The sequence below is a fragment of the Streptomyces sp. NBC_00414 genome, assembly GCF_036038375.1.
Classification (GTDB): Bacteria; Actinomycetota; Actinomycetes; order Streptomycetales; family Streptomycetaceae; genus Streptomyces.
Genome location: NZ_CP107935.1, coordinates 8712117 through 8827459 on the forward strand (window position 1 = coordinate 8712117; position 115343 = coordinate 8827459).

Consider the following 115343-nt stretch of genomic DNA (forward strand, 5'->3'; position numbering starts at 1 on the left):
GCCCTGGCCGAGGCGCATCTCGACCTGGCCCTGCGCAGATGGCCCTCGGTACGGGAGGTCCACCTCCACGACCAGGTGCCCGAGCGTGCCGTACGCCTCGCCGAGCGCCTGGGGGACACGTACCGCACGGTCGCCTTCGACGTCGCCCCCTCCGCCGAGCGGGCGGTGCGCGACGCGGAACTGATCATCCCCGTGACCACCACGACGACCGGCTACATCCCGGCGGACTGGATCGCCCCCGGTGCCGTCACGGTCAACGTGTCGCTGGACGACCTGCTCCCAGACGCGTTCACCGACGCCGACAAGGTGATCGTGGACGACTGGAGCCTGGTCGCCGCCGACACCACGCGGCTGCTCGGCAGGATGCACCGCTCCGGCGACGTACTGCCGCCACCGCGCCACCGGACACCCACCGACGCCGGACGCCCGGCGCCCGCCGTGGAGGTCGCCGCCGAACTGTGCGACCTCATCAGCGGCGCCGCGACGGGCCGCAGGTCCGCCGAGGAACGCATCGTGGTGAACCCGTTCGGAATGTCACTGCACGACGTGGCGGTGGCCGGGAAGCTCTACCACGACCACTACACCACTACACCACTACGACCAGAATGACCAGCACGACCAGCTGAGATAACCAGCTCCTGCTTTGACCGGCGATCGTTTCCAGAAACGTGCCATCGCCCGGTGAGGAGTGCGAATCAGCGTTCGCTGCGGCAGCGCAGAGCACACATCAATCAGTTCCATTGTGCGGATGTCGATGTCGAAGGATCGCGACCGGCGGTGCGCCCCCAAGGGCACCGGATCGGCCAGCACCTTCTCAACGGGCCGGAGAGATTCTCTCTGCGGCGTATCCGGAAACCAATTCGTCGTATTAAAGGTACGGAGAGGAAAATCAGCATGGACAGGCTGGAACTCGACGAGACTGAAATCGGCGCGATGACAGAACTCGTCGACGAGTTCGAGGAAGAATTCGCGACCCTCGACTCGGAAGAGGCGCTGCACCGGGCCACCGTGCTCGCCCACCAACTCCCCAACAGGGTCCGACTCCATCTGAACGCCTTCCGGCTGGAACAGCTGTCGGGCGTGCTGTGCATATCCGGCTACCGGGTGGACCAGGACCGGCTGGGCCCCACGCCGGCGCACTGGCGGGGCCAGTCCGGCCCTTCCCCCGCGCACCGCGAGGAACTGCTCCTCATGCTCTGCAGCTCGCTCCTCGGCGACCCGTTCTGCTGGGCGACCCAGCAGGACGGCAGGATGATCCACGACATCATCCCCATCCAGGGCCATGAGCACGAGCAACTGGGCTCCAGCAGCGAGGCGTTGCTGACCTGGCACACCGAGGACGCCTTCCACCCGCTCAGGGGCGACTTCCTGTCGTTCGCCTGCCTCCGCAACCCCTACGGTGCCGCGACGACCGTCGGATACGCCGACGCGCTCGAACTGCCGCAGGACGTACGGGAGACGCTGTTCGAGGAGCGGTTCATCATCCGCCCCGACGAGTCGCACCTCGGCAAGAACAACACGGTGAAGGACCCGGAGCGCCTCGAATCCTTCGAGGACATCGAGGAGATGCAGCGCAACCCCGATCTGGTGGCCGTCCTCTTCGGCAACCCGGAGCAGCCCTATCTCCGGGCCGACCCGTACTTCATGAGCGTCGAGGACGGGGACGACGAGGCGCGCTTCGCACTCGACACGCTGGTCAAGGCGATGGACGAGGCGATGTTCGATCTCACCCTCGCCAGCGGGGACTTCTGCTTCCTGGACAACTTCCGGGTCGTCCACGGCCGCAAGCCGTTCAAGGCCCGCCACGACGGGACGGACCGCTGGCTCAAGCGGGTCAATGTCACCGGCGACCTGCGCAAGTCCCGCGCCGCGCGCGACGCCCGGGCGGTCCGCGCCAGCCGCTGAGCCCGTAGGCCGTAGTCCGTAGTCCGTAGTCCGTAGTGCGACGCGTGACCGTCCGCGTCCGGAGGTGTCGCCGCCGCCGAGCCGGCCGGTCACGCGTCGCACGCGTCGAAGCCACCGCACCCGCCCGCTCCCGTCGAACCCGCCGCACCTGTCGTACTCGCATCCGACACTCCGACACTCCGCCACTCAGACACGGAGAACGAGGGCACTTCATGAGACTTCGGTCCGCACCGCTCGAAGACTGGTTGCGCGATTACTACTTCACCGCCGAGATCGACATCAGCTCCAGCGGATTCCACTCGTACTCCATGGCGGAGCTGCGCGCGAAGACCGGCCTGCGCCACGCGGACGTCGACCGGCTGGTGTTCGACGACGGCTACTCCCTCGGCGCTCCTGACGTACGCGCCGCCGTCGCCCGCCACTGCGGGGGCGTCGACCCGGACAAGGTGATGACGACGAGCGGCTCGGGCGAGGCCCTGTCGCTGGTCCTCAGCGCGCTGCTCCGCCCCGGCGACGAGGTCGTCGTCGTCCAGCCCGGCTACCACCTGCTGGTCGAGTACGCCATCGCGCTCGGCTGCACCATCAAGACCTGGCGGCTGGACCCCGACAAGGACTGGCGGCCCTCGCTGGACGAACTCGCCGAGCTGGTGACCGAGCGCACCCGGGCGATCATCGTCAACTTCCCCCAGAACCCGACGGGCGCCACCCTCACCGAGACCCAGCAGGACCGACTCGTCGGACTCGCGGAGGGCGTCGGCGCGTACGTCCTGTGGGACGGCGCGTTCACCGACCTCACCTACGAGGTCCCGCCGCTGCCGGAGATCACCGCCCGCTACGAGCGCGCCGTCAGCTTCGGTACCTTCTCCAAGGCGTTCGGGCTGCCCGGCCTGCGGTTCGGCTGGTGCGTGGCACCCTCCGAGCTGCTCGCCGACTGCGTACGCATCCGTGACTACACCACGCTGCACGTGTCGCCGCTCGTAGAACTCCTGGCCCTGGGCGTTCTGGAGAACGCCGACGCGTTCATCCGGCCGCGCCTCGACCAGGCCAGGCTGAACCGCGTCACCCTGACGGACTGGGCCGCGGCCCACCCCGACCTCGTGTCCCTCGCGTCGCCGGCGGGCGGAGTCACGGCCTTCCCCCGGCTCAAGGGTCCCGCCGACGTGGACGCGTTCTGTGACGAGCTCTTCCAGAAGCGTGGCGTCCTGGTCATTCCCGGGTCCTGTTTCGGCCGTTCGCAGCACATCCGAGTCGGCTTCGGCGGGATGCCCGACCAGCTCCAGGAGGGCCTGGAGCGCCTGACGCTCGCACTGACCGAGGCCAGCGGCTGAAGCCCGCGGCCCCCGACGACGCCCGGTCGCGGTCCGAGATGTCCCGCTGACCGCGTCCTGGCCGCGTCCTGACCGGTCTTGACCCTGTCCTGGCCGCGTCCTGGGCGCGTACGTCTGCCCGTGTCCCTCTGGCCGGGGACGCCGCCGTCCCTCCTGTGGGGGACGGCGTCATCGCTGGCCGGAGGGATGATCCCGAGCACCCCCGGCTGCCATAATGACCGGCGTGCACCGTGCGACGGCTTGGCGTGACACCTGGATCGCAACGCGACGGCGAGTGTCGGAACTTCCGCACGTGAGTGCGCTGTCCGGGACCGTTCTCGGGCTGCTCGCCGTCCTGGAGTCACTCGCCGAGTTCATCGGCGCCCACGGTTCGATTCCCCGGCTGTTCGCCGACGCCACCTCGGAAGCGGGCCCGCACGGCAGCGCGGCAGGCGTGCAGTTCGCCATGGTGGTCGGCCTGTTGTGCGTGTGCACCGCCCTGCCGCTGGTCTTCCTGCGTCCCCTGGCCGCCGGGGTCACCGTCACCGCGGCGAGCCTCGGCTCCCTCCTGATCTTCGAGACGCTGACCCTGGCGGGCTTCGCCGCCCAGCTCGTCGCCCAGTACCGGCTCGGCCGCAGCGGCTCCCTCCTGCCCGCCGGGCTCCTCGGCACGCCCTTCCTCGTACTGGCCCTGGCGGGGCCCGACGACACCGACTACCGGGTACGGGTCGTGCTCGTCGCGGCACTGGCCCCCCTGGCCGCCTTCGTCGGGCTCGTCGCCCGTTCCAACGAACAGAACCGGCAGCACAGCGCCATCCGCGAGGTCATGGACGGCACCCAGTGGGAGAACGCCGCACGCGGAGAGCGCGTCCGCATCGTCCGGGAACTGCACGACGTCGTCGGCCACCACATCTCCATGATCGCCGTGCAGGCCGAGACGGCCCGGATGGCGACCGCCGGCATGCCCGCCGAGGGCGCCGAACGGCTGCTCGGCATCGGGGACACCGCCCGCGCCGCCCTGACCGAGATGCGCCGGCTGCTCGGCGTGCTCCGCGAGGACACCGAGTCCGTCACCGGCGGCGACCGCAGGCCGCAGCCCGACCTGGGACAGCTCCACGAACTGCTCGACGAGGCGCGCAAGGCGTCCGCCACGTCCATCCGCCTCATCCTCAGCGGCTCACCGAGCGAACTGGACCCGGGCATCGAACTCGCCGCCTACCGCATCGTCCAGGAATCCCTCACCAACGCCCGCAAGCACGCCACCGGCGCCGCCGTCGACGTGGAACTCACCTATGCCGACGAAGCCCTGCACGTGCGCGTCCGCGACAACGGCCCGGGCCCGCCGCCCGACCGGACCACCGGCGGACACGGTCTCCTCGGCATGCGGGAACGCGCGTCCGCGGTCGGCGGCGACGTACACACCGGTTCGGCGTTCGGCGGTGGCGGTTTCGTCGTCGAGGCGCGCTTCCCCACCAAGTCGGCAGAAACCCCATGACGGCAGAAACCCCACGACGGCAGAGACTTCATGTCGGCAGAAACCGCAGGACGACAGAATCCCCATGACGGAAGAGACCTCATGACCACCCCGTCCTCGCTGATCCGCGTCGTCGTCGCCGACGACCACGTCGTGGTCCGCACCGGTTTCGCCGCGCTGCTCGACAGCCAGCCGGACTTCACCGTCGTACAGACCGCGTCCTCCGGAGCGGAAGCGGTACGCGTCTGCCGCGAGGTCTCACCGGACGTCGTCCTCATGGACATCCGCATGCCCGAGATGGACGGCATCGAGGCCACCAGACAGCTCGTCGGCTCCTCGCCCGACGGCGTCGCCGTCCCGCGCGTCCTCATCCTGACGACGTTCGACCTCGACGAGTACGTGTACGACGCGCTGCGCGCCGGAGCCAGCGGCTTCCTCCTCAAGGAGGTCACCGCCGAGCGGCTCTTCGACGCCGTACGCGTCGTCGCCGCCGGGGACGCCCTGCTGGCCCCCGGCATCACCCGCCGGCTCATCAGCGAGTTCGCCCTGATGCCCGCCAGGCCCGATGCCACGCCGCCGCCCGGCATGAAGGCGCTCACCGCCCGTGAGCGCGAGGTCCTGCTGCTCGTCGCCGAGGGCCTCTCCAACCCGGAGATCGGCGCCAGGCTGGTCGTCAGCGAGGAGACGGTGAAGACACACGTCAGCCGCATTCTCGGAAAGCTCGCGCTGCGCGACCGCACCCAGGCCGTGATCGCCGCCTACGAAACGGGACTTGTCGTGCCCGGCACCCGTAAGCCGGAATAGCGCTCCGCCGGAACTGCTCGCTCGCGCCGCCGGAACCACTGGTCCGGCGGCTCTTCCTCGGACCGCGCCCGCCCCGGCGGCGCGTCCGAGTGTTCAACTGCGGCACGGCGTCAGTTGAATACCGTCATCGGCACCTGAACCTATTGCCACTCCTGAGCGCACTCGGGGATGCTTGCAACCGAGCGAAGCTGTGCCGGAACAATGCGAGAGAATTCCGTGAGGAGATACCCGCTGTGAAAGTGACGGTACAGGCTCCGGCCGACGAGCCGCCGCCCGAGGGAAATCCTCAGGGTTCCGAAGGGCATCAACGAATTCGCCCCGGAATAGTCCGGAGGATTGTTCCCTATGCAAAACCGTATCGATTTCGGCTGCTGTTCCTGATAGGCGCGTCCGCACTGGGCGCCGTCGTCACGGCGGCCAGCCCCCTGCTGTTCGGCGTCATCATCGACAAGGGCATCACTCCGCAGAAGACGGATGTCGTGATCGCGGTGGCCGGAGCGCTGCTCGCCCTGGCCCTGCTCGAAGCCCTCACGACGTACTGGCAGGCCAAACTCTCCGCGCAGATCGGCGAGGGCCTCATCTACGACCTGCGTACGGCCGTGTTCGGACACGTCCAGGCGCAACCGCTCGCCTTCTTCACCCGGTCCCAGACCGGATCGCTCGTCAGCAGACTGAACACGGACGTCATCGGCGCACAGCAGGCGATCACCGTGCTGATGGCCGAGACCGTCAACACCATGCTGACGCTCGTCCTCGTCCTCGCCGCGATGTTCTACCTCTCGTGGCAGCTCAGCCTCATCGCACTGGTCATGATCCCCTTCTTCCTCTTCCCCGGAAAGATCATCGGCCGTCGTATGCAGCGCCTCGCCCGGGGCACCATGCAGCTCAACGCGGAGATGGGCTCGCTGATGAGCGAGCGCTTCAACGTCGCGGGGGCGATGCTCAACAAGCTGTACGGGCGCCCCGCCCACGAGTCCGCCGTGTTCGCGGGACGGGCCGCCGACGTCCGAGACATCGGTGTGAAGACCAATGTGACGGCACAACTCCTCGGCATCGTCATGGGCCTCACCGCCTCGGTGACCCTCGCGCTGCTCTTCGGGATCGGCGGGCTCCTCGTCGTCGACGACGCCTTCGCACTCGGCACCCTCGTCTCCCTGGTCACGCTCGTGGGCCGCCTCTACACACCCATCCAGCAGCTCTCCAGCGTGCAGGCCAACGCGATGACCGCACTGGTCAGCTTCGACCGGGTCTTCGAGATCCTCGACCTCGAACCCCTGGTCAAGGAACGGCCGGGAGCGACAGCGCTGCCCGCCGGCGGTGGTGGCCCCAGGAGTGGCGGCTCAGCCGCCGTCGGCCCCGCGGGCTCGGCCGCACCGGAGATCGAGTTCGACAAGGTCTCCTTCCGCTACCCCGCCGCCGACGAGGTGTCCCTGGCCTCACTGGAGTCGATCGCCCTGCCCAACTCGGAACGCGGTGACGACGCCCTGGTCCTCGACGAGGTCAGCTTCCGGGCACCCGCGGGGAAACTCACGGCACTCGTCGGCCGCTCGGGCGCGGGCAAGACCACCATCACCAACCTGATGCCGCGCTTCTACGATCCTGTCTCCGGCTCCGTACGCATCGCCGGCCACGACCTCCGCGACGTCACCCTGGCCTCCCTGCAGGACACGGTCGGCGTGGTCACCCAGGACGCCCACCTGTTCCACGAGACCATCCGGGCCAACCTGATGTACGCCCGCCCCGACGCCACCGAACGCGACCTGGTGGAGGCCTGCGAGGCGGCCCGGATCTGGGACACCGTCGCGACTCTGCCCAACGGCCTCGACACCGTCGTCGGTGACCGCGGGTTCCGGCTCTCGGGCGGCGAGAAGCAGCGCATCGCCCTGGCCAGGCTGCTGCTCAAGGCCCCGCCCGTCGTCGTACTGGACGAGGCGACCGCCCACCTGGACTCGGAGTCCGAGGCCGCCATCCAGCGGGCCCTCAAGACCGCGCTGGCCGGCCGTACCTCCGTGGTGATCGCCCACCGGCTGTCCACCATTCGCGAGGCCGACCAGATCCTCGTCATCGACGAGGGCCGGATCCGCGAACGCGGCACCCACGAGACGCTGCTGTCCGACGGCGGCCTCTACGCCGACCTCTACGACACCCAGTTCGCCCGGCAGAAGACGCCCGCCGACGAATCCGTGCTCGACGTCGCGGGCCCGGGGCGCTGACACCCCGCGCGACGACTCGCGGACTCGCGCGCCCACGCACACACGGCACCACCCCCTGAACTTTCTCCCGCAGTCCCGTTCTCCGCAGTTCCCATTCCCGCACTTCCCGTTTCCGTAGTTCCCTTTCCTGATCGACGTTGTGAAGAGGAGACCGCCTTGCGCACCGTGAGCTTTGACTTCGAAACCCCTGAGGCACGATTCAAGGTCCTGATCAACCACGAGGAGCAGTACTCCCTGTGGCCCGCCGACCTCGACGTCCCCGGCGGCTGGGACGAGACAGGTGTGACCGCCTCCAAGGAGGAATGCGACAAGTACATAGAGGAGACCTGGACCGATATGCGGCCCAAGAGCCTGCGTATCGCGCTCGACGGAAAATAGCGGGTCACGGAATGCCGCACGTATTCACCAACGGCATCCGGCTCTCCTACGAACGGTCGGGCCGAGGCGAACGAGTTCTCATGATCATGGGCTCCTCGGCCGCCGGCCGGGTCTGGACCCTGCACCAGACCCCCGCACTGAACGAGGCCGGCTACCAGGCCATCACGTTCGACAACCGCGGCATCGCCCCCTCGGACGTTCCACCGGGGAAGTACACGCTCGCCGACATGGTCGCCGACACCAAGGGCCTCATCGAGGCCCTCGATGCCGCGCCCTGCCGGATCGTCGGGGTCTCCCTGGGGGCGATGATCGCGCAGGAACTGGCCATCAGCCACCCGGAGCTGGTCCGGTGTGCCGTCCTGATCGCCACCAAATCGCGCTCGGACGCCCTCCGAACCGCTCTCGGCACGGCGGAACGAGCCCTGATGCAGAGCGGAGTGAAGCTGCCGGCCGACTACGAGGCCGCGATGTCGGTGCTGCAGATGCTCTCGCCCGCGACGCTGAAGGACGACAGCGCCGTCTCCCTGTGGCTGGAGACGTTCCGACTGGCCGGAGCCGAGAACTCGATCGGCCAGACCTGGATCAACACGGACGAGGACCGGCGCAAGGCACTCCAGGATGTCTCGGCGCCGTGCCGCGTCATCGGCTTCAGCGACGATTTCGTCACTCCGCCCCATCTGGCCGCCGAAGTCGCCGAGGCGATTCCCGAGTGCGACTACGTGGAGATCCCCGACTGCGGTCACTTCGGCTATCTCGAACGTCCCGCCGAGGTCAACGCGGCCATCATCGATTTCCTCGACAAGCACTGAACATCCACCGAGGGAAGTGGCGACGGGAGAGGCGGGAATGGCCCGCAGAAATGACTGAAGCAATGGATACAGGAATGAACCGAAGGAACTAGCCGGGAAAAACATCGGAACGAGCAGGGAAAGTACGCCGGTAATCGCGGTGCGGCAGCTCGAAGGGCTCAGTGGGGGCGTCATGGACAGTGAACTGAATTTCTGGCGCAGCCAGTTGGCCGATCAGCCGGTAGGGGACCTGCCCACGGACCGGCCGCGCACACCGGCACGGTCCCCCGAAACGGCGGTGATCGAGTTCCAGGTGCCGGCGGACACGGCGGAGCGGCTGCGGGCCCTGTCCGGCGACCTGGGCACCACTCTGCTCACGGCGTTGAGCACCCTGCTCGGCCGGTATGCCGTCACGGACCACGTCTCGCTGGTGGCAGGCACGACGGTGACGAGCACGGACCTTTCGGGCGACCCCACCTTCCGTGAGGTGCTGGGACGGACGGGCCGGACCACGCAGGACGGGTCAGGCACCACGCTCTTCCCCGTCCGCCTCGACTGCACCGATTCCGAAGGAGTCGGGCAACAACTGGGCGCGGGGCAGCTCTCGCCCGCGGACGAGGCGGAGTTCGACCTGGCCGTGCGCCTCGGTGACACCGAGACCGGGGGACTGGACGGCGAGCTCCGGTACAGCACCGCGCTGTTCGACGCGACGACGGTGCAGCGGATGGCAGGACACCTGGTCACGCTCCTGACCTCCGCCGCCACGGACCCCGACCAGCGGGTCGGTGACCTTGTCATTCTCACCACCGCCGAGCGCGATCGGCTGGTGGGGGAGTGGCAGGGAGCTGTTGTCTCCCTGCCCGAGGTGGGTGGGGTGCACGAGCTGATCGCCGCACGGGCGCTGGCCGGCCCTGACGCGGTGGCGGTGGTCGCGGACGGTGAGGTACTGACGTACGGCGGCCTGATGGCGCGGGCGAATCGGCTGGCACATCACCTGCGGGCGCTAGGGGCCGACGCTGAGTCGATCGTGGGGCTGTGCCTGCCGCGTGGCGTCGACATGGTCGTGGCGATGCTGGCGGTGTGGCAGGCGGGTGGCGCCTACCTGCCGCTGGATCCCGAATACCCGGCCGAGCGCCTGGAGTTCATGCTCGCCGACAGTGGCGCGAAGGTGCTGATCGGACACCGGTCGGTGGCCGAGGCGGCGGGATTGGCCGACGGGCTGCCGGTGGTGTGGCTGGACGATCCGGCCGTCACCGAGGGTCTGCCGTCCACGGCGCCCGAAGTCTCCGTACGGGCCGACCAGCTGGCGTATGTGATTTATACGTCGGGTTCGACGGGGCGGCCGAAGGGTGTGCAGGTTGCGCACGGTGGTGTGGTGAATCTGGCGTTGGTGTTGCGGTCTGCGTTGGGTGTGGGTCCGGGTGTGCGGGTGTTGCAGTTCGCGTCGTTCAGTTTTGATGCGGCGGTGCTGGATGTGGTGGTGACGCTGGCTGCGGGTGGGGTGTTGGTGGTGGCCGGGAGTGCTGTGCGGGCTGCTCCGGCTGCGTTGGGTGGGTTGGTGGGGGTTGAGGGTGTGGGGTCGGCGAGTGTGTCGCCGTCGTTGTTGGGGGTGTTGGATCCGGCGGGGTTGTCGGGTGTGGGGAGTTTGTTTGTGGGGTCGGAGCGGGTGGGTGCTGAGGTGGTGGGGCGGTGGGCTGCGGGGCGTCGGATGTTCATCGGGTATGGGCCGACGGAGTGCACGGTGATTGCGTGTGCGGGGTTGGTGGGTGTGGGTGGGGTGGGTGTGCCGCCGATCGGTGTGCCGTTGGCGAATACGCGGGTGTATGTGCTGGATGAGCGGCTGGCGCCGGTGCCGGTGGGTGTGGTGGGTGAGTTGTTCATTGCGGGTGGTGGGGTGGCGCGGGGTTATGGGGGTCGTGGTGGGTTGACGGCGGAGCGGTTCGTGGCGGATCCGTTCGTGGGGGATGGTTCGCGGATGTATCGGTCGGGGGACCGGGTGCGGTGGCTGGCGGATGGGCAGTTGGACTTTGTCGGGCGGGCGGATGACCAGGTCAAGGTGCGTGGGTTCCGTATCGAGCCGGGCGAAATCGAAACGGTCCTGGCCGCGCACCCGCAGATTCGTACGGCGGTCGTGACGGCATTCGGGGACTCGGAGGACCGGCGGCTGGCCGCCTATCTCGTTCCGGCCGACCAGGCGGACGGCATTCCCTCGGTCGCTCGGCTGCGGGAGTTCGCGGCTGCGCGGCTGCCGGCCTTCATGGTGCCGTCGGTGTTCGTGGAGTTGGCGGCACTGCCGTTGACGGTGAACGGGAAACTGGATCGGGCCGCGCTGCCTGAACCTGATTCTGTCCGGCAGGAGTTGGGTGTCTTTGTGGAGCCCTCTGGCCCTACTGAGGCACTGCTTGCCGGGGTATGGGCCCAGCTGCTGGGTGTGGACCGGGTGGGCGCCACCGACAACTTCTTCGAGCTGGGCGGACACTCCCTGCTGGCGAATCGGGCGCTGTTCCGCATCCGGGAAGCACTCGGTGCCGAGCTGCCTCTCGCCGTCCTGTTCGATCAGCCGACCGTGCGTGACCTGGCCGGAGTGATCGAGGGCCGACTGAACGAGGGCATGGGCGGCGGCGGTGCCGTGGTGGCCCCGATGGCAGTCGTCAGCAGGGACGAGGCGCTGCCGTTGTCCTTCGCCCAGCAGCGGGTGTGGTTCCTGGACCGCCTTGAGCCCGGCTCGACCGAGTACAACCTGCCGCTGCCCATCCGGCTGGACGGGGACCTGGACGTCGCGGTGCTGGGTGCGGCTCTGAACAGGGTGGTGGCGAGGCACGAGGTACTGCGGACCCGGCTGGTGGCGGACGTGGACGGGATCGCCCATCAGGTGATCGATCCGCCGACGCCGGTCGTGCTGCCGGTGGCCGACGTGTCCGCCGACGCCGATCCGCAGAGCGCCGCCGAACGGCTGGTCGCACAGGACGCGTTGACCCCGTTCGATCTGGCCGTGGGCCCGCTGGTCCGGACCCTGCTCATCCGACTGGGCGACGACGCGCATGTGCTGGCCCTGTCGGTGCATCACGCGGTCTTCGACGAGTGGTCGGATCATGTCTTCCAGCGCGAGCTGTCTGCCCTGTACGAGGCGTTCCGCGCGGGTGAGCCGGATCCGTTGCCGCCGCTGCCGGTGCAGTACGCGGACTACGCGGTCTGGCAGCGAGAGCAGCTGAAGGGTGAGCTGCTGGAGAGCCAACTCGGCTACTGGCAACAGAAGTTGGCGGACGTTTCGACTCTGGAGATGCCCACGGATCGGCCCCGGCCGGCGGTGCGGTCGTCGGCGGGAGCGGTGGCCGGGTTCGCGGTCTCTCCGGAGACGACGGAGACGCTGCGGGGGCTGTCGCGCGAGCACGGCGTGTCGATGTTCATGACGTTGCTGGCGGCCTTCGACGTGCTGTTGGGCCGGTACACGGGCTCGGACGACGTGGTCGTGGGGACACCGGTCGCCAACCGGAACCGCGCCGAGACCGAGGACCTGATCGGCTTCCTCGTCAACACCCTCGTGATGCGTACCGACTTGTCGGGTGACCCGTCGTTCCGCGACGTGTTGGGGCGGGTGCGGGAGACGGCACTGGGCGCCTATGAACATCAGGACGTGCCGTTCGAGCAGCTGGTGGAGGCGCTGGTCACCGACCGGGACCGGTCGCGCAGCCCGCTGTTCCAAGTGCTCTTCAGCTACGTGGCTGAGCGCGGCGCGTACGTGAACCCGGGCGCGCTGCCCGTCAAGTTCGACCTGGCGGTGAAGCTCGGGGACAGCGGCGACGGGCTGGCGGGAGAGATCGAGTACAGCACCGCGCTGTTCGACGCGGTGACGGTGGAGCGGCTGGCGGGACACCTGGTCACGGTGTTGGAGGCCGTGGCGGAGGACGCGGACCGTCGTGTCGGCGAGCTGTCGGTGCTTGGTGAGGGTGAGCGGCGGCGGGTGGTCGAGGAGTGGAACGGGTCCGTTGCGGCCCTGCCGGGTGTGGGTGGGGTGCATGAGCTGATCGCTGGGCGGGCGGTGTCCGGTCCGGATGCGGTGGCTGTGGTCGCGGGCGGTGCGGTGCTGACGTACGGCGGCCTGATGGCGCGGGCGAACCGGCTGGCGCATCACCTGCGAGCGGTCGGAGCCGGCGCCGAGTCGGTGGTGGGGCTGTGCTTGCCGCGTGGCGTCGACATGGTCGTAGCGATGGTCGCGGTGTGGCAGGCGGGTGGTGCGTATCTGCCGCTGGATCCCGATTACCCGGTCGAGCGGCTGGAGTTCATGCTTGCCGACAGCGGCGCGAAGGTGCTGATCGGACACCGGTTGGTGGCCGAGGTAGCCGAGGTGGCCGGAGGACTTCCAGTGGAGTCGCTGGTCTGGCTGGACGATCCGACTGTCACTGAGGGACTGTCGTCCACGGCGCCCGAAGTCTCCGTACAACCGGATCAGCTCGCGTACGTCATCTACACGTCCGGTTCGACAGGGCGGCCGAAGGGTGTGCAGGTTGCGCACCGCGGTGTGACGGGCATGGTGACCGGACTGTCTCCGGTGCTAGGTGCCGGGCCGGGTGTGCGGGTGTTGCAGTTCGCGTCGTTCAGCTTCGACGCGGCGGTACTGGACGTGGCGGTGACGCTTGCCTCGGGCGGCACTCTGGTGGTGGCGAGCGGCACCGAGCGCACCGCCCCGGAGGCACTGACCTCGATGATCGGCGCGCAGGCGGTCGGAGCGGCCAGTGTCGTGCCCTCCCTGCTGGGCATCCTGCATCCGGACGAGGTTCCCGGCATTCAGACCCTGCTGCTGGGTGCGGAACGGCTGACCCAGCCGGTGGCTCAGGCCTGGGCGCAGAACCGCACGTTGGTGAACACCTACGGCCCCACCGAGGCCACCGTCATGGTCACCACCGGCGCGGTCTCCCCGGACGTGGCTGTGGCTCCGCCGATCGGGGCCCCGGTCGCGAACGCCCGCCTGTATGTCCTGGACGCCCGCCTCAACCCCGTCCCCGTCGGGGTGGCGGGCGAGGTGTTCATCGCCGGCCCGCAGGTGGCCCGCGGATACCGCGCCCAGCCCGCCCTGACCGCCGAACGCTTCCTACCCGACCCCTTCACCGCAGACGGCACCAGGATGTACCGATCCGGCGACCGGGCCCGCTGGCTTGCCGACGGCACCCTCGACTTCATCGGGCGAGCCGACGACCAGGTCAAGGTCCGCGGCTTCCGCATCGAACCCGGCGAGATCGAAGCTGTCCTGACCACCCACCCGCAGATCCGCACGGCCGTCGTCGCGGCCTTCGGCGACACCGAGGACCGCAAACTCGTGGCCTACCTGGTCCCCGCCGGCCAGGCCGACGGCATCCCCTCCGTCACCGAACTCCGGTCCTTCGCGAGCGGGCACCTCCCCACATACATGATCCCGGCGGTGTTCCTGCCGCTCACGGATGTCCCCCTCACTCCCAACGGCAAAATCGACAGGTCCGCACTCCCGCTGCCGGACGGCGATGGGCGGGGTGAGCCGGGTGAGTTCGTGGCTCCGGCCACCACGACCGAGGAGCTGCTGGCCGGTATTTGGCAGCACTTGCTCGGTGTGGAACGGATCGGAGCCACCGACAACTTCTTCGAGCTGGGCGGGCATTCGCTTCTCGCGACTCGCGTCAACTCCCGCATCCGGGAACTGCTGACGGTCGACATACCGCTGTCCACGTTGTTCGACCGCCCTACCGTGCGCGAGCTGGCAGCCGTCGTCGAAGGAGCGGGCCGGGCGATCGCCGTACCGCCGGTGGTGGCGGTGGACCGGGACGAACCGCTGCCCCTGTCGTTCGCCCAGCAGCGGCTCTGGTTCCTGGATCAGCTCGAACCCGGCTCGGCGGAGTACAACATCGCCCTGCCGGTGTGGCTGAGGGGCGAGAAGCCGGATGTGGAGGCCCTCAACGCGGCTCTGACCGCGCTCATGGCGCGGCACGAGGTGCTGCGGACCCGGCTGGTGGCCGGCTCGGACGGTGTTCCGCGTCAACTGATCGACCCGCCCACGGAGTTCATGCTGCCGCTGGTGGACGTGTCCGGCGAGTCGGATCCGGTGACCGCGGCGCGCGACCTGGTGGCGGTGGACGCGACCGTGCCGTTCGATCTGACACGCGGTCCGCTGGTCCGTGCCACGCTGGTCCGGCTGGCTCCCGACGAGCACGTACTGGCTCTGTCGGTGCACCATGTCGTCTTCGACGAGTGGTCGGACCGGGTCTTCCGGCGCGAGCTCTCGGCCTTGTACGAGGCGTTCCGGGAAGGTGAGCCGGATCCGTTGCCGCCGCTGCCGGTGCAGTACGCGGACTTCGCCGCCTGGCAGCGCCAGTGGCTCACCGGCGATGTGCTCGACCTTCAACTCGCTCACTGGAAGGCGAGGTTGGCGGGGGCTCCGGTGCTGGAGCTGCCCACCGACCGGCCGCGTCCGCCGGTTCGGTCGAGCGAGGGCTCGGCGCTGAGGTTCACCGTTCCGGAGCGGACGGCTCGGACGCTGAGGCAGCTGTCGCGCGAAAGCGGCGTGACGATGTTCATGACGCTGCTGGCCGGGCTCGACGTCCTGCTGAGCCGGTACGCGGGGTCGGACGACGTGGTCGTGGGCACGCCCGTCGCCAACCGGAACCGGACCGAGACCGAAGACCTGATCGGCTTCTTCGTCAACACCCTCGTACTGCGCACCGACCTGTCCGGCGACCCCTCGTTCGCCGAGCTGCTGGGACGCGTCCGCGAGACCGCGCTCGGTGCTTTCTCCCACCAGGATGTGCCGTTCGAGCAGCTCGTCGACGAACTGGTCACCGAGCGGGACCGCTCCCGTACGCCGCTCTTTCAGGTCATGTTCAACTACGCCGCCCAGGACGCCGACGACACCCGTGAGACCGTCGAGGCGGACCGGGACGCGAGCCCGGGTTTCGGCGACCACACCGACGCGGGGGCGTTGTCCGCGGACGTGCTGGCCGACAGCCTTCCCGCGAAGTACGACCTGCTGATCACGCTGGGCGACGGCGACACCAGCACAGCAGCTACGGGTGTTGGCGGCGGCCTCGTCGGTGAGGTGCAGTACAGCACCGCCCTGTACGACGCCACGACGATCGAGCGCATGATCGGGCACCTTGTCACGCTGCTGGAGACGGTCGCCGCCGATGCCCAGCGGCCCCTGTCGCAGGTGCCCATGCTGTCGGCGGACGAGTGGGACCTCCTGGTGGACGAGTGGAACGCCACCCCAGCGCTGCCCTCCGCCTTCGCGCCCCGGGGCGTCCACGAGACGATCGCGGCACGCGCGGCCGAACGGCCCGACGCCGTCGCCGTGGTCTGCGGCGAGCGTCGGCTGACCTACGCGGGACTGATGGCGCGCGCGAACCGCATGGCGCACCAGCTGCGCGCGGCCGGTGTGGGCCGCGAGACCGTGGTGGGGCTGCACCTGGAGCGCGGGCTCGACCTGGTGACGGCCATGCTCGCGGTGTGGCAGGCGGGCGGCGCCTACCTCTCGCTCGACCTGCGCTACCCGCCCGAGCGGCTCGGGTTCATGCTCGCCGACAGCCGCGCGACGGTCGTGGTGACTCAGTCGCACCTGTCCGACGCCATGGCTAACGCCATGAGCCATACCCCCACCGGGGCCATCGCTCAAGCCACCACCGAGGTCATGGCCCATGCTCAGGCCCATGCCACGCCCCACACCCCGACCGGCATACGGGCCGAGGCACCCGACGCCGACCGGGCCGCGCTCGTGGTGCTTGACCATCCGGAGACAGCCGCCGCGATCGCGGCGCACCCGGCAACCCCGCCCGCGACGACCGCCACCGACCCGGGCCAGCTCGCCTATGTGATCTATACGTCGGGCTCGACCGGGCGCCCCAAGGGCGTACTCGTTCCGCACGCGAACGTGCACAGCCTGTTCCAGGCCGCGGACAGCACCGGCACCTTCGAACTCGGCCCGGACGACGTGTGGAGCGTGAGTCACTCGTCCGCCTTCGACTTCTCGGTGTGGGAGATCTGGGGCGCACTCACGCACGGGGCCCGCTGCCTGGTCGTACCGACCGGGACCGTGCGGGAACCGTGGCTGCTGTACGACACGCTCGCCGCCGAGGGCGTCACCGTACTCAGTGCCACACCGGAGCTGTTCCGCCAGCTGGCGGACGTCGGCGAGACCGGTCAAGCACTCACCGACCTGCGGTTCGTCGTCTTCGGCGGCGACGCACTGCAACAGGCGCATGTGACACGGTGGGCCGGCAACCGGGGGCTCGACACCCCCGCCCTGGTGAACATGTACGGCATCACCGAGACCACGGTCCATGTCACCCACCACCGGATCGACGCCACGGACCTCGACGCCGACCTGAAGGTGCCCATCGGGCTCCCCCTGCCGGGGTGGCAGGTGTACGTCCTGGACGAACACCTGAGGCCGGCCCCGGTGGGCGTACCGGGTGAGCTGTACATCGGGGGCGCCGGAGTGGCGCGTGGCTATGGAGGCCGGCCGGCGCTGACGGCCGAACGGTTCGTGGCCGATCCGTTCACCGGCGGCGGATCGCGGCTCTACCGGTCGGGCGACCGGGCGCGCCGGCTCCCCGACGGTGTCCTGGAATTCCTCGGGCGCGCCGACAAGCAGGTCAAGGTGCGCGGATTCCGTATCGAGCCCGGTGAGATCGAGTCACTGCTGACCACACACGTGGGAGTGCGATCAGCGGTGGTGGACGCCTTCGGGGACGGCCCGGAACGGCGGTTGCTGGCCTATCTGGTTCCCGCCGACCCGTCGGAGGGAATCCCCTCACCGGCCGAACTGCGCGAACTGCTGCGACAGAACCTCCCCGACTTCATGGTCCCGGCCGCCTTCGTCGAACTGACCGCACTGCCCCTGACCCCGAACGGCAAGCTGGACCGCGCCGCGCTGCCCAGGCCCGACCAACTGCACCCGCAGCAGACAGACTTCGCGGCACCCGCCGGGGCGACGGAGGAGCTGCTCGCGGCCATCTGGGCCCAGGTGCTCGACGTGGAGCGCGTCGGCGCCACCGACAACTTCTTCGAACTCGGCGGCCACTCCCTGCTCGCCACTCAAGTGGTCTCCCGGATCCGCGAGGCGTTCGCGGTCGAGACCCCCCTCGCCGCTCTCTTCGACCGGCCGACCGTACGTCAGCTCGCCGCGACCCTCGACGAGTCGGTCACCGGCCAGGCGGTCGTCGCCCCGGTGACACGGGCCGACCGCGACCGGCCACTACCGCTGTCGTTCGCCCAGCAACGGCTGTGGTTCCTCGACCAGCTCGCCCCCGGAGCGGTGGAGTACGCCCTCCTGTCACCCGTCGGCTGGAACGGCCCCCTGGATGTGGCTGCGCTGGGGGCGGCGTTGTCGGGTGTGGTGGCGCGGCATGAGGTGTTGCGGACGCGGTTGGTGGCGGATGCGGAGGGTGTGCCGCGTCAGGTGATCGACGGGCCGGCGCCGTTCGCGCTGCCGGTGGTGGACGTGTCGGCGGACGCCGACCCCCGGGCGGCCGTCCGGGCTCTGGTGGCGCTGGACGCCGCGGTCCCCTTCGACCTCGCGGCCGGACCACTCGTACGGGCGACGCTCTTCCGGCTCGCACCCGACGAGCACGTACTGGCCTTGGCCATGCACCACGTGGTCTTCGACGAGTGGTCCGACCGGATCTTCCACCGCGAACTGATGGCCCTGTACGAAGCGTTCCGAACGGGCGATCCCGACCCGCTTCCCCCGCTGCCCGTCCAGTACGCCGACTTCGCGCTCTGGCAGCGTGAATGGCTGACGGGCGAGCTGCTCGACACCCAACTCGCCTACTGGCGCGCCCAGCTGGACGGCGCGCCGACCCTCGACCTGCCCACGGACCGGCCTCGTCCGCCGGTGCGTTCCTCCGCGGGTGCTTCGGTGCGTTTCGCTGTGCCGGAGGGTGTGGCGGGGGCGTTGCGGGGGCTTTCGCGTGAGTGTGGCGTGTCGATGTTCATGACGTTGTTGTCGGTGTACGCGGTGTTGCTGGGGCGGTATGCGGGTTCGGAGGATGTGGTGGTGGGCACGCCGGTGGCGAACCGGAATCGTGCCGAGACGGAGGACTTGATCGGGTTCTTCGTGAACACGTTGGTGATGCGGGCTGATCTGTCGGGTGATCCGTCGTTCCGTGAGGTGTTGGGGCGGGTGCGGGAGACGGCGTTGGGTGCGTATGCGCATCAGGATGTGCCGTTCGAGCAGTTGGTGGAGGCGTTGGTCACCGACCGGGACCGGTCGCGTACCCCCTTGTTCCAGGCCCTCTTCAACTACGACTTCGTCGAGGGCGACGGCAGCCCCGAGGACGGCCCCGCGGCGGGTCGGACCGTGGACAGGAGCGGTAGCGCCGCCGACATGGTCGTCGCGAAGTTCGACCTCCGCCTCGTGCTGAGCGACGACGGTGACCACATCGGGGGCGAGTTCGAGTACAGCACCGCGCTGTTCGACACGGTGACCGTGGAGCGGATGGCCGGCCACCTGGTCACGCTGCTGGAGTCCGTGGCGACCGGTGCGGCCCGTCCGGTGGCCGAACTGCCGCTGCTGACCACCGCCGAGAGCGACCAACTGGTCCGCGGATGGAACGGCACCGACGCGTCTCTCCCTGAGGTGGGCGGGGTGCATGAGCTGATTGCCGCGCGGGCGTTGTCGGTGCCGGATGCGGTGGCGGTGGTGTCGGGTGATGTGTCGTTGACGTACGGCGGGTTGTTGGCGCGTGCGGATCGGTTGGCGCATTACCTGCGGGGTGTGGGGGTGGGTGCGGAGTCGGTGGTGGCGCTGTGCCTGCCGCGCGGGGTGGACATGGTCGCGGCTGTGCTGGGCGTCTGGCGGGCGGGTGCTGCCTATGTGCCTTTGGACCCTGAATATCCGGTGGACCGGTTGGGGTTCATGTTGGCGGACAGTGGTGCGTCGGTCGTGGTCGGCCCCGGCGACTTGGTGGACGAGCTGCCGGTGGGGCGGTTGCGGACGGTGGTTCTGGATGATCCGTTGGTGGTGGCGGGGCTGGCGGGGATGCCTTCTGAGGTTCCGGGGGTGTCGGTTCGTGCTGGTCAGTTGGCGTATGTGGTGTATACGTCGGGGTCGACGGGGCGGCCGAAGGGTGTGCAGGTCACGCATGGTGGGCTGCTGAATTACACGGTGGGTGTGGTGGAGCGGTTGGGCTGGTCGGGGGTGGGGGGCCGGTTCGGGCTGCTGCAGCCGGTGGTGACCGATCTGGGGAACACGGTGGTGTTCGGGTGCCTGGTGTCGGGTGGTGTGTTGCATGTGGTGGGTGCGGATGCGGCGGTGGACGGGCGGGCGGTGGCCGCGTACTGGCGGGCCTGGGCCATCGATTTCGTGAAGGTGGTGCCGTCGCACCTGGCGGCGTTGGCGGCGGGCAGTGGGGAGGGGCTTGCGGGGTTGGTGCCGGCGCGGGGGCTGGTGCTGGGGGGTGAGAGTGCCTCGGCGTCGTGGCTGCGGGAGCTGGTGGTGGCGGCCGGGGACCGGGTGGTGGCCAATCACTACGGTCCGACGGAGTCGACGGTGGGTGTTTTGGCGGGGCCGTTGGGTGTGGATGGTGTGGTGGCGTTGGGGCGGCCGTTGGCGGGGTCGCGGGTGTATGTGCTGGATGGTGCGTTGAGTGCGGTGCCGGTGGGTGTGGTGGGTGAGTTGTTCATTGCGGGTGGTCAGGTGGCGCGGGGTTATCGGGGCCGGGGGGCTTTGACGGCGGAGCGGTTCGTGGCGGATCCGTTCGTGGGGGATGGTTCGCGGATGTATCGGTCGGGGGACCGGGTGCGGTGGCTGGTGGATGGCCGGGTGGAGTTTGTGGGGCGTGTGGATCATCAGGTGAAGGTGCGGGGTTTCCGTATTGAGCCGGGTGAGGTGGAGGCGGTGCTGGCGGGTCATCCGTTGGTGCGGTCGGTGGTGGTGTCGGCGTGGGGTGAGGGTGTGGAGCGTCGTTTGGTGGCGTATGTGGTGCCGGATGATGCGGGTGAGGGTATTCCGTCGGTGGGTGAGTTGCGGGGGTTTGTTGGGGCGCGGTTGCCGGAGTACATGGTGCCGTCGGTGTTCGTGGAGTTGGCTGAGGTGCCGTTGACGGCGAACGGCAAACTCGACCGCACCGCCCTCCCCGAACCACAGGGAGTCCAGACCGGCGGAGAGGACGGATTCGTTGCTCCGGCCACCGATACCGAGGAACTGCTGACCGGCATCCTGGCCGAGGTACTCGGCCTGGACCGCGTCGGCACGGCAGACGACTTCTTCGAACTCGGTGGGCATTCGCTGCTCGCCACGCAGGTCATCTCCCGGGTCCGTGAGGTGTTCGGTGTCGAGGTGCCGCTGTCTGCGCTCTTCGACCGACCGACGGGACGAGGGCTCGCATCGGTCATCGAGGACTCCGCCCGGGAGACGGCGCCTTCGGTGACTCCCGCTGACCGGAACCAGGCGCTGCCGCTGTCGTTCGCGCAACAACGCCTCTGGTTCCTCGACCAGTTCGACCCGGGCTCCACGGAGTACATCGCCCCGGCCCACGTACGCCTGCGGGGGCACTTGGACGTCGAGGCCCTGGGCGCGGCGCTGTCCGCCGTGGTGGCGCGGCACGAGGTGTTGCGGACGCGGTTGGTGGCGGGTGCGGACGGGGTGGCGTACCAGGTGATCGACGCACCGGCAGCCGTTCCGATGCCGGTGATCGACGTGTCGGACGCCGGGGATCCAGGGGCCACGGCCCAGACGTTGGTCGCGGCGGACGCGGGGCAGGCCTTCGACCTGTCGGCGGGTCCGCTGCTGCGGGCGACGTTGGTCCGGCTGGCTGCGGACGAACACGTACTGGCGCTGGTCATGCACCACGTGGTGTCGGACGAATGGTCCGGACGGATCCTGCGACGCGAACTGTCCGCCCTGTACGAGGCGTTCCGGGGCGGCGGTACGGATCCGCTGGCGCCGCTCGCCGTGCAGTACGCCGACTTCGCGGTGTGGCAGCGACAGCGGCTGACCGGCGAAGTCCTGGAGGAGCAACTGTCCTACTGGCGGCGGCGGTTGGCTGGAGCTCCGCTGCTGGAGCTGCCCACCGACCGGCCCCGTCCGGCAGTGCGCTCCACCGAAGGCGGCGTGGTGGACGTACGGGTGCCGGCACCGACCGCTCAGGCCTTGCGCGCGTTGTCCCGCCGCAGCGGGACGACGATGTCCATGACGTTGCTCGCGGCGTTCAGCGTGCTGCTGGGCCGGTATGCGAACACGGACGACGTCGTGGTGGGCACGCCGGTGGCCAACCGGAACCGCGCCGAGACCGAGGACCTGATCGGCTTCTTCGTCAACACGCTCGTGCTGAGGGCGGATCTGTCCGACGACCCGTCGTTCGCCGAACTGCTGGGCCGCGTGCGGGAGATGGCCCTGGGCGCGTACGCACACCAGGACCTGCCCTTCGAGCAGCTGGTCGACGACCTGGTGGTGGAGCGCGACCGATCCCGCAGCCCTCTCTTCCAAGTCCTGTTCAACTACGACACGGCAGAGTCATCTGGAGACGCGGGAGGCCGGACGGGCGATCTCAGCTGGGAGAACGCGGCGCCCCAGTCGGGCGGACTCTCCCCGGACGGCCCGATGCTGATCAGTTTCGATCTGGCGCTCAGGCTGGGGGACAGCGGCGAGGAACTGGCGGGCGAGCTGCAGTACAGCACCGCGCTCTTCGACGCCTCCACAATCGAGCGGATGGCTGGGCACCTCGTCTCACTGCTGGACGCCCTCGCCGTGGATCCGAGCCGGCCGGTGGCTGAGCTTCCGCTGCTGACCAGCGCAGAACGCGATCAGCTGGTGGAGGAGCGGCACGGAGCTGTTGTCTCCTTGCCCGAGGTGGGTGGGGTGCATGAACTGATTGCCGCGCGGGCCCTCTCGACGCCGGACGCGGTGGCGGTGGTCGCGAGTGAAGTGACCTTGACCTACGGCGGTTTGCTGGCACGGGCGAACCGGCTGGCGCACTACCTCCGGGGGCGGGGTGTGGGCGCGGAGTCCGTGGTCGGGTTGTGCCTGCCGCGCGGGGTGGACATGATCACGGCCGTTCTGGGTGTGTGGCGGGCGGGGGCGGCCTACCTGCCGCTGGATCCCGAATACCCGGCGGAGCGACTGGAGTTCATGCTCGCCGACAGTGGCGTGAGGGTGCTGGTCGGGCATCGGGACGCGGCGGGACTCAGCTCTGTCGTGGATGACGTGATGTTGCTGGACGACCCGGCGATGGCCACCACGCTGGCGAGCCTGCCGACGGCGGCGCCCGAGGTGTCGGCGGTCCCTGACCAGCTGGCGTATGTGATCTATACGTCGGGGTCGACGGGGCGGCCGAAGGGTGTGCAGGTTGCGCACGGTGGGGTGGTGAATCTGGCGTTGGTGTTGCGGTCGGCGTTGGGTGTGGGTCCGGGTGTGCGGGTGTTGCAGTTTGCGTCGTTCAGTTTTGATGCGGCGGTGCTGGATGTGGTGGTGACGCTGGCTGCGGGTGGGGTGTTGGTGGTGGCCGGGAGTGCTGTGCGGGCTGCTCCGGCTGCGTTGGGTGGGTTGGTGAGGGTTGAGGGTGTGGGGTCGGCGAGTGTGTCGCCGTCGTTGTTGGGGGTGTTGGATCCGGCGGGGTTGTCGGGTGTGGGGAGTTTGTTTGTGGGGTCGGAGCGGGTGGGTGCTGAGGTGGTGGGGCGGTGGGCTGCGGGGCGTCGGATGTTCATCGGGTATGGGCCGACGGAGTGCACGGTGATTGCGTGTGCGGGGTTGGTGGGTGTGGGTGGGGTGGGTGTGCCGCCGATCGGTGTGCCGTTGGCGAATACGCGGGTGTATGTGCTGGATGAGCGGCTGGCGCCGGTGCCGGTGGGTGTGGTGGGTGAGTTGTTCATTGCGGGTGGTGGGGTGGCGCGTGGTTATGGGGGTCGGGGGGCTTTGACGGCGGAGCGGTTCGTGGCGGATCCGTTTGTGGGGGATGGTTCGCGGATGTATCGGTCGGGGGACCGGGTGCGGTGGCTGGCGGATGGGCAGTTGGATTTCGTCGGGCGGGCGGATGACCAGGTCAAGGTGCGTGGGTTCCGTATCGAGCCGGGCGAGATCGAAACGGTCCTGGCCGCGCACCCGATGATCCGGTCCGCTGTGGTCACGGTGTACGGCGAGGGGGAGGACCGTCGTCTGGCGGCCTATCTGGTTCCGGCCGACCAGGCCGTGGGCGTCCCGACGGTGGGTGAGGTCCGGGAGTTCGCGGCTGCGCGGCTGCCGGCCTTCATGGTGCCGTCGGTGTTCGTGGAGTTGGCGGCACTGCCGTTGACGGTGAACGGAAAGCTGGATCGGGCCGCGCTGCCTGAACCTGATTCTGTCCGGCAGGAGTTGGGTGTCTTTGTGGAGCCTTCGGGCCCTACTGAGGAACTGCTTGCCGGGGTGTGGGCCCAGCTGCTGGGTGTGGACCGGGTGGGCGCCACCGACAACTTCTTCGAGCTGGGCGGACACTCCCTGCTCGCCACACAGGTGATCTCGCGAATCCGGGACGTGTTCGGAACCGACGTACCCGTGGCGACGATGTTCGACCATCCGACCGTGCGGGACCTCGCAGGTGCGGTGGAAGGCGCCGCGCGAGGTCTGGTCGTACCGCCGGTGCGGGCCATCGGCCGCGATCAGACACTGCCGTTGTCGTTCGCCCAGCAACGGCTCTGGTTCCTGGACCACTTGGAGCCCGGCTCGACCGAGTACAACCTGCCCTTGCCCATCCGGCTGGACGGGGCGCTCGACGTGGCGGCGCTCGGGGCGGCTCTGGACGCCGTGATGGCGCGGCACGAGGTGTTGCGCACTCGGCTCTCCGACGACGCCGACGGAGTGGCGTACCAGGTGATCGACCCGCCCTCGGGCATTCCGATGCAGGTGGTCGACGTGTCCGGCGACGCCGATCCGCTGAGCGCCGCCGAACGGCTGATCGCACAGGACACGGCAGCCCCGTTCGATCTGGCGTCCGGGCCCTTGATCCGGGCCGCGCTCGTCCGACTGGCCGCCGACGAGCACGTACTCGCCCTGACGATGCATCACGTCGTCTTCGACGAGTGGTCCGGCAGAATCCTGCGCCGCGAACTGGCCGCCCTGTACGAGGCGTTTCGCGCCGGGCAGCCCGATCCGCTGCCGCCGCTGGCCGCACAGTACGCGGACTTCGCGGTGTGGCAGCGCGAGTGGCTGACCGGCGAGGTTCTGGACGACCAGCTCGACTACTGGCAGAACAAGTTGGATGCCCTGCCGGTGCTTGAGCTGCCGACCGATCGTCCCCGGCCGCAGACACGCTCCTCGGAGGGCGGGGCGACCCGGTTCACGGTCCCGGCGGAGACCGCGGAGGCACTGCGGGCGCTGTCGCGTACGAGCGGCGCCACGATGTTCATGACGCTGCTGGCCGCGTTCGACGTGGTGCTCGGCCGCTACTGCGGAGCGGACGACGTGATCGTGGGTACACCGGTCGCCAACAGGAACCGTGCCGAGACCGAGGACCTGATCGGCTTCTTCGTCAACACGCTGGTGTTGCGCACCGATCTGTCCGGCGACCCGACCTTCGGTGAACTCCTCGACCGGGTACGGGAAACCGCTCTGGAGGCTTACGCCCACCAGGACGTGCCCTTCGAGCAGCTGGTGGACGCTCTGGTGACCGAACGGGACCGCTCCCGCACACCGCTCTTCCAGGTCTTCTTCAACTACGCCATGGAAGACCCTCGGGACGGCATGAGCCTGCTGGACCAGGGCGACGGCCGGCCGAGGGGCGAGGTGCGGATCAAGGACACGGACGCGACGCCGCGGGACACCCTGTTCGACCTGACACTCAGGTTCGGCGACGCCGGCGAAGGCGGACTCGCGGGCGAGATCGAGTACAGCACCGCCCTGTTCGACCCCGCGACGGCGGAGCGGCTGGCCCGGAGCCTGGTCGCCGTACTCGACGCCGTCGCCGACGACGCGGGACAACGCGTCGGTGATGTCGCGCTGGTGTCGGTGGGTGAGGTCGAGGCGTTGGTTCGGGGGTGGAGCGGCGCGGAGCTGGCTCTGCCTGGAGTGGGTGGGGTGCATGAGCTGATCGTCGAGCGGGCTGCTGTGTCACCGGATGCGGTGGCGGTGGTGTCGGGTGGTGTGTCGCTGACGTACGGAGGGTTGCTGGCTCGGGCGAATCGGCTGGCTCGTCATTTGCGAGGGCTGGGGGTCGGTGCGGAGTCGGTGGTGGGGCTGTGCCTTGAGCGTGGTGTGGATTTGGTTGTCGCGGTGGTGGGTGTGTGGGTTGCGGGGGCGGCGTATGTGTCGCTGGATCCGGAGTATCCGGTGGAGCGGCTGGAGTTCATGCTCGCCGACAGTGGCGCGGATGTGTTGGTGGGGCATCGGAGTGTGGCTGGGGGGTTGGGTCTGGAGGGTGCTGTAGGGGCTGTGGTGTGGCTGGATGATCCGGGTGTTCGGGGGGTTTTGGGGGAGTTGTCGGCGGTGGCGCCGGGGGTGGTTGTGGTGTCGGGTCAGTTGGCGTCGGTGATTTATACGTCGGGGTCGTCGGGGTGGCCGAAGGGTGTGTGGGTGTCGCATGGGGCGTTGGTGGGGGTGTTCGGGGGGTGGGAGGTTGCTCATTTTGGTGTGGGGGTGGGGTTGCGGTGGTTGACGGTGGCGAGTGCGAGTTTTGATGTGTTTTCGGGTGATGTGGTGCGGGCGTTGTGCTCGGGTGGTGTGTTGGTGGTGGGTCGGGTTGGTTTGCAGGTGGATGTGGGTGAGTGGTTGGGGGTGTTGGAGGGGGCTGGGGTGAATGCGTTGGAGTGTGCGCCTCGGTATGTGGATGAGCTGGTTGCGCATGTGGAGCGGGAGCGGGAGCGGTCGCGCGGCCAGGGCCGGGGCCGGGGCCGGGGCCGGGGTCGGGGTGGGGTGTGGTTGGGGGATTTGCGGTTGGTGGTGGTGACGACGGATGTGTGGCGTTGGGGTGGGGTGGTGCGGGCGCGGTCGGTGCTGGGTGAGGGGGTGCGGTTGCTGACGGGTTATGGGGTGACGGAGGCGGCGGTCGATTCGACGTTCAGTGAGTTGGGTCGGGTGGGTGTGGTGGAGGGTCCGGTGCCGATTGGTGGGCCGTTGCCGAATACGCGGGTGTATGTGCTGGATGAGCGGCTGGCCCCGGTGCCGGTGGGTGTGGTGGGTGAGTTGTTTATTGCTGGTGGGCAGTTGGCGCGGGGGTATGGGGGTCGTGCGGGGTTGACGGCGGAGCGGTTCGTGGCGGATCCGTTCGCGGGGGACGGTTCGCGGATGTATCGGTCGGGGGACCGGGTGCGTTGGCTGGTGGAGGGGGAGCTGGAGTTTCTGGGGCGGGCGGATGAGCAGGTCAAGGTCCGCGGCTACCGCATCGAACCCGGCGAGATCGAAACAGCTTTGGTGGCTCACCCTGGAGTGCGCGCCGCTGTGGTGAACGTGTTCGGAGAGGTCACCGACCGCCGACTGGGCGCCTACCTGGTGCCGGCGGACCTGGCCGCGGGCATCCCGACGGTTGGGGAGCTGCGGGAGTACCTGAAGCGGACTCTGCCGGACTTCATGGTTCCGGCCGTCTTCACGGAGCTGGCCGCACTGCCCCTCACCCCGAACGGGAAGGTGGACCGGGCCGCGTTGCCCGAACCCGACGGTCTGCGCCCGGACCTGGACGGGTTCCTCGCTCCCGCCACCGCCACCGAGGAACTGCTCGCCGGTATCTGGGCACAGGTCCTCGGCGTCGACCGGGTCGGCGTCCACGACAACTTCTTCGAACTCGGCGGCGACTCGATCATCAGCATTCAAGTAGTCGCACGAGCACGGGAGTTCGGGATCCACGTGACTGTGGCCCAGTTGTTCGACCACCAGACGGTCGCGGGACTTGCCACCGTGGCGGCGAGCCGGAGCACGGCCGATGCCGAACAGGGTCTCGTGGTCGGCGACTTCCCCCTTGCCCCGATTCAGCACTGGTTCTTCGAACAGGAACTGCGGGAGCCCGCGCACTTCAACCAGTCGATGCTGCTGGAGGTCACCGGACGCCTTGAGCCCGACCTGTTGCGGGTGGCCATGGTCTCGGTGCTCGAACAGCACGACGCGCTGCGGTCGAGGTTCGTCCGTGAGGGAGAGGGCTGGACCGGCCGGCTGATGGCGGCCGAACCGGCCGATCTGGTACGGGTGTTCGAGACCACCGGGCTGGACGACGAGGACGAGTGGGCGTTCCTGGACGCCCGCGGCCAGGAGGCCCAGGCGAGCCTCGATCTGGCGGACGGGCCACTGGTGCGGCTGGTCGTCTTCGACCGGGGCGAGACCGGAGATCGAGGCGACACGGCGGACCGGGACGGCTCGGCCGACGGGGGCGAGCGGCGAGGCGCGGGGCAACTGCTCTTTGTCGTGGCGCACCACATGGTCGTGGACGCGGTGTCGTGGCCCGTACTCCTGGAGGACCTGACGGTCGCCTACGGACAGGTAGAACGTGGGGACGCCGTAAAGCTGCCCACCAAGACGACCTCGTACATGCGCTGGTCGCAGCGGCTGACCGAGCTGGCCGGCTCGCCGGAGCTGATGGCCGAGGCGGAGCACTGGCGTGCGACCGAGGCCGGTGCCCGACCCCTGCCCCGGGACCTTGACGGGCCCAACAGCATCGCCTCGGCCAGGGAGATATCCGTCACGCTCGGCGAGGAACAGACCGAACAACTGCTGCGGGACGTCCCGAGCGCCTTCGGAACCCAGATCAACGACGTACTGCTGAGCGTGCTCGGCTCCGTGTTCACGGAGTGGTGCCGCACTCCGGCGGTCCTGGTGGATCTGGAAGGCCACGGCCGTGAGGACGTGGGGGACGACATCGACGTGTCACGGACGGTGGGCTGGTTCACCAGCGTGTATCCGGTCCTCCTGGGCGGGGCGTCGGGAAGCGACCCGGGTGAGGCACTGCGTCGCACGAAGGAGTACTTGCGCGCCGTGCCACGCAAGGGCCAGGGCTACGGCCTGTTGCGCTATCTGGCCGACTGGCACCCGACCCCGGGCGCGAGCGCAGAGGTGGCCTTCAACTACCTCGGCCAGACAGGACAGGCCGTCGGCGCGGGCAGCGGCTCCGGAGGGCGCTTCACCCCGACAGGCCGGGCCCTGGGCACCCCCCAGTCCGTACAGGGACGCCGTACGCACCTGATCGAGATCAACAGCCAGATCGCCCTCGGCCGCCTTCAGCTGACCTGGACGTACAGCGACGAAGTGCACGAGGAAGCGACGGTACGCCGGCTCGCACAGCGCTACATCAAGGTCCTGGGCGACCTGATCGAGTACTGCTGCCGGTCCGGCATCGGCGGCTACACGCCCTCCGACTTCCCCATGGCCGGCCTCGACCAGGACATTCTCGACCGCATTCAGCAGCGCTTCGACTCACCTGAACCACCCGGTGGGATCGCCGATCTCGGAGGAGTATCATGACGGCATTCGACGCGGCGGCCGACCGGCAGGACCGGCAGGGTCGGCAGAGCCGGGCGGGTGGTGGTGCGGGCCGCGGAGTCGGTGGCAGGGCGATCGAGAACATCTATCCGCTGACCGCGTTGCAGCAGGGCATGCTGTTCCACACCGAACTGGCCGACGAGCCAGGGATGTACTGGGTCCAGGACGGGCTGCTGATGGAGGGCGAGCTGGACCTGGACGCCCTGCACCGGGCGTGGGAGCTGATGTTCGCCCGGCACGAGGTGCTGCGGACCACCGTGGTCCGCGACGGAGTCGCCGAGCCGCTGGCGGTGGTGTCCCGGTCGGTCCCCCTGCCGCTGAGGGTGCTGGACCTGTCGCACCTGGACGAGGCGGACCGACGTACCGAGGTCGACGACTACCTCACGTCCGACTGGGAACGGGGCGCCGACTTCACCGCCCCGACCCTGGCGCGGATAGCCGTGATCCGTCTTGCGGCCGACCGCCACCAACTCGTGTGGAGCTACCACCACTTGCTGCTGGACGGGTGGAGCGCCCCCATCGTCATCGGGGAACTGCTGCAGGCCTACGACGCGTTTCGCACGGGCGACGAACCGCGGCTCCCGGCGCGCAGGCCCTTCCGCGACTTCGTCGCCTGGTTCGCCGCGCAGGACATGGACGAGGCCCGCGCGTACTGGCGCCGACGGCTCGCGGGGATCACCGAACCGACCACCCTCGGGATCGAACGCGCCACCGGTGAGCAGGGCCCCGGGGAATCCAGGGTGCCGCTGTCCGCGGAGGCGGCCGGGGCCGGACTGGCAAACTTCGCGCGCCGCCACCGGCTCACGCTGAACACCGTGGTGCAGGCGGCGTGGGCTGTGGTGATGGGCCGGTACTCCGGCAGCGATGACGTTGTCTTCGGTGTCACCTCCTCCGGCCGCGACGGCCGGCTCGACGGCGTGGACTCCATGGTCGGCATGCTGCTCAACACCACACCTGTGCGAATCCGACTCGACAGCGACCAGCCCGTGGCGGCCTGGCTCACCGGGCTCCAGGAAGAACAGGTACGGGCCCGGCAGTTCGAGCAGACGCCCCTGACCACCATCGCGGCGTGTGGCGAACTGCCGCCCGGCAGCGCGCTGTTCGACAGCCTCTTCGTCTTCGAGAACTTTCCCGCCGAGGAACTCGAAGCCAGACAGCGGAACTCCGCAGCGGACGGCCTGAGAGCCGGTGCCAACTACGGCCGCGAGCAGGCGAACTACCCCCTCAGCGTGACCGCCAGCTCCGGACGCGAACTCACCATCACCTTCTCCTACGACCGCGCCAGGTTCGCCGCCGACGCGATGGACCGCATGGCCGGCCATCTGGCCCGGGTCCTGGAGGCCTTCATCGAGGGCCCCGCCCGGCTGCTGGGTGATGTCGCGCTGGTGTCGGCCGGTGAGGTCGAGGCGTTGGTGCGAGGGTGGAGCGGCGCGGAGCTGGCTCTGCCTGAGGTGGGTGGGGTGCACGAACTGATCGTCGAGCGGGCGCTGGCCAGTCCGGATGCGGTGGCGGTGGTCGCTGGCAGCGAGGTGCTGACGTACGGAGGGTTGCTGGCTCGGGCGAATCGGCTGGCTCGTCATTTGCGAGGGCTGGGTGTGGGCGCGGAGTCGGTGGTGGGGCTGTGCCTTGAGCGTGGTGTGGATTTGGTTGTCGCGGTGGTGGGTGTGTGGGTTGCGGGGGCGGCGTATGTGTCGCTGGATCCGGAGTATCCGGTGGAGCGCCTGGAGTTCATGCTCGCCGACAGCGGGGTGAAGGTGCTGGTCGGCGACCGTGGTGCGGCGGTGCTCGCCGATGCGGTGGATGACGTGGTGTGGCTGGATGATCCGGGTGTTCGGGGGGTTTTGGGGGAGTTGTCGGCGGTGGCGCCGGGGGTGGTTGTGGTGTCGGGTCAGTTGGCGTCGGTGATTTATACGTCGGGGTCGACGGGGTGGCCGAAGGGTGTGTGGGTGTCGCATGGGGCGTTGGTGGGGGTGTTCGGGGGGTGGGAGGTTGCTCATTTTGGTGTGGGGGTGGGGTTGCGGTGGTTGACGGTGGCGAGTGCGAGTTTTGATGTGTTTTCGGGTGATGTGGTGCGGGCGTTGTGCTCGGGTGGTGTGTTGGTGGTGGGTCGGGTTGGTTTGCAGGTGGATGTGGGTGAGTGGTTGGGGGTGTTGGAGGGGGCTGGGGTGAATGCGTTGGAGTGTGCGCCTCGGTATGTGGATGAGCTGGTTGCGCATGTGGAGCGGGAGCGGGAGCGGTCGCGCGGCCAGGGCCGGGGCCGGGGCCGGGGCCGGGGCCGGGGTCGGGGTGGGGTGTGGTTGGGGGATTTGCGGTTGGTGGTGGTGACGACGGATGTGTGGCGTTGGGGTGGGGTGGTGCGGGCGCGGTCGGTGCTGGGTGAGGGGGTGCGGCTGCTGACGGGTTATGGGGTGACGGAGGCGGCGGTCGATTCGACGTTCAGTGAGTTGGGTCGGGTGGGTGTGGTGGAGGGTCCGGTGCCGATTGGTGGGCCGTTGCCGAATACGCGGGTGTATGTGCTGGATGAGCGGCTCGGTCCGGTGCCGGTGGGTGTGGTGGGTGAGTTGTTTATTGCTGGTGGGCAGTTGGCGCGGGGGTATGGCGGCCGGGGTGGGTTGACGGCGGAGCGGTTTGTGGCGGATCCGTTCGCGGGGGACGGTTCGCGGATGTATCGGTCGGGGGACCGGGTGCGGTGGTTGGTGGAGGGGGAGCTGGAGTTTCTGGGGCGGGCGGATGAGCAGGTCAAGGTCCGCGGCTACCGCATCGAACCCGGCGAGATCGAAACGGTTCTTGCCGGCCACCACAGGATCCGGACCGCGGTCGTGACGGCAAGAGGTGACAACGAGGACCGTCGACTGGTCGCCTACCTGGTACCGGCGGATCAGGGCGAGGGCATTCCGTCGGTGAGCGATCTGCGGGCGTACGCAGGTGATCGACTGCCCGGCTTCATGGTCCCGTCGGCGTTCGTCGAACTCGACGCACTGCCCCTCACCCCGAACGGGAAGGTGGACCGGGCCGCGTTGCCCGAACCCGACGGGCTGCGCCCGGACCTGGACGGATTCCTCGCTCCCGCCACCGCCACCGAGGAACTGCTCGCCGGTATCTGGGCACAGGTCCTCGGCGTCGACCGGGTCGGCGTCCACGACAACTTCTTCGAACTCGGCGGGCATTCGCTGCTCGCCACGCAGGTCGTCTCCCGCATCCGCACGGTGTTCATGGTCGAGACACCCCTCTCCGCGTTGTTCGACCGGCCCACGGTCCGGGACCTGGCCGCGGTGGTCGAGAACTCGGCCGAGGGAATCTCGATACCGCCGGTCACACGGATCAGCCGTGACGAGCCCCTACCGTTGTCCTTCGCACAGCAACGGCTCTGGTTCCTCAACCAGTTGGAGCCCGACTCCCTCGAATACAACGTGCCGCTACTGGTGCGTTGGGCGGGCGATCTGGATGTCGAGGCACTGGTCGCCGCTCTGAGCGGAGTGCTCGCGCGGCACGAGGTGCTGCGGACCAGGCTGGTGGCCGACGTGGACGGCGTGGTCCACCAGGTCATCGACCCACCGACGCCGATCCCGCTCTCGGCAACCGACGCGTCCCGGTACGCCGATCCGGTGGCGGCCACGCGGGAACTGGTCGAGGCGGAGGTGATGACGCCGTTCGACCTGGCAGCCGGGCCCCTCGTCCGCGCCACACTCATCCGGGTCGCCCCCGAAGAACATGTGCTGACGCTGGCCATCCACCACGTGGCCTTCGACGAATGGTCGGTGCGGATCTTCCGCCGTGAACTGGCTGCCCTGTACGAGGCGTTCCGCGCGGGTGAGCCGGACCCGTTGCCGCCGCTGCCGGTGCAGTACGCGGACTTCGCGGTCTGGCAGCGCGAGTGGCTGACCGGGGACGTACTGGCCGAACATCTCGCTTACTGGCGGCGGCAGTTGGCGGACCTGCCCGCACTCCACCTCGCCACGGACCGGCCACGTCCGGCAGTCCGGTCCACCGAGGGAGCGGTCACCGAGTTCACTGTCCCGGCGCACACGGCCGATGCCTTACGGGCGCTGTCCCGCAAGAGCGGCACGACGATGTCCATGACGCTGCTCGCGGCATTCGATGTACTCCTGGGCTGGTACGCCGACACGGACGACGTGGTGGTGGGCACACCTGTCGCCAACCGGAACCGTGCCGAGACCGAGGATCTGATCGGCTTCTTCGTCAACACGCTGGTGCTGCGGACGGACCTGTCCGGCGACCCGTCCTTCAAGGAGTTGCTCGGGCGGGTACGACGCGTTGCCCTGGCCGCATACGCCCACCAGGACCTGCCCTTCGAACATCTCGTGGACGACCTGGGCGTGGAACGGGACCGGTCCCGCACGGCACTCTTCCAGGCGTTCTTCAACTACACGCCCGACGAAGGCGCCCGCCGCACGGGCGGAGAGGCGCGCGACGACACCGGCACCGACGGATCCGCGATGGCCGCGCCGGCCACGACCTCGGTGAACTTCGACCTGTCGCTGATGCTGGGGGACCGCGACGGCGGCCTGGCGGGGGCGATCGAGTACAGCACCGCGCTCTTCGACGCGGCGACCATGCGGCGAATGGCCCAGCATCTGGTCGCGGTGCTGGAGGCCGTGGCGGAGGACGCGGGGCGGCGCGTCAGCGAGGTGTCGGTGCTGACCGGCGCTGAACGGCGGCGCGTGGTCGAGGAGTGGAACGGGCCCGTCGAGCCGTTGCCGGGCGTGGGCGGGGTGCATGAGCTGATTGCCGGTCAGGCACACGCTGGTCCGGATGCGGTGGCTGTGGTCGCGGGCGGTGCGGTGCTGACGTACGGCGGCCTGATGGCGCGGGCGAATCGGCTGGCGCATCACCTGCGAGGGCTCGGAGTCGGCGCCGAGTCGATCGTGGGACTCTGCTTGCCGCGTGGGATCGACATGGTTGTGGCGATGCTGGCGGTGTGGCAGGCCGGTGGCGCCTACCTGCCCATGGACCCCGAATACCCGGTCGAGCGGCTGGAGTTCATGCTCGCCGAGAGCGGTGCCCGGGTCGTGATGGGGCACAGGTCAAGGGCTGAGGTGGCCGGGGGGCTCCCGGTGGAGTCGGTGGTGTGGCTGGATGACCCGGCTGTCACCGAGGGTCTGCCGGCTGCGGCGCCCGAAGTCTCCGTACAGCCGGATCAGCTCGCGTATGTGATTTACACGTCCGGTTCGACGGGGCGGCCGAAGGGTGTGCAGGTCGCGCATCACGGTGTGACGGGCATGGTGACCGGACTGTCTCCGGTGCTGGGTGCCGGGCCGGGTGTGCGGGTGCTGCAGTTCGCGTCGTTCAGCTTCGACGCGGCGGTGCTGGACGTGGCGGTGACGCTGGCCTCGGGCGGCACGCTGGTGGTGGCGAGCAGCAGTGAGCGCACCGCCCCGGAGGCACTGACCTCGATGATCGGCGCGCAGGCGGTCGGAGCGGCCAGTGTGGTGCCCTCCCTGCTGGGAGTCCTCAACCCGGACGAGGTTCCCGGCATTCAGACTCTGCTGCTGGGAGCGGAGCGGCTCACGCAGCCGGTGGCGCGGGCCTGGGCGCAGAACCGCATGCTGGTGAACACCTACGGTCCCACCGAGGCGACCGTCATGGTGACCACGGGTGCGGTCTCCCCGGACGTGGCTGTGGCTCCGCCGATCGGTGCCCCGGTGGCGAACGCCCGCCTGTATGTTCTGGACGCCCGCCTCAACCCGGTCCCGGTCGGGGTGGCGGGTGAGGTGTTCATCGCGGGTCCGCAGGTGGCCCGCGGTTACCGTGCCCAGCCCGTCCTGTCTGCCGAGCGTTTCCTGCCGGACCCGTTCACTGGGGACGGCACCCGTATGTACCGCTCGGGCGACCGGGCCCGCTGGCTTGCCGACGGCACCCTCGACTTCATCGGGCGGGCGGATGACCAGGTCAAGGTCCGCGGCTTCCGTATCGAACCCGGCGAGATCGAAGCCGTCCTCACCACCCACCCCCAGATCCGCACAGCCGTCGTCGTGGCCTTCGGTGACACCGAGGACCGTAGGCTCGTGGCGTACCTCGTCCCGGAGGACGCGACGCAGGGCATTCCGGCGGTCAATGATTTGCGGGACCACGTCCAGCGGAGTCTGCCGGCCTTCATGGTCCCGGCCGCGTTCGTCGAGCTGGCCACCTTACCCCTCACCCCCAACGGCAAACTCGACCGCTCCGCCCTGCCCGAACCAGACGGCGCACGGCCTCAGTTGGACGAGTTCGAGGAGCTGTCCGGGGACGCCGAGGAGGTGTTGGCGGGCCTGTGGGTGCAGTTGCTGGGGGTCGACCGGGTCGGGGCCACGGACAACTTCTTCGAGCTGGGTGGACACTCGCTGCTCGCCACCCAGGTCGTCTCCCGGATCAGGGAACTCTTCGAACTCGACATACCGCTGGCCGCGCTGTTCGACCAACCGACCGTCCGGGGTCTCGCGGCCGTCGTCGAAGAGCGCATCTGGTACGAGATCGAGCACATGTCAGAAGCCGAAGTACTGCAGAGCCTGGATGTCCGCGAACAGGACACAGAGTCTGACGAGAACGGGGTTTCCTCATGACCATGTCCCCTGCGGAGTTCCTGGAGGGGCTGGAGAGCAGAGGCGCCCGCTTCAGCGTCGTCGACGGCCGGCTCAGGTTGTTCGCGCCCAAGGGTGTGCTCACGGACGAGCTGCGGGCCCGCCTGCAGGGCTTCCGCGACGAGATCATCGCGCTGCTGGCCGCCCGCGGGACCGAAGGGAACACCGGTCCCGGGCCTCGGATGAGGGTCGCGGACCGGGCCGAGCAACTGCCGTTGTCGTTCGCGCAACAGCGGCTGTGGTTCCTGGACCAGCTCGAACCCGGCTCGGCCGAATACAACGTACCCATGCCCGTCCGCCTCGGCGGCACGTTGGACGTGGCGGCGCTCAACGCCGCCCTGAACACGATCGTGGCACGCCACGAAGTCCTGCGGACCAGGCTCGTGGCCGGCGTCGACGGCGTGCCGCGCCAGGTGATCGACCCGCCCGCGCCCCTCCCGCTCCCGGTGGCCGACGTGTCCGGCGAGGCGGATCTCGGGGCAGCGGCATGGGCGCTGATGGCGGCGGACGTCGCGCGCCCGTTCGACCTGGCGGCCGGCCCGCTGGTCCGGGCCCTGCTCATCCGACTGGCCCCGGACGAGCACGTACTGGCGCTGTCCATGCATCACGTGGCCTTCGACGAGTGGTCGAAGGGCGTCTTCAACCGCGAACTCTCCGCCCTGTACGAGGCGTTCCGCGCGGGCGAGCCGGACCCGTTGCCGCCGTTGCCGGTGCAGTACGCCGACTTCGCCGTGTGGCAGCGGGAGTGGCTGGAAGGCGAGGTGCTGGAAGGTCAACTCGCGTACTGGCGCGCCAAGTTGGCAGGCGCTCCGCTGCTCGAACTGCCCACGGACCGGCCGCGGCCGCCCGTCTGGTCACCGGCAGGCGCGCAGACGCGTTTCACCGTCCCGGCGCGGACCGCGGACGTGCTGCGAGAGCTTTCCCGGCGCAGCGGCGCGACGATGTTCATGACGCTGCTGGCGACGTTCAACGTGCTGCTCAGCCGCTACGCGGACACGGACGACGTGGTCGTGGGCACGCCGGTGGCGAACCGGAACCGTGCCGAGACCGAGCACATGATCGGCTTCTTCATCAACACCCTGGTGATGCGCACCGATCTGTCCGGCGACCCGACCTTCGACGAACTCCTCGTCCACGTAAGGGACATGGCGCTCGATGCGTACGCGCACCAGGACCTGCCCTTCGAGCAGCTGGTCGATGCCCTTGTCACCGAACGGGACCGGTCGCGCAGTCCACTGTTCCAGGTGCTGTTCAACTACTTCACCGAGGACGGGCAGCAGCACCGGGAACGGGAGCAGGCCCGGGAGCCGGGGCGTCGGGGTGTCCGCGAGGACGGGACCGGTGAGGCGGGCGATACGCGGTCGGCCGACAGCGGACTGTCGCTCGGCAGTGTCGAAGGCGATGTGGTCGCCAAATTCGACCTGCGGCTGATGTTCACCGACGGCGGCCGTGAGCTGACAGGGGTCGTCGAATACAGCACCGCGTTGTTCGACGCGACGACGGTGGAGCGAATGGCCCGGCACCTGGTCGCCCTCCTGGACGCCGTCGCCGACGACGCGGGTCGGCATGTCGGCGATCTGCCGATGCTGACGGCCACCGAACGAGGCGTCCTGGTACACGACTGGAACGACACGGCCGCGGCACTGCCCACGACGGGCGCACTGCCCACGGTGGGCGGGGTGCACCGGCTGATCGCGGAACGGGCGGCCGAGACTCCGGACGCTCAGGCGGTCCTGTTCGGCGAAGTGTCGCTGACCTACCGCGAGTTGATGGCACGGGCGAACCAGCTCGGCCACTATCTGCGTACCGCAGGTGTCGGCCCCGACACCCTCGTGGGCCTGTGCCTGCCGCGTGGGGTGGACATGGTCGTGGCGATGCTGGGGGTGTGGCAGGCGGGCGGGGCGTACCTGCCCCTGGATCCGGAGTATCCGGTCGAGCGCCTCGGATTCATGCTCACGGACAGCCGGGCGACGGTACTTGTCGGCACCAGCGACGTCCTCGACGAGCTGCCGGTGGGACGGCTGCGGACCGTGGTCCTGGACGATCCGATGGACCGCGCGCAGCTGGCCACCATGCCGACGGACTCACCCGAAGCGCCCGTCCATCCGGACCAGTTGGCGTATGTGATCTACACGTCGGGTTCGACGGGGCGGCCGAAGGGCGTGCAGGTCGCCCATGGCGGTGTCGTCAACCTGGTGCGGGCCCAGGGACGGGAGTTCGGGGTCGGGGCCGGGGACGCGGTGGTGCAGTTCGCCCCATTCGGTTTCGACGCCGCCGTGTCCGAGGTCTGTGTGACGCTCGCGGCCGGCGGCACGCTGGTCGTGGCGACGGCGGAGGAGCGCGCGGAGCCGGAAGCCTTGGCCACGCTCGTACGGAGGCGCGGCGTTCGGGTGGCCACATTGCCACCGTCACTGCTGGCCGTACTGCACCCCGGCGACCTGACGGGCCTGCGCACGCTCGTCACGGCAGGGGAGCGGCTGGAGGCCGGCGCCGCCGCCGGCTGGCGGACCGAGCACCGGCTGCTGAACGCGTACGGTCCGACGGAGACGACGGTCTGCGCGAGCATCGCGACCGTCGAACCGGACGGCCAGGGCGCGCCGCCGATCGGCGCCCCGATCGACAACACGCGGACGTACGTCCTGGACGAGCGGCTGAACCCTGTTCCCGTGGGGGTGACGGGCGAGTTGTTCATCGGCGGCACCGGTGTCGCGCGTGGCTACGGCCGCCGTGCCGGGCTGACGGCCGAGCGTTTCGTGGCGGACGTCTTCGCCGGCGACGGCTCTCGGATGTACCGCTCCGGCGACCGGGTGCGTTGGCTGGCGGACGGGCAGCTGGAGTTCCTCGGCCGCGCCGACCAGCAGACCAAGGTCCGCGGATACCGGATCGAACTCGGCGAGATCGAAGCGGTCCTCGCAGCTCATCCGGCGATCCGGACGGCGGTGGTGACCACGGACGGCGAGGACGCCGACCGCAGACTGGTCGCCCACCTCGTGCCCGCCGACCAGGCCGAGGGCATCCCGCCCGTCACCGACCTGCGTGCCTTCGCGGGCGAACACCTGCCGGCCTTCATGATCCCCTCGGTCTTCACCGAACTGGCCGCGCTGCCCCTGACCGCGAACGGAAAGCTCGACCGGGCCGCACTCCCGGCCCCCGACGCGGCCCGCCGGCACCTCACGGGCTATGTGGCACCGTCGAGCGTGACGGAAGAACTCCTCGCCGGAGTCTGGGCCCAGGTCCTCGGCCTGGACCGGGTCGGCGCGACCGAGGACTTCTTCGAACTGGGCGGCCAGTCACTCCTGGCCACCCAGGTGGTCTCCCGAGTCAGGGAAGTGTTCGGGGCGGAAATACCCCTGGCCGCGCTCTTCGACCACCCGACCGTGCGTGCCCTCGCGGCACTGGTCGAGACCGCCGCGCCGCAGGCCTCGGCACCACCGATCGTGACGGTCGGCCGGGACCAGGAACTGCCGCTGTCGTTCGCCCAGCAACGGCTCTGGTTCCTCGACCAGATGGAACCCGGCTCCGCCGAGTACAACGTACCCACGCCCCTGCCGCTGCCCGGCGACCTGGACGTGGAGGCCCTGGGAAGGGCCCTGAGCGCGGTCGTGGCCCGCCACGAAGTCCTGCGGACCCGGCTCGTGGTGGACACCGACGGCGTACCGCACCAGGTGATCGATCCGTCCGAGCCCTTCCCGCTGACCGTCGTCGACGTGTCCGACGGCATCGAGCCCATGGCCGCCGCCCGCGAACTGGTACTCGCCGACGCGGTCACCCCCTTCGACCTGGCGGCCGGATCACTGATCCGCGCCACACTGATCCGGGTCGCCACGGACGAACACGTACTGGCGCTCGCGATGCACCACGTCGTCTCCGACGAGTGGTCGAGGCTGATCCTGCGCCGCGAACTCACCGCCTGTTACGAGGCGTTCCGCGCGGGTGGGCCGGATCCGTTGCCGCCACTGCCGGTGCAGTACGCGGACTTCGCGGTCTGGCAGCGGGAATGGCTGGCCGGCGAAGTACTGGAGGCACAACTCACTTACTGGCGCGCACAGTTGGCGAACCTCCCGATTATGGAACTGCCGACTGACCGGGCTCGCCCGGCAGTGCGGTCCTCAGCGGGGGCGGTGGCGGGGTTCCGCATCGCGCGTGAGACCGCGGAGGCACTGCGGGCGCTGTCGAGGGAATGCGGCGTGTCGATGTTCATGACGCTGCTGGCTGCCTTCGACGTGCTGGTGGGGCGGTATGCGGGTTCGGAGGATGTGGTGGTGGGCACGCCGGTGGCGAACCGGAACCGTGCCGAGACGGAGGATCTGATCGGGTTCTTCGTCAACACGCTGGTGTTGCGGACCGATCTGTCGGGTGATCCGTCGTTCACGGAGTTGCTGGGGCGGGTGCGGGAGACGGCGTTGGGTGCGTACGCGCATCAGGACGTGCCGTTCGAGCAGCTGGTGGATGAGCTGGTCACAGAGCGGGACCGGTCGCGCAATCCACTGTTCCAAGTTCTCTTCAGCTACGTCGCCGGGGAGAGCGGTGACACGGGGTCCAGTGGCGACACGGAGTCCAGCGGTGACACGGAGTCCAGTGGCGACACGGGGTCCAGTGGCGACACGGGGTCCAGTGGCCTTCCGGTGAAGTTCGACCTGGCGGTGACGCTGGGCGACAGCAGCGATGGCGCTCTGACCGCGACGATCGAGTACAGCACCGCGCTGTTCGACGCGGTGACGATCGGGAGGCTCGCTGAGCATCTCGGGGTATTGCTGAGTGCGGTCGCGGAGGATACGGGGCGGCGTGTCGGTGAGCTGCCTGTGCTTGGTGCGGGTGAGCGGCGGCGGGTGGTCGAGGAGTGGAACGGGTCCGTCGAGCCGTTGCCGGGTGTGGGTGGGGTGCATGAGCTGATCGCAGGGCGGGCGGTGTCCGGTCCGGATGCGGTGGCTGTGGTGGCGGATGGTGTGGTGCTGACGTATGGCGGCCTGATGGCGCGGGCGAATCGGCTGGCGCATCGTCTTCGGAGGCTCGGAGTCGGCGCTGAGTCGGTGGTGGGGCTGTGCTTGCCGCGTGGCGTCGACATGGTCGTGGCGATGGTGGCGGTGTGGCAGGCGGGTGGCGCCTATCTGCCGCTGGATCCCGAATACCCGGTCGAGCGGCTGGAGTTCATGCTCGCTGACAGCGGGGCGAAGGTGCTGATCGGACACCGGTCGGTGGCCGAGGTGGCCGGAGGACTTCCGGTGGAGTCGGTGGTGTGGCTGGATGACCCGGCTGTCACCGAGGGTCTGCCGTCCACGGCACCCGCAACCGCCGTACAACCGGATCAGCTGGCGTACGTCATCTACACGTCCGGCTCGACGGGCCAGCCGAAGGGTGTGCAGGTCGCGCACCGCAGCGTGACGGGCATGGTCACCGGACTGTCTCCGGTGCTGGCCGCTGAGCCGGGGGTGCGGGTGTTGCAGTTCGCGTCGTTCAGCTTCGACGCGGCGGTACTCGATGTGGCGGTCACGCTGGCCTCGGGCGCCACCCTGGTGGTGGCCAGCAGCAATGAGCGCACCGCCCCGGAGATGTTGACCGGGATGATAGGCGCGCAGGCGGTGGGCGCGGCGAGCGTAGTGCCCTCCCTGCTCGGAGTCCTGAACCCGGACGAGGTCCCGGGCATCGAGACTCTGCTGCTGGGAGCGGAACGGCTCACCCAGCCGGTGGCCCAGGCCTGGGCACAGAACCGCACGCTGGTGAACACCTACGGCCCCACCGAGGCGACCGTCATGGTGACCACGGGCGCGGTCTCCCCGGACGTGACTGTGGCTCCGCCGATCGGTGCCCCGGTCGCGAACGCCCGCCTGTATGTCCTGGACGCCCGTCTCAACCCCGTCCCGGTCGGGGTGGCGGGGGAGGTGTTCATCGCGGGTCCGCAGGTGGCCCGCGGCTACCGCGCCCAGCCCGCCCTGTCTGCCGAGCGCTTCCTGCCCGATCCCTTCACGGCCGACGGCTCCCGGATGTACCGCTCGGGTGACCGGGCCCGTTGGCTCGCCGACGGGCAGTTGGACTTCGTCGGGCGGGCGGATGACCAGGTCAAGGTCCGCGGCTTCCGTATCGAACCCGGCGAGATCGAAGCCGTTCTCGCCGCCCACCCGCAGGTCCGCACGGCGGTGGTGACGGCGTTCGGCGACACCGAGGACCGCAAACTTGTGGCCTACCTCGTCCCGGAGGACGCGGGGGAGGGCATCCCGGCGGTCAGCGACCTGCGGGACCACGTCCAGCGGAGTCTGCCGGCCTTCATGGTCCCGGCCGTGTTCATGGAACTGGCCGCGCTGCCTCTCACCCCCAACGGCAAACTGGATCGGGCAGCTCTGCCGCAACCCGACGGGGAACGTCTGTCTTCGGCGGGGGAGTATGTGGCACCCCGTACAGAGGTCGAGCAGGTTCTGGCCGGGGTGTGGGCGCAGGTCCTGGGTGTGGAACAGGTCGGGGTCGAGGACAACTTCTTCGAACTCGGCGGCGATTCGATCAGCAGTATCCGGGTGGTGGCTCAGGCCCGGGAGCTCGGCATTCACGTGACCGTGGCGCAGTTGTTCGACCATCAGACGGTGGCTGGCCTGGCGCCGGTGGCTTCGAGTGAGAGCACGACGGATGCCGAACAGGGTCTGGTGGTCGGAGAGTTCCCGCTGACGCCTGTCCAGCGCTGGTTCCTGGAACGTGAGCAGCCGGAGCCTTGGCATTTCAACCAGTCGGTGGTGTTGCAGGCGACCGCTGAGGTGGACGCGGACGTGCTGCGGGTCGCCGCACAGGCCGTGGTGGAGCAGCATGACGCCTTGCGTTCCCGTTTTGTGCGGGAGGGCGGGGAGTGGGTCGGTCGTGTGGCGGCCGCGGAACCGGCAGACCTGGTGTCGGTCATCGATGCCGCTGATGTGGAGGCCGCGGAGGAACCGGCCTTCCTGGAGGCGCGCGCCTCGGAGGTGCAGGCGGGACTCGATCTGGCTGAGGGCCCCCTGCTGCGGGTGGCACTCTTCGATCTGGGCGAGCGAGGCCAGCTGCTTCTGGTGGTTGTCCATCACCTGGTCGTGGACACCGTTTCCTGGCCTGTGCTGCTGGAGGATCTGGCGTCGGCGTATGTGCAGGCAGAGCGTGGTGTCGTGCGGGTGGAGTTCCCGCCGAAGACGTCCTCGTACCTCGGTTGGGCGCGGCGGCTTGGCGAGCTGGCGGTGTCGCCGGAGGTTGCGGGCGAGGCGGCTCACTGGCGGGAGGTGGAGGCTGCGGCGGAGTTGTTGCCGCGTGAGTACGGGGGTGCGAACACGGTCGCGGCGGCCCGGCGGGTGTCGGTGGCTCTGGACGCGGGGCGGACGGAGCGTCTGCTGCGTGATGTGCCCAGTGCGTTCCGGACGCAGATCAATGATGTGTTGCTGAGTGCGCTGGGTGCGGTGTTCACGGAGTGGACCGGGTCGTCCTCGGTCGTGGTGGATGTGGAGGGCCACGGCCGCGAGGACGTGGGCGCCGACGTTGACGTCTCGCGGACGGTGGGTTGGTTCACGAGTGTGCATCCGGTTGCGCTGCGCGGCGTGGAAGACAGTGATCTGGGTGCGCTGCTTCGGCGCACGAAGGAGAACCTGAGGGCAGTCCCGCGGAAGGGCCTGGGGTACGGGCTGCTCCGGCACCTCACGGACTGGACCCCGAGTACGGGCTCCGCCGCCGAGGTCTCTTTCAATTACCTCGGCCAGTCCACCCAATCGCCTGCAGATGGTGCTGGTCCACGAGCCGAACGCACGACTGGAGAGCGGCGCGGCCTCTTCGTCCAACTGCCCGGAACATTGGGGGCGTTCCAGTCGCCGCAAGCCGAACGATCGTACCTGATCGAGGTGAACAGTCAGGTGGTGGGTGGTCGTTTGGAGATGGTGTGGACGTATGGGGGTGAGGTGTATGGGGAGGCGACGGTGCGGGGGTTGGCGGAGCGGTATGTGGATGTCCTCGCTGATTTGATCGAGTACTGCTGCCGTTCTGGGGTGGGTGGGTATACGCCGTCGGATTTCCCGTTGGCTGGGTTGGATCAGGTTGCGTTGGATGGTGTTGTCGCCCGTTGTGTGGGGGCGGTGATTGATGAGGTGTATCCGTTGACGGCGTTGCAGCAGGGGATGGTGTTTCACAGTCAGTTGTCTGCGGATGCGGGGATGTACTGGGTGCAGAACGGTCTGCTGTTGGAGGGTGTGCTTGATCTTGGTGCTTTGAGGCGGGCGTGGGAGTTGGTGTTTGCGCGGCATGAGGTGTTGCGCAGTGCGGTGGTGTGGGAGGGGGTTCCGCAGCCGTTGGCGGTGGTGTCGCGGTCGGTGCCGGTGCCGTTGGAGGTGCTGGACTTCTCGCATCTGGAGGGGGATGTGTGCCGGCGGCGGGTGGATGATTTCCTGGCTGCGGACTGGGAGCGGGGTCCTGATTTTTCGGCTCCCACGCTGGTGCGTCTGGTGTTGATCCGGTTGGCGGAGGGCCGTCATCAGCTGGTGTGGAGTTATCACCATCTTCTGCTGGATGGGTGGAGTGTGCCGATTGTGCTGGGGGAGGTGCTGGAGGCGTATCACGCGTTCCGTGCGGGTGGGCGGCCCCAACTCCAGGTGCGTGCGCCGTTCCGGGATTTTGCGGGGTGGGTGGCGGGTCAGGATCTGGTGGAGGCGCGTGGGTTTTGGGGTGAGCGGCTGGCGGGGTTTGTGGAGCCGACGGTGTTGGGTGTGGAGCGGGTGACGGGGGAGGTGGGGTCGGAGGATTTGCATGTGGGGTTGCCGTCGGTGGTGGCGGGTGGGGGTCTGGCGGGGTTTGCGCGGCGGCATCGGTTGACGTTGAACACGGTGGTGCAGGGTGCGTGGGCGTTGGTGCTCTCTGTGTATGCGGGTTCGGATGATGTGGTGTTCGGTGTGACGTCGTCGGGTCGTGGTGGCCAGATTGACGGGATGGACTCGATGGTGGGTCTGTTGCTGAATACGACGCCGGTGCGGGTGCGGGTGGAGCGGGATCGGCCGGTGGTGGAGTGGTTGGCGGGGTTGCAGGATGAGCAGGTGCGGGCGCGTGGGTATGAGCACACGCCGTTGGTGACGATTGCTGAGGCCAGTGAACTCCCGCCGGGGCAGGCTCTGTTCAACACCCTCTTCGTCTTCGAGAACTACCCGGTCCAGGAACTGGAGGAGGGGCAGGCCGAATCGGCCGACAGCGGCCTCAACGCCGGGTTCAACCACATGCGTGAGCAGGCGAACTACCCCCTCTCCGTGGCCGTCAGCTCGGCCCACGAACTCGTGCTGCGTCTGTCCTACGACCGATCCCGGTTCGACGCGGCGACGGTGGAGCGGTTGGCGGGGCATCTCGTCGCGGTGTTGGAGGCTGTTGCCACGGATGTGGATGCGGATCCGCGTGTCGGTGACCTGGCCGTGGTGGGGGCTGACGAACGCGATCTGCTGCTGCGGCAGTGGGGTGGTGCGGTTGCGGCTCTGCCGGGTGTGGGCGGGGTGCATGAGCTGATCGCGGATCAGGCACACGTCCGCCCGGACGCGGTGGCTGTGGTCGCGAACGGTGAGGCGCTTACGTATGGCGGCCTGATGGCGCGGGCGAACCGGCTGGCGCATCACCTGCGGGCGCTCGGAGTCGGCGCCGAGTCGGTGGTGGGGCTGTGCCTGCCGCGTGGCGTCGACATGGTCGTGGCGATGCTGGCGGTGTGGCAGGCGGGCGGCGCCTATCTGCCACTGGATCCCGAATACCCCGTCGAACGGTTGGAGTTCATGCTCGGCGACAGCGGGGCGAAGGTGCTGATCGGACACCGGTCGGTGGCCGAGGTTGCCGAGGTGGCCGGAGGACTTCCGGTGGAGTCGGTGATATGGCTGGATGACCCGTCCGTCACCGAAGGGCTGCCGTCCACGGCACCCGCAACCGCCGTACAACCGGATCAGCTGGCATACGTCATCTACACGTCCGGCTCGACGGGCCGGCCGAAGGGTGTGCAGGTCGCGCACCGCAGCGTGACGGGCATGGTGACCGGACTGTCTCCGGTGCTGGCCGCTGAGCCGGGTGTACGGGTGCTGCAGTTCGCCTCGTTCAGCTTCGACGCGGCGGTGCTCGATGTGGCGGTCACGCTGGCCTCGGGCGGCACGCTGGTGGTGGCGAGCAGTGCCGAGCGCACCGCCCCGGAAGCGCTGACCTCGATGATCGGCGCGCAAGCGGTAGGAGCGGCCAGTGTCGTGCCCTCCCTGCTGGGCGTCCTGAACCCGGACAAGGTCCCCGGCATACAGACCCTGCTGCTGGGCGCGGAACGGCTCACCCAGCCGGTGGCTCAGGCTTGGGCAACGGGCCGCACGCTGGTGAACACCTACGGTCCCACCGAGGCGACCGTCATGGTCACCTCCGGCACAGTCTCCCCGGACGTACACGAAGCTCCGCCGATCGGTGCCCCGGTCGCGAACGCCCGCCTGTACGTCCTGGACGCCCGCCTCAACCCCGTCCCCGTCGGGGTGACCGGTGAAGTGTTCATCGCCGGTCCGCAGGTGACCCGCGGCTACCGCGCCCAGCCCGCCCTGACCGCCGAACGCTTCCTGCCCGATCCCTTCACGGCGGACGGCACTCGGATGTACCGCTCGGGTGACCGGGCCCGCTGGCTCGCCGACGGCACCCTCGACTTCATCGGGCGAGCCGACGACCAGGTCAAGGTCCGCGGCTTCCGTATCGAACCGGGCGAGATCGAAGCGGTCCTGACCACCCACCCGCAGATCCGTACCGCCGTCGTCGCGGCCTTCGGCGACACCGAGGACCGCAAACTCGTTGCCTACCTGGTCCCCGCCGACCAGGCGGACGGCCTCCCCTCCACCCCCGACCTGCGCACCTTCGCCGGCTCGCGGCTCCCGGCCTTCATGATCCCGGCGACCTTCATCGAACTCGCCGCACTGCCGCTCACCCCCAACGGCAAACTCGACCACTCCGCGCTTCCCGACCCCGACCCCTCCGCCGCTCCGGAGCTGGAGGGCTTCGTGGCTCCGGCCGGTGAGACCGAGGAGCTGCTCGCGGGAATCTGGGCGCAGGTGCTCGGTGTGCGGCGGGTCGGCGTCACCGACGGATTCTTCGATCTGGGTGGCCACTCGTTGCTGGCCACGCAGGTGATGTCGCGGATCAGGGAAGTGTTCGGCGTCGAGCTGCCGCTCGCGACCCTGTTCGACCGGCGGACCGTACGGGCGCTGGCCGCGGCGGTGGAAGGCGCGTCGCAAGGGGGCGTACCGCCGGTGACGGCGACGGACCGGAGTCGGCCGCTGCCTCTGTCGTTCGCTCAGCAGCGGCTCTGGTTCCTGAATCAGCTGGACCCCGGCTCGACGGAGTACAACGTCGCGCTGCCCGTCCGTCTGGACGGTGTGCTGGACGTCGCCGCACTCGGCGCCGCACTGGACGCCGTGGTGGCGCGGCACGAGGTGCTGCGGACTCGTCTGGTGGCCGGCGCGGACGGCGTGGCGTACCAGGTGATCGACGCGTCGGCGCCGTATCCCCTGCCGGTGATCGACGTGTCCGGCAGCGACGATCCGCTGGGTGAGGCCGAGCGGCTGGTCACGCAGGACATGGCGGAGTCGTTCGACCTTGAGGCCGGGCCGTTGTTGCGCGCCGCGCTGATCCGGCTGGGGCTCGGCGAGCACGTACTGGCGCTGGCCATGCACCACATCGTCTCCGACGAGTGGTCGGCGCGGATCCTCGGCCAGGAGGTGGCGACGCTCTACGAGGCGTTCCGCGCGGGTGAGCCGGATCCGTTGCCGCCGCTGCCGGTGCAGTACGCGGACTTCGCGGTCTGGCAGCGGGAATGGCTGACCGGAGAGGTGTTGGAGGGGCAGCTCGCTTACTGGCAGGACCAGTTGGCGGGTCCGACGGAGCTGGAGCTGCCGCTCGACCGGGCCAGGCCGCCGATCCGTTCGTCGGTCGGGGCGACGGCGCAGTTCACGGTTCCGGCAGAGACCGCTCAGGAGCTGCGGGCGCTGTCGCGTGAGCACGGCTCCACGATGTTCATGACGCTGCTGGCCGCCTTCGATGTTTTCCTGGGACGCTACTGCGACTCCGACGACATCGCGGTCGGTACGGCGGTCGCGAACCGGAACCGCGCCGAGACCGAGGCCCTGATCGGCTTCTTCGTCAACACGCTTGTGCTGCGCACCGACCTCTCCGGCGACCCGACGTTCACCGAACTCCTCGGTCGTGTACGGGACATGGCGCTCGATGCGTACGCGCACCAGGACCTGCCCTTCGAGCAGCTCGTCGACGACCTGGTCACCGACCGCGACCGCTCTCGCACAGCCCTGTTCCAGGTGTACTTCAACTACGTGCGGGACGGCGGGGAGGCGGGAGGCACCGCGCCGGACGCGCACGGCGCCGACGCAAGCCTTCGTGACGGCCCGGACGGTCGCACTCCAGACCGCCACGGTCCAGACCGCCACGGTCCAGACCGCCACGGTCCAGACCGTCGCGGTCCCGAGCGTCACAACCCGGACCGTCACGGTCCGGACGAGGCTCAAGACGCTCACCGCACCGAGGTGGCGATGTCGCGCGACCTCGCCCTCTCCGATCTCGCGCTGACCTTCAGGGACACCGGTGACGGAGCGCTGACCGGTGAATTCGAGTACAGCACAGCGCTGTTCGACGCGGCCACGGTGCGACGGATGGCCGATCACCTGGTCGTCGTCCTGCGGTCCGTGCTGGACCCCGCGCGCCGGATCGGCTCGCTGGACCTGCTCTCCGAAGCCGAGCACGACACGCTGCGCGCCCTCGGCACGGGAGCGGAGACACATACGGAAGAGCGACCCGTTCACACGCTCTTCGAGGAGCAGGCGCACCGCACCCCCGACGCCGTCGCCGTCCTGCAAGACGGCAACCACCTCACGTACGGCCGACTGAACATGGACGCCAACCAACTAGCGCGACACATAGGGGCGTTGGGTATCGGCCGCGAGGACGTCGTCGGCGTGTGCCTGGCGCGCGGACCGGAGGTCCTCGTCGCGCTGCTCGGCATCATGAAGGCCGGCGCGGCGTACCTGCCCCTCGACGCCGGCCAGCCCGTCCAGCGACTTGCCCGCATGATCGAGTCGTCCGGTGCCTCGCTGCTCATCACCCAGGCCACGTCCGCGGAGCGACTGGAGCCCGTTCCAGCCCCGAAGCTGCTCATCGACAGCGACTGGCCGACGATCGCCACGTACGACATCGACAGCCCGAGGACCGGTGTCACCGCGCAGAACCTGGCGTACGTCATCTTCACCTCCGGCTCCACCGGTACCCCCAAGGGCGTGCTGGTCCAGCACAGTTCATGGAGCCGGGAACTTCAGGAGATGGGCCGCCGCTACGAACTGACCCCGACGGACGTCACACTCCAGCTGGGGCCCCTCACCTTCGACGCCGCACAGGAGCAGCTCTTCGCCACCCTGGTGCACGGCGGACGGCTGGTGCTGGGCGGAGCGGAGCAGTGGACCCCGGAACGCGTACTGCGCGAGATCCGTGAACAGGCCGTGACCTCGGTCGACATCACCCCCGCGCTGTGGGAGATGCTCATCCCCGGCCTTGCGGAACAAGGCACCCTGGGACCGGACTTCCGCCTGCTCATCATGGGCGGCGAGGCGATGCCCGCACGGACACTCGCCGAGTGGTTCACACACACCTCGGTACCCGTCTACAACGTGTACGGACCGACCGAGGCGACCATCACCAGTGTCGCCGGCCTCCTGCGGCAGCCGGTGACATCGTCCGTACCGCCGATCGGACTGCCGATCGCGGAGACAAAGGTGTACGTGCTCGACGCCCGGTCCAAGCCGGTGCCGATCGGCGTCCCGGGGGAGCTCTTCATCGGTGGCGCGGGCGTCGCGCGCGGCTACGGCGGCCGTCCCGCACTGACCGCCGAGCGCTTCGTCGCCGACCCGTTCGCGGGAGACGGCTCCCGGATGTACCGCTCCGGCGACCGGGTCCGCTGGCCGGCGAGCGGGCAACTGGAGTTCCTCGGCCGCGCCGACCAGCAGATCAAGGTACGTGGCGTCCGCATCGAGCCCGGCGAGATCGAGGCCGTTCTCGCTGCCCACGCCGGAATCAGGTCCGCAGTCGTGACGGCGTTCGGGGACGGCACGGACCGCCGCCTGGTGGCACACCTGGTCCCCGCCGACCCGGCCGAAGGCATCCCCGCGGTGGCCGAACTGCGCGACCTCCTACGGCAGAGCCTGCCCGACTTCATGGTCCCCGCCGCCTTCACCGAACTCACCGAACTGCCCCTCACCCGCAACGGAAAGCTCGACCGCGCCGCGCTCCCGCAACCCGATCCGGCCGCCACCCCCTCCGACACACACGCATACGTGGCTCCCTCGGGCGCGACGGAAGAACTGCTCGCGGAGATCTGGGCGCATGTCCTCGGAGCGGACACGATCGGCGTTGCCGACGACTTCTTCGGGATCGGCGGCCACTCACTGCTCGCCACCCAGGTGGTCTCCCGCGTCCGCGAGGTGTTCGGGGTCGAGGTGCCGCTGTCGGCGCTGTTCGACCGGCCCACGGTGCGCGGCCTGGCCGCGGCGATCGACGCCTCGGGCAAGGGAGTCGACGGCTTCGGAACGGGAGTCACCGCGCCGGCGATCACCCCGGTCGACAGGAACGGCCACAAAGAGCTGTCGCTGTCATTCGCCCAGCAAAGGCTCTGGTTCCTCGACCAGTTGGACCCGGGCGCCACGGGCTATGTCCTGCCGTCCCCTCTGCCCTGGTCCGGAGACCTGGACGTGGCGATCCTCGGTGCGGCACTGAGCGCGGTCGTCGCGCGCCACGAAGTCCTGCGGACCCGACTGGTGGCGGACACACACGGTGTACCGCATCAGATCATCGACCCGCCCACCCCCTTCCCGCTCCCTGTCGTCGACGTGACCGACGCCGTCGACCCGGTCGCGACCGCACAGGCCCTGATGACGGCTGACGCCGCAACCCCCTTCGACCTCACCGACGGACCCCTCGTCCGCGCCACCCTGATCCGGCTCGCGTCCGACGAACACGTACTGGCACTCGCGATGCACCACATCGTCACCGACGAATGGTCGGAGCGGATCTTCCAGCGTGAACTGGCCGCCTTGTACGAGGCGTTCCGCGCGGGTGAGCAGGATCCGCTGCCGCCGCTGCCGGTGCAGTACGCGGACTTCGCGGTCTGGCAACGGGAGTGGCTGACCGGAGATGTGCTGGACGGGCAACTCGCTTACTGGCGCGACACGTTGGCCGACTCTCCGGTACTGGAGCTGCCCACGGACCGGCCGCACCCGCCGAACCGGACCTCGGCGGGAGCCATGGCCGCGTTCACCGTCCCGGAGGGGACGGCCGAAGCACTGCGGGCCCTCTCGCGTTCACACGGCTCCACGATGTTCATGACGCTGCTGGCTGCCTTCGATGTGCTGGTGGGGCGGTATGCGGGGTCGGAGGATGTGGTGGTGGGCACGCCGGTGGCGAACCGGAATCGTGCCGAGACGGAGGGTCTGATCGGGTTCTTCGTCAATACGCTGGTGTTGCGGACCGATCTGACGGGTGATCCGTCGTTCACGGAGTTGCTGGGGCGGGTGCGGGAGACGGCGTTGGGTGCGTACGCGCATCAGGACGTGCCGTTCGAGCAACTGGTCGATGAGCTGGTCACCGAGCGGGACCGGTCCCGCACGCCGTTGTTCCAGGCGTTCTTCAGCTACGACACAGGGGGAGCTCCGGAGGCGGACGGGCCGTCCGGGGAGCCTTTCGCGCACGTCTCCCGCACGGTCCAGTTCGACCTGGCGCTGCGTCTCGGCGACAGGAAGGGCGGGGGACTCTCGGGGCAGATCGAGTACAGCACCGCGCTGTTCGACGCCGCGACGGTGGACCGGCTGGTGGGGCATGTCGTCAACCTGCTGGGGAGCATTCCGGAGGATGCGGGGCGGCGTGTTGGCGAACTGCCGGTGCTTGGTGAGGGTGAGCGGCGGCGGGTGGTCGAGGAGTGGAACGGGTCCGTTGCGGATCTGCCGGGTGTGGGCGGAGTGCATGAGCTGATCGCGGATCAGGCACACGTCGGCCCGGACGCGGTGGCTGTGGTGGCCGATGGTGAGGTGCTGACGTATGGCGGCCTGATGGCGCGGGCGAATCGGTTGGCACATCGTCTTCGGAGGCTCGGAGTCGGCGCTGAGTCGGTGGTGGGGCTGTGCCTGCCGCGTGGCGTCGACATGGTCGTGGCGATGGTCGCGGTGTGGCAGGCGGGCGCGGCCTATCTGCCACTGGATCCCGAATACCCCGTCGAGCGGCTGGAGTTCATGCTCGCCGACAGCGGTGCGAGGGTGCTGATCGGACACAGCTCGGTGGCCGAGGTGGTTGAAGGGCTGCTGGTGGAGTCGGTGGTGTGGCTGGACGATCCGACTGTGACCGAGGGGTTGCCGTCCACGGTGCCCGAAGTCTCCGTACGGCCGGATCAGCTCGCGTATGTCATCTATACGTCCGGTTCGACGGGGCGGCCGAAGGGTGTGCAGGTTGCGCATCACGGTGTGACGGGCATGGTGGCCGCACTGTCTCCGGTGCTGGGCGCTGAGCAGGGTGTACGGGTGTTGCAGTTCGCGTCGTTCAGCTTCGATGCGGCAGTGCTGGATGTGGCGGTCACGCTGGCGTCGGGCGGCACGCTGGTGGTGGCCAGCAGCGCCGAGCGCACTGCCCCGGAGGCCTTGACCTCGATGGTCGGCGCGCAAGCGGTAGGAGCGGCCAGTGTCGTGCCCTCTCTGCTCGGAGTCCTCAACCCGGACGACGTGCCCGGCATTCAGACCCTGCTGCTGGGCGCGGAACGGCTGACCCAGCCGGTGGCCCAGGCCTGGGCGCAGAACCGCACGCTGGTGAATACCTACGGGCCTACCGAGGCGACCGTCATGGTCACCACCGGTGTGGTGGCTCGGGACGTGACCACGGCTCCGCCGATCGGTGCCCCGGTGGCGAATGCGCACGTGTACGTCCTGGACGGCCGCCTCAACCCGGTCCCGGTCGGCGTGGTGGGTGAGGTGTTCATCGCGGGTCCGCAGGTGGCCCGCGGTTACCGTGCCCAGCCCGTCCTGTCTGCCGAGCGTTTCCTGCCGGACCCGTTCACCGCGGACGGCACCCGGATGTATCGCTCGGGTGACCGGGCCCGCTGGCTTGCCGACGGCACCCTCGATTTCATCGGGCGGGCGGATGACCAGGTCAAGGTCCGCGGCTTCCGTATCGAACCCGGCGAGATCGAAGCCGTCCTGACCACCCACCCGCAGGTCCGCACGGCCGTCGTCGTGGCCTTCGGCGACACCGAGGACCGTAGGCTCGTGGCGTACCTCGTCCCGGAGGACGCGACGCAGGGCATTCCGGCGGTCAATGATTTGCGGGACCACGTCCAGCGGAGTCTGCCGGCCTTCATGGTCCCGGCCGTGTTCGTCGAGCTGGCCACCCTGCCGCTGTCGCCGAACGGGAAGCTGGACAGGTCCGCGTTGCCCGAGCCGGACGGTGTGCGCCCGGAGCTGGCTGGCTTCGTGGCCCCTGCCACCGCTTCCGAGGAGCTTCTGGCGGGCATCTGGCAGTACCTGCTGGGCGTGGACCGGGTCGGATCCACGGACAACTTCTTCGAGCTGGGCGGACACTCGCTGCTCGCCACCCAGGTCATCTCCCGAGTCAGGGAGGTATTTGGCGTCGAGCTGGCCCTAGCGACCCTCTTCGATCGCCCGACGATCGCCGGGCTGGGGGCGGCGCTCGATGCCGTGGGCCCGGGTGGGGCGGAGCCGGAGTGGACGATCGTCAGCAGGGACGAACCCTTGCCGCTGTCGTTCGCGCAGCAGCGGCTGTGGTTCCTGGACCAGCTCGAACCCGGCTCGGTCGAGTACAACCTGCCGCTGTACGTGCCGTGGGACGGGGACCTGGACGTTGCCGCCCTGGATGCGGCCCTGGACGCGGTGGTGGCGCGGCACGAAGTGCTGCGGACCCGTCTCGTGGCCGGTCCCGACGGCGCGCCCCACCAGGTGATCGACCCGGCGAGGGCGTTCCCGCTGCCGGTGGTGGACGTGTCCGACTGCTTCGACCCCGTGCGGGAGGCCGAGCGGCTGGCACTGGCGGACGCGACGGCACCCTTCGATCTGGCGGCAGGCCCACTGATCCGGGGCACGCTGATCCGGCTCGACGAGGATCAGCACCTGCTTGCCCTGCTGACGCATCACGTGGTGTCCGACGAGTGGTCGGCGCGGATCCTGCGCAGTGAGTTGTCCGCGTTGTACGAGGCGTTCCGTGCGGGTCAGCCGGATCCGCTGCCGCCGCTGTCGGTGCAGTACGCGGACTTCGCGGCATGGCAACGGCAGTGGCTGGACGGGGAGGTGTTGGAAGGCCAACGCGCCTACTGGAAAGCCGCTTTGGCTGATATCCCCGTACTGGAGCTGCCCACGGACCGGCCGCGTCCGCCGGTGCGGTCCGCCGAAGGAGCGATGGCTCCGTTCACCGTCCCGGCGGAGACGGCCGACGCGCTGCGGGCGCTGTCGCGCGAGCGCGGCACGACGATGTTCATGACGCTGCTTGCCGCACTCGATGTCCTGCTGGGGCGGTATGCCGGGTCGGAGGATGTGGTGGTGGGCACGCCGGTGGCGAACCGGAACCGTGCCGAGACGGAGGACCTGATCGGGTTCTTCGTCAACACATTGGTCATGCGAGCAGATCTCTCCGGTGATCCGTCGTTCGGGGATGTGCTGGGGCGGGTGCGGGAGACCGCGTTGGGTGCGTACGCGCATCAGGATCTGCCGTTCGAGCAGCTCGTCGACGAACTTGTCACCGAACGGGATCGGTCCCGTACCCCGCTGTTCCAGGTCTTCTTCAGCTACGGAGCCGGAGACGGAGAGGCCGTTCGAGGCGCCGCCGATGTCGATGGGGAACCTGACGCACAGGCCGGTCAGGTCGCCGTGCCGTTCGACCTTTGGGTGATGGTCGAGGAAGCCGGTGACGGGACGCTCAAGGCAGGGATCCAGTTCAGTACGGCGTTGTTCGATGCGGTGACGGTGGAGCGGATGGCGGGGCATCTGGTGCGGCTGCTGGAGTCGGTCGCCGTTGATGCGGATCAGCGGGTGGCTGAGCTGCCGCTGCTGGCCCCAGACGAGGTGGATCAGCTGACGCGGGGCTGGAATGACACGGTGGTGGCTTTGCCGGTGTCGGTGGCCGGTGTGCATGAGTGGATTGCCGGGCGGGCGGGTGTGGTGCCGGATGCGGTGGCTGTCGTGTCGGGTGAGGTGTCGCTGACGTATGGCGGGCTGGTGGCGCGGGCGAACCGGTTGGCGCGTCACCTGCGGGGGCTTGGTGTGGGTGCGGAGTCGGTGGTGGCGTTGTGCCTGGAGCGTGGGGTGGATCTGGCTGTCGCGGCGTTGGCGGTGTGGCAGGCGGGCGGAGCGTATTTGCCGTTGGATCCGGAGTTCCCGGTGGAGCGGTTGGAGTTCATGCTGGCGGACAGTGGGGCGTCGGTGCTGGTCGGGCATCGGGCTGCTGCTGCGGGTCTGGTGGCGAGGGCTGAGGTGGAGTCGGCGCTCTGGCTGGACGATCCGGCGATGGTGGAGACGCTGGCCGGGTATCCCGTGACGGCTCCTGAAGTGGCGATAGAGACTGGCCAGTTGGCGTATGTGTTGTATACGTCGGGGTCGACGGGGCGGCCGAAGGGTGTGCAGGTCTCGCACGGCAACTTGGTCAATTTCCTGACGGCGATGGCTGAGCGTCCCGGGTTGAGCGGTGACGATGTGCTGTTGGCGGTGACGACGCTGGGCTTCGACATTGCGGGGCTTGAGTTGTGGTTGCCGCTGGTGTCGGGTGCCCGGGTCGTGGTGGCCGGCGGTGAGGTGGCAGGAGTGCCCGCCGCACTGGCGGGTGAGTTGGTGCGGGTGGGTGCGACGGTGATGCAGGCGACGCCGGCGACGTGGCAGATGCTGGTGTCGGACGGCTGGGACGGTGTGCCCGGCTTGCGGGCGTTGTGCGGGGGTGAGGCGTTGCCGGTGTCGTTGGCGGCGGCGTTGGTGGAGCGGACCGCGTCGGTGTGGAACATGTACGGGCCGACCGAGACCACCATCTGGTCGGCGTGCGAGCCCGTCGAGGGGGGCGTACCCGGTATCGGTGCACCGATCGCGAATACGCGGGTGTACGTGCTGGACGAGCGACTGGCTCCCGTGCCGGTGGGCGTGCCGGGGGAGCTGTTCATCGGCGGTGCCGGGGTGACGCGTGGCTATCTCGGTCGGCGCGAGCTGACAGCCGGGCGGTTCGTGGCGGACCCGTTCGCCGCAGATGGAGGCCGGTTGTACCGGACCGGCGACCGGGTGCGGTGGCTGGCCGACGGCCGCCTGGAGTTCCTGGGCCGGGCGGACGATCAGTTGAAGGTGCGGGGCTTCCGGATCGAGCCGGGCGAGATCGAGACCGCTGTGACCGGCCATCCGCAGGTCGGTGCGGCGGTGGTGACCGCACACGGGCAGGGTGGCGATCGCCGTCTGGTGGCCTATCTGGTGCCCGCCGATCCTGCCCAGGGCATCCCTGCCCCGGAGGTGCTGCGCGAGCGCTTGCGCCGGTCCCTGCCCGACTACATGATTCCGTCGTTGTTCATCGAGCTTTCGGCCCTGCCGCTGACCCCGAACGGAAAGATCAACCGGGCCGCCCTGCCCGAGCCGCAGTCCCTACGGCCGGACAACGAGTACGTCGCCGCGGTGGGGGCCACCGAGGAACTTCTCGCCGGGATCTGGGCCCAGGTGCTGGGTGTGGAGCGGGTCGGTGCCACGGACAGCTTCTTCGACCTCGGCGGGCACTCCCTCCTCGCCACGCTCGCGGTCTCCCGCATCCGGGAGGCGTTCGGGGTCGAGGTGTCCCTCGCGGACCTGTTCGACGCCCCCACCGTCCGCGCGCTGGCGATCCTGATCGACGACTCCGCCCGGTCGGCGGCGCCCCCGCTCGTTCCGGTCGCCCGCGACAAAGCGCTGCCGCTGTCGTTCGCGCAGCAGCGACTGTGGTTCCTGGACCAGCTGGAGCCCGGCTCGCCGGAGTACAACATGTCGACCCGTCTGCGCCTGACCGGTGACATCGACCTTCCGGCGCTCGGCGCCACCTTGGACGCGGTCGTTGCCCGGCACGAGGTGCTCCGCACCCGTCTGGTGGCCGACACCGAGGGCGTACCGCGTCAGCTCATCGACGCGCCGACCTCCGTACCCCTTCCGCTGTTGGATGTGTCCGGCAGTGAGGATCCGCAAGGGGAGGCGGACGGCCTGATCATCAAGGACGGTCTGACGCCCTTCGACCTCGCCGCCGGGCCTCTCCTCCGAGCGACCCTTGTCCGGCTGGCCGAGGACGACCACGTACTCGTCCTCGCGATGCACCACGTCGTCTTCGACGAGTGGTCGGACGGCGTCCTGCAGCGCGAGTTCTCCGTCCTGTACCGGGCGTTCAAAGCTGGTGAGGCGAATCCGCTGCCACCGCTGGCTGTCCAGTACGCCGATGTCGCCGCCTGGCAGCGGAGTTGGCTGTCCGGTGACGTGCGGGACGAGCAAATCACTTACTGGCGGCAGCAGTTGACGGGCGCGAAGAAGCTGGAGCTGCCGACCGATCGGCCCCGGCCGGCAGTCCGCTCCACGGAGGGGTCGGTGGCGAGGTTCACCGTCCCGGAGGAGACCGCGGACGCCTTGCGGGCGCTGTCGCGTGAGCACGGCACGACGATGTTCATGACGCTGCTCGCCGCCTTCGACATCCTCATGGGCCGCTACACCGAGTCGGACGACGTCGTCGTGAGCACGCCGGTGGCCAACCGGAACCGGGCCGAGACCGAGGACCTGATCGGGTTCTTCGTCAACACCCTGGTCATGCGGACGGACCTGTCCGGCACTCCATCCTTCACCGAGGTGCTGCGCCGCGTGCGGGAGACGGCGCTCGGGGCGTACGCGCACCAGGAGCTGCCGTTCGAGCAGGTGGTGGACGCCTTGGCGGATGTGCGGGACCGTACTCGTAGCCCGCTCACCCGCGTGTCCTTCAACTACACGGCGGGAGCCGCCCGGACGTCCTATTCCGGCGATGGCGATGGCGATGGTGACGTCGATCGCAGCGACGGGACCGGCGCGGCCGACACCCATGACAGGGACAGGGACAAGGGCAAGGGCAAGGGCAGGAACAGGGACAGGGACAGCGGCACTGGCGACAACGGCGCATCACGTGGCGCGGTCGGCATGCGCGTCGAGACCGGCACGGGACTGCTGCCGGTGCAGTTCGACATGGTTGTGACGCTCGGGGAGGACAACGGCGTCCTGACCGGCGAGATCCAGTACAGCACCGCTCTGTTCGACGCGGTGACGGTCGAGCGGATTGCGGGGCACATGGTGACATTGCTGGGAGTTGTGGGCGAGGACGCCGAGCAGCCGGTGGAAGAGCTGCCGATGCTGACCGAGGCCGAACACCGGCGCCTGGTGCACGAGTGGAACGACACGGCCGAGGAACTGCCCGCGGCGGCAGGAGTGCACGAGCTGATCGCAGAGTGGGCATCCACGACGCCGGGCGCCGTGGCCCTCGCATCGGGCGAACAGACCCTGACGTACGACGAGTTGTTGCAGCGTGCCAACCGGCTTGCGCACTATCTGCGGGGAGCGGGTGTGGGCTCCGAGTCGGTGGTCGGACTGTGCCTGCCGCGCGGGCTCGACATGGTCGTGGCGATGCTCGCGGTGTGGCAGGCCGGAGCGGCCTATCTGCCGCTGGACCCGGAGTACCCGGCGGACCGGCTCGGCTTCATGCTGGCGGACAGCCGGGCGACGCTACTGCTGGGCACCGAGGAACTCGTGGACGAGCTGCCGGTGGGACGCCTGCGGACGGTCGTCGTGGACGCCCCGGATGTCGTGGCAGAGCTCGCCGCTCACCCGACGACCTCGCCCGAAGTCGCCGTACACACGGATCAGTTGGCGTATGTGATCTACACGTCGGGTTCGACGGGGCGGCCGAAGGGTGTGCAGGTCGCTCATCGCGGTGTGGTGAATCTGGTGCGGGCGCAGTCGAAGGCGTTCGGTGTCGGGTCCGGGGACGCGGTGGTGCAGTTCGCGCCGTTCGGGTTCGACGCAGCCGTCTCCGAGGTGTGCGTGACACTGGGATCCGGCGGCACGCTGGTGGTGGCCACCGCTCAGGAGCGCGCCGAACCCGAAGCGCTGGCCGCGCTCATCAGGCGACGACAGGTACGGGTGGCGACTCTTCCGCCGTCACTCCTTGCGGTGCTGCGGCCCGGCGACCTGACAGGGCTGCGCACCTTGGTGACGGCCGGCGAACGCCTGGAGACGGCGACGGCCGCCGCGTGGCGGAACGAACACCGGCTGCTCAACGCGTACGGGCCCACCGAGACCACGGTGTGCGCGAGCATCGCCACTCTCGACACCCGCGCTACCGGCGACGCCCTCGGGACGTACGAAGCCGCGGCAGGAACCCAGAACCCCGGCGGTCCTCCCATCGGAGGCCCGATCGCCAACACCCGCGTCTACGTGCTCGACGAGCAACTCCGCCCGGTGCCCGTCGGCACGACCGGCGAGCTGCACATCGGCGGGCTGGGTGTGGCGCGGGGATACCTGGGCCGTGCCGCACTGAGTGCGGAGCGGTTCTTGGCCGACCCGTTCGTCGGCGACGGCGCGCGCATGTACCGGTCGGGCGACCAGGCGCGCTGGCTGGCCGACGGGCAGCTGGAGTTCGTCGGCCGCACCGACGACCAGGTCAAGGTCCGCGGGTTCCGGGTCGAGCCCGGCGAGATCGAGGCGGTCCTCGCCGCCCACCCGGCGGTGCGGACGGCGGTCGTGACGGCCTACGGACAGAGCGCGGACCGCAAGCTGGCCGCCTACCTGGTGCCGGCCGACCACAGCCAGGGCATCCCCGAGGCCGCCGACCTGCGCGAGGCACTGCTGCGCAGCATCCCGGACTACATGGTCCCGGCGGCCTTCACGGAGATGTCCCGGCTGCCCCTCACGACGAACGGCAAGGTCGACAAGGCGGCGCTGCCGGAACCCGAGACGGTCCGCTCCACCAGCACCGAGTACGTCGCCCCGTCCGGCGCGGCCGAGCAACTGCTCGCGGAGGTGTGGTCCGAGATCCTCGGCATCGAACGCATCGGAGCCCACGACAACTTCTTCGAGCTGGGCGGCAATTCACTGCTGGTCACCCAGATCGTCGGCCGCATCCGCAGCGCCGGGCACGACATCAGCGTCGGCGACCTCTTCGACCACCCGACGATCGCGGCCGCCGCACCGCTCATCCAGATCCACACCGAGGACCCCGAGGTGCGGTCGGCGGTGACCGTCCGCGCCGGCACGGTCCTGCCCGCCGTGTTCGCCGTCCACACCCTCACCGGCGAGGTCGCGGCGTTCGCCGAGGTCGCCGGGCATCTCGGCGAGGGCCAGCAGTTCTACGGCCTTCAGGAACGCGGACTGACCGGCGAGGACGCGCAGCCCACGTCGGTCGAGGAGATGGCGACCACATACATCGGCGAGGTGCTGCGCATCCAGAAGGACGGGCCGTATGTCCTCACCGCCCAGTCCGGCAGCTCGTACGTCGCCTTCGAGATGGCCCGCCAGCTGACCGCCATGGGCAAGGACGTCGCCGGCGTCTACCTCATGGCACCGGCCCGCCAGCCCTTCGCCCGCCGCCTGCCCAGCCAGGCCTTCAGCAAGTCCGACCGCAAACTCCTCGACAGCATCGAGGTGGCCCTCGACGGCGAACCCGGCACGACACTCGACCGCAGGACCGAGAAGCGGCTCCTGAAGTACGGCGCACCGGACGAGGAGATCGCCCAGGGAGTCCGCGACGGCGACAAGCACGCCCTGCGCATCATGCGCGCCCTCGCCACCAACCGGCTGGCCTACTCCTACTACGGCGAGCTGATGCACCGCGGCATGCGCAACTACGACGGCCGCGTCGTGCTGCTCATGCCGCGCGACGACCATCCCAAGCCGTACAAGTGGACGCTCGAACAGTGGCAGATCCCTGTCACCCGCGGCCCCGAGGTCATCGACGTGCCGGGGGAGCACTCCAACGTCTTCTACGGCGAGGGCGCGCAGGCCGTGGGCGCCTATCTGAGCACCGAGATCGAACGCCTGAGGAACGGAAACGCCGGAGGAGCGTCCGCATGACCGATCCGACGAAGCCGACGAAGCCGACCGGGCCGACGAAGCCGACCGGGCCGACGAAGCCGACCGGGCCGACGAAGCCGACCGGGCCGACGAAGCCGACCGGGCCGACGAAGCCGGCGGGGCCGGCCGGGCCGGCCGGGCCGACCGGGTTCACGGGGCCGACCGGGCCGACCGGGTTCACGGGGCCGACCGGGCCGACGGGGTCGGGGGAGGCGCGGTCCACCGCGCCTCCGGCCACCAGCCCGTACGAGCTGCCCAACGGGCGAGGCATCACCTGCGTCAGTGCGGCCGAGGCCAAGGTCCTCTGGGCGGAGGCGACGGGCCCGGGGCTCTACCGGTCGGCCGCGGACGCGTTGCGACCCGGCGAGACCGTCCTCGACATCGGCGCCAACATCGGAATCGTGTCGCTGATGTTCGGCTGGCGGGTCCCCGATCTGCGGATCATTTCCGTCGAGCCCGCGCCGACGACGTACGCGTGTCTTGAGGCGAACCTCCGCGACCATCTGCCGGGAGCCGTAGCCGTACGCGGCGCCATCAGCGACCGCGCGGGAGAGAGCACCTTCACCTACTATCCGAAGTCGACGGGAAACTCGGGACTGTTCGCCGACCAGCAGGCCGACGACGCGAACACCCGTATCTTTCTGCGCAACTCCGGAATTCCCGAGGACTACATCGGGGAAATCGTCAAGGACCTGCACCGCGGAATCCAGTTGACAGTTCCCACGCTCACCGTCTCGGATCTGGTCAGGCGCCACGAGCTGCGCGAGATCAGCCTTCTGAAAATCGACGTGGAGCGCGCCGAGCACCTGGTCCTGTCCGGCATCGAGGAAGAGCACTGGCCACTGATCGGCCACGTGGTCGCCGAAGTACACGACGAGGAGGGCCGGTTGAAGAGCCTCACCGGACTCCTCGAACGGTACGGATTCACCGTCTCCGTCGCTCAGCAGCCCCAGCTGGCGGGCACGGACCTGTACGAACTCGACGCCACGCGCCGACTCCCGGCCTAGCACCCGGCCTGGCTCGGGGCGTTCAAACGCCGCCCCGCAGCAGTTGAACATTCCGATCCGAGACTCCCCGGCGATCGGTCACCGCGTCGAGCGGTGACCGATCGCCGACTCACTGGATCAACGATCCGGTGGTGTGCCATGGTGAGACGGAGAATCGATTCTTGCCGTCGCGTTCCCTTTCGGTGTCGCGATGGATTTCCCAGGGCCGAGCAGCGCACCGTCATGCACTAATTCAGCTTTCTCATTTGCAGGGGACAACTGATGCTTTCTGACGCCAAGCGGGAATTGCTGAAGCGACGCCTCAAGGGAGAGCAGGCGTCGCGCCGCGAATGGGGGCCGCGCCCCGACGGTCCGATCCCCCTGTCGTTCGCGCAGCAGCGCCTCTGGTTCCTGGACCAGTTGGAGCCCTCGTCGACCGAGTACAACCTTTCGATGCGGGTGCGCTGGGACGACGCCCTGGATGTGGCTGCGCTGGGGGCGGCGTTGTCGGGTGTGGTGGCGCGGCATGAGGTGTTGCGGACGCGGTTGGTGGCGGATGCGGAGGGTGTGCCGCGTCAGGTGATCGACGGGCCGGCGCCGTTCGCGCTGCCGGTGGTGGACGTGTCGGCGGACGCCGACCCCCGGGCGGCCGTCCGGGCATTGGCGGCGGCCGACGCCGCGGTCCCCTTCGACCTCGCGGCCGGACCGCTGATCCGCGCCACACTCCTGCGACTGGCGCCGACGGAGCACGTCCTCGTGATCGCGCTCCACCACGTCGTCTTCGACGAGTGGTCCGACCAGATCTTCCACCGCGAACTGATGGCCCTGTACCAGGCGTTCCTGGTAGGAGACCCCGACCCGCTGCCGCCGCTCGAAGCGCAGTACGCGGACTTCGCCGTGTGGCAGCGGCAGTGGCTGGACGGCGAGGTCCTGAACCAACAACTGTCCTACTGGCGCGAGCGGTTGGCCGCAGCGCCGGAACTGGAACTCCCCACGGACCGGCCTCGTCCGCCGGTGCGTTCCTCCGCGGGTGCTTCGGTGCGTTTCGCTGTGCCGGAGGGTGTGGCGGGGGCGTTGTGGGGGCTTTCGCGTGAGTGTGGCGTGTCGATGTTCATGACGTTGTTGTCGGTGTACGCGGTGTTGCTGGGGCGGTATGCGGGTTCGGAGGATGTGGTGGTGGGCACGCCGGTGGCGAACCGGAATCGTGCCGAGACGGAGGACTTGATCGGGTTCTTCGTGAATACGTTGGTGATGCGGGCTGATCTGTCGGGTGATCCGTCGTTCCGTGAGGTGTTGGGGCGGGTGCGGGAGACGGCGTTGGGTGCGTACGCGCATCAGGATGTGCCGTTCGAGCAGTTGGTGGAGGCGTTGGTCACCGACCGGGACCGGTCGCGTACCCCCTTGTTCCAGGCCCTCTTCAACTACGACTCCGTCGCGCCCTCCACGAGTGCCGACGCCGATGCCGGAGCGGATGGTTCGGTCGTCGCCAAGTTCGACCTGCGGCTGATCTTCAGCGACAGCGAGGCGGGGCTGGCGGGGGAATTCGAGTACAGCACCGCGCTGTTCGACGCGGTGACCGTGGAGCGGATGGCCGGCCACCTGGTCACGCTGCTGAACGCCGTGGCCGAGGACACTGGGCGGGAACTGTCACGGCTGCCGGTGCTGACGGCGGACGAGAGGCGGCGAGTGCTGGAGGAGTGGAACGACACTCCGACCCCGGCCCCTGCCCCGACCCCGGCCTTGATGCCTGGTGATGGCCCGGATGCCGGTGGGGTGCATGAGCTGATTGCCGCGCGGGCGTTGTCGGTGCCGGACGCGGTGGCGGTGGTGTCGGGTGATGTGGCGCTGACGTACGGCGGGTTGTTGGCGCGTGCGGATCGGTTGGCGCACTACTTGCGGGGTGTGGGGGTGGGTGCGGAGTCGGTGGTGGCGCTGTGCCTGCCGCGCGGGGTGGACATGGTCGTGGCGATGCTGGGGGTGTGGAGGGCCGGCGGGGCGTATCTGCCGCTGGATCCGGAGTATCCGGTCGAGCGCCTTGGCTTCATGCTCACGGACAGTCGGGCGACGGTGCTTGTCGGGACCAGTGACATCCTCGATGAGCTGCCGGTGGGGCGGTTGCGGACGGTGGTTCTGGATGATCCGTTGGTGGTGGCGGGGCTGGCGGGGATGCCTTCCGGGGCTTTGGGGGTGTCGGTTCGGGCTGGTCAGTTGGCGTATGTGGTGTATACGTCGGGGTCGACGGGGCGGCCGAAGGGTGTGCAGGTCACGCATGGTGGGCTGCTGAATTACACGGTGGGTGTGGTGGAGCGGTTGGGCTGGTTGCGGGTGGGGGGCCGGTTCGGTCTGCTGCAGCCGGTGGTGACCGATCTGGGGAACACGGTGGTGTTCGGGTGCCTGGTGTCGGGTGGTGTGTTGCATGTGGTGGGTGCGGATGCGGCGGTGGACGGGCGGGCGGTGGCCGCGTACTGGCGGGCCTGGGCCATCGATTTCGTGAAGGTGGTGCCCTCGCATCTGGCCGCGTTGGCGGCGGGCAGTGGGGAGGGGCTTGCGGGGTTGGTGCCGGCGCGGGGTCTGGTGCTGGGAGGTGAGAGTGCCTCGGCGTCGTGGCTGCGGGAGCTCGTCATGGCGGCCGGGGACCGGACGGTGGCCAATCACTACGGCCCGACCGAATCGACCGTGGGTGTCCTGGCCGGGGCGTTGGGTGTGGATGGTGTGGTGGCGTTGGGGCGGCCGTTGGCGGGGTCGCGGGTGTATGTGCTGGATGGTGCGTTGAGTGCGGTGCCGGTGGGTGTGGTGGGTGAGTTGTTCATCGCGGGTGGTCAGGTGGCGCGGGGTTATCGGGGCCGGGGGGCTTTGACGGCGGAGCGGTTCGTGGCGGATCCGTTCGTGGGGGATGGTTCGCGGATGTATCGGTCGGGGGACCGGGTGCGGTGGCTGGTGGATGGCCGGGTGGAGTTTGTGGGGCGTGTGGATCATCAGGTGAAGGTGCGGGGTTTCCGTATTGAGCCGGGTGAGGTGGAGGCGGTGCTGGCGGGTCATCCGTTGGTGCGGTCGGTGGTGGTGTCGGCGTGGGGTGAGGGTGTGGAGCGTCGTTTGGTGGCGTATGTGGTGCCGGATGATGCGGGTGAGGGTATTCCGTCGGTGGGTGAGTTGCGGGGGTTTGTTGGGGCGCGGTTGCCGGAGTACATGGTGCCGTCGGTGTTCGTGGAGTTGGCTGAGGTGCCGTTGACGGCGAACGGCAAACTCGACCGCACCGCCCTCCCCGAACCACACGGTGTACGTCAGGTCGCGGCCGGACCCGTGGCACCACGTACCGAAGCGGAGCGAATCCTGGCCGAGGTGTGGGCACAGGTTCTCGGTGTCGAGGAGGTGGGCGCCGAGGACAACTTCTTCGACCTGGGCGGACATTCGCTGCTCGCCACGCAGGTCATCTCCCGGGTCCGTGAGGTGTTCGGGGTCGAGGTGCCGCTGTCGGTGCTCTTCGACGAGCCGACGGTGCGGGAGTTCGCCTCGGTGATCGAGACCTCGGGCACCGGTGTGACGGCTCCACCGGTGACGGCGGTGGACCGTGACCAGGCGCTCCCGCTGTCGTTCGCCCAGCAACGCCTGTGGTTCCTGGACCAGTTGGAGCCAGGGTCGGCGGAGTACAACCTGTCCACCTTGATGCGGTGGGCCGGGCCGCTGGACGTGTCCGCGATGGGCGCGGCGCTGTCCGCCGTGGTGGCGCGGCACGAGGTGTTGCGGACGCGGCTGATGGCGGACGCGGACGGCGAGGCGTACCAGGTGATCGACGCCCCCGCGTCGGTCCCGCTGCCGGTGCGGGATGTGTCCGGCGCGGTGGATCCGCAGTCGGCCGCACGGGCGTTGGTGGCGGCGGACGCGGGACGGCCGTTCGACCTGTCGGCGGGTCCGCTGGTGCGGGCGATGCTCATCCGGCTGGCTGCGGACGAACACGTTCTGGGCCTGGTCATGCACCACGTGGTGTCGGACGAATGGTCCGGACGGATCCTGCGACGTGAACTGTCGGCCCTGTACGAGGCGTTCCGCGACGGTGGGCCGGACCCGCTGGCGCCGCTGGAGGTCCAGTACGCCGACTTCGCCATGTGGCAGCGGCGATGGCTGACCGGCGACGTACTGGAAGAGCAGCTGGACTACTGGCGGGAGGCGCTGTCGGGGGCCTCGACGCTGGAGCTGCCCACCGACCGGCCCCGTCCGGCGGTGCGTTCCACCGAGGGCGGTGTGGTGGACGTACGGGTGCCGGCCCCGACCGCTCAGGCCTTGCGCACGTTGTCCCGCCGCAGCGGCTCGACGATGTCCATGACGTTGCTCGCGGCGTTCAGCGTGCTGCTCGGCCGCTACGCGGACACGGACGACGTCGTGGTGGGCACGCCGGTGGCCAACCGGAACCGCGCCGAGACCGAGGACCTGATCGGCTTCTTCGTCAACACGCTGGTGATGCGTGCAGACCTGTCAGGAGATCCTTCCTTCGTCGAACTGCTGAGCCGGGTACGGGAGATGGCGCTCGGCGCCTATGCCCACCAGGACCTGCCTTTCGAGCAACTCGTCGACGAACTCGTCACCGAGCGGGACCGATCCCGCAGCCCCCTCTTCCAGGTCCTCTTCGACTACGACAACGGGCAGTCCGGAGAAGAACCCCGCGACACCGACGCACACGCCGACGTGCCGGCCGACGCACACGCCGACGTACCGACCGCGGCCCGTACCGACGCCGACGAGTTGCCGGTGAGGTTCGACCTGGTGGTCACGCTGGGGGAGGACGGCGAAGGACTTTCGGGAGAGTTCCAGTTCAGCACCGCGCTCTTCGACGCCTCCACGATCGAGCGGATGGCAGCGCACCTGGTCACGCTGCTGGAGGCGATCGCGGCCGACGCCGAGGAGTCGGTGGCCGAACTGCCGCTTCTGAGTGCCGTCGAGCGGCGACGCGTGGTCGAGGAGTGGAACGACACCGCGGCGCCGATGCTGTCGGCGGGTGGAGTCCATGAGCTGATCGCGGCGCAGGCGGACGCACATCCGGAGGCGGTGGCCGTCACCTGCGGCGAGACAGTCCTGAGGTACGGGGAGTTGATGGCCCGCGCCAACCGGCTGGCGCACCACCTGCGTGGCGTCGGCGTGGGTACGGAGTCGATCGTGGGCCTCTGCCTTCCGCGCGGGGTGGACATGGTCGTGGCGATGCTGGCGGTGTGGCAGGCGGGCGGAGTGTATCTGCCGTTGGACCCCGAGTACCCGTCGGAGCGCCTGCAGTTCATGCTCGCCGACAGCGGGGCGAAGGTGCTGATCGGACATCGGGCGGTGGCCGAAGCGGCCGCGCTGGCCGAGCTGGCCGGGACGCTGTCGGTGGAGTCGGTGGAGTCGGTGGAGTCGGTGGAGTGGGTGGTGTGGCTTGACGACCCGGCCGTCACCGAGGATCTGCCGTCCACGGCACCCGAAGTACACGTCCATGCGGATCAGTTGGCGTATGTGATCTACACGTCGGGTTCGACGGGGCGGCCGAAGGGTGTGCAGGTCGCTCATCGCGGTGTGGTGAATCTGGTGCGGGCGCAGTCGAAGGCGTTCGGTGTCGGGTCCGGGGACGCGGTGGTGCAGTTCGCGCCGTTCGGGTTCGACGCAGCCGTCTCCGAGGTGTGCGTGACACTGGGATCCGGCGGCACGCTGGTGGTGGTGACGGCGGAGCAGCGCGCCGAGCCCGAGGCGTTGGCCGCACTCGTACGGGGCCGGAACGTGCGGGTGGCGACCTTGCCGCCCTCGCTGCTGGCCGTATTGAACCCCGGCGATCTGGACGGTATGGCCACCCTGGTCACCGCGGGCGAACGCCTCGACACCGCGACGGCGGGTGTGTGGAGTGAACACCACCGGCTGCTGAACGCGTACGGCCCGACCGAGACCACGGTCTGCGCGAGCATCGGGACCGTCGCCCCGGGCGGCCAGGGCGCGCCGCCGATCGGCGCCCCGATCGACAACACAAGGACGTACGTCCTGGACGAGCGGCTGAACCCGGCCCCGGTCGGCGTGGCGGGCGAGCTGTATATCGCCGGCACCGGTGTGGCCCGCGGCTACGGCGGGCGCTCCGCACTGACCGCCGAGCGCTTCCTGCCCGACCCGTACGCGGGCGACGGTTCGCGCATGTACCGGTCGGGCGACCGGGCCCGCTGGTCGCCGGACGGGCAGCTGGAATTCCTGGGCCGCGCCGATGACCAGGTCAAGGTCCGTGGTTTCCGTATCGAGCCGGGCGAGATCGAAGCGGTCCTCGCCACCCACCCCCAGATCCGCTCGGCCGTCGTGACGGCCCATGGGGACACCGAGGACCGCCGCCTCGTCGCCTACCTCGTTCCGGCCGACCAGGCAGAGGGCATACCGGCGGTCAATGACGTCCGGGACCACGTCCAGCGAAGTCTGCCGGCCTTCATGGTCCCGGCCGTCTTCATGGAACTGGCCGCGCTGCCGCTGACCGCGAACGGAAAGACCGACCGGGCCGCGCTGCCGGCACCCGACGACGGGGCCCGCATGGGTTCCGCAGAGGCTTACGTCGAACCGCGTGTCGGCGTTGAACAGCTGCTGGCCGGGGTGTGGGCGCAGGTTCTGGGCGTCGAACGGGTCGGGGCCGAGGACAACTTCTTCGAACTCGGCGGCGATTCGATCAGCAGCATCCGCGTGGTGGCCCGGGCCCGGGAACTCGGGATCCACGTGACCGTGGCGCAGTTGTTCGACCATCAGACGGTGGCCGGCCTGGCACCCGTGGCGTCGGGGGAGAGCACGACGGACGCCGAACAGGGCCTGGTGGTCGGAGAGTTCCCGCTGACTCCGATCCAGCGCTGGTTCCTGGAGCGCGAGCTGCCGGAGCCCCAGCACTTCAATCAGTCGACGGTGCTGGAGACCACGGGCCGTATCGAACCCGACCTACTGCGCACGGCGTTGGGCGCCCTGGTGGAACATCACGACGCGCTGCGTTCCCGTTTCGTACGGGAGGGTGAGGAGTGGGTCGGCCGTGTGATGGCGGCGGTCGAGCCGGCCGACCTTGTGACGCTGATCGACACCTCCGCTGCGGACATCGAAGAGGAGTTCCTGGAGGCCCGGGCCACGGAGGTACAGGCCGGACTCGGCCTGACCGACGGACCGCTCCTCCGGGCAGCCCTCTTCGACCGGGGCGAGCGAGGGCAACTTCTCCTGGTGGTCGTCCATCACCTGGTCGTGGACGCGGTCTCCTGGCCTGTGCTGCTGGAGGATCTGGCATCGGCGTATGTGCAGGCAGAGCGTGGTGTCGTGCGGGTGGAGTTCCCGCCGAAGACGTCCTCGTACCTCGGTTGGGCGCGGCGGCTCGGTGAGCTGGCGGTGTCGCCGGAGGTTGCGGGCGAGGCGGCTCACTGGCGGGAGGTGGAGGCTGCGGCGGGGGCGTTGCCGCGTGAGTACGAGGGTGCGAACACGGCCGCGGCGGCCCGTCGGGTGTCGGTGGCTCTGGACGCGGGGCGGACGGAGCGTCTGCTGCGTGAGGTGCCCAGTGCGTTCCGGACGCAGATCAATGATGTGCTGCTGAGTGCGCTGGGTGCGGTGTTCACGGAGTGGACCGGGACGTCCTCGGTCGTGGTGGATGTGGAGGGCCACGGCCGCGAGGACGTGGGCGCCGACATCGACGTGTCCCGTACCGTCGGGTGGTTCACCAGCGTGCACCCGGTAGCGCTGCGCGGCGTCGAGGACGGTGACCTCGGCGCGCTGCTTCGCCGTACGAAGGAAGACCTGCGGACAGTCCCGCGCAAGGGCCTGGGATATGGGCTGCTGCGACACCTCACCGACTGGGAGCCGATCCCGGGCCCGGGCGCGGAGGTCGCATTCAACTACCTCGGTCAGTCCGGCCGACGCCCCGACGCACCTGACACCGGCGAGGGCCACAACACCAACCGCTTCCGCCCGTCCGGCAGAGACCTGGGCGCGGCACAGTCGTCCGAGGGCGATCGACCTCACCTGATCGAGGTGAACAGTCAGGTGGTGGGTGGTCGTTTGGAGATGGTGTGGACGTATGGGGGTGAGGTGTATGGGGAGGCGACGGTGCGGGGGTTGGCGGAGCGGTATGTGGATGTCCTCGCTGATTTGATCGAGTACTGCTGCCGTTCTGGGGTGGGTGGGTATACGCCGTCGGATTTTCCGTTGGCTGGGTTGGATCAGGTTGCGTTGGATGGTGTTGTCGCCCGTTGTGTGGGGGCGGTGATTGATGAGGTGTATCCGTTGACGGCGTTGCAGCAGGGGATGGTGTTTCACAGTCAGTTGTCTGCGGATGCGGGGATGTACTGGGTGCAGAACGGTCTGTTGTTGGAGGGTGTGCTTGATCTTGGTGCTTTGAGGCGGGCGTGGGAGTTGGTGTTTGCGCGGCATGAGGTGTTGCGCAGTGCGGTGGTGTGGGAGGGGGTTCCGCAGCCGTTGGCGGTGGTGTCGCGGTCGGTGCCGGTGCCGTTGGAGGTGCTGGATTTCTCGCATCTGGAGGGGGATGTGTGCCGGCGGCGGGTGGATGATTTCCTGGCTGCGGACTGGGAGCGGGGTCCTGATTTTTCGGCTCCCACGCTGGTGCGTCTGGTGTTGATCCGGTTGGCGGAGGGCCGTCATCAGCTGGTGTGGAGTTATCACCATCTTCTGCTGGATGGGTGGAGTGTGCCGATTGTGCTGGGGGAGGTGCTGGAGGCGTATCACGCGTTCCGTGCGGGCGAGCGGCCCCAACTCCAGGTGCGTGCGCCGTTCCGGGATTTTGCGGGGTGGGTGGCGGGTCAGGATCTGGTGGAGGCGCGTGGGTTTTGGGGTGAGCGGTTGGCGGGGTTTGTGGAGCCGACGGTGTTGGGTGTGGAGCGGGTGACGGGGGAGGTGGGGTCGGAGGATTTGCATGTGGGGTTGCCGTCGGTGGTGGCGGGTGGGGGTCTGGCGGGGTTTGCGCGGCGGCATCGGTTGACGTTGAACACGGTGGTCCAGGGTGCGTGGGCGTTGGTGCTCTCTGTGTATGCGGGTTCGGATGATGTGGTGTTCGGTGTGACGTCGTCGGGTCGTGGTGGCCAGATCGACGGGATGGACTCGATGGTGGGTCTGTTGCTGAATACGACGCCGGTGCGGGTGCGGGTGGAGCGGGATCGGCCGGTGGTGGAGTGGTTGGCGGGGTTGCAGGATGAGCAGGTGCGGGCGCGTGGGTATGAGCACACGCCGTTGGTGACGATTGCTGAGGCCAGTGAACTCCCGCCGGGGCAGGCTCTGTTCAACACTCTCTTCGTCTTCGAGAACTACCCGGACCAGACTCTGACCGACAGCCGCGAACTCTCTGCGGCGAGTGGTCTTGGGACCGGGCTCAACCACGTCCGCCAGCAGGCGAGTTACCCGCTCAGCATCACTGCCGGTTCCGGACGCGAACTCATGATCAAGGTGTCGTACGAGCGGGCTCAGTACGACTCCGCGACCGTCGAGCGCTTGGCCGGCCACCTCGTCAACGTGCTGGAGAGCATTGCGGAGGATGCGGGGCAGTGTGTCGGCGAGCTGCCTGTGCTTGGTGCGGGTGAGCGGCGGCGGGTGGTCGAGGAGTGGAACGGGTCCGTCGAGCCGTTGCCGGGTGTGGGCGGGGTGCGGGAGCTGATCGCGGATCAGGCACACGTCCGACCGGATGCGGTGGCTGTGGTCGCGGACGGTGAGGTGCTGACGTACGGCGGCCTGATGGCGCGGGCGAACCGGCTGGCGCATCACCTGCGGGGGCTCGGGGTGGGTGCGGAGTCGGTGGTGGGGCTGTGCTTGCCGCGTGGCGTCGACATGGTCGTGGCGATGCTGGCGGTGTGGCAGGCGGGCGGTGCCTATCTGCCGCTGGACCCCGATTACCCCGTCGAGCGACTGGAGTTCATGCTCGCCGACAGCGGCGCGAAGGTGCTGATCGGACACAGCTCGGTTGCCGAGGTAGCCGAGGTGGCCGGAGGACTTCCGGTGGAGTCGGTGATATGGCTGGATGACCCGGCTGTCACTGAGGGTCTGCCGTCCACGGCGCCCGAAGTATCCGTACGGCCGGATCAGCTGGCATACGTCATCTACACGTCCGGCTCGACGGGCCGGCCGAAGGGTGTGCAGGTCGCTCACCGCAGCGTGACCGGCATGGTCACCGGACTGTCTCCGGTCCTGGGCGCCGGGCCGGGTGTGCGGGTGTTGCAGTTCGCGTCGTTCAGCTTCGACGCGGCGGTACTGGACGTGGCGGTCACGCTGGCCTCGGGCGGCACCCTGGTGGTGGCGAGCAGCACCGAGCGCACCGCCCCGGAGGCGCTGACCTCGATGATCGGTGCGCAGGCGGTGGGAGCGGCGAGCGTGGTGCCCTCCCTGCTGGGCGTGCTGAACCCGACAGAGGTTCCCGGCATTCAGACGCTGCTGCTGGGTGCGGAACGGCTCACCCAGCCGGTGGCCCAGGCTTGGGCAACGGGCCGCACGCTGGTGAACACCTACGGTCCCACCGAGGCCACCGTCATGGTGACCACGGGTGCGGTCTCCCCGGACGTGACCACGGCTCCGCCGATCGGTGCCCCGGTCGCGAACGCCCGCCTGTATGTCCTGGACGCCCGCCTCAACCCCGTCCCCGTCGGGGTGGCCGGTGAGGTGTTCATCGCCGGCCCGCAGGTGGCCCGCGGATACCGCGCCCAGCCCGCCCTGACCGCCGAACGCTTCCTACCGGACCCGTTCACCGCGGACGGCACCCGGATGTACCGATCCGGCGACCGGGCCCGCTGGCTCCCCGACGGCACCCTCGACTTCATCGGGCGAGCCGACGACCAGGTCAAGGTACGCGGCTTCCGCATCGAACCCGGCGAGATCGAAGCGGTCCTGACCACCCACCCCCAGATCCGCACCGCCGTCGTCGCGGCATTCGGCGACACCGAGGACCGCAAACTCGTGGCCTACCTCGTCCCCGCCGACCAGACGGACGGCCTCCCCTCCACCCCAGACCTGCGCACCTTCACCGGCTCACGGCTCCCGGCCTTCATGGTCCCGGCGACCTTCATCGAACTCGCCGCACTCCCCCTCACCCCCAACGGCAAACTCGACCGCTCCGCACTCCCGCTCCCGGACGGCACAGCTCGCACCGGTACGGCAGGCGAGTACGTGGCGCCCCGTACCGACGCCGAACGGATCCTGGCCGAGGTGTGGGCTCAGGTGCTCGGTGTGGAACGGGTCGGCATCGAAGAGAACTTCTTCGACCTCGGCGGCGACTCGATCATCAGCATCCGGGTCGCGGCGAAGTCCCGTGAGTTCGGCGTCCACGTCACCGTGGCGCAGTTGTTCGAGCACCAGACCGTGGCCGGTCTGGCGTCGGTGGCGGCGGCCACGAGCGCCGTGGTTGCCGAACAGGGGCGGGTTGTCGCCGACTTCTCACCGACGCCCGTCCAGCAGCAGTTCCTGGCACGTGAGTTGCCGCGTCCCGCGCACTTCAACCAGTCGATGGTTCTTGAGGCGGGCCGCCCGGTCGACCCCGAGCTGCTGCGTTCCGCGTTGGCCGCGTTGGTCGAGCACCACGACGTGCTGCGCTCCCGCTTCGTACGGGAAGAGGACGGTGCGTGGGCCGGGCGAGTGGTGGCCGTGGAGACGGCCGACCTCCTCACCCTGATCGACGCCTCCGGCGCGGACGTCGGAGCGGAGGACGCCGATGGGGGCGACGCCGAAGAGGGCCACACAGAAGAGGCGTTCCTGGAGGCGCGGGCCACGGAGGTGCAGGCCGACCTGGACCTGAGCGACGGGCCCCTCCTCCGCGCGGCCCTCATCGAGCGAGCCGATCAAGGCGACCATGGCGATCAAGGCGACGAGGCCGACCAGGGCCGGCGAGGTGACCAAGTTGACCAAGGTGGCCGGGGCCAACTGGTCCTCCTGGTCATCCACCACCTGGTCGTGGACGCCGTCTCCTGGCCGATCCTGCTCGAAGACCTGACATCGGCGTACGAGCAGGTCGAACGCGGTACCGCGAGGGTGGAGCTGCCGGCCAAGACGACGTCCTTCCCGCGCTGGGCGCAGCGGCTCGGTGAGCTGGCGGCCTCCCCGGAGGTGACGGCGGAGGACGGGTACTGGCAGGAGATCGAGGCCGCCGCGGTGCGCCTGCCCCGCGACCACGAGGGCCCGAATCGCAACGCCTCGGTCCGCAACGCCCGGACGGCCCTGGGCGCGGAGCGGACCGAGCGCCTGCTGCGCGAGGTGCCGAGCGCGTTCCGGACTCAGATCAACGACGTACTGCTCAGCGTGCTGGGCGCGGTGCTGACCGAGTGGACCGGGACGGCATCGGTTGTCGTGGACGTGGAAGGTCACGGCCGCGAGGACGTCGGCGCCGACGTCGACGTGTCCCGTACCGTCGGGTGGTTCACCAGCGTGCACCCGGTCGCGTTGAGCGGCGCCGCCGACGGTGACCTGGGTGTGCTGCTGCGCCGTACGAAGGAGAACCTGCGGGCCGTGCCGCGCAAGGGTCTGGGACACGGCCTGCTCCGGCATCTCACCGACAGGACACCGGCGGGCGCGGCTCCCACCGCCGAGGTCTCCTTCAACTACCTCGGCCAGTCCTCCCACCAGTCGCCCCGCCAGTCGGCCGACACCCGCAGCCCCGCGCCCGACCGTGCGCTCTTCGGGCCGTCCGGCCGCTCGCTCGGCGAGTCCCAGTCGGCGGACGGTACGCGCGCGCACCTCATCGAGGTCAACAGCCAGGTCGCCGACGGCAGCCTGGAGATGGAGTGGACGTACAGCTGCGAGGTGCACGACGAGGCGACCGTGCGACGGCTGGCACAGCGGTACCTCGATGTCCTCGCCGACCTGATCGAGTACTGCTGCCGTCCGGAGGTCACCGGACACACCCCGTCGGACTTCCCGCTGGCCCGCCTCGACCAGGACGCCCTGGACCTGATCACCGGCGGGATCCCGACGGTGATCGAGGACATCCATCCGCTGACCGCCGTCCAGCAGGGCATGCTCTTCCACACCCGGCTGGCCACCGAGCCCGGCATGTACTGGGCCCAGAACGGTGTCCTCCTCGAAGGCAGGCTGGATCTCGACGCGCTGCAGCAGGCGTGGGAGCTGGTCTTCGCGCGGCATGAGGTGCTGCGCAGTGCGGTGGTGTGGGAGGGGGCACCGGAGCCACTCGCGGTGGTGTCCCGGTCCGTACCCCTGCCCCTCCACGTACTGGATCTCTCGCACCTCGACGAGGAGGCGCGGCGGCACGCCGTCACGGAGCATCTGGAGGCCGACTGGGAGCGCGGCGCGGACTTCTCCGCTCCGACACTGGTGCGGATCTCCCTGATCAGGCTCACCGACGAGCGGCACCAACTGGTGTGGAGCTTCCACCACTTGCTGCTCGATGGATGGAGTGTGCCCATCGTGCTGAACGAGGTGCTGGAGGCGTACCAGGCACTGCGTGAGGGCAACCGGCCGCGGCTCGCCGCCCGTGCGCCCTTCCGGGACTTCGTCGCCTGGGCCGTCGGACAGGACGCGGACGAGGCGCGGGAGTACTGGCGTGAGCGGCTGGCCGGAATCTCCGAGCCCACGACCCTCGGCCTGGAGCACGCCACCGGGAACCAGGGACGCGACGAACGCCAGGTGCCGCTGTCGGCCCCGGTGTCCACGTCCGGTCTCGCCGAGTTCGCCCGCCGGCACAGGCTGACGCTCAACACGGTGGTGCAGGGTGCCTGGGCCCTCGTGCTCGGTCTGTACGCGGGCAGCGACGACATCCTCTTCGGAGTCACCTCGTCCGGCCGCGGCGGTCAGATCGACGGCATGGACGAGATGGTCGGCCTGCTCATCAACACCACCCCCGTGCGGGTGAGCATCGACCGTGACCGGCCCGTCGCCGACTGGCTGTCCGCGCTGCAGGACGAACAGGTACGCGGCCGCAAGTACGAGCACACGCCGCTGGTGACCATCGCCGAATGCGGTCAACTGCCGCCCGGACAGGCCCTGTTCGACACCGTCTTCGCCTTCGAGAACTACCCCGACCAGGCGCTGGTCGAGGGCGGGCAGGCCGGCCGGTACACGGGTGAGGACGACGGTCTGCGCGCCGGGACCAACTACGGACGCGACCAGTCCAACTACCCCCTCGGCGTGATCGCCTCCTCCGCGCAGGAGCTGGTCGTCCGCCTCTCCTACGACCGCGCCCACTACGACGACGCGGCCGTCGAGCGCCTCGCGGGTCACCTGGGCACGGTCCTGGAGGCCATCGCCGCGGACACCGGCGAGTACGTCGGTGACCTGCCCGTACTGACGGCGGACGAACACGACCGCCTGCTGCGGGAGTGGAACGACACGGCCGTCGTGCTGCCCGCGGAGAGCGGGGTCCACGAGCTGATCACCGCGCACGCGGACCTGTCCGGCGACGCGGTGGCCGTGGTGGCGGGCGAGCGGTCGCTCACGTACGACGGACTGCTGCTGCGGGCCAACCGGCTCGCGCAGCGCCTGCGCCGGGCGGGCGTCGGGCCCGAGTCGGTGGTGGCACTGTGCCTGGAGCGCGGCGTGGACCTGGCGGTCGCGGTCCTCGCGGTCTGGCAGGCGGGGGCGGCGTATCTGCCGCTGGACCCCGAATACCCGGCCGAGCGGCTGGAGTTCATGCTCGGCGACAGCGGTGCGAAGGTGCTGATCGGGCACCGGAGCACGGCCGCCGACCTGGTGGCGCACACCGCACCGGAGACCGTGGTGTGGCTGGACGACCGGGACACCCGGACGGAACTCGCGGCGCTGCCCGACATCCCTCCGCCGGGGCGCGTCCTGCCCGACCAGCTCGCGTACGTGATCTACACCTCCGGTTCGACCGGCCGGCCCAAGGGTGTGCACCTGTCCCACCGGGGGCTGGTCAGCCTGGCCACGGCGCAGCGGAGTGCGCTGGGCACGGGACGTGACGACGTCGTGCTCGGATTCGCGCCGTTCAGCTTCGACGCGTCGGTGTGGGAACTGGTGATGGCGCTGGCGGTCGGCGCGACCCTGGTGGTCGCCGAGGCGCCCGAGCGTTCCGACGCCGAACGGCTGGCGTCCCTGGTCGTGCGTGCCGGGGTCAGCGTGGCGACCGTACCGCCGTCCCTCCTGGACGTGCTGCGGCCGGGTGACCTCGACGGCATGACCACCCTCGTCACGGCGGGCGAACGGCTCGACGCGACACTCGCCGCCGCCTGGAGCGACCACCACCGGCTGCTGAACGCGTACGGGCCGACGGAGAGCACGGTGTGCGCGAGCATCGCCCCGATCGGGGTGGCCCAGCCGCACGACGTGCCCGGCGTTCCTCCCATCGGCGCCCCCATCGCGGGCACCCGGGTGTTCGTCCTGGACGCCTTCATGAAACCCGTGCCGGTCGGTGTCCCCGGTGAACTGTTCATCGCAGGGCCGCAGTTGGCGCGCGGATACGGGAACCGTCCGGCGCTCAGCGCCGAACGGTTCGTGGCCGACCCGTTCGCCGGGGACGGCTCCCGGCTGTACCGGACCGGGGACCGGGTGCGCTGGCTGGCGGACGGACAGTTGGACTTCCTGGGCCGCGCCGACGACCAGGTGAAGGTCCGCGGCTACCGCATCGAGCCCGCCGAGATCGAGTCGGCGCTCGGCACCCACCCGGGTGTCCGCACGGCGGTCGTGACGGCGTTCGGCGAGGGCGGGGACCGCCGGCTGGTGGCGTACCTCGTCCCGGCGGACCCGGCCGAGGGCGCCCCGGCCGCCGCCGAACTGCGGGCCTTCGCGGGCGAGCGGCTCCCGTCGTTCATGGTCCCGTCCGTGTTCGTCGAGCTGGCCGCGCTGCCGCTGACCCCGAACGGCAAGACCGACCGGGCGGCCCTGCCAGAGCCGGACGGGATCCGGGCCGGTTCGGGCAGCCGGTACGTCGCCCCCGGCACCGCCACCGAGGAACTCCTCGCCGGTGTCTGGGAGCGGGTCCTCGGCGTGGAGCGGGTCGGTGCCACGGACGGCTTCTTCGACCTCGGCGGCCACTCGCTGCTGGCCGGCCAGGTCGTCTCCCGGGTGCGGGAGATCCTCGCGGTCGAACTCCCGCTCTCCGCCCTGTTCGACCGTCCGACGGTGCGCGGGCTCGCCGCGGTGATCGACGGTTCCGCCCGGGACGCCGCACCCCCGGTGACGGCCGTCGCCCGCGACGAGACGCTGCCGCTCTCGTTCGCGCAGCAACGGCTCTGGTTCCTCGACCAGTTGGAGCCGGGCTCGCCCGAATACAACATGTCGACCCGCGTGCATCTGACCGGCGAGGTGGACCTCCCGGCTCTCGGTGCGGCGCTGGACGCGATCGTCGCCCGGCACGAAGTCCTGCGGACCCGGCTCGTGGCCGGCCCGGACGGTGTCGCGCACCAGGTGATCGACCCGCCGACGGGGCTCCCGCTGCCGGTCGTGGACGTCAGCGGATGCGTCCGGCCCCAGGACGAGGCCGACCGCCTGTTCGGCAAGGACGGGCTCACCCCGTTCGACCTGGCACGCGGCCCTCTCGTCCGGGCCACCCTCGTCCGGCTCGCCCCGGACGAGCACGTACTGGCGCTCGCGATGCACCACGTCGTCTTCGACGAGTGGTCGGACCGTGTCCTGCGCCGTGAGCTGTCGGCGCTGTACGAGGCGTTCCGCGTGGGTGAGCCGAATCCGCTGGAGCCGCTCGCCGTGCAGTACGCCGATGTCGCCGCCTGGCAGCGCCGGTGGCTGTCCGGCGACGTCCTGGACGGTCAACTGAGTTACTGGACAGAGCAGTTGGCGCAGGCTCCGGTGCTGGAGCTGCCGACCGACCGGCCGCGCCCCCTCGTACGGTCCACCGAAGGGGCGGTCGCCAGGTTCACCGTCGAGCCCGGGACCGCCGAAGCTCTTCGTGCGCTGTCCCGCGAGCACGGCAGCACCATGTTCATGACGCTGCTGGCCGCGTTCAACGTGCTGTTGGGCCGCTACGGCGACACCGATGACGTCGCCCTGGGCACACCCGTGGCCAACCGGACCCTCGCCGAGACGGAGGACCTGATCGGGTTCTTCGTCAACACCCTCGTCATGCGCACCGACCTGTCCGACAACCCGTCCTTCATCGAACTCCTGGGCCGGGTAAGGGAGACGGCGCTGGGCGCCTACGCGCACCAGGACCTGCCGTTCGACCGGCTCGTCGACGCTCTCGTGACGGAACGGGACCGGTCCCGCACCCCGCTCTACGACGTCATGTTCAGCTATGTACCCGAGGAGCCCGGCGCGGCGGGCGGCACAGCCGGTGGTACCGCGAACGGCACGGCGAGCGGCGCGGAGGGCGCCACCGTGAACGGGGACGCAGCCGTCGAGGCGGGCACCGACGGTGACCCTGAGCAGATCCCCGTGAAGTTCGACCTGGTGCTGACCCTGGCGGACGAGAACGGCTCGCTGACCGGCGAACTCCAGTACAGCTCCGCCCTGTTCGACGCAACGACCGCCCAGCGGATGACCGGTCACCTGGTCACCCTGTTCGACGCGGTCGCCGCCGACCCGCACCGGCACATCGGCGAACTTCCCGTGCTGCCCCCGGCGGAACGCCATCAGCTCGTCCACGAGTGGAACGACACCGCCGCGGACCTGCCTTCCACGGGCGGTCTGCACGAGCTGATCGCCGCCCAGGCCGCCGCCACCCCCGACGTCGTGGCCGTCATGGCCGGCGAACACACGCTCACGTACAGCGCATTGCTGGCCCGCGCGAGCCGGCTCGCCCACTACCTGCGGCGAACGGGCGTCGGCCCCGAGTCCGTCGTGGCACTGTGCCTGGAACGCGGCGCGGACATGGCGGTCGCCACCCTGGCTGTGTGGCTGGCGGGCGCGGGCTATCTGCCCCTCGACCCCGCCTATCCGCTCGAACGGCTCCAGTTCATGGTGGCCGACTCGGGCGCGTCGGTCCTGCTGGGCCACGAGACGGTGGCCGCCGGCCTCGCGGCCGACACCTCGCCGGCGACCGTGCTGTGGCTGGACGACCCGGCCACCTGGACCGGCCTCGCGGCGATGCCCGCCACACCCCCGCGGACAGACGTCCTGCCGGACCAGCTCGCGTACATCATCTACACCTCCGGCTCGACCGGACGTCCCAAGGGCGTCCACGTGCCGCACCGGGGGGTGACGACTCTCGCCGAGGCGATGCGGCCGCTGCTCCACGCCGGTCCGGGCGACCACGTGCTCGGATTCGCCTCGTTCAGCTTCGACGCCTCGGTGTGGGAGGTGGTGATGGCGCTGCCCACGGGCGCGACCCTGGTCGTGGCCGAGGCGCAGGACCGCACCCCGCCCGAGCGGCTGACCTCCCTGATGCGCCGCAGTGCCGTGAGCCTGTCGTTCATGACGCCGTCCGTGCTGGAGGTCCTGCCACCCGACGAACTCCCCGACCTGGCCACGGTGTTGGTGGGCGGCGAGCGTGTGGAGGCCGCACTCACCGAACGGTGGCGCGAGCGTCTGCGCCTGCTCAACGTCTACGGCCCCACCGAGACCACCATCGCCACCACCGCGGGCGAGGTCGAGTCCGACGGCACACCCCCGATCGGCACGCCTTACGTCAACGAGCGGGTCCACGTACTCGATCAATGGCTGAACCCGGTGCCCGTGGGCGTCGCGGGTGAGCTGTTCATCGGCGGCGCCGGAGTCACCCGCGGCTACGGCGGCCGGGGGGCCCTCACCGCGGAACGCTTCCTCGCCGACCCGTTCGCCGCGGACGGCTCGCGCATGTACCGCTCGGGAGACCGGGCGCGCCGACTGGGCGACGGACGACTGGAGTTCATCGGCCGCGCCGACAACCAGGTCAAGGTCCGCGGGTTCCGTATCGAGCCCGGCGAGATCGAGACGGTCCTCACCGATCACCCCGGCGTGCGGACCGCCGTCGTCACGGCGTACGGAACCGGTACCGAGCGCAAGCTCGTCGCCTACCTGGTCCCCGCCGACATGGCCGAGGGCATGCCGCCCGTCGCGGAGTTGCGCGCGTTCGTGGGAGAGCACCTGCCCAAGTTCATGGTTCCGGCGGTCTTCACCGAGATGGCCGGGATGCCGATGACACGGAGCGGGAAGATCGACCGGGGGGCCCTGCCCGCGCCCGACGGAACGCGCGCGGTGGCCGCGAGCACCTATGTCGCGCCCCGCACCGACGTGGAACGGATCCTCGCCGACGCCTGGGCCCAGGTCCTCGGCCTCGACCGGGTCGGCGTGGAGGACAACTTCTTCGACCTCGGCGGCGATTCCATCATCAGCATCCGTGTCGTGGCCCGGGCCCGAGAGTTCGGCGTCCACGTCACCGCGGCACAGCTGTTCGACCACCAGACGGTGGCGTCCCTGGCTTCCGTGGCATCGGGCGAGAGCGCCGCGGACGCCGAACAGGGCCTGGTCAGCGGAGAGTTCCAGCTGACCCCCATCCAGCACTGGTACCTGGAACGTGAACTGCCCGACCCGTCGCACTTCAACCAGTCGGTGGTCCTGGAGGCCGTCGGCCGGGTGGACACCGCCGCGCTCCGAGCGGCCGCACACGCCGTCGTCGGGCAGCACGACGCGCTGCGCTCCCGCTTCGTACGGGACGCCGACGGTGTGTGGACCGGGCGGGTGTCGGCCTCCGAGCCGGCCGACCTGGTGACGGTGATCGACGCCCCCGCCGCGGACGGCGAAGCCGGCCACGCGGCGGACGACATGACGGACGGCGCGGAGGAGTACCTGGAAGCCCGTGCAACTGAGGTGCAGGCCGCGCTCGATCTGCACGACGGCCCGCTGCTGCGACTGGCACTCTTCGACCGGGGCGAGCGCGGCCAACTGCTTCTCCTGGTCGTCCACCACCTGGCCGTGGACGCCGTCTCCTGGCCGATCCTGCTCGAAGACCTGACATCGGCGTACGAGCAGGCCGCACGCGGTGCCACGACGGTGGAACTGCCCGCCAAGACGACGTCGTTCCAGCGCTGGTCGCAGCGGCTCGGCGAACTGGCGGCCTCCGCGGAGGTCACGGACGAGGCCGCCTACTGGCAGGAGATCGAGACCTCGGCCGCGCCGCTCCCGCGCGACCGGGACGGGCACAACAGTGTGGCCTCGGCCAGGGACGTCGTCACCGCGCTCGGAGCCCAGCAGACCGAGCGGCTCCTGCGCGAGGTGCCGAGCGCGTTCCGGACGCAGATCAACGACGTGCTGCTCACCGCGCTCGGCATGGTCCTCGCCCCGTGGGCGCGCGTCCCGTCGGTCGTCGTGGACCTGGAGGGCCACGGCCGCGAGGACGTCGGCGCCGACATCGACGTGTCCCGCACCGTCGGTTGGTTCACGAGCATGTACCCGGTCGCCCTGACCGGCGCCCGGGACGGCGACCTCGGAGCCGCCCTCCGCCGCACGAAGGAGTACCTCCGGGCGGTCCCCAGGAAGGGCCTGGGACACGGCCTGCTCCGCCACCTCACGGACCGCCTCCCGCGTACGGGCCCGGCGCCGGAGGTCAGCTTCAACTATCTGAGCCAGCGCGACCGACGCACCGACACCCACGAGTCCGCGACCGGCGCTCCGGGTACCGCGGGCGCTCCTGGCGCTCCTGACGCCGCTAACGACGTAGGTGCTTCTGGCGCCGCTGGTGCTTCTGGCACTTCCGGCGGTGAGACGGGACCGTTCCGCCCCGGCCGTGGCTCGCTGGGCCGGGCATGGTCGCAGGCGGGTGACCGCGCCCACCTCATCGACGTCAACTGCCGGGTGGCCGACGGCCGTCTGGAAATGGTGTGGACGTACGGCAGCGAGGTGCACGACGAGACGACGGTCCAGCGGCTCGCACAGCGGTACGCCGATGTCCTGAGCGACCTCATCGAGTACTGCTGCGAGCCCGACGTCCACGGGAACACCCCGTCGGACTTCCCCCTGGCCAGCGTCGACCAGCAGACCATCGACCGCGTCGGACGGCAGCTGCCCACGACGATCGACGACATCTATCCGCTGACCGCACTCCAGCAGGGCATGCTGTTCCACACCCGGCTGTCCGCCGATCCCGGCATGTACTGGGTCCAGAACGGCATGCTGCTGGAGGGCGAACTGGACCTCGACGCCCTCAAGCGCGCCTGTGAGCTGGTGTTCGCCCGGCACGAGGTGCTCCGTACCACGGTGGTGTGGGACGGCGTGCCCGAACCACTGGCCGTGGTCTCCCGGACCGTACCCCTGCCGTTCGAGGACCTCGACCTCTCCCACCTGGCGGAGGGGGCGCGGCAGCGGGCGATCGAGGACCACCTGTCGGCCGACTGGGCCCGTGGCGCCGACTTCTCCGCTCCCACCCTGGTGCGCCTCGCACTGGTCCGGCTGGCCGACGACCGGCACCAACTCTTCTGGAGCTATCACCACTTGCTCCTCGACGGCTGGAGTCTGCCCATCGTCATGGGCGAGATGCTGGAGGCCTACCAGGCACTGCGCCGGGGAAGCGTGCCGGACCTCGGACCCCGCGCGTCCTTCCGGGACTTCATCGCCTGGACCACCGCCCAGGACGGCGACGAGGCACGGGAGTACTGGCGCGAACGGCTGTCCGGCATCACCGGAACCACGTCTCTCGGAGTCGCCCACGCCACCGGCGACAGCGGCCGCGACGAACGAGTGGTCTCCCTGCCGTCGACCGAGGCCGCCGCCGGCCTGGCCGAGTTCGCCCGCCGGCACCGGCTGACGGTGAACACCGTGGTGCAGGGCGCGTGCGCGCTGGTGCTCGGCCTGTACGCCGACAGCGACGACGTGGTGTTCGGCGTGACCTCCTCGGGCCGCGGCGATCAGATCGACGGTATGGCCGAGATGGTCGGCCTGCTGATCAACACCACGCCGGTACGCGTCCGGGTCGACCGGGACCGGCCGGTGACCGACTGGCTCGCCGAGCTCCAGGACGAGCAGGTGCGCGCCCGAAAGTACGAGCACACCTCGCTCGTGACGATCACGGAGTGCAGCGAACTGCCGCCAGGCCAGGCCCTGTTCGACACCCTCTTCGTATTCGAGAACTACCCCGACCAGACCCTGGCCGCGAGCCGGGAGAACTCCGCCGCCGACGGCCTCGAAGCCGGCCTCGACTACGGGCGCGAGCAGGTCAACTACCCCCTCCACATCACGGCCGGCTTCGGCCGTGAACTCCGCGTCAAGCTGTCGTACGACCGTGCTCGCCTGGACGCCGGAACCGTGGAACGGATGGCCGGACACCTGGCTACGGTCCTGGAGGCGATGGCCGAGGACGGTGGCCGGCGGGTGGGTGAGCTGCCGGTGCTGACCGCGGTGGAGCGGGATCGGCTGCTGAGGGAGTGGAACGACACGGCGGCCCCCCTGCCGTCGGCGGGCGGGGTGCATGAGCTGATCGCGGGGCGCGCGCAGACTGCGCCGGACGCGGTGGCCGTGGTGTCGGGCGACGTGTCCTTGACGTACGGCGGGCTCACGGGACGGGCGAACCGTCTCGCGCGTCATCTTCGTCAGGTGGGAGTGGGCTCCGAGTCCGTGGTGGCGCTGTGCCTGCCTCGCGGGGTGGACATGGTGGTGGCCGCGTTGGCGGTGTGGCAGGCGGGCGGTGCCTACCTGCCGTTGGATCCGGAGTTCCCGGAGGAGCGGCTGGAGTTCATGCTCGCCGACAGCGGCGCGTCGGTACTGGTGGGCCACCGGTCCGTCGCCGCCGCTCTGGTGGCCGGCACGGACACGGACACAGGCGCGGGTGTGAGTGTGGAATCGGTGGTCTGGCTGGACGATCCGTCCACCGACGCCGTGCTGGACACGCAGTCGTCCGATCCACTCGAAGTCGACGTCGAAGCTGCCCAGTTGGCCTATGTGCTGTACACGTCGGGGTCGACGGGTCGGCCGAAGGGTGTGCAGGTCTCGCACGCCAACCTGGTCAGTTTCCTGTCGGCGATGGCCGGACGCCCGGGGCTGGACGGCGAGGATGTGCTGCTGGCGGTGACGACGCTGGGCTTCGACATCGCGGGTCTTGAGTTGTGGTTGCCGCTGGTGTCGGGCGCCCGGGTCGTGGTGGCCGGCGGTGAGGTGGCAGGAGTGCCCGCCGCACTGGCGGGTGAGCTGGTGCGGGTGGGTGCGACGGTGATGCAGGCGACCCCGGCGACGTGGCAGATGCTGGTGTCCGACGGCTGGGACGGTGTGCCCGGCCTGCGTGCCCTGTGCGGCGGTGAGGCACTGCCGACGTCCTTGGCCGCGGCACTGGTGGAGCGCACGGCCGGCGTGTGGAACATGTACGGACCCACCGAGACCACGATCTGGTCGGCGTGCGAACCCGTCGACGGCGGCATACCCGGTATCGGTGCACCGATCGCGAATACGCGGGTGTACGTGCTGGACGAGCGACTGGCTCCTGTGCCGGTGGGCGTGCCGGGTGAGCTGTTCATCGGCGGCGCCGGTGTGACCCGTGGCTATCTCGGTCGCCAGGCGCTGACGGCCGAGCGGTACGTGGCGGACCCGTTCGTCGCGGACGGAGGCCGGCTGTACCGGACCGGCGACCGGGTGCGCCGGCCGGCCGACGGCCGCCTGGAGTTCCTCGGCCGGGCCGACGACCAGCTGAAGGTCCGCGGCTTCCGGATCGAGCCGGGCGAGATCGAGTTCGCTCTGGCCCTGCATCCGCGGATCGGTTCGGCGGTCGTCTCCGCACACGGTGAGGGAGCCGAACGCCGCCTGGTGGCCTACCTGGTGGCGAGCGAGGAGGGCGGAAGCACTCCGCCGCCGGGAGAGCTGCGTGAGCATGTACGGCAGACGCTGCCGGAATACATGGTCCCGTCGCTCTTCATGGAACTGCCGGCGCTTCCCCTCACACCGAACGGAAAGATCAACCGGTTCGCCCTGCCCGAGCCCGAGGGGCCGCGGCCCGAGAGCCGCCACGTCGCTCCGGTGACCACGACCGAGGAACTCCTCGCCGGTATCTGGGCCCAGGTACTCGGCGCGGACCGGGTCGGCGTCACGGACGGCTTCTTCGACCTCGGCGGCCACTCCCTCCTGGCCACCCAGGTGATCTCCCGCATCCGGGAGGCCTTCCGGGTCGAGATACCTCTCGCCACCCTCTTCGACGCGCCGACCGTGAGGGAGCTGGCAGCGGCGGTCGACGGCGCGGGACGAGACGACGTCCTGCCGCCGATCACGCACGCGGACCGCACCCAGGCACTGCCACTGTCCTTCGCGCAGCAGCGCCTGTGGTTCCTCGACCAACTGGAGCCCGGTTCCGTCGAGTACAACCTGCCCACGCCGATGCGATGGCGGCACGCCGTGGACGTCGACGCCCTGGCCGCGGCGCTGAGCGCGGTCGTCGCCCGGCACGAGGTGCTGCGCACCCGGCTGACGACGGGCGCCGACGGAGCCGCGTACCAGGTGATCGACCCGCCGTCGGAGTTCGCCCTGCCGGTGGTCGACGTGTCAGGAAGCACCAACCCCACTGCGATCACGCGGGAGGTGCTCACGGCGGATGCCGTCACGCCCTTCGACCTGGCGAACGGTCCGATGATCCGCGCCACGCTGATCCGGCTGGCCCAGGACGAACACGTACTGGCTCTGTCCACGCACCACGTGGTGTCCGACGAGTGGTCGGACCGCATCCTTCAGCGTGAACTGCTCGCCCTGTACGAGGCGTTCCGTGCGGGTGGGCCGGATCCGCTGCCGCCGCTGCCGGTGCAGTACGCGGACTTCGCGGTCTGGCAGCGCGCATGGCTGACCGGCGACGTTCTTGAAGGGCAACTGGACTACTGGCGGCAGGAACTGGCCGGAGTCCCGGTCCTGGAACTTCCCGCGGACCGGCCGCGCCCGCCCGTCCGGTCCACCGAGGGCGCGGTGCACAGGTTCTCGGTCCCGGACAGGACCGCGGAGGCCCTGCGTGCCCTTTCCGGCCGCAGTGGAACGACGATGTCGATGACACTGCTGGCGGCGTTCAGCGTGCTGCTGGGCCGCTACGCCGGCTCGGACGATGTGGTGGTGGGCACGCCGGTGGCGAACCGGAACCGTGCCGAGACGGAGGACCTGATCGGGTTCTTCGTCAACACACTGGTCATGCGAGCAGATCTCTCCGGTGATCCGTCGTTCGCGGATGTGCTGGGGCGGGTGCGGGAGACCGCGTTGGGTGCCTACGGGCATCAGGATGTGCCGTTCGAGCAACTGGTGGACGACCTGGTCGTGGAGCGGGACCGCTCCCGTACCCCGCTGTTCCAGGTCCTCTACACCTACGCGGCAGCGGCCCCTGACGACGTCCACCACGAGGAAACGGGAGCCGAGCCCGACGCGGGTCCGGGCCGTAACTCCGGTCCCTTGCCGGTCAAGTACGACCTGATGCTTGCCCTGGCTGAATCCGGCGGTGCTCTGACCGCGGAGATCCAGTTCAGTACGGCGTTGTTCGATGCGGTGACGGTGGAGCGGATGGCGGGGCATCTGGTGCGGCTGCTGGAGTCGGTCGCCGTTGATGCGGATCAGCGGGTGGCTGAGCTGCCGCTGCTGGCCGCAGACGAGGTGGATCAGCTGACGCGGGGCTGGAACGACACGGTGGTGGCTTTGCCGGTGTCGGTGGCCGGTGTGCATGAGTGGATTGCCGGGCGGGCGGGTGTGGTGCCGGATGCGGTGGCTGTCGTGTCGGGTGATGTGTCGCTGACGTATGGCGGGCTGGTGGCGCGGGCGAACCGGCTGGCGCATCACCTGCGGGGGCTTGGTGTGGGTGCGGAGTCGGTGGTGGCGCTGTGCCTGGAGCGTGGGGTGGATCTGGCTGTCGCCGCGTTGGCGGTGTGGCAGGCGGGCGGAGCGTATCTGCCGTTGGATCCGGAGTTCCCGGTGGAGCGGTTGGAGTTCATGCTGGCGGACAGTGGGGCGTCGGTGCTGGTCGGGCATCGGGCTGCTGCTGCGGGTCTGGTGGCGAGGGCTGAGGTGGAGTCGGCGCTCTGGCTGGACGATCCGGCGATGGTGGAGACGCTGGCCGGGTATCCCGTGACGGCTCCTGAAGTGGCGATAGAGACTGGCCAGTTGGCGTATGTGTTGTATACGTCGGGGTCGACGGGGCGGCCGAAGGGTGTGCAGGTCTCGCACGGGAACCTGGTGAACTTCCTGACCGCGATGTCGGAGAGGCCGGGGCTGGATGCCGGTGATGTGCTGTTGGCGGTGACGACGCTGGGCTTCGACATTGCGGGGCTTGAGTTGTGGTTGCCGCTGGTGTCGGGTGCCCGGGTCGTGGTGGCCGGCGGTGAGGTGGCAGGAGTGCCCGCCGCACTGGCGGGTGAGCTGGTGCGGGTGGGTGCGACGGTGATGCAGGCGACGCCGGCGACGTGGCAGATGCTGGTGTCCGACGGCTGGGACGGTGTGCCGGGTCTGCGGGTGCTGTGCGGGGGTGAGGCGTTGCCGGTGTCGTTGGCGGCGGCGTTGGTGGAGCGCACGGCCGGTGTGTGGAACATGTACGGGCCGACGGAGACCACGGTGTGGTCGGCGTGTGAGCGGGTGTCCGGGAGGGTTCCCTCGATCGGTGTGCCGATCGCGAACACGCGGGTCTATGTGCTGGATGAGCGGTTGAATCCGGTTCCGGTCGGGGTCGGTGGTGAGTTGTTCATCGGCGGTGCTGGGGTGACGCGTGGGTATCTTGGTCGTCGGGCGCTGACGGGTGAGCGGTTCCTTCCGGATCCGTTTGCTGCTGATGGTGGTCGTCTGTATCGCACGGGGGACCGGGTGCGGTGGCTGGCCGGGGGCCGGCTGGAGTTTTTGGGCCGGGCCGACGATCAGCTGAAGGTGCGGGGCTTCCGGATCGAGCCGGGTGAGATCGAGACCGCTCTGACCGGTCATCCGCGGGTCAGTGCGGCGGTGGTGACCGCGCACGGGCACGGCGGCGATCGCCGTCTGGTGGCTTACCTGGTGCCCGCCGACCCCACCCACGGCATCCCGGTCCCGGAGGTGCTGCGTGAGCACCTGCATCGGTCCCTGCCCGACTACATGGTCCCGTCGTTGTTCATCGAGCTTTCGGCCCTGCCGCTGACCCCGAACGGAAAGATCAACCGGTCTGCTCTCCCGGCGCCGGACGCGTCCCGTGCGGGCCTCGGCGGTTTCTCGGAGCCGTCCGGGGCGACTGAGGAACTTCTCGCCGGGATCTGGGCCCAGGTGCTGGGTGTGGAGCGGGTCGGTGCCACGGACGGCTTCTTCGACCTCGGCGGGCATTCCCTCCTCGCCACGCTGGCGGTCTCCCGCATCCGGGAGGCGTTCAGCGTCGAGGTGTCTCTTGCAGACCTGTTCGACGCCCCCACCGTCCGAGGCCTGGCCTCGGTCATCGACCGATCCGCCCGGGACGCCGCGCCCCCGATGACAGCCGTCGCCCGGGACGCGGCGCTGCCTCTGTCGTTCGCGCAGCAGCGGCTGTGGTTCCTGAACCAGCTGGAGCCGGGTTCGACCGAGTACAACATGTCGACCCGTCTGCGCCTGACCGGTGACATCGACGTCCCGGCCCTGCGCACGGCGCTGGACGCGGTCGTTGCCCGGCACGAGGTGCTGCGCACCCGTCTGGTGGCCGACGCCGACGGTGTCCCGCACCAGCTCGTCGACCCACCGGCCCCGGTCTCCCTCCGGCTGCTGGACGTGTCGGGCGGCGAGGATCCACAGCGGGAGGCGGACGGTCTGATCATCGAGGACGCCCTGGCTCTCTTCGACCTCGCCCGGGGGCCCCTCGTCCGCGCCACCCTCGTCCACCTGGCCCCGGACGACCACGTACTGGCCCTGGCGATGCACCACGTCGTCTTCGACGAGTGGTCGGACCGTGTCCTGCAGCGCGAGTTGCTGGCGCTGTACGAGGCCTTCAGGTCCGGGGAGCCGGACCCGCTGCCGCCGCTCGGGCTCCAGTACGCGGACTTCGCCGCCTGGCAGCGGAACTGGCTCACCGGGGAAGTCCTCGACGAGCAAGTCGGCTACTGGCGCGACAAGTTGGCGGACGTACCGACGCTGGACCTGCCGACCGACCGGCCCCGCCGACCCGTGCGCTCCACCGATGGCGCGGCGGCGAGGTTCAGCGTCCCGGAGGAGACCGCGGACGCCCTGCGGGCGCTGTCACGTGAGCACGGCACGACGATGTTCATGACGCTGCTCGCCGCCTTCGACGTCCTCATGGGCCGCTATGGAGACACGGAGGATGTCGCGATCGGCACACCGGTGGCCAACCGGAACCGGGCCGAGACCGAGGACCTGATCGGGTTCTTCGTCAACACCCTGGTCATGCGCACGGACCTGTCCGGCGACCCGTCCTTCACCGAGGTGCTGCGTCGGGTGCGCGAGACCGCGCTTGGCGCGTACGCCCACCAGGACCTGCCGTTCGAGCAACTGGTGGACGATCTGGTCGTGGAGCGCGACCGGTCCCGTACGCCGCTTTTCCAGGCGCTCTTCAGCTACACCGCGGAAGAGCGGGGCGGCCCGCGCGAGACCACCGGTGCGGGCATCGGCGAGGACACCGATTCGGCGCCCGTCTCGGAGACCGCCTCCTCGTCCGTCTCCGCGTCCTTGCCTGAATCCCTGCCGGTGAAGTTCGACCTGATGATGAACCTGGGGGAGGACGGGGGCGCCCTGGCCGGTGAGATCCAGTACAGCACCGCCCTGTTCGACGCCGGCACCATCGAGCGGATGGCGGGACATCTGGTCACGCTGCTCCGGGCCGTCACCGACGACGCGGACCGGAGCGTGCGCGAGCTGCCGCTGCTGACCGCGGCCGAGCGGCACCAACTGCTGCACGAGTGGACGGACACCCCCGCGGAGCTGCCCGCGGTGGCCGGTATGCTCGAGCTGATCGCAGGTCAGGCGGCCGCGACACCGGACGCGGTGGCCGTCGTATCAGGGGAACTGACCCTCACGTACGGCGAGTTGATGGCCCGGGCGAATCGGCTCACACACCACCTGCGCGACGCGGGTGTGGGGGCCGAGTCGGTGGTGGCGCTGTGCCTGGAGCGTGGTCCGGACATGGTGGCGGCGGTGCTGGCCGTATGGCAGGCCGGCGCTGCCTACCTCCCGCTCGACCCTGAATACCCGCGCGAGCGGCTGGAGTTCATGCTCGCCGACAGCGGCGCCTCGACACTGGTCGGGCACCGGGCGGTGGCCGCCGACCTGGCCGCGGGCGGTGCGCTGGACACCGTCGTCTGGCTCGACGATCCGGACACTCGCGCGGACATCGCGGGACTGCCGTCCACGTCGGCACGGGTATCGGTGCACCCGCAGCAACTCGCCTACGTCATCTACACCTCGGGCTCGACCGGACGTCCGAAGGGTGTCCAGATCACCCACCGGGGTGTCCTCAACCGTGTCTCGTGGATGCAGGACCGCCACGAGCTGGACGCGTCGGAACGGGTGCTGCACAAGACGCCGCTGACCTTCGACGCGTCGGTGTGGGAGCTGTTCTGGCCACTGTCGAACGGCGCCGAGCTGGTGATCGCCGCGCCGGGGCGGCACGGGGACCTGGACTATCTGGTGGGGCTGCTGGAGGCCCGGCAGATCTCGGTGGTGCAGTTCGTGCCCTCACTGTTCAAACTGTTCGTGTCGCACACGTGGCCATCGTCGCTGCCCTCGCTGCGCGCCGTGTTCTGCGGTGGCGAGGCGTTGTCCGCGGCCGATGTGGCCCACTTCTACACAAGGAACGACACGGCCGTCGTGGCGAACCTGTACGGCCCGACGGAGAACACCATCGATGCGGCCAGCATGGTCTGCCCGCGTCCGGGCGCCGGCCCGGGCGGTACGGCGGACTGGTCGCCGGGCGGGCTGATCCCCATCGGCGAACCCCTCACCAACGTACGGCTGCTGGTGCTGGACGACCGGCTGAACCCGGTGCCGGTCGGCGTCGCGGGCGAGCTCTACATCGCCGGGGCGAGCCTGGCCCGGGCCTACGGGGGCCGGCCCGCGCTGACGGCGGAGCGGTTCGTGGCGGATCCGTTCGCCGGTGACGGGTCGCGGGCGTACCGCTCCGGCGACCAGGTGCGCTGGCGGGCCGACGGACGTCTGGAGTTCCTGAGCCGCGTCGACCACCAGGTGAAGGTACGCGGGTTCCGCATCGAGCCCGGCGAGGTCGAGGCGGTCCTCGCCGCTCACCCCGCCGTGCGGTCGGCGGTCGTGACGACGTGGGGCGAGGCGGCGGACCGGGCACTGGTCGCCCACCTGGTCCCCGACGATCCTGCCGAGGGCATCCCGGCGACGGCCGAACTGCGCGAGCATGTCCGGCGTAGCGTGCCCGAGTTCATGGTCCCGTCGGTCTTCGTCGAGGTGGCGTCCCTGCCGCTGACTCCCAACGGGAAACTGGACCGGGCCGCCCTGCCGGCGCCGGAGATCGGCCGCACCGACGTGGAAGGCTTCGTCGCTCCCTCGGGCGCGGTGGAGGAACTGCTCGCGGGGATCTGGCACGGTCTGCTGCCCGTGGACCGGGTCGGCGCCGAGGACAACTTCTTCGAGCTGGGCGGACACTCGCTGCTGGCCACCCAGGTCGTCTCCCGTATCCGGGACGTCCTCGGAGCGGAGATCCCGCTCGCCACACTGTTCGACCACCCGACGGTACGGGGACTGGCGGCGGTGATCGCGGAGTCGTCGGAGCGGGTCGACGCGCGGCCGGTGACACCGGTCGCCCGGGACCGCGAACTGCCGCTGTCCTTCGCCCAGCAGCGCCTGTGGTTCCTCGACCAACTGGAGCCCGGGTCGCTGGAGTACAGCCTCCCGATGCGGGTGCGCATGGGCCGGGACCTCGACGTTCCCGCCCTCCAGGACGCGCTGAGCGCGATCGTCGCCCGGCACGAGGTGCTGCGGACCCGGCTGGTGGCCGGCCCGGACGGCGTGGCGTACCAGCTGATCGATCCGCCGTCGGTGTTCCCGCTTCCGCTGATCGATGTCTCGACCGAGGGCGACCCCTTGCACGCGGCCGGGAAACTGGTCGCGGCCGACGAGGCGACGCCGTTCGACCTGGCGGACGGTCCGCTGATCCGGGCCATGCTCATCCGCGTGGCGCCCGACGAACACGTACTGGCGCTGTCGATGCACCACGTCGTGTCCGACGAATGGTCCACGCGGATCTTCCAGCGTGAACTGGCGTATCTGTACGACGAGTTGCGTGCGGGCCGTACGCCGTCGCTGCCCGCGCTCGCCGTGCAGTACGCGGACTTCGCCCTCTGGCAGCGGCAGTGGCTGACCGGAGATGTGCTGGACGGACAACTGGAGTACTGGCGGAACCAGTTGTCGGACGTCCCGACACTGGAACTGCCTACGGACCGCCCGCGCCCCGCGGTGTGGTCACCGGCCGGCGCGTACACCCGGTTCACGGTCGCGGCACAGACGATGGAGTCGCTGCGGGCGTTGGCCCGGCGCAGCGGCACGACGATGTTCATGACGCTGCTGGCGGCCTTCGACGTCCTGTTGAGCCGGTACGCCGGTACGGAGGACGTCGTCGTGGGCACGCCGGTGGCGAACCGGAACCGGGCCGAGACCGAGGATCTGATCGGGTTCTTCGTCAACACCCTGGTCATGCGGGCCGACCTGTCCGGCGACCCGACGTTCACCGAACTGCTCGGCCGTGTCCGCTCCATGGCGCTCGACGCGTACGCGCACCAGGATCTCCCGTTCGAGCAGCTGGTCGACGACCTGGTCGTCGAGCGGGACCGGTCGCGCAGCCCGCTGTTCCAGGTGCTGTTCAACTACTTCACCGAGGAGGGCCGGGCCGGGGACGGCAAGGGCGGGCCGGTGCCTGTCGACGGCGACCTGGACGACGGTGACCCGGACGCCGACTCGTTCCTCGGTGACACCGGCAGCGGCATGACCACCCGCTTCGATCTGCGGCTGGTGCTGACGGACGCGGGCGGCGCCCTGAACGGGCAGATCGAGTACAGCACCGCGCTGTTCGACCCCGGCACGGTCGAGCGGATGGCGGCACAACTCGGCACGCTGCTGGACGCGGTCGCCAGGGACGCCGGACAGCGGCTCGGCGAGCTGCCGTTGCTGGACGCCGACACGCACGACGTGCTGGTCCACGGCTGGAACGACACGGCCGAGGCTCTGCCCGCGGTGGGCGGCGTGCACGAGCTGATCGCGGCCGCCGCGGCCGAGGCGCCGGGTGCGACCGCCGTGATGTTCGGTGAGACGTCGGTCGACTACGGCGAACTGCTGGAACGCTCGGGCCGGTTGGCGCACTACCTGCGTGGCGCGGGCGTCGGCGACGACACCGTGGTCGCGGTGTGCCTGCCGCGCGGCATCGACATGATCGTGGCCATCATCGCGGTCTGGCAGGCCGGCGGCGCCTATTTGCCGCTGGATCCCGAATACCCGGTGGACCGACTGGAGTTCATGCTCGCCGACAGTGGTGCGGGTGTGCTCCTCGGCACCGACGAGGTGGTCGACGACCTGCCGGTGGGAAGGCTCCGGACTGTCGTCATGGACGATCCCGCACTGCGGAACTCCCTGCGGTCACTGCCCTCGGCCCCGCCCGAAGTCCCCGTGCACGCGGATCAGTTGGCGTATGTGATCTATACGTCCGGATCCACGGGGCGGCCGAAGGGCGTGCAGGTCACCCACGCGGGAGCGGTCAGTCTGGTGACGGCCCAGCGTGAGGCGCTCGGCACGGGCCGGGGCGATGTGGTCCTGCAGTTCGCGCCGTTCGGGTTCGACGCGTCGGTGTGGGAGCTGCTGATGGCGCTCGCGGCCGGGGGCACCCTCGTCGTGGCCGAGGCGGCGGACCGTGCCGAACCGGGCCGCCTGGCAGCGCTCGCCGCGCGTACCGGAGTGAGCGTGGCCACCGTGCCGCCGTCCCTGCTGGACGCCCTGAGCCCGGCCGGGTTCAGTGGCGTATCGACCCTGATCACGGCGGGTGAAAGGCTCGACGGCCGGTTGGCCGCCCAGTGGTCCGTCGGCCGTCGCCTGTTCAACGCCTACGGCCCGACCGAGACGACGGTGTGCGCGACGGTCGCAGCCTGCGAGGGGGACCGCGGACAGGCGCCGCCGATCGGCGGGCCGGTCGCCAACACCCGTGTGTACGTGCTGGATTCGCGGCTGCGCCCGGTTCCGGTCGGCGTCGCGGGGGAGCTGTTCATCGCCGGAGCCCAGTTGGCGCGCGGATACCTCGGCCGTGCCGCGCTCACCGCCGAACGCTTCCTGCCCGACCCCTTCACGGGCGACGGCGCGCGGATGTACCGCTCGGGCGACCGGGTCCGCTGGTCGCCGGACGGGCAGCTGGAGTTCCTCGGCCGCGCCGACGACCAGGTCAAGGTCCGTGGCTTCCGGATCGAGCCGGGGGAGGTGGAGGCGCTGCTCGCCGCCCATCCGATGGTGCGGACGGCTGTGGTCACCGCGAGCGGTGAGGACACCGGCCGTCGGCTGCTCGCCTACCTGGTCCCGGCCGACCAGGCCGACGGCATCCCCTCCGTCGAGGAACTGAGGGCCTACGCGGGTGACCGGCTGCCGGCGTTCATGGTCCCGTCGGTGTTCATCGAACTGGCCGAGCTGCCCCTCACCACGAACGGCAAGGTGGACCGCGCGGCGCTCCCCGAGCCGGACGACGGGGCACGGGCGACGACGGCACGGGCCTACGTGGCACCCCGCACCGGGACCGAGCGGATCCTCGCCGGGACATGGACCGAGCTCCTGGGCGTGGAACGCGTCGGCGTCGAGGACAACTTCTTCGACCTCGGCGGGCATTCGCTGCTGGCCACCCAGCTGGTCTCCCGGATCCGGGACGTCTTCGGCGTGGACCTGACGCTCGCCGCCGTCTTCGAGGAGCCCACCATCGCGGCGATCGCGTCGGCCGTCGGAGCGGACGACGGCGGAGAGTACGAGGCGTTCGAACTGTAGGCATCGTCCTCAGGTATGACTCCGCCCGTCCCTCCTGTGGGGGACGGGCGGACCGCGTACTGGCTCCTGTGAGTGGCTCCGAACATGGCTCTCGGCCGTGACGACCGGAGCACCCCCTTCTCCCTAGTCTGCGGGTATGGAGAAAACGATCGATGGGTCGGACGCGACGATCGAAGTCACGGACGTGCGCAAGCGCTTCGGGAGCACCCAGGCGCTGGACGGAATGACGTTCAACGTCAGGCCGGGGCAGGTCACCGGCTTCGTCGGTCCGAACGGCGCGGGCAAGTCCACGACCATGCGCGTCATCCTCGGACTGGACAAGCCCGACAAGGGAACCGCACTGGTCGGCGGGCGCCGCTACCAGGACCTGCGCACCCCGCTCACACACATCGGGGCGCTGCTGGACGCCGCGGCCGTACAGCCGAGCCGTACCGCCCGCCACCATCTGCTGTGGCTGGCCCACTCCCAGGGCCTCAGTGCCGGGCGGGTCGACGAGGTGATCCGGCAGGTCGGCCTCCAGGACGTGGCCCAGCGCAAGGCGGGCGGCTTCTCCCTGGGCATGAGGCAGCGCCTTGGCATCGCCGCCGCCCTGCTCGGCAACCCTCCGGTGATCATGCTCGACGAGCCCTTCAACGGCCTGGACCCCGAAGGGTTCATGTGGATGCGGGGCTTCCTCGCCTCGCTGGCCGAACAGGGCCGGGCCGTGCTGGTCTCCAGCCACCTGATGAGCGAACTGCAGGACAGCGCCGACCACGTGGTGGTCGTCGGGCGCGGCAAGGTCGTCGCCGACATGAGCGTGCGCGAGCTGCTGGCGTCCATGTCCCAGGGCCGGGTGACCCTGCGGACGTCCGCGCTCGCCCAGGCCATGACGGTCCTGGCACGCTCGGGCGCCACCGTGAGTTCCACCGGAGCCGACACGATCAGCGTGACCGGGCTCCCCGCGGAGAACGTGGTGTCGCTGCTCAGCCAGAACGCGGTGCCGTTCTCGGAGATCTCCGAGCACCGCGCCTCGCTGGAAGAGGCGTACATGGAGCTGACCCGGGACGCCGTGCAGTACCGCGGTGTCGTTCCCGAGGAGGCCGGCCGATGACCTCCACGCTGACACCGCCGCGCACGGCCACGCGGCCCGGACGAGGCGGCTTCGGACAGCTGCTGCACGCGGAATGGACCAAGTTCCGTACGGTGCGGGGCTGGGTGCAGAGCACGGTCGGCGCGGTGTTGATCATCTGCCTGGTGGGCCTGCTCGCCACGGCGGCGGGCAACAAGTCCGATCCGAACGGCAGCTCAGCGCTCCCCGTCGGCCCCGGCGGCGAAGCGGTCAACGACAGCTTCTACTTCGTCCACCAGAAGCTCCAGGGCGACGGCAGCATCACCGTCTCGGTGTCCTCGCTGGCCGGAGTCGTCTCCACGAACCCGAACGAGAGCAAGAGCGGCCTCGCCCCGTGGGCCAAGGCCGGCATCATCGTGAAGGACAGCCTCGACCAGGGTTCGTCGTACGCGGCGATGATGGTCACCGGCGGCCACGGCGTGCGGATGCAGTACGACTACACGCACGACACCGCCGGGACGGCCGGCGCCGCCTCCCCGGAGTCGCCGCGCTGGCTGCGCCTCCAGCGCACCGGTGACACGCTCACCGGCTATCAGTCGGCCGACGGGTCCAAGTGGACCGAGGTGGGCCACGCCGACCTCTCCGGGCTGTCGGAGACACCGCAGGTCGGACTGTTCGTGACCTCCCCGTCCATCAAGGACGAGACCGGAACCGGAACGGGCTTCGCCCCGGCCGTCGCCACCGGCACCTTCGACCAGGTCGCCCTGGGCGGCCAGTGGACCGGCGGCTCCTGGGAGAGCGATCAGGTCGGCAGGAACGCCGGTACCTCCGCCAGCTACAGCCAGGACACCAAGGGCGGCGCCACCCCCTCGGGCAGCGGCTTCAAGGTGACCGGCGCGGGCGACATCGCACCCGTCGTCGGCGGCCCCGCCACCAGCGGCGTACGGACCATCGAGAACTTCCTCGTCGGCGCGTTCGCCGGACTGATCATCATGGTCGTGGTGGGCGCCGGATACATCACCGTCGAGTACCGGCGGGGCATGATCGGCCTGACCCTGGCGGCCAGCCCGCGCCGGGGCCGGGTGCTGGTGGCGAAGGGCCTCGTGATCGGCTCCGTCGCCTTCGTGGTGGGCGTGGTCTCCGCAGCGGTGATGGTGCCCTTCGGAGGCGCGCGGTCGGAGTCCAACGGCTTCCCCGTGCTGACGGTACCGACGTCGACCGAGCTGCGTGTCATCGTCGGTACTGGCCTGCTGCTCGCCGCCGCGAGCGTCTTCGCCCTCGCCGTCGGCGCCATCCTGCGACGCAGCGCCGTGGCCATCACCGTGGTCGTCGTCGGCATGGTGCTGCCCTACCTCCTCGCGACGGCGTCCGTCCTGCCCGACGGGGCCTCGCAGTGGCTGCTGAGGGTCACCCCCGCCGCCGGATTCGCCATCCAGCAGAGCATCGAGCGCTACGACCAGGTCGTCACCGTCTACTCGCCCTCGTCGGGGTACTTCCCGCTGGCCCCCTGGGCCGGCCTCGCAGTCCTGTGCGCCTACGCCGCGGCCTCGTTCGCCGCAGCCGTGGTCCTGCTCCGCCGGAGGGACGTATGAAATTCGCCGGACGTGCCGAATGGACGAAGCTGCGCACCGACGCGAGCAACACCTGGCTGACGCTCGGCGTGATCGCGCTGACCCTCGCGGTCGGCGCCGCGGTGGCCATGACCTCCAGGTGCGACGCCACCGGCTGCGGCGGGGACCCGGCGCGGCTCAGCCTCACCGGCGTGCTGGTCGGCCAGGTCGTCGTCGCCATCGTGGCCGTGCTGATGGTCGGCAACGAATACAGCACCGGCATGATGCACACCACGCTCACCGCGGTGCCGCGCAGGCTGACGGTCCTCTTCTCCAAGTCCGCCGTACTGACCGCGGTGATGCTGGTGGCGGGCACGGTCTCCGTCCTCGGCTCCCTGCTGATCGGGGGCCTCGTGCAGCCCGGGCGAGGCTTCACGGAGGAACACGGCTTCTCGGCCCTGTCGCTGGCCGACGGGGCGACGCTGCGGGCCGCCGTGGGTTCCGTCCTCTATCTCGTGCTGATCGGCCTGCTCAGCCTCGGCATCGCCCTGGTCGTACGGAACTCGGCGACCGCCATCGGAATCGTTCTCGCCCTGCTGTTCGTCTTCCCGATCCTCGCCCAGGTGGTCGCCGACCCCGACTGGCAGCGCCACCTCCAGCAGATCTCCCCGATGACGGCGGGCCTCGCCGTCCAGACGACCGTCAATGTCGACGACCTGCCCATCGGCCCCTGGCAGGGCCTCGGCGTGCTGGCCCTGTGGGCCGTCGGCGCGATGACCGCCGGCGGCTGGCTGCTCCGAGCCCGGGACGCCTAGAGGAGGCCTGGAGGAGGCAACCAGGCCGTCCGGAGGACGCGCGGGGACGCCTGGAGGATCCGTAGAGGCACGTGGGCACGCAGCAGGGAACTACGAGGGAAGACCGTCGCACCAGATCGCACACAGACCTCCCCCGGGCGGGATTCGGTGGTCCGCGCGTTCAACCGGCGCACAGGCGCAGTTGAACGCGCGGACCGCCGTTCCTGTCACCCTGCACTTATAGATCAGCCGGAACGCTTGTCGTACTCTGAGAGCGCCTAATAACGCGACACCACGTTTCGCGGCATTCCGATGGACCGACTCCGCTCGGTCCATCCGGCGTCGCACGTGGGCGAGTTCGCCGTCGGCCCGCTTTCGGAGGTTCCGGTGAGGAAGTACTGCAAGTCCTACCTGCTGGGTGAATTGCGTCGCTTTCCGGGCTGGTCGGCCGGCGTGCGACCGGAAGAGCGTGAACTGACCGATGACACCACGGTGTTCCTCTGTGACGAATTCACCGTCATGATCAGCCCTGTCGGAGTCGACAAGGACAAAAGACTGTTCACGGAGGACACTCCGGAGTGGCGTGAATTCTGCGAGACAACGCTGAAGTTCCGAATACCGGAGGACCTGGCCTTCGCCTACGCCGAGTCCGAGCAGAACTGAGCTCCCGAGATGAGCCCCCGAGAGGTGACCCATGGATGAACTGACGCAGAGGCTGAGCGACGAACAGCCGGTGGCGGTCGGCGGCCCCAAGCCCACGCTGGAGGAGCTGCGCGTCCGCCTGGAGGACATCGGGACGGTGTTCGTCAAGTTCACCGAGACCCGCGGCGGCACCGACCTGGGCATACGCCTGGACCGCGAGGCGTCCGACTTCGCCGGGGCGGACTTCGACGAGGGCATCGGCACCGTCCACGTCGAGGGCACGCTGGTCCTCAACGACGACCCCGTGCGCTGTGTGGCCGACATCGATCTGGCGACGCTGCGGGGAACGGGCCGCCTGGTGGTCGTGGAACTGTCCGAGGTCGTCGCCTGACCGATTTCCATCCGGCGCTTCGGGGGCCGTGAGGAGACCCGTCACGAGCACTCAAGAAGATCGGATGTGACCCGCACATGGGAGCTGCAGGCTCTCCCGGACCGATACGAAAACCGCTCACCGGAGAAACCCGGATCGTCGACCGCACCCCGATCGTCGACCTGCACATCAAGGTCGACGGAATCGACAGGCGACTGCGGCTCAAACTCGAATCGGCCAATCCCTACGGCTCGTTGAAGGACCGGATAGCCGCCTCCCTCATCGATCACGTGGCTGACAGGATCGACCCGCAGGTCGGCATCATCGAATCGACTTCCGGGAATCTCGGCGTTGCCATGTCGGCCGAGTGCAATGCCCGCGGAATTCCCTTGAACGCTGTCGTCGACCCCCGGACGAGCTCGTTCTTCATCGACCGAATGCGCGGGCTCGGTGCCCGGGTGACGGTCGTCGACGAAGCGGATTCCTCCGGGGGTTTTCTGCTGAACCGCATTCGGTACGTGCGGGAACAACTGCGCGCCCGCCCCGGCCTGGTCTGGACGAACCAGTACCGGAGCGAGGCGAACCCCAGCGCGCATTTCAACACCACGGCGCCCGAACTGCGCGCGCAGGTGCCGGGCCCCGCGACGATCCTGGTGCCGGTGTCCACGGGCGGCACCCTCGCCGGCCTGTCGAGGTTCGTCGAGTCGACGGGTGCGGCCTGGCGGCTCGTCGGGGTCGACGTGCACGGCTCGGCGGCACTCGGCGGAGACCCCGGCCGACGCCTCCTGTCCGGGATCGGGGCCAGTTGCTCGTCCAACTTCCTGGATCCGGCCACCACCGAGGCTCTGCACGTCGATGTCACCGAGGCCGTCGCGGTCTGTCTGTGGCTGTCCGAGCAGGCCGGGATCGGTGTCGGCGGCAGCTCCGGCGCGACCGTCGCCGCCGCGCTGCGCATGTTCCGGCAGGACCCGCGGACCGACGAACTGGTCTGTCTGTGCCCCGACGGCGCCGACCGCTACCGCAGCACGATCTACCGGGCCGACTGGCGGGCGGCCCACGGCATCGCGGGCATCGGGATCGACGCGGGCGTCGAGTTGGCACGCGGCCGTGATCCCGCCGAACAGCACGGGAAGCGCACTCTCCGAACAAGAACGGGGAACCATGTTCGCACCACAGCGCGGGCTGCTGACGCTGTCCGACTTGACCAGGGAGGACCTGGAACGCCTGGCGGCCCGGTCCCGTGACCTGTACCACGACCAGAGCGCGCACGACCGGCCCCTGCGGGACAAGGTCGTCGGAGTCCTCTTCACCAAGACGTCGACCAGGACCAGAACCGCCTTCGGCGCCGGCACCGTACGACTGGGCGGATTCCCCCTCATGTACGGGCCGGGCGATCTGCAGACGGCCACGGGGGAGTCACTCCAGGACACCGGGCGCATCTTCGGCTCCATGCTGGACGCGCTCGTCGTCCGCACCGCCGGGCCCCTCGACGAACTGCGGGAGATATCCCGGTCCGGTGAACTGCCCGTCATCAACGCGATGGCCGCGGAGGAACACCCGACACAGGGAATTTGCGACCTCGCGACGATGCTCATGGAATTCGGTTCGCTCGACGGGCTGTCCCTGCTCTACCTCGGAGAGGGAAACAACACGGCTTCGGCACTGGCGTACGGGCTCTCCCGCATGCCGAACTGTCATCTCACCTTTGCCACCCCGCTCGGCTACGGGCTGGATTCCCAGGTCCTGGACGACGCGGCGAAACGGGCGGCTTCGGTGGGCGGCACGGTCAGGCAGACCCACGACCTCGACGACCTGCCGGCCGAGGCGCACGTCGTCTACACGACCCGCTGGCAGACGACGGGCACGGTCAAGGCCGACCCGCACTGGCGGGAGAAGTTCCGGCCGTTCCACATCGACGAGCGTCTGCTGAGCCGCTGGCCCGACGCGAAGTTCATGCACGACCTGCCCGCACACCGCGGCGAGGAGGTCTCGGGCGCCGTACTGGAAGGGCCGCGGTCGATCGCGTGGGCCCAGGCCAGGATGAAACTCACCAGCGCCATGGCGGTCCTGGAACGGGTCGCGGGCGAGGACGGGCCCGCGCGGCCGTGACGTGACCGACGCGTAGCCGCGGATTTCCACCTGCGGATGTTCCCAGCGGGTTCAAGAGACCGACAGGTCCAAGAGGCCGGCAGGTCCGACACATCGGCATGTCGAGGAAACCGGCATGCCCGAGAAACCAGCACGTACCAGAAACTCTTTGTCGTTCGGAATGCCTGGAGGGGCGGAAGTCTGATGGCTGATGAGCAGTTGTTTTTGCGGCCGAAGGTCATAATCGAGCCACTTGTGGACCGGTTCTATGTCTGGCCGCACACGCTGGCTCCGATTCAGGCGGCGATGAACCTGGCGTTCCTGCAGGTTCCGCTGCTGGAGTCGTATCTCCAGTCCCCGAAGGTGCATGTCGCGGCCAGCCACAACCCCGAACTGCGCGGCGGCTACTTCATCAACATCCCGGAGGAGCGCGCCGACGAGGTGCGTGACCTGCTCGCCACCATCAAGCGTGAGCGTGCCGGGATGCTGCGGTTCGCCGAAGCCATCGCCGAGGGACAGGAGCTGCTGCGGGCCAACGCGACCGGCTTCGACCTGACCCCGCTCTACCCGAAGCTGCCGCAGGAACTCGGCGGCCTGGTGGAGCTTGCGTACGACACCGACAACCAGGCGCAGATCCGCTTCCTGGAACCGCTGGCGTACCACAGCGACATCTACCAGGAAGAGCGCCAGTCGGTGCAGCTGTCCTTCGAGACCGGCATCGAGCGCCCCTTCATCCTCAGCACCCCGCGTCTGCCCTCCCCGGACGTGCTGGAGCTGGACATCCCCTTCCGCCACGCGGGCCTGGAGGAGCTGTTCAAGTCCCGGGTGCGGCCCACCACGCTCTCCCATCTGCGCGACGCCCTGGAACTCGACGACGCCCAGAGCACCCGGCTCTCCGGGATGCTGAGCGACAGGCCGAGCCTGGCCGAGGACCGGCACATCGACGCCGGCGGCCGGATCCGCTACTTCGGACACGCCTGCCTCGTGCTGCAGACACCCGAAGCCGCCATCGTGACCGACCCGTTCATCAGCGCGGACAACACGGCGGGCGACCGGTACACCCTGGACGACCTGCCCGACTTCATCGACCTCGTGGTGATCACACACGGCCACCAGGACCACATCGTCCTGGAGACACTGCTCCAACTGCGCGGCCGCGTGGGCTCGGTCGTCGTGCCGCGCGCCTCCCGCGGCAACCTGGCCGACCCGTCGATGGCACTGATGCTCAAGCACCAGGGCTTCCCGGTCATCGAGGTCGACGACTTCGACGAGGTGGAGTTCCCCGGCGGCAAGGTCACCGCCACCCCGTTCCTCGGCGAGCACTGCGACCTCGACATCCGCGGCAAGTCCACCTACTGGGCCGAGTTCGCGGGCAAGAAGGTCTTCATCGGAGCGGACTCCTCGGGCATCGACCCGCTGCTCTACCGCTACGTCAAACGACACCTGGGCACCGCCGACATCGCCTTCCTGGGCATGGAGTGCGACGGCGCCCCGCTCACCTGGCTCTACCAGGCGCTGCTCACCAAGCCGGTGACCAAGAAGATGAGCAACTCCCGCAAACTGTCCGGCTCCAACGCCGCGCAGGCCGCCGACATCATGGTCGAACTCGGCGCCAAGGAGGCCTACGTGTACGCCATGGGCGAGGAGCCCTGGCTGGGCCACGTCATGGCGACGACGTACACCGAGGACACGTACCAGATCAAGCAGATCGACGAGTTCATGACCTGGTGCAAGGACCGCGGCATCAAGGCCGGACACCTCTACGGCCAGCAGGAGTGGCGCTGGTAGCCCAACGGCGGCCGGACCGTCGGTCCACGCGGTCCCCCGGCCCCTCGGTCTTTCGGCCTTTCGGTCTTTCGGTCCTTGAGGAGGTACCTCCATGACAGTGCACGACATGGCGCACGTCGAGCTGTACACGAGCCATGCGCCATCCACCATCGACTACTTCGTCTCGGGAATGGGCTTCACGCGGGTCGCCGACCGCGTGGAGGCCGACCGGAGCTCCATCCTGCTGCGGCAGGGCGAGACCCGGCTGATCGTCACCTCGGGCCGGGGGATCTGGAAATTCCTCGACCAGCACGGCGACGGCATCGCCGACATCGCCCTGACCTGCGACGACGTGGCGAAGACCCGGGACGCGGCCGTCGCGGCGGGCGCGGAGGCATTCGCCCCGGCGCACGGCAACCCGGTCGTGTCCGCTTTCGGCGGCGTCACCCACACGCTGCTGCCGCGCCCCTCGGAACCCGAGGCGTGGCCCCCGGGGCGCGCCTGGGAGGCCGCACCGCAGGCGCCGGGCGTCGCGGCCGGCCGGGTCCGGCTGCTCGACCACATCGCGGTGTGCGTCGAGGGAAGCGCGCTGAAGGACTACGCCGACTACTACGACGCCGCCTTCGGGATGTCCCGCTACTCCTCCGAGTACGTCGCCGTCGGCGATCAGGCGATGGACTCGATCGTCGTACGCAGCGAGTCGGGGCGGGTCACCTTCACCCTGGTCGCGCCGGACCCGACGAAGAGCCCCGGACAACTGGACGCGTTCCTCGACCGCAACGGCGGACCCGGTGTCCAGCACCTGGCCTTCCTGGTCGACGAGATCATCCCGGCGGTACGCGAACTCCGCCACCAGGGAGTGGAGTTCCTGAGCACACCGGGCACGTACTACGACATGCTCGCCGACCGGTTCACCGGAATGCGCGAGAAGATCGAGGAGCTGCGGGCCACCCAGATACTCGCCGACCGCGACGAATGGGGATACCTGCTGCAGCTGTTCAGCCGGTCGCCCTACGAGCGGAACACCCTCTTCTTCGAGCTGATCCAGCGTCAGGGCTCCCGGGGCTTCGGCAGCGCCAACATCCGCGCCCTGTACGAAGCCGTCGAGCGCGACCGGCTGGCCGCAGGGTGAGCGCCCGGCCGGCCGTCGGCGTGCGGGATCCGCACACCCTGGACGACTACGCGGCCCTGGCCCGCGCGGAACTGGCCCCCGACGTCTGGGACTTCATCGCGGGCGGCGCCGGCCGGGAGCGGACCCTCGCCGCCAACGAGGAGGCCTTCGGCCGCGTACGACTGCGTCCGCGTGTGCTCACCGGAGTGCGGCGCCCCGATACCGGCATCCGGATCCTGGGGCGCGACTGGGCGGCACCGGTCGGCGTCGCGCCCCTCGCCTACCACACGCTGGCCGACCCGGAAGGTGAGGTCGCCACGGCTCGGGCCGCGGGCCCGGCCGGGCTGCCTCTCGTCGTCAGCACCTTCGCCGGGCGGACCTTCGAGGACATCGCGAAGGCAGGCTCCGGCCCGCTCTGGCTCCAGGTGTACTGCTTCCGGGACCGCGAGGTGACGCGCGCCCTCGTCGAACGGGCCGAGCGGGCCGGCTTCGAAGCGCTGGTCCTCACGGCCGACGCGCCCCGCCTCGGCCGCCGGCTGCGGGACCTCCGCAACGGCTTCCGGCTGCCGGAGGGCATCACCCCCGCCAACCTGGCCGGAGCCGGAGCCGGAGCCGGCCACAGGGAGGGGTCCGCGTCCGGTTTCGCTTCGCCTGGTGGCCATGCGCTGGCCGAGTTCGACCCGGCCCTCGACTGGTCGGTGATCGAGTGGCTGCACTCCGTCAGCTCGCTCCCGGTGCTGGTCAAGGGCGTGCTCACGGCGTCCGACGCACGGCGTGCCCTGGCCGCGGGGGCCGACGGCATCATCGTGTCGAACCACGGTGGCCGACAGCTGGACGGCGCCGCGGCCACGCTGGACGTGCTGCCCGAGATCTCGGCTGCGGTGGCAGGCGCCTGTCCGCTCCTGCTGGACGGTGGGATCCGCGGCGGCGGTGATGTCCTGGCGGCCCTGGCCCTGGGCGCCGACGCGGTGTTCCTGGGCCGTCCGGTGCTGCACGGGCTGGCCGTGGGGCAGTCCGAGGGTGTCCGGCGGGTGCTCGACATCGTCGTCGACGAACTGGCGGAGGCGATGCTGCTCACCGGCACGGCGACGGTCGCGGAAGCGGGGCCCCGGGCGGTGGACGGGCTCGCGGACGGTGAGCCGCTGATCGGCCGGTCGCCTTCCCGGGTGCCCGAACCTCTGGCGAGCGAGCCCCTGCGGGACGCGTCTCCGGTGACCCCTGTCCCGGTCACGGCACCGGTGGGCACCCGCCCGGACGCGTCCGCGCTGCGCAAGCAGGACCTGCACGGCAGCGTGTCCGACCCCGTGCTGGACACGATGAACTTCCTCAACGAGATCACGCACCGCTATCCCGACGCGATCTCGTTCGCGCCCGGCCGCCCCTACGACGGATTCTTCGAGACCGAGCAGATCTTCACCTACCTCCGCCGTTACATGGACCACCTGGAGGAGGGCGGCGCGTCCGCCGCCGAGATCCGCTCCGCCCTCTTCCAGTACGGCCCCACCAGCGGCCAGATCCGCGAACTGATCGCCGACTCGCTGCGCAAGGACGAGAACATCGACGTGCCGGCCGAGTCCGTCGTGGTCACGGTCGGCTGCCAGGAGGCGATGTTCCTCGCGGTGCGGGCGCTCATCTCGGGCCCCGACGACGTCCTGCTGGTCTCCAGCCCCTGCTACGTCGGCATCACCGGTGCGGCCCGGCTGCTGGACGTCGAGGTGCGCGCGGTCGAGGAGGGCGAGAAGGGATTCCGGTGCGCGGATCTGGAGGCGGCCCTCCTCGCCGAGCGGGCCCGGGGCCGGCGACCCCGCGCCTTCTACGTCATCCCGGACCACTCGAACCCCTCCGGCACCACCATGCCGCTGAGCACGCGCCAGGAGCTCCTCGACCTGGCGGAGCGGCACGACATCCTGATCCTGGAGGACAGCCCCTACCGGATGGTCAGCCCCGGAGACCAACTGCCGACCCTCAAGTCCCTGGACCACGCCCGCAGGGTCGTCCACCTGGGCTCGTACTCCAAGACCCTCTTCCCCGGCGCCCGGGTGGGCTTCGTCGTGGCCGACCAGACCGTCGTCGACGGCGCGGGGGGCAGCGGGCTGCTGGCGGACGAACTCACCAAGATCAAGAGCATGGTGACCGTCAACACCTCCCCGGTCAGCCAGGCCGTCACGGCAGGCATGCTCCTGTCCGTCGACGGGCGGACCTCTGAGCTCAACACCCGTACCGCCGCCTACTACGGGGACGCGATGCGTGTCACCCTCCGTGAGCTCGAACGGAACTTCCCCGAGGACGAGCGGGCCGCGCTCGGTGTCCGGTGGAACGAACCCGGCGGAGGCTTCTTCCTGGCGGTCGACCTGCCGTTCCGGGCCGACAACGCGGCACTGATCCGCTCGGCAGAGGAATTCGGGGTCATCTGGACACCCATGTCGTACTTCTATCCCGGCGGCGGCGGAGGCAACAGCCTTCGCCTGTCCGTCAGTTATCTCACACACCAGGAGATCGAAGAGGGAATGGAACGGCTGGCCCGATTCGTGAAAGCACAGTCGGGCCGGCCGCAGTAACCGGCTCCGCTGTTCAGCCCCCGCCGGGACCGTCCCATTTCTCGGCGGGCAGGCTGAACAGCCGGAGATCGGTCCATTCGCGCTTTCCCCGTACATATACGGTCCGCTGCGATACGAACTCGAATCCGAGCCGCTCCAGAAGCCGCTCGGACCGCTCGTTCCGTACGTCGCATTCCGCCGACGCCGTCCGCAGGCCGCCGCCGAACAGGTCGTCCAGCACGCCGCGCACGGCCTCGGTCGCGTACCCCTGCCCCTGCCGGTCGCGGGCGAGACTGAACCCGACCTCGGCTTCCTCGCCGCCGGCCTGCCGGTTCACCGCGACATCCCCGAGCAGGCACTCGTCGGCCTTGAGCTCGACCGCGTACTGGAACCAGCCGGGCCTGGCGGGATCACTCCGGGCGTATCTGCGCACGAGTCGTCCCGCTGATTCCAGGGTCAGCGGAAAATCCCATTCCTGATAACGGGCGACATCGGGGTCCGAGCGATACGCCGCGAACGCCGGTATGTCGGCAGGCTGAAAACGTCGAAGTCGAAGGCGCTCAGTGTCAATCAGCACAGAGACAGGATCCCACGATTCCAGTGCGGCGTTCAGTGCGGGGAATGCCGCAGTTGAACACTCTCTTATTTCCGTGCGGCTGCGCCATAGTTACCAGTTACCAGTGGTGGCTCTTCAACATGCCAGAAGGAGTAGCGGTGTTCACAGTGAAATGCCTCATTCGCAGCAAAACCCGTATGTGGGGGTGGACTTTCCGATGACCATCACAACGAGCCTGCCGGGCACCGCCGTTCTGGACCTCCCGGATCCCGCGACGAAGCTCACGACGGGCACCGCCCGGATCGCGGGTGTCGGCACCGCGACCACGGAGCGTTCGTACAGTCAGCTGGAACTGCTCGACCTCTTCCGCATCACGGACCCCAAGGTCCGCAGCGTCTTCCTCAACAGCGCCATCGAGCGCCGCCACCTCACCATTCCGCCCGAGGCCGCCGACGGCACGCGCCTTCCGGAGGCCCAGGGCGAACTCCTCGCCAAGCACAAGCGAGTCGCCCTCGACATGGGCGCCGCCGCCGTGCGGGCCTGCCTGGAGAACTCCGGCATCGAACTGTCGGACATCGACTACCTGTGCTGCGTGACCACCACGGGCTTCCTCACCCCGGGCATCAGCGCCCTGCTCATCCGGGAGATGGGCATCTCCGCCGCGACCAGCCGTGTCGACGTCGTCGGCATGGGCTGCAACGCCGGGCTCAACGCGCTCAACGCCACCGCCGGCTGGGCCGTCGCCAACCCCGGCAAGGTCGCCGTCATGCTCTGCACCGAGGCCTGCTCGGCGGCGTACGTCATGGACTCGACGCTGCGCACCGCCGTCGTGAACAGTCTGTTCGGCGACGGCGCCGCCGCCATCGCCCTGGTCGCCGACACCCCGGACACCGCGTACGTCACCTCCGGTGCGCCGGGCGGGCCGCCGTCCGCCGCCGGCAGCCCCCGCATCCTCGGCTTCGCCAGCCACCTCATCACCGACGCGATCGACGCGATGCGCTACGACTGGGACGACGACCAGGGCAAGTTCAGCTTCTACCTGGACCCGCAGATCCCGTACGTCGTCGGCGCCAACGCGGAACAGGTGATCGACCGGCTGCTGGACGGCGCGGGACTGCGCCGCAGCGACATCGCGCACTGGCTGGTGCACTCGGGCGGCAAGAAGGTCATCGACGCCGTCCGGGTCAACCTGGGCCTGACCCGCCACGACGTACGGCACACCACCAGCGTCCTGCGCGACTACGGCAACCTGTCGAGTTCCTCCTTCCTGTTCTCCTACGAACGGCTCCTCGCGGAACGGGTGACCCGGGCAGGGGACTACGGCGTACTCATGACCATGGGCCCCGGCTCGACCATCGAGACTGCCCTGGTGCAGTGGTGACGGAGGAACGGATGAGCAACACCACAAGGACGAGTGACGCCACGAGGACGGACGACCCCGCGAGGACCGCGGCGGACTCCTCGGGGCACGTCCTGCACATCGACGGACGGCGCTTCCTGTCCGCCGAGACGATCGCGGCCGTCGGCGCCTTCTGCGACCGCGTCGAGGACCTCGCCGGGCACGGCAACGCGACCATCCACGTGTCCGGCGTACCCGAAGGATCCTGGGCGCACGAGCTGACGGTGCCACTCGTGAACAAGTGGGAACGGGCACTGCGCCGCCTGGAGCGACTGCCCGCGGCCACCATCGCGGTCGCCGACGGCGACTGCGGCGGAGCGGCCCTGGACGCACTCCTGACCACCGACTACCGCATCGCGACGCGCTCGGCGCGCCTGGTGGTGTCCGTGGAGGACGGCGCGACCTGGCCCGGCATGGCCCTCTACCGGCTCGCCCGGTACGGAGCCAGCGCGGCCGCGATCCGCAGGGCGGTGCTCTTCGGTACGCCCGTCGGGGCGGCCGACGCGCTGGCACTGCAACTCGTCGACGAGCTGGCGGACGACCCGGTGAGCGCCGCGGCCACCGCGGAGGCGCGCGCCGGCGCCGTCTCCGGCGCCGAACTCGCCATCCGACGGCAGCTGTTGCTCGACGCGCCCACGACGACCTTCGAGGAGGCGCTGGGCGCGCACCTCGCCGCCTGCGACCGGGCACTGCGCCGCGCGGCCGTTGTCGGAGCACGATCGTGAAAGCGGGCGGCACCGATCCCGCACCCGACGGCGGCCCTGTACGTGCCGGCGGTCCTACGAGAGACGCCGACCTCCGGGGCGTACGGGTGGAGCTGGCGGAGGCGCGGGAAGCGCTCGCCAAGGCCGCCGCACGGACCGACGACCTGCTCGCCGCCCTGCCCGAGCCGGCCCTCAGGTCACCCGGGCAGCGCGCCGCCGCCGCGTCGGCCACGGACAGCACCCGGATCCTGCGCGCCGCGTTCATGGACGTGCACGCCGACGCCGTCTACGACGAACTGACCGAGGGCCGCACCCGGTACGTCCGGCTCGACCGGCTCGCTTCGAGTGCCGCGACCGCCTTTCCCGGTCTGGTGCCCACCGCCGAGCGGCTCGCGACCGAGCGGGGCCGGCCGCAGGCGGAGAAGGAAGGGGACGAGATCGACCAGGGGATCTTCTTCCGGGCGATCCTGAACTCCATGGCGGCCGGCCGGCACCTGCTCGACGCCATGCTGCGTCCGACCCCCCGCGCCCTCGGACTGCTCTCCGAATTCCTCCGCACCGGGACGGCCGACCTGGGCTCCGTGCGGCTGGAGCGGACCGATGGCGCGGCGCGTCTGACCATGTGCCGCGTCGACTGCCTGAACGCGGAGGACGACCGGCAGATCGACGACATGGAGACCGCCGTCGACCTCGCGCTCCTCGACCCCTCGGTGGAGGTCTGTCTGCTGCGCGGCGGCGAGATGACCCACCCCCGCTACCGGGGCCGCCGGGTGTTCAGCGCGGGAGTCAACCTCAAGTCCCTGCACGGCGGCGGTATCTCACTGGTCGACTTCCTGCTGCGGCGCGAACTGGGCTACATCCACAAGATTCTCCGGGGAGTCCTCGTCGAGGAAGGTACGGCCCGGTGGACCCGCACGGTCGAGAAGCCCTGGATCGCCGCGGTGGACACCTTCGCCATCGGCGGCGGTGCGCAGATCCTCCTCGTGTTCGACCGGGTACTGGCGGCGTCGGACGCCTTCTTCAGCCTTCCGGCGGCGAAGGAGGGCATCATTCCCGGGGCCTCCGACTTCCGGCTGATCCGGACCGTCGGCCCGCGCCTCGCCCGGCAGTTGATCCTGGGCGGACGACGTCTGCGAGCGACCGAACCGGAGGCACGGCTGGTGTTCGACGAGGTCCACGAGAGCGAGGATCTCGACACCGCGGTCGAGCGGAGCCTGGAACAGCTGCGCAGCCCCGCCGTCCTGGCCAACCGCCACATGATGAACCTCGCCGAGGAGTCCGCCGACGATTTCCGCCACTACATGGCGGAGTTCGCCCTCCAGCAGGCGCTCCGCCTCTACAGCTCCGACGTCATCGACAAGGTCGGCGGTTTCTCCGCCGCGAAGAGTGCGGCGGTGTTCAACTGAGGCGGTGCTGCGGTTGAACACCTTCACCGTCTGACCGAGTCCTCAACAACCCCGTGCGGAGCCGTCGTTCACGAGCCGACGGCCTCGCGCGGGGTTTCTGTCTGCGCCTCCACGCCGCTTGGGCCGGAGTCGGGAGTACTCTCGACGGCCACACGCGCTCAGGAATTGAGGGGAGCGGGAAGCGTTGCCGCATGCTCCGCCGTGGACGCCGTGGACGCCGTGGACGCCGTGGACGCCGTGGACGCCGTGGACGCCGTGGACGCCGATGGGGCCGTGGCGGGCCCGGTGGGGGCGGTGGGTGCGAGGGTGACGGTCCAGCCGTCCACGGTCAGCAGCCGGGACAGCTCCGAGGCGGACGTCCGCCGCACGAACAGGGAGACCTTCCCGTACGGCGGCTCCTGGGTCCGCTCCAGCCGTACGTCCTCGATCCGGACCCCGAGTCCGTCGACGGCCGTGAACAGCCGTGTCAGCGTGCCGGGTTGCTCCGACACGGCCACCGAGAGCCGGGCGACCTCCGCCGACGGCGCACCCGACCTGCCCGCCACCCGGGCCCGCCCGCGGGTGCCGTGCTTGAGCAGCGTGTCGAGGCCGGCCTCGGCACGCTCACGCGCCGCCGGGTCCGAATCGCCCAATGTGCGAAGCGCGTTGACGGCCGATCCCAGATCGGCGGCGAAGGCATCCAGCACGTCCGCCAGCGCCTCCGCGTTCGCCTCGTGGATGTCCCGCCACAGCACGGGGTCACCGCCCGCGATGCTGGTGACGTTCCGCAGCCCCTGCCCCGACACCCGGATGTCGGCCTCCGTCGCCTGCGCGAGCTGGGCCGCCATGAGCGTGGAGATCAGATGAGGGGCGTGCGAGGTGAGGGCGAGCGTGCGGTCGTGGACGGCGGCGTCCATGATGACGGGCACGCCCGAGCACAGGGAGACGAGCTCCAGGGCGCGGTTCAGCACGGACTGGTCGGTGCGCGTGGACGGCGTCAGGATCCAGGGCCGCCCCTCGAAGAGGTTCGCGCGTCCGGCGAGCGGGCCGGAGCGCTCGGTGGCCGCGAGGGGGTGGCCGCCGATGAAGGTCGACGGATCGGCGCCGGCCGAGTGGATCTCGGCGTACGGCCGTGCCTTCACACTGGCGACGTCGGTGTAGGCGCGGGCGAGGCCACGGCGTTGGGCGTCCGCGAGCACCGCGCCGGTGTGCGCCGGGGGCACCGCGATCAGGGCGAGATCCACGCGCGCGTCCGGTTCGCGTACCGAACCGGCTCCCATGGCTTCGGCGGTCCTGGCGGCGGTCGCGCTCAGGTCCTCCAGGTGCACGGTGACGCCCCGACGGGTCAGGGCCAGTGCGACGGAGGTGCCGACGGCACCCGTTCCTATGACGCTGACGGCCTTCATCGGGTCGCGTCAGCCCTCGGTCCAGCCGTGGTTCTTCGCGAACTGCGCCAGCCCGCCACGGATCTGCAGGATCTGCTCACCTGTCAGCGACGGCGCCTCCGACAGCAGGATCTCGGTGACCTCTCTGGTGAACTCCTCGGTGCTGAGCACATCGCACAGGGAGTCGTCCTCGTCCGCAGCACGTGGGGCCGCCGGACTCCTGCCCGGTTCGGACGGAGCCCTGCCCGGTTCCCGCAGGGCGGACGGGGCTCTGCCCGGTTCGGACGAGGCCTCGCCCGCTTCCTGGACGAGCCGTACGCCGATCGCCTTGAGACCGCGGTCACCGTTTTCGATTTCGAATTCAACCAACGCGCCGGAGCGCGCATAGGGCTCGGAAAACAGCATGTCGTTCACGTGCAGAAAGACATCCTCCCCGCCGTGTGCGGGCGCAATGAATCCATAACCTCGCGAGCTGTCGAAGCGCACAACGCGACCAGCAACCATGCCAACCCCCAGCGGACTCGGGCCCCTTGCCCGGAGAACCTGAAGGGAATCGTAGTCAGAGCCGCACCGATCGAGCGACCGCACAGGATCACCGATACCGGACAGTCCGACCCGGTTCCGGCCGGTCATCACGGAAAGTGAAGGACGTCGGAAGCAGAGGACAGGGGGAGCGGAGGGGAATATGAAGTTCCGCTAAAATTTGCAAGGCTGTCCGGCGGATTGAAACGGGCGCCGTGGCCGCCTGTGTTTCCTGCGTCCACCTGCTCGGCTTCCCCGCTCGGTGAAGGGTGACTAAAGGCTTCAGGTAGCTACAGTCAAGGCCTGGTCAATACTGTTTTTATTCGTTCATCCGGTCGACAGCGCGGAGCGAAAACCGGACGATGGCGGAGGACCGGTACTGCAGGACCGTGGGGGTGCGGTGGGTTGCAGGGGGTGCGTGTCGTCGACCGCACCCGCGACCCGGGCAGATCGGCACCGTGTGGGATCGATCCGGACGGACGTTTGGGGGAGTGGTAGGCCGAAGGTGGTGAACGCGCCCGAATAGGGCGACAGGCATACGGCAAGCCGAAATGCAACGGGGTGAATACGTTGATTCAGTCAGTCCGCACACTGGAGTCAGATTCCGGAAGCCCTGCCGTAGGGAACAGCTCGACATGGGACCCGAGAACACGAAAGGTAAATTCCTTCCCTGTTCCGATCTCATCGCTCAAGCCCGCTGATTCTCCTCGTTCTCAGGGGCACGACGAGGAGCACGTAGCACGACTCGCAGAGCTTGACTCTCCCATTCCCGCAATTCTCGTCGACCGGCACACCATGAGGGTCATCGACGGAATGCACCGATTGCTGGCAGCTCGGCTGCGCGGTCAGCAGACGATAGAAGTCGAGTTCTTCGACGGAACTCCCGAGGACGCGTTCCTGCGGGCGGTCGCCTCGAACGTCTCGCACGGTCTTCCCCTCTCCCTGGCCGACCGCCGCACCGCCGCGGCCCGGATCATCTCCTCCCACCCGCAGATGTCGGACCGGGCGATCGCGCGCGCGGCCGGCCTCGGGGCCAAGGCCGTCGCGGCGATCCGGCGCCGTTCGAGCGGCATCGTCCCCCAACTCAGCGCCCGCGTCGGCCGGGACGGCAAGGTGCGTCCGCTGAGCAGCGTGGAGGGCAGGCGACGGGCCGCCGAACTGATAGCGGAACGCCCACAGGCCTCCTTGCGCGAGGTGGCACGGTACGCGGGTATCTCGCCCGCGACGGTCAGCGACGTCCGCAAACGGCTGGAGTCGGGCCAGGCCCCGGTCGCCGAGCGCCACGAAACCTCCGACGGCCAGGCGCGATCCGAGGTGATGGCGCGCATCATCAAGCCCCGGGCCGACCGCATCCCGCGTCAGGCCTCGGCGGACACCGCGGCCGTAGTGGAAAAACTGCTGAGGGATCCCTCCTTACGGCACAAGGAGGAGGGGCGGCATTTGCTGCGCCTGCTGCAGCAGAACGAGATCGCGACGAGGGAGTGGGCGGACCTCACGGCCGCCGTGCCGAGTCATTGCGGAGCCCTGGTGGTGGATCTCGCCCTGCACTACGCAGAGATCTGGGCGAATTTCGCCAAGCTGCTGGATGAGCGCGTACGCATCGAAGGACGCCGTAATGACGAGGTGACCGCGCGTGATGTGTGACCGCCCACGAGGACGTGATCTCGCGTGACGGGTGATCTCGCGAGGTGCGAAGTCGCGTGGAGGAGGGACTTCCCGTAGGAGCGTCGGTGCCAGGCGCGCAAAGACAGTTTTTGCGCGCCTGGCTTCGGCCCCACTCGAAAGGTATAGACCGCGACCATGACCACCTCGACCACTGAATCCGATACGTCAACGGTCCCCGACTCCGACGATCGATTATCGCGTTCCCGCCGGTACGTCTGGC

At 69.6% G+C, this 115343-nt stretch carries 30 protein-coding genes (1 of these 30 only partly in view); 27 read left to right on the top strand and 3 right to left on the bottom strand.

The annotated features are described in order from the left end of the window. The 23 genes from OHS59_RS37970 to OHS59_RS38080 all read left to right on the top strand — a co-directional run. A protein-coding gene (locus OHS59_RS37970; RefSeq protein ID WP_328497856.1) for an ornithine cyclodeaminase family protein crosses the window boundary here: on the top strand, positions 1-609 show its 3' portion. It extends 423 nt beyond the left edge of the window; 609 of the gene's 1032 nt are visible here — the last part of the coding sequence; its start codon lies off the left edge, out of view; its stop codon occupies positions 607-609. Positions 610-894: 285 nt separating this feature from the next. After that, entirely contained in the window at positions 895-1905 is a 1011-nt protein-coding gene (gene gntD / locus OHS59_RS37975) for a guanitoxin biosynthesis L-enduracididine beta-hydroxylase GntD (protein ID WP_328497857.1), read from the top strand. Positions 1906-2117: 212 nt separating this feature from the next. After that, on the top strand, positions 2118-3233 hold the full coding sequence (gene vioD, locus OHS59_RS37980; protein WP_328497858.1) for a capreomycidine synthase: 1116 nt from the start codon (positions 2118-2120) through the stop codon (positions 3231-3233). Between the two features lie 292 nt (positions 3234-3525). Continuing rightward, positions 3526-4707: a sensor histidine kinase gene (locus tag OHS59_RS37985; protein ID WP_328497859.1), complete on the top strand. Its 1182-nt coding sequence runs from the start codon at positions 3526-3528 to the stop codon at positions 4705-4707. An 81-nt stretch (positions 4708-4788) separates the two neighbouring features. Next, positions 4789-5490: a response regulator gene (locus tag OHS59_RS37990; RefSeq protein WP_248780384.1), complete on the top strand. Its 702-nt coding sequence runs from the start codon at positions 4789-4791 to the stop codon at positions 5488-5490. A 233-nt stretch (positions 5491-5723) separates the two neighbouring features. Continuing rightward, a complete protein-coding gene (locus OHS59_RS37995; protein WP_328497860.1) occupies positions 5724-7703 on the top strand; it encodes an ABC transporter ATP-binding protein in 1980 nt (659 codons plus the stop codon). Between the two features lie 165 nt (positions 7704-7868). Further along, positions 7869-8081, top strand: a complete 213-nt coding sequence (locus OHS59_RS38000) for an MbtH family protein (RefSeq protein WP_248781959.1) — start codon at positions 7869-7871, stop codon at positions 8079-8081. A gap of 11 nt (positions 8082-8092) precedes the next feature. After that, positions 8093-8890 carry an alpha/beta fold hydrolase gene (locus tag OHS59_RS38005; RefSeq protein ID WP_328497861.1) on the top strand — a complete coding sequence of 266 codons (798 nt, stop codon included), beginning with the start codon at positions 8093-8095 and terminating at the stop codon, positions 8888-8890. Between the two features lie 139 nt (positions 8891-9029). Further along, entirely contained in the window at positions 9030-29240 is a 20211-nt protein-coding gene (locus tag OHS59_RS38010; protein WP_328497862.1) for a non-ribosomal peptide synthase/polyketide synthase, read from the top strand. Continuing rightward, entirely contained in the window at positions 29237-35818 is a 6582-nt protein-coding gene (locus OHS59_RS38015) for a non-ribosomal peptide synthetase (RefSeq protein WP_328497863.1), read from the top strand. The genes OHS59_RS38010 and OHS59_RS38015 overlap by 4 nt, the downstream gene beginning before the upstream one ends. Then, positions 35815-60924: a non-ribosomal peptide synthase/polyketide synthase gene (locus tag OHS59_RS38020; protein ID WP_328497864.1), complete on the top strand. Its 25110-nt coding sequence runs from the start codon at positions 35815-35817 to the stop codon at positions 60922-60924. The genes OHS59_RS38015 and OHS59_RS38020 overlap by 4 nt, the downstream gene beginning before the upstream one ends. Continuing rightward, the gene (locus tag OHS59_RS38025; RefSeq protein ID WP_328497865.1) at positions 60921-61931 is read left to right on the top strand and encodes an FkbM family methyltransferase; all 1011 of its coding nucleotides are present in this window, start codon (positions 60921-60923) and stop codon (positions 61929-61931) included. Before OHS59_RS38020 ends, OHS59_RS38025 begins: the two co-directional genes overlap by 4 nt. A 261-nt stretch (positions 61932-62192) precedes the next feature. Continuing rightward, positions 62193-95600: a non-ribosomal peptide synthase/polyketide synthase gene (locus OHS59_RS38030; RefSeq protein ID WP_328497866.1), complete on the top strand. Its 33408-nt coding sequence runs from the start codon at positions 62193-62195 to the stop codon at positions 95598-95600. A 136-nt stretch (positions 95601-95736) separates the two neighbouring features. Continuing rightward, on the top strand, positions 95737-96690 hold the full coding sequence (locus OHS59_RS38035; protein WP_328497867.1) for an ATP-binding cassette domain-containing protein: 954 nt from the start codon (positions 95737-95739) through the stop codon (positions 96688-96690). Continuing rightward, positions 96687-98240 (top strand): ABC transporter permease subunit, encoded by a 1554-nt coding sequence (locus OHS59_RS38040; RefSeq protein WP_328497868.1) that lies wholly within the window; start codon positions 96687-96689, stop codon positions 98238-98240. Before OHS59_RS38035 ends, OHS59_RS38040 begins: the two co-directional genes overlap by 4 nt. Continuing rightward, positions 98237-99013: an ABC transporter permease gene (locus OHS59_RS38045; protein WP_328497869.1), complete on the top strand. Its 777-nt coding sequence runs from the start codon at positions 98237-98239 to the stop codon at positions 99011-99013. The genes OHS59_RS38040 and OHS59_RS38045 overlap by 4 nt, the downstream gene beginning before the upstream one ends. 327 nt (positions 99014-99340) lie before the next feature. Then, entirely contained in the window at positions 99341-99655 is a 315-nt protein-coding gene (locus OHS59_RS38050; protein WP_248780395.1) for a hypothetical protein, read from the top strand. A 31-nt stretch (positions 99656-99686) separates the two neighbouring features. Beyond that, a complete protein-coding gene (locus tag OHS59_RS38055; protein ID WP_328497870.1) occupies positions 99687-100025 on the top strand; it encodes a hypothetical protein in 339 nt (112 codons plus the stop codon). A gap of 77 nt (positions 100026-100102) precedes the next feature. Beyond that, positions 100103-101248, top strand: coding sequence for a pyridoxal-phosphate dependent enzyme (locus tag OHS59_RS38060; protein WP_328497871.1), 1146 nt, complete (start codon positions 100103-100105; stop codon positions 101246-101248). Further along, the gene (locus OHS59_RS38065) at positions 101205-102113 is read left to right on the top strand and encodes an ornithine carbamoyltransferase (protein ID WP_328497872.1); all 909 of its coding nucleotides are present in this window, start codon (positions 101205-101207) and stop codon (positions 102111-102113) included. Before OHS59_RS38060 ends, OHS59_RS38065 begins: the two co-directional genes overlap by 44 nt. A gap of 183 nt (positions 102114-102296) precedes the next feature. Beyond that, the gene (locus OHS59_RS38070) at positions 102297-103880 is read left to right on the top strand and encodes an MBL fold metallo-hydrolase (protein WP_328497873.1); all 1584 of its coding nucleotides are present in this window, start codon (positions 102297-102299) and stop codon (positions 103878-103880) included. A 91-nt stretch (positions 103881-103971) separates the two neighbouring features. After that, positions 103972-104991, top strand: coding sequence for a 4-hydroxyphenylpyruvate dioxygenase (gene hppD / locus OHS59_RS38075; protein ID WP_328497874.1), 1020 nt, complete (start codon positions 103972-103974; stop codon positions 104989-104991). Next, positions 104988-107528: an aminotransferase class I/II-fold pyridoxal phosphate-dependent enzyme gene (locus OHS59_RS38080; RefSeq protein ID WP_328497875.1), complete on the top strand. Its 2541-nt coding sequence runs from the start codon at positions 104988-104990 to the stop codon at positions 107526-107528. Before hppD ends, OHS59_RS38080 begins: the two co-directional genes overlap by 4 nt. Positions 107529-107541: 13 nt before the next feature. Here the strand turns inward: OHS59_RS38080 and OHS59_RS38085 are convergent, their stop codons facing one another. Continuing rightward, positions 107542-108084 (bottom strand): GNAT family N-acetyltransferase, encoded by a 543-nt coding sequence (locus tag OHS59_RS38085; protein WP_328497876.1) that lies wholly within the window; start codon positions 108082-108084, stop codon positions 107542-107544. Between the two features lie 202 nt (positions 108085-108286). Between OHS59_RS38085 and dpgA the strand changes: the two genes are divergently transcribed. The 3 genes from dpgA (at position 108287) to dpgC (ending at position 111572) form a co-directional block, all read left to right on the top strand. Continuing rightward, positions 108287-109444: a 3,5-dihydroxyphenylacetyl-CoA synthase DpgA gene (dpgA, locus tag OHS59_RS38090; RefSeq protein WP_443061670.1), complete on the top strand. Its 1158-nt coding sequence runs from the start codon at positions 108287-108289 to the stop codon at positions 109442-109444. Between the two features lie 11 nt (positions 109445-109455). Further along, entirely contained in the window at positions 109456-110187 is a 732-nt protein-coding gene (gene dpgB / locus OHS59_RS38095; RefSeq protein WP_328497878.1) for an enoyl-CoA-hydratase DpgB, read from the top strand. Positions 110188-110273: 86 nt separating this feature from the next. Further along, on the top strand, positions 110274-111572 hold the full coding sequence (gene dpgC / locus OHS59_RS38100) for a (3,5-dihydroxyphenyl)acetyl-CoA 1,2-dioxygenase DpgC (RefSeq protein ID WP_443061671.1): 1299 nt from the start codon (positions 110274-110276) through the stop codon (positions 111570-111572). A gap of 158 nt (positions 111573-111730) precedes the next feature. Here dpgC and OHS59_RS38105 read toward each other — a convergent pair whose 3' ends face one another. After that, complete coding sequence (locus OHS59_RS38105) at positions 111731-112957, bottom strand: prephenate dehydrogenase (protein ID WP_328497880.1); 1227 nt, start codon at positions 112955-112957, stop codon at positions 111731-111733. A 9-nt stretch (positions 112958-112966) separates the two neighbouring features. Beyond that, a complete protein-coding gene (locus OHS59_RS38110) occupies positions 112967-113440 on the bottom strand; it encodes a cold-shock protein (protein ID WP_328497881.1) in 474 nt (157 codons plus the stop codon). An 813-nt stretch (positions 113441-114253) separates the two neighbouring features. On the opposite strand from OHS59_RS38110, the gene OHS59_RS38115 reads away from it, so the two are divergent. After that, a complete protein-coding gene (locus OHS59_RS38115; RefSeq protein ID WP_328497882.1) occupies positions 114254-115102 on the top strand; it encodes a transcriptional regulator in 849 nt (282 codons plus the stop codon). Positions 115103-115343: the final 241 nt, after the last annotated feature.

Coding starts and splice junctions, on each gene's coding strand:
- gntD (WP_328497857.1), top strand. CDS start 895: ATGGACAGGCTGGAACTCGACGAGACTGAAATCGGCGCGATGACAGAA.
- vioD (WP_328497858.1), top strand. CDS start 2,118: ATGAGACTTCGGTCCGCACCGCTCGAAGACTGGTTGCGCGATTACTAC.
- OHS59_RS37990 (WP_248780384.1), top strand. CDS start 4,789: ATGACCACCCCGTCCTCGCTGATCCGCGTCGTCGTCGCCGACGACCAC.
- OHS59_RS38005 (WP_328497861.1), top strand. CDS start 8,093: ATGCCGCACGTATTCACCAACGGCATCCGGCTCTCCTACGAACGGTCG.
- OHS59_RS38015 (WP_328497863.1), top strand. CDS start 29,237: ATGACGGCATTCGACGCGGCGGCCGACCGGCAGGACCGGCAGGGTCGG.
- OHS59_RS38020 (WP_328497864.1), top strand. CDS start 35,815: ATGACCATGTCCCCTGCGGAGTTCCTGGAGGGGCTGGAGAGCAGAGGC.
- OHS59_RS38025 (WP_328497865.1), top strand. CDS start 60,921: ATGACCGATCCGACGAAGCCGACGAAGCCGACCGGGCCGACGAAGCCG.
- OHS59_RS38030 (WP_328497866.1), top strand. CDS start 62,193: ATGCTTTCTGACGCCAAGCGGGAATTGCTGAAGCGACGCCTCAAGGGA.
- OHS59_RS38035 (WP_328497867.1), top strand. CDS start 95,737: ATGGAGAAAACGATCGATGGGTCGGACGCGACGATCGAAGTCACGGAC.
- OHS59_RS38040 (WP_328497868.1), top strand. CDS start 96,687: ATGACCTCCACGCTGACACCGCCGCGCACGGCCACGCGGCCCGGACGA.
- OHS59_RS38045 (WP_328497869.1), top strand. CDS start 98,237: ATGAAATTCGCCGGACGTGCCGAATGGACGAAGCTGCGCACCGACGCG.
- OHS59_RS38055 (WP_328497870.1), top strand. CDS start 99,687: ATGGATGAACTGACGCAGAGGCTGAGCGACGAACAGCCGGTGGCGGTC.
- OHS59_RS38060 (WP_328497871.1), top strand. CDS start 100,103: ATGGGAGCTGCAGGCTCTCCCGGACCGATACGAAAACCGCTCACCGGA.
- OHS59_RS38070 (WP_328497873.1), top strand. CDS start 102,297: ATGGCTGATGAGCAGTTGTTTTTGCGGCCGAAGGTCATAATCGAGCCA.
- hppD (WP_328497874.1), top strand. CDS start 103,972: ATGACAGTGCACGACATGGCGCACGTCGAGCTGTACACGAGCCATGCG.
- dpgB (WP_328497878.1), top strand. CDS start 109,456: ATGAGCAACACCACAAGGACGAGTGACGCCACGAGGACGGACGACCCC.
- OHS59_RS38105 (WP_328497880.1), bottom strand. CDS start 112,957: ATGAAGGCCGTCAGCGTCATAGGAACGGGTGCCGTCGGCACCTCCGTC.
- OHS59_RS38110 (WP_328497881.1), bottom strand. CDS start 113,440: ATGGTTGCTGGTCGCGTTGTGCGCTTCGACAGCTCGCGAGGTTATGGA.
- OHS59_RS38115 (WP_328497882.1), top strand. CDS start 114,254: ATGAGGGTCATCGACGGAATGCACCGATTGCTGGCAGCTCGGCTGCGC.